The organism is Arthrobacter sp. E3, from assembly GCF_017353415.1.
Classification (GTDB): domain Bacteria; phylum Actinomycetota; class Actinomycetes; order Actinomycetales; family Micrococcaceae; genus Specibacter.
This window is the reverse complement of the sequence record NZ_JAFMPX010000009.1, coordinates 1-99,892: the sequence shown is the minus strand read 5'-3', so window position 1 is coordinate 99,892 and position 99,892 is coordinate 1. Positions and strand designations below refer to the sequence as shown.

The window sequence follows — 99,892 nt, the reverse complement described above, 5'->3', positions numbered from 1 at the left end:
GTGCCATGCTGGCGGCGGGCCGTGAAATTTCACAAGCCGTCGCCAGCATGGCACGCCGTCGACTCAAGTCCGGTCAGTTTGGCACGCCGCTAAACCTCACGGACTCGCGCACCTCACACAGTTGACTGCAGGGCTGCTCGTTCTGCCTAGCGCCCGCCAATCACTCCCTTCTCGACTGCTTTGGTGACGGCATCGGCTTCAGCCTGGGTCAGCGTCCCGGCCTTGACGGCCGCATCCAGCTTTGCGGTCAGGGCCGCTGCCAGATTGCTTTGGTTCGCTGCGCGGAGTTCACTCAACGCCGCGGTGACCTTGGACTCGTCGATGCCCAGCGAGCCAGCCAAGGACTTGGCCAGAGCCGCATCCTGCTGTGCACGGTCCGGCTTTGTGCCGTCTGCGGGCCGCGCAGCCGACTTGTTGGCCTTCCTCAACGACTTCAAGGCATCGCTGATTTTGCTTTCATCGACTCCCAGCTTCTGGGCCAAACCCGAGGCCAGGTCTCCAGCCCCACCTCTGTGCCCACCCTGACCGCCGTGTTCAGCCGGAGCTGACTGGGCGGCACCCGTGGTTGCCGACGGGGTACTGGTCGTTGAATCCGCAGCAGAAGCTACTCCGGCCACGCCCAGTCCCGCAACCAGTGCCAAGGCCGCAGCGGAAGTGCCGAGTGCCGTCTTTTTTTGATAGCTATATGTATTCCCTTCGGTGGACGCCGGAGCGGCACCATTGGATTTCCGGCATGCACTACCGACTCACTTCAACCGTGCGCGCTGCTGATTTGCCGGAACTGTTCGCAAGCTATCAATCAGCTGTGAAACGCCGCCGGAAACATCCAGATTCGGGGCTAGACCTTGCGTTTCCCGGCCCTCCACACCCCGGCCGTCAACGGAATCCCAGGACGGTACGCCAAGTGTGTGGCCGAAGGCGCCTTGAGCATGTGCAGGTCGGCACGATGGCCAACGGCCAGCGAACCAACAGCACGCTGACCGTCAGCGTCAACTCCTGTTTCACGCCCCAGGGCCAGCGCGCCTCCAAAGGTGGCGGCCCGCACGGCCTCGTGCACGCTGAGCCCCATCTGCAGCACGGCGGTCGTCACGCAAAACGCCATGGAGGAGGTGTAAGACGTGCCTGGATTGCAATTCGATGCAATGGCCACCGGCACCCCGGCATCGAGCAGCGCCCGGGCAGGTGCCAGAGGCGCCCGAGTGGATAGGTCACACGCTGGCAGAACGGTGGCGACAGTCCCACGTGTCCCTCCACCACGCCCCGCGTTGGCATCCCCATCCCAGCCCGACCATGACTGCGCAAGGCGGGACACGTCGTCGTCCGTCAAAAAGTTCACGTGGTCAACGCTGGCCGCCCCAAACTCCACGGCCAGCGCCACCCCTTCGCCGTGCCCCAGCTGGTTGCCGTGCACGCGCAGCCCCAACCCAGCGGCACGGCAGGCCTCCAACACCTTGCGGGACTGCTCCGCGGTGAAGGCGCCACGCTCGCAAAACACGTCCGCCCACTGCACATAGGGCAGCACGGCGGCGAGCATGTCGGTGCAGACAAGATCCGTGTAGCTGTCCGCGTCGATGCCGGCCGGAACAAGGTGCGCGCCCAGGAACGTGACCGCATCGGCGACGGTCGAGGCGATCCGGGCGCTACGCCGTTCATGCTCCACGTCCAGTCCGTAGCCGGTTTTCGTCTCCAGGAACGTGGTGCCCTGCGAGAGAGCCTCTGCCACGCGGCCCAGCCCCATCCGCGTGAGGTCGTAGTCGCTGGCGGCGCGGGTGGCCTCCACGGACACGGCGATGCCGCCCGCGCTGTAGCTCTCCCCCGCCATGCGCGCCTCAAACTCCGCCGTCCTGTCTCCCGCGAAGATCAGGTGCGTGTGTGAATCCACCCAGCCGGGCAGCACGGCACGGCCCTGCGCGTCGGTGCGGGTGTCGGCGGCCGGGGCCTTGGCGCTGGAGCCGATCCACGCAATCCGCTCCCCCTCCACCACCAGCGCCGCATTGGCCAGCGTGCCAACCTCCGCGTCCTGACTCATCAGTTCACCAATGTTCTCGATCAGTTCGCTCATGCCCCAAGCGTACGACGGCGGCTGCCGCGGCGGGTGCCCGCGTGCGGGCCAGGTGTCCGGCTGGGCAGACACGGCCGGGCGGTCGGTATGCCCTTGTACCCGTGTACCCGTGTACCCGTGTGGTTGCTGGGGTGAACCTTGAGGGCGGAGAATGGTGACTATGACCTTTGTTTCCCTTCTGGGCTTTGCTGGGCTGTGCCTAATGCTGGCATTGATCCCCGGGCCCGACACTTTCTTGATCCTGCGGATTTCCTTGAACCGGGCCAGCGCTGGCATTGCCGCTGCTGCTGGGTGCGGGCTCGGTGCAGTGATGTGGGGAGCCTTGGTTGGCTTTGGTTTGGCCGCCCTGTTGGAGCAGTCAGCTGAAGTGTTCAGGCTCGTGAAGATTGCTGGCGGGTTGTACCTGATGTACTTGGGTGTTTCTGCGCTGATCAAGGCACGCAAAGCCCGCAAGGCCGGCGTCGTCGATGGCTCCTCCGGCCACGCGCCACTCACGTTCAGCCACCGCGGAGCCTTCGGCGCCGGTGCACTGTCCACACTGTTGAACCCCAAGGTCGGCTTGTTCTACCTGGCCGTGGTGCCCCAGTTCATCCCGCCAGGCGGCAACACCCTGGGCATGGCCATGATCTTGGGCCTGACGCTGGCCATCATCGGCTTCCTCTATCTGGTGGTCATCGCCATGGTGGCGTACAAGACCATGAAGTGGTTGAAGAAGCCCAAGGTCAACAGGATCATTGAACGCATCAGCAGCTCCATTCTTGCTGTTTTGGGCGCCGGCGTCGTGGCCTCCGGAGCCGCGAGTTAGAAACGCGCCGACCGCTTGATGATGGCAAACTGACAACCTCACGGAAACGGTGTTGGACATGACTGGATCGACAGATGTGGCCGCAATGCTGCGCACGCTGGAAGTGGTGTCACTTCCGGAAGAGTATGTGTACGCAAGCCTCCCGGCCGATCATCCTGCCATCCGCCTGGCCAAGGCCACCATCACTGAAATGGAAGGGCTGACGGCCGTTCTACTCCGGTCCGACGCTGATTCCCTCAACGTGGACTACGACTACGTTGCAGCGTGGCTGACTTTGTCCGTCCATTCCTCCCTGGAAGCAGTCGGCCTCACCGCTGCGTTCTCACAAGCCCTTGGCCAGGCAGGCATCAGCGCCAACGTCTTAGCCGGTTTTTACCACGACCATGTTCTGGTCGCCGCGCCGGACCGCGAGCGCGCCATTAGCGTGCTGCACGGGTTACGGGGCTAGGCGATCGGGCGGTCCGTGCGCCAGCCGCCGGTCTTCGCCGCGAAGGTTTCCGCATTTTCCGTCTCAATGGCCTCTAGCACAAGCCCTGCAGCGTACTCGGCGGTGTCCGGAACCATCCCAGAACGGCTCGTATGACCGACCCGGCCCCCGCCAAAGTTTGTATCGGTGATAAAGGGATAGACAAGACAGACCCGGATGTTGTCCGGCGCCAGTTCAGCACGGGCTACCTGACTGAGGTTGTTCAGCGCATGCTTACTGGAGGAATACGGGCCGACTCCCGGCAACGTCCGCAGCGTGGTGCCGGAGCTGACGTTCACGATGACCCCACCGCCGTGCTCACGCATCAGCGGGGCAGCAAGCTGCATGGCCTGCAGCGCCCCCACAACGTTGAGGTTGAGCAGGTCCCGGTACTCATCAAGGTCGGCATCCATGAGGGGTCCGTGCATGGCGCGACCGGCATTGTTGACGAGGACATCGATGTGCCCAAAATGTCGGTGGGTTTCCATCACCATACGGCGCACGGCATCTGCGTCGCGCATGTCCGTTTCCAGGGCCAGAGCACCGCCCAGCTCACCGGCCAGGGTCTCGAGTACGGTTCCCGTTCTGGCGGCCAGCGCCACTCGCGCACCCTTCTGCGCCAGCATCCGGACCAGCGCCATTCCAATGCCACTTGAAGCACCCGACACGAGCGCGACCTTTCCTGCAACGATCATGGCAATCACTCCTTGTTCCGCACCTTCCACGATAGTCCCGCCTGCTGACAATGGGATCGACTTTGTCGGCTGAAATCTGGAGGTCGGCGCCGCCCCCAGCTGGTCAGTCACAAGTCTCGCGAGATCCGGTCAGCCCCCGGTGTCAGCCCAGCCCCGCACGTTGGGGGCTGAGCGCGGCAGCCAGCGCCCCGTCGTCGTCCGTGAGCGTGCCCGTGATGAGTGCGGCAGCCAAGCCCGCGAGCGCGGCGGACGTTTGAATGCCGTAGCCGCCCTGCCCGGCCAGCCAGAAGAAATTGGGCACGTCGGCGTCAAACCCCACCACGGGCAGGCCGTCGACCGGGTGTGTGCGCAGCCCCGTCCAAGCGCGTACGACGCCGGTGATCCCCAACGTGGTGACGGCGCCAATGCGGGAGATGAGTTCGCTGATGTCCGCATCCACCACCTGCGCGTCCCCCGGCTCGGCAGGGATCGACTCGCACGGGGAAATCAGCAGGTGCGGGCCGTCGGGGCGGAAGTAATACGATTCATCGGTTGGCTGCACCATGGGCCCGGCAGGGTTGACAGCATGTTCGGTGGACACGATCGCGGCGCTGCGCCTGTGCGGCACCAACCCGCGGGAACGCACCCCGCCCAGCTGCGCCACGGTGTCGGCCCAGGCGCCCGCCGCGTTGACCACCACACCGGCCGTGAGGCAGCGCTCCCCCGCCGTCACGGAAAACCCGGCACTGCCGTGCGGAACGACTGAGCCCACCCGGGAATTCGTCAGCACCAGTGCCCCTGCTGCCACGGCCTGGCTGCGATAAAACTCGATCAGAGATGGAACGTCCACTTCCATGGCCGTGCTGTCCAAGGCCGCCGCCTCGAATGCTCCGGGGTGCAGATCGGGGCTGCGTTCCATGGTTTCGGCGTGGCTGAGTGGCACAAGGTGTGCGTTCCGGGCCACCAGCGCCGCCACGTCATTCTGCGTGCCGAGGGTGAGCAGCGGCCGCGGAACCAGGATCGGGGCGGGAAGCCCAGCCGACATCTGTTCCACGAACTCCAAGGTGCGCATGGTCAGTTCCTGGATGGGTGCTGGGCCGTAGCTGGGCTGCATCTGCCGTGCCGAGCGGCTGGAGCTGTGGAACGCCAGCGTTGATTCTGCTTCCACAACCACCACCGAGAGTTGTGGTGCGAGCCGCCATGCCAGTGACAGTCCGGCGATACCGCCGCCAATGATCAACACGTCGTAGTCCATGGGGCCATGCTGGCACAACAACGGTCCCGCCGCATTAGCTGGAGCCGCATTGCATAGACTGGTGGAGAACACCTCCGTCCTCCGTTGTGAACAAAGTGAGCACATGTCCAGTTGTTGCAGCCCCTCGGGCCGGTCCGGCCACGAAGACCACTCCCCCGCAGACCAGCAGTCGTTCTCGCTCACTGTTCCGCCGACCACGTCGGGGGCAGGATCGCAGAACGCAGCCTTGCACAGCGCAGTGTTGCACACCGACGTGCTGATTCCCGGAGGCAGTTTCCTCATGGGTGACCCCTTTGATGAGGGTTACCCGTCCGACGGCGAAACGCCCGTCCACGAAGTGACAGTGTCTGAGTTCAGCATCGATGCCACGGCCGTCAGTAACGCAGCCTTCGCCGCGTTCGTGCAGGCCACCGGCTACCGCACCGAATCGGAGCTGTATGGAACGTCCGCCGTCTTCCACTTGGCTGTGCTGGCGGACAAGGACGACATCCTCGGCACGGCAGCCGGAACGCCGTGGTGGCTGAACGTTCGCGGCGCTGACTGGGCCCACCCGGCCGGACCGCTCTCCTCATGGCAGGAAATCCCCGACCATCCCGTGACGCAGGTTTCACACACCGATGCCCTGGCCTACTGTGCGTGGGCCGGCCGGGCATTGCCCACGGAGGCGCAGTGGGAGTTCGCAGCCCGGGGCGGGCTGGTGCAGTCGCGCTACCCGTGGGGCGGAGAACTCCACGGCACCGATGACACTGGCGGCACGGTGCACCACTGCAACATTTGGCAGGGCACCTTCCCCACCCTCAACACGTGCGAGGACGGGTTCCTGACGACGGCTCCCGTAAAGAGTTTTGAACCCAATGGCTACGGGCTGTACCAAACCAGCGGAAACGTCTGGGAATGGTGCTCGGACTGGTTCCTGCCCAAGTACTACAAGAGCTGCCTGGCCAAGGGGACCGTGGAGGATCCGCCCGGGCCAACCGTTGGCCGCGGCAGGGTGATGCGCGGGGGCTCCTACCTGTGCCACGACTCCTACTGCAACCGTTACCGGCTTGCCGCACGCAGTTCCAACACCCCTGATTCGGCCAGCGGCAATCTGGGCTTCAGGACAGTCGCTTCCGCAGCCAGCCGGTAATCACTTCCGCCTGCCGGGCTTGGAAGGCCCGCAGCGTGGGGATGCCCGGCGGTGCCGGCCGGCGCGACATGTCCAGGTAGTAGCCCGCCCAACCAGCCAGGACACCAGTGACTCCAGCGTCCGACGCAGCGGCAAAAACGCGGTGCTCCTTCAGAACGTGGTCCCAACCAGACAAGGGGTCCAGCGTCGTGGCATTGATCAGCACGCTGAGCGCGTCGGCCCACGGCGCACCCACCGCAGCCCACGGCCAGTCGAGCAGCACCGGCCCGCTGTCGGTCAGCATAATGTTGTCGGTGCGCAGGTCCCCGTGGACCAGCGATCCTCCGGCCAGGGCTTCCACGCCTTCTTTGGCCAGCCCGGCCAACAAGCCCAGATGCTCCGCTTCCCAGGCCGGCATCCCGGCCATAGGGCGGGATGCCAGCTTTTCCCAGCCCCGGAAGGCACCCCGCAGCGAGTCCTCATACTGCGGCAGCGGCACATCGGCAGGCAACTCCACGCAACCAATATCCGCCAACCTGTCAAGCACCTGCAGGAGTTCAGATTCCTGCCATGGTTCCCGCGGATGCGTGCCGGACACATCGTCCAGGACCAGCGCAACCCAGGTGCCGTCGTCGTACATGCCGAGGAATTTCGGGGCCGGGATGCCCGGCGGCAGTGCCTTGGCGGCGGCGGCCTCGCGGCGGTGCAGCACGGGTGAGGTCGCATTGCTCTCGGCGCTGACCGCCTTCACAAAAGCCCGGCGGCCCGAGGCAAGCACCACCCTGTCCGCCGAGCCCGGGGAAAAGCCGCCGGTCTGCGATTGTGCCGTGACGACGGTTTCACCCAGGATGCGTTCCACTCCCGCGCGCACCGACGGCGGGAGCTGCGCCCAGCTGATGCGGGTTTTCATGGCTGTGGTGACGGCGTGGGGCGCGGGGCCAGTGTGAGGATGGTGGCGTCGTCGGCCACTTCGCCGATCCTGTCCTGGTGGGCGCGCAGTTCATGCAGCAGTGCCAGCGCGCCGAGCGTTGTGGAGGTGCGTTCCAGGAACTCCTCCGGTCCCGCGACAATGCCAAGGTCGACGGCGCGCCAGGCCCCGTCGCTGGCCATCACCATCAGCTCAGGCGGCCCAAGCTGCACCACATGGGCATGATCGGCAGCTTCCGGTTCACGCCGGGCCACCCAGACGTTTCCGGGGGTGTTGCGGCTTTCTCGGTCCAGGCACAGCAGGCGCGCCCGTTCCTGGGGGTCCACCGTCCGGCGGGCTGCTTCCAACTCCACCCGCGTGTCAGGGAGCTCTGCACGCACGAGGTGGGTGGCGCCGTCGTGCGTGCGGACTACCACTGAGCAGTCGGCCAGGCTGGCGATCTGCACGCCCTGCTCATTGAGTTGGGCCACCGAGAGCGCGGCGCTGGGGAAACGAACCCGTTCCGAACCCACCAGCGCAGTGGCCCTGGCGTCGATGGTGCTCACCGCCGCGGCCAGCAGGGCACGGACACCGCCGGTGCTGGCCGTGCTTTCTGCCAAGACCGTGTTCAACTGCTGCGCCAGCCACTGCGGGTTCGACGCCGACGGCAGATCAAGTGGCTCAAGCAAAGTGGTGGCGCCGTCCACGATCCAAGCGTTGGCGCCGTTGAAGCCGCAGCTGTCTTCCTGGACGTGGGCATCGCCCTCAAATTGCACGCGTACGCGCTTCTCCCATGCCAAAGTCATGCTTTCATCCTGCCATGCATGCACCGTCAGTGCTTCGCGCATCGGGTCCGCACGCCGTTGAACAGGAGCCGCGCACGGTTTGCTGCCAATGGTGCGCCACAACAGGAACCGCGCATCACTAGCCCCTAACCGTACGCGACTTCATACCGCGGAACAGTGCGGCCACAGCCAGTTGCGCGTCAACTCAGCCGCGGGCCGCAACGAATGCCTGGACAGCCGCTTCCACGTCTTCCGGGCTGTGGCTGGCCGAGAGCTGAACACGGATTCTTGCTGCACCGCGGGGAACCACGGGGAAGCTGAACGCCGTGACGAACACGCCGTGGGCCAGCATCTCATCGGCCACGCGGACAGCCTCGGTGGCATCGCCAAACATGACGGGGACAATGGCGTGCTCCCCGGGGAGCAGTTCAAAGCCTTCCTCCGCCATGCGGCTGCGGAAAAGATCGGCGTTTTCGAACAGGCGGGTGCGCAGTGCGGCGGAACCTGCCACCAGTTCCAAGGCCTTGAGCGTCGCGGCCACGATCGCCGGGGCCAGGGAGTTGGAGAACAGGTAGGGGCGGGCCTTTTGGCGTAACATGGCCACGATCTCGCTCCGGCCAGAGACGTAGCCGCCGGAGGCACCGCCGAGTGCCTTGCCGAAGGTGCCGGTGTAGATGTCGATGCGATCCCCCACTCCTGCGTGCTCGGGGGTGCCTGCGCCGGTGGCTCCCATGAAGCCGACGGCGTGGGAATCGTCCACCATGACAAGGGCATCATATTTTTCGGCGAGGTCGCAGATGGCTTCCAAGGGGGCCAGGAAACCGTCCATGGAGAACACGCCGTCGGTGACGATGATGGTGCGGCGGGCCCCGGCGCCTTCGTTCATGGCAGCTGCGGCCTGCAGCTGCGTTTCCAGGTCCGCCATATCCTGGTTGGCGTAGCGGAAGCGGGAAGCCTTGGACAGGCGGATGCCGTCGATGATGGAGGCGTGGTTCAGTGCGTCGGAAATGATCGCGTCCCCGACGCCGAACAATGATTCAAACACGCCGCCGTTGGCGTCAAAGCAGGAGGAAAACAGAATAGTCTCCTCGGTGCCCAGAAAGTCCGAGACGGCGGTTTCCAGCTGGAGGTGCAGGTCCTGGGTACCGCAGATGAAGCGGACGCTGGCCATGCCAAAGCCGTGGCTGTCCATGGCGGCCTTGGCTGCGGCGATGATCTCTGGGTGGTCGGCTAGGCCCAGGTAGTTGTTGGCGCAAAAGTTCAGCACTGTTGAAGTGGCGCCGTCCAGCGGCCCGGCCGAGACATGGCTGGACTGCGGCGAGGTGATACGCCGTTCGGTTTTGAACAACCCTGCGGCACGGATTTCATCCAGCTCCGCGGCGAGCTGGTCTTTCATTGCGGTGTACATGGTGCTCCTTGGGTGAGGGGTCTAGTGGCGGGGACAGTTGGCGTTGGCGGGTGGGTGAGCTTAGGAAAAGACGGACCAGTCAAGGAGCACTTTGCCGCCTTGGCCGGATTTCGCAATGTCAAAGGCCTGTTCCCATTCGTTGGCGGGCAGGCGGTCCGTGACCACGGAGGACACCGCTGCACGCAGGACCGGGTTGGAGCAGACCATGGCACTCATGGTGTACCACGTCTCATACATTTCACGGCCGTAGATTCCCTTGAGCGTGAGCATGTGCGTGACCATTTTGGACCAGTTGATGTCGATGCACTCACTCGGCAGGCCCAGCATGGCAATCCGTCCGCCGTGGTTCATGTTCTCTATCATCTCCGGCAGCGCGGTGCGGTGGCCGGACATTTCCATGCCGACGTCGAATCCCTCGCGCAGTCCGAGTTCCCGCTGGGCGTCCCTCAACCGTGTGGTGGCGACGTTGACGGCCAGGTCTGCGCCCATCGAAGCGGCCATGGCCAATCTCGGTTCCGAGACATCGGTGATGGCGATCTTGCGTGCGCCGGCATGGCGGGCCACGGCGACGGCCATGAGCCCGATCGGCCCGGCACCGGTGATCAGTACGTCCTCACCCACCAGGTCGAAACTCAGTGCGGTGTGAACTGCATTGCCCAGCGGGTCAAAGAGCGCGCCCAGCTCATCGGTGATGGAAGGGTCGTGGTGCACCCAGACGTTTGATTCAGGGATCACCACGTATTCGGCAAACGCACCGTCGCGCTGTACACCCACCGAAACCGTGTTGATGCACATGTGGCGGCGCCCGGCGCGGCAGTTGCGGCACATGCCGCAAACCACGTGGCCTTCGCCGGAGACCTTGTCCCCAATATTGACAGTGCGGACGTCGGCACCCACTTCCACCACCTCGCCGTAAAATTCGTGGCCCGGGATCAGCGGCGTTTTGATGGTTGCCGCAGCCCATGCATCCCACGCCTGAATGTGCAGGTCGGTGCCGCACAGGCCCGTTGTGCTGACCTTGATTTTTACGTCACTGGACCCGGTTTCAGGTTCCGGCCGGTCGACGAGTTCGAACCCGGCATGCGCACCGGATTTGTATAAGGCCTTCATGGGTACGACTTCCTTCTTTTGGTGGTGTGCTTTCCATTACAGCCCCTAAAACCGTTTAGCACAATCGATACTTTCTCCATCAACGATTAAGTAATTACTAAATGGTATTCTGGCGGAATGGACCTTCACCAACTGCAAATGCTGCGCGAGCTTGGAGAGCTGGGAAGTGTTAAGGCGGTCGCCGAAACCTTGTCCATCACGCCGTCGGCCGTATCCCAGCAAATTTCGCTGCTCCAGCGCCAGGTGGACATCCCGCTGACACGCAAGGACGGCCGAAATCTTGTCCTGACGGATGCCGGCCGGGTGCTTGCCGACGCTGGCGCGGAAGTCGCCAACGCCATGGCCACGGCCAAGGCCGCCATTGGTGCCTACCAGCACGACGCCGGCGGAACCGTCACGATCAGCGGTTTCCACAGTGCAGGGCAGGCCCTCTTCGCGCCGCTGGTGCGTCGCTTGGCAGCCATGAGGGATGCTACGCCAACACACAACGTCGGAGTGCCGCGAGTAAAGTTTTCGGACGAGGACGTGGCCCAGCACGACTTCCCGGCACTGACCGCCAAGTACGATTTAGTGCTGGCGCACCGCATGGACCACAGCCCTGAATGGCCGCAATCCCGGGTTCGTGTCATCCCCTTGGCCCATGAACCGCTGGACATCGCCGTGGCAGCGGATCATCTGCTGGCGGCAAAGGCATCCTTGTCACCGCAAGACGTGGTGGCTTACCCGTGGGTGGCCAGTCGCAGTGGCTACTCCCCCGCGGACATGCTCAGTGCCATCGGCGCCGTGGCCAGCCAACCCATCAACGTGGTGCACCGCATCAACGACTACCTGGCGGCAGCCGCGCTCGTGTCCACAGGCGAGGTCATTGGCCTTCTGCCCCGGTACACCTCCAGCCCGGCCTTGAACCCGGGCGTGGTGCTGCGTCCGCTGACCGGCATCAGCACACGGCGCCGCATCGATCTGCTGTCCCGCCCGGAGAACTTCAAGCGCACGTCCGTAATACTCGTGGCCAAGGCACTGCATGACGTCATGGCTGAACTGACCGCCGACTGATCCCACCCCACTTCGTCGGCGGCGTGCCGTGCTGGCGGCGGGCCGTGCTGGCGGCGGGCCGTGAAATTTCACCAGCCGCCGCCAGCATGGCACGCCGTCACCACAGGGTTCCTCCTACCGGGCCGGCTGGCCTGCGTCGAAGTACGCGATGAGTTCGGCCGGAAGCTGGGGCACCTCCAGTGCGCCACCGCCGCTGCGCAGTGATTGCGCGGCCAGAACGCCGGCGGCCACGGAGGCGCGTGCGGCCACAGGCGAAGTGGCGGTGGCGCCGCCGTCGCGCACGAAACGTAGGAACTCGGCGATCAGCAGCGGGTCCGCGCCGCCATGGCCGCCGTCCCCGTCCTTGATCTCCACTTTTTGATCCGGCTCTACAAATCCGCCCTGGCTGCGGGTGGTCCAGACGTGGATGAAGTCCCCGGGTCCGTCGCCGAAGTTCTCAATCCGGCCCTCCGCGCCGATGACCGTGTAGTTGCGCCAGTAGTCCGGCGTGAAGTGGCACTGCTGGTAGGAGGCCAGCGCTCCATTGTCCAAGACCATCTGCATCATGGAAATGTCCTCCACGTCGATGACGGGGTTCAGTTCCGTCTGCTCCGTGGGCGGCCAATTCTCCAGTGAGAACCAGTCGCCCATGCGGCGGTCGCTGTTGTCTCGGCGGTTGGTGATGGACCCGTAGACGGCCAGGTCACCGATCGCCGAAACCCGCTTCGAGTAGCCGCCGGCGAGCCAGTGGATCACGTCAATGTCGTGTGCACCCTTTTGCAGCAGCAGGCTGGTGGTGTTGGCGCGTTCGGCGTGCCAGTCCTTGAAGTAGTAGTCCCCGCCGTTGCCAACAAAGTGCCGGCACCATACGGCCTTGACCTCGCCAATGGTGCCAGCTTGGATCAGCTCGCGCATCTGCACCACCACCGGCATGTGGCGCATGTTATGTCCCACATACAGCCGCGTTCCGCTGGTGTACGCCGCGGTGAGAATGGCATCTGCCGCCTCCAACGTGACATCCAGCGGCTTTTCGCAGAACGTGGCGATGCCCGCCTTCAACGTCTGTACCGCGATTTCTGCGTGGCGGTTGTCCGGGGTGAGAACCAGCACCGCATCCAGCCCGGCACCCAACAGTTCTTCCAGGTTGGAGGTGATGGCCGCCGTTGGAATTTTCTCCGCAGCATCCTTGCGTCCGCGCTCCGAGATGTCACAGACCATGACCACCTCGGACCCGGCGCCAGGCTTGTGCACGTGCCGCCACAGCGAGGCCCGCAGTCCGAACCCAACGATTCCGACCCGCAGGTCCGTGGTTTTCCGTGTGTGCTCAGGTGCCTCTGCCAGTAAATCAGTCACAAGTTCTCTTCTCTCTTTCACGTCATTCAAAAATTTCACAAGTGTTGCGGACGGTCGATGAATCGCGGACCAGTAGTTGCCATGGGAATGCCAACACAGTGGCGGGGGCATCCGGATGCTGTGCCCGATGCACCAGGAACTCAGCCAGACCTGAGAAAAAACCCACCGGGCCAACGGTGCTCAATGACGGAACCATGGCCTCGCCCTGGGTGGTGTTGCCAACGCCGAAAACTACAAGATCCTGCGGCACGGCGAGCCGTAGCCCTAGTGCCGCTTGGATGGCTGCGATGGCAGCAAAGTCAGAGGTGGCAAAGATGGCCGTTGGGGGGTCCGGTTGCTGCAACAACGCCAAGGTGGCCTGATAGGCACCCATTTCCTCACCTTCAAAAGGCGCAACATAATCGTTGCGGAATGCGAGACCGGCGCGTTTGAGACCTGCCAGGTACGCGCCATACCTGGGCGGGGCGGTGGTGCGCAGGCTGCGAGCCGGTGTCAGGCACGCAACTTTGTTACTACCGGCGGTCAAATGGTCCATGGCTTGATCCATGCTGTCTCCGGCAAGGGAACGGATCACATCAAAACCATCCGGCGCCAGCGTTTCACTGAACACCACCAGTTTGTTGCTCTTGGCCAATTTGGCCAGAAGTTGGGCGTCACCGGCCTCATCGGCGGCATCGATGAAGATGACGTCGGCCCCTTGGCGTTTGATCGCCGTGCGCCAGTCCGTGTCGGCAAGGATCATCGGCGTAATCCCGGCTGCAGCGACGGCGGCGCCCACGGCTTTGCTCACGGACAACGACCACGGGTCCGACAGCATGGTCAACGAGAGCATCATCAAATTCGACTTGCCGGTCCGGATGGTTCGTGCCGCTTGGTTGGGCCGGTAGCCTAGCCGAGTGGCGGCAGCGCGCACCCGCTCTGTGGTGGCCTCGGAAATGCCTGAACCCTTGCTTTTGGTCCGGCCAGCCAACACGTAGGAGACCGTTGCGGTGGAGACTCCCGCCTCTGCCGCCACAGTTTTGATGGTGGGCATGCTCATGCCAACCGCCTCCTTCTTCGTGTTGATGGGGTTGCCTGGCCGAGGGTTGCCGGCCCACCATAGCAGTGCGCCGGCAACCCTCGGGAGAAATGAACCGTTACTTTTTGACGGGCTGCAAAGTGAAGACGGGGGCTTCAGGGTTCAGGTCTGCAGCATATTCCTCACGGATTTTGTCGCCGCCTTCGGACTTCCAGCGCTTGAGGACGTCTGCGTGCTCGGAGACCTGGGCGCGGCCGGTGATGATGTCAATCGTCTTGTCCCGCACAATCTTGGTGATTTTCGGGCCGACCTTGGCATTGGTGTCGGAGTAGGAACCGTTCGTGGGGTTGCGCCACGCAAATTCGAGCAGTTGCTTCTCGGTCTCGTAAACGTACTTGGTCACGTCGGGGAAGCCGGGGTTGAAGTTCACCCGTTCCGGTGCGGTCATGATGTTCAACGCACTGACCACCCCGGGCAGATCCTTCAACCCTTCCTTGGTAAGGATCGGGTTGCCTTCAGCGTCAAAGTCGAAGTCCTTGCCAGCCTGACCGTAGTTCTTCATCAGGTACTCCTCAGTGCCAAAGGGCGCAGAGAGCCAGTTGACCAGCTCCAGCTGTTCCTTGATGCGCGCTTCGTCGGCCTTCTTGAACGCTGTGAATCCTACAGTTCCGTAGCCCATGTCATAGGTGGGCTTGATGGTGCCGTCGAAGCTGAAAGGCACCAGGATTTCGATGTCCGTTTTTGCATCCAACGCCTTGTAGCTGCCGAGGTCGCGCGGGCCGGATGTCACAACGGCGCCGAGGGAGCCGTTGATGATCTTGGCCTTGGTGTTCGTGACGTTGACGTCGGGGTAGAAGGCGCCAGCGGCAAAGAGCTTGGCGGCGTATTCCAGGCCGGCCACGTAGGCGTCCGTCTCATACAGGTGAGTCAGCGAGCGGTCAGCGTTGACGGCCCAGCCGTTGGGGGCGCCCAGCCATTCGGTGATCATGTGGAGCATGTTGATGTAGGCCGGTTCCAGGGCGTACTGCTTCTTGGCGGGATCGCTGAGTTCCTTGACCTTGTCGAAGAACTCGTCGGCGTTCTTGGGGTTCAGACCGCCCACCTTTTCCCACGTGGCCTTGTTGCCTACCATGACCTGGCCAAACGGCGTGCTGGGGATGGGGGCGCCCCAGATTTTTCCGTTGACGACGGCGGTGCGCCAGGAATCGGGCTTGAGTGCGGCCAGGTTGGGGTACTTCAGCACGGCGTCGCCGGAAAGGTGGGGGGTCAGGTCCTCGAACTTGGCTTCCAGCATCGGTCCGACGTTGGGGATGCCCTGGTTCGGTGGGATCCACATGAGGTCCGGCAGGGTGTCGCTGGCTAGGATCGTGGCAAATTTGGCGGGGTATCCGTCTCCGATGTCTTCAACAATCTGCATGTTGAACTCCCCTCCCAGCGAGGTGTTCAGGCGCTGCCAGAAGTCGTTGTCCGGCATGGCCGGTGCCATGACCTCGAACGTCTCGGACAGGACGCTGACAGGACCTGTCAAGGGTTTGGCCGTGGTCGAGGCAACGGGCTTGGGCATGGCGAGGAAGCCAGCTTCCAAACCATCTGAATTGCCTGCCAGTTCCGCAGTGACGGCAGTGAACTCCTTGTAGGTGGGCAGCGTTACCGTTTTGGAGGCGACAGCCCCACCGCTCTTTTCAGACTGGTTTCCGCACGCTGACAATGTTCCGCTGAGCGCCACGGCCGCGACGGAGATTCCGGCGAGGCCAAGGAAATTGCGGCGTGAAAATGCAACGCCGTTGCTGGAGCGTTTCATGATGAACCCATTTCTGTAGATGATGAAAAGTTGATGAAGCTTGTTTTTGCGTTGCTGTTGCTGCTCGACTTGGTGCCGGTCAGCCCTTGATGGCGCCGGTGATGACGCCCTTGTTGAAGTGCTTTTGAAGGAAGGGATAGACAAGCAGGATCGGCAGGAGCGCGATTACCACAATGGCCATCTGCATTGACTGCGGCGGCGGTGCGGACGTGACGCCAATGGCTTCAGCCATGGAGCCGCCCTGGACCACATAGTTGCGCAGCACCAGCTGTACCGGGTACAGGGTCTGGTCGTTGATGTACAGCATGGCGTTGAAGAATGCGTTCCAAAAACTCACCGCATAGAACAGCCCCACGACGGCGATGACAGCCTTGGAGAGCGGAAGGACAATCTTGCGCAGGATCATGAAGTCGCTGGCACCGTCGATCCGCGCCGCTTCAATGAGCTCAACGGGAATGTTCATGAAGAAGGAGCGCATCACCACGAAGTTGAAGGCGGCAAAGGTGCCTGGCAGAATCAGCGACCATACAGAGTTCAGCAGGCCCAGCTGCTTGACCATCAGGAACATCGGAATCAGCCCAGGGGCAAAGAGCAGGGTGAACAGGACCAACAGCAGCACAGGACGGCCGAACATGACCGGACGGCTCGTGGCATAGGCCATCGTGATCGTGACGAAGAGCGCCAGGAAGGTGCCCACCGCCGTGATGAAGGCGCTGACACCCAGTGCACGGAACATGAACTCACCGCTGAAGATCGCCTGGTAGGCGGCAAAGGTCGGGTGCGTGGGCCACAGCACGAATCCGCCGGCGGCGATGAGCTGGTCATCGTCGGCAATGGACGTGGAGACCACTAGGAGGATCGGGAGCACGATGGAAAGGGTGATTCCACCGATGATCACTGCCTTGATGGCGTTATAGAGCGGCGAAGCCGGTTCCTTCCACACGGGGCGGGAGGGGTTGAAGGTCAGGCCCTTGGCCTGGCGTTTGGCTGTTCGCCGTTCATGAATTGTCGTCGTCATGATTGTCTCCTGTTGCGGCATAGTCCTGGCGGGGGCCGGGAACTAGCCGACCTTCTTTTGAAAGATTCCGGGCTCGCCCATTTTGTGCGCGAACTTGTTGGCGGCAAAGATCAACAGTGCCCCAACGACGCCCTTGGCCAGTCCTGCGGCAGCGCCCATGCTCCAGCCGCCACCGACCACTCCGGCAAAGTACGTGAAGGTATCCAGCACTTCTGCGGCACCTGGCCCGACGGCGTCGTGCTGGAGGAGGAACTGTTCAAAGCCGACGCTGAGGATGTCGCCAATGCGCAGGATCAGCAGCAACACGATGATGGAGCGCAGGCCCGGAAGCGTGATGTGCCACATACGACGCCACCGTCCGGCACCGTCCGCAGCGGCTGCTTCGTAAAGCGAGCCGTCAATGGCGGCCAGGGAAGCCAGGAAGATGATCATGGCCCACCCTGCGTCCTTCCAGACCAGCTGGATGGTGGCCAGCAGGGGGAAGGTGTCCGGGTTCGTCATGAACGGGATGGTGTCCAGACCCAGATCGCGCAGTGAGTTGTTGACCAGTCCCGCCCCGCCCAGCACCTGCTGGAACAAGGCGATGACCAAAACCCATGACAGGAAGTGCGGCAGGTAGACCAGTGATTGGAACCAGCGGCGGATCCTGGTACTGATCAGTGAGTCGACAATCAGGGCCAGGCCCAACGGTACGGGGAAGAACAGCAGCAGCTGCCACACAGCCAGCACGATGGTGTTGCGCAATGCCACCCAGAAATCCGGGTTGAAGTAGAGATCGAAGAAGTTCTGCACGCCCACCCAGTCGCTGCCGGTGATGCCCAGGAACGGCTGGTAGTCCTGAAAGGCGATGACGTTGCCCAGGATGGGGATGTAAAAGAACAGGGCCAGGAAAATGACGCCGGGAATCATCATCAGCAGCATCTGCTTGTCACGGCGCAGCCTGAGCTTCCACGAGACTGCGCGGACTGCAATACCGTCGTGATGGGCAGGCTTTTTTGAGCGCTGTTTACGGCTCGGCGCCTTGGTGGGGCCAGTCGGTTGGCTGGTCGGCTCAACGGCTGCTTGAAGCTGCTTCACCGGCTCCTGTTGGGTCTGGCTCATCGACTCTCCTGATTCGTTTCCACGGTGTTCCCCCGACATCCTCGCCTTGGCCCGTGTTCTGGGCCAGCTGGTCGGTTAACGGTTTAACAAACATAAGTGTCACAGATCACTTCTGCAATCTACTGATGGGTATTGTTTTGAATTGAGCCAAATGGACAGGGCTCGGGAGGTAATTCGAACATCTTGGGCTGTTCAGGCAGCAAAAAGCCCCCGTTTGCGCTTTAGACGCCCGATGGACGGGACACTGAAAGCACAAACGGGGGCTGGGTCGCTACAAGCTGGGTCGCTACAAGCCTGAGCGCAGCGGGCTGGTGTCAGCCCTCCACGCCGAGCGTCTTCAGGATCAACTCGCGCACACGGCCAGCGTCGGCCTGTCCGCGGGTCACCTTCATGACGCCGCCCACAATGGCTCCCACGGCCTGAACCTTGCCGCCACGGATCTTATCCGCCACGTCGGGCTGGGCCGCCAAGGCTTCATCGATGGCCTTCTGCAGGGCACCGTCGTCGGACACCACGGCCAGCCCGCGCTTCTGCACGACTTCTGCCGGTGTGCCTTCGCCTTCAAGGACGCCGTCCAGCACCTTGCGAGCCAGCTTGTCATTGATGGAGCCTGCGGCGATCAGCTTTTCAATCTCCACCACGACGGCGGGCGTGACGCCCAGCGCGGCGGGATCGACGTCGGCCAGCTTGGCGCGGCGGGCAATCTCGCCCATCCACCACTTGCGCGCCGCTGCCGCAGAAGCACCGGCGGCAATGGTTTCCTCGATTTCGCCCATGAGGCCGGCATTGACCACATCGCGGAATTCCAGATCCGAATAGCCCCAGTCGGCCTGCAGTCGCTTGCGGCGCTCGGCTGGCGGCTCGGGTAGGGTGGCGCGCAGCTCCTCGACCCATTCGGCCGTGGTCACGATGGGCACCAGGTCGGGCTCCGGGAAGTAGCGGTAGTCGTCGGCGTCGGACTTGGGGCGCCCCGACGTCGTCGACTTCGTGTCTTCATGCCAGTGCCGGGTTTCCTGGATGATCTTCACTCCGGAGTCGAGAACGGCAGCGTGGCGCTGGATCTCAAACTTCACCGCATTCTCGACGGCGCGCAGGGAGTTCACGTTCTTCGTCTCGGTGCGGGTGCCAAACTTTTCCTGACCGTAGGGGCGCAGGGAGACGTTCGCATCGCAACGGACGTTGCCGCGCTCCATCTTGGCGTCGGAAACGCCGAGGTTCTTCACAATTTCACGCACGGCCGCAACGTAAGCCTTGGCCAGCTCGGGGGCGCGTGAACCGGCGCCTTCGATGGGCTTGGTGACGATCTCCACCAGCGGCACACCGGAGCGGTTGTAGTCCACGAGGGAGAAGTCGGCGCCCTGGATGCGGCCGGTGGCGCCACCCATGTGGGTGAGCTTTCCGGCGTCCTCCTCCATATGGGCGCGCTCGATCTCAACATGGAAAACCGTGCCGTCCTCAAGCTCAATGTCCAGCCAGCCGTCGTAACAGATCGGGTCCTCGTACTGGGAAGTCTGGAAGTTCTTCGGAGTGTCCGGGTAGAAGTACTGCTTGCGGGCAAAGGTGCAGTGTTCGGCAATCTTGCAGTTCAGCGCCAGCCCGATCAGGATCGAGGATTCCACCGCCTTTTTGTTCACCACCGGCAGCACTCCGGGCAGGCCCAGGCACACTTCGTTGACGTTGGAGTTGGGCGTATCGCCGAAGACGTTGGGGGCCGAGGAGAACATCTTCGTCTTCGTGTTCAACTCAACGTGAACCTCAAAGCCCAGGACGGGGTCGTACTTTTCCATGGCTTCTTCGAAGCTCAAAATGGTCTCGGTGCTCATTAGTTAGCCTCCTTGGCTGCAGCAGCGGTCTTGACAAGCTCGGCCAGCGCCGGCGCCTTGTCCAGGATAGGACCGCCCCACTGGGCTTCCAACAGGGATTCCAGCACGGCTCCCACACGGTACAGGCGGGCGTCCTCGCGGGCGGGTGCCAGCAGCTGGATACCGACAGGCAGACCGTCTTCATCGGCCAAGCCTCCCGGCAGGGTCAGCCCGGGCACGCCGGCCAGGTTCGCCGGGATGGTGGCAATGTCGTTCAGGTACATCGACAGCGGGTCGTGGATCTTCTCGCCCAACTTGAACGCCGTCACCGGCGATGTCGGGGAAATCAGCACGTCCACCTGTGCGAAGGCCGCGGCGAAGTCGTTCTGGATCAGCGTGCGCACCTTCTGGGCCGAGCCGTAGTAGGCGTCGTAGTAGCCGGCACTCAGCGCGTAGGTGCCCAGGATGATGCGGCGCTTGACCTCGTCACCGAAGCCGGCGGCGCGGGTGGCGCTCATGACGCGCTCAATGGTGAGCGGGCCCTCGGCGGGCAGGGTGCGCATGCCGAAGCGGACGCCGTCGTATTTGGCCAGGTTGGAGGAAGCCTCCGACGGCATGATCAGGTAGTAGGCACCGAGTGCGTAGCGGAAGTTCGGGCAGGAGACCTCGACGATTTCGGCGCCGGCGCTGCGCAGCAGTTCCACGGACTCGTTGAAGCGTTTTTCAACGCCGGTCTGGAAGCCTTCGCCGTGCAGTTCCTTGATGACGCCGACCTTCATGCCCTTCACGTTGCCCACACGGGCAGCGGCGACGAGGCCGGTGGAGGGGTCGGTCAGTGACGTGGAGTCGAGGGGGTCGTAGCCGCCGATGACTTCCTGCAGCAATGCGGAGTCCAAAACGGTGCGCGAAACTGGGCCGATCTGATCCAGTGAGGATGCCATGGCGATGGCGCCGTAGCGCGAAACGGCACCGTACGTTGGCTTCACGCCAACGGTTCCCGTGACGGCTCCGGGCTGGCGGATGGAACCACCGGTATCCGTGCCCAAGGCCAGCGGGGCTTCGAACGCTGCCACAGCGGCAGCGGAACCGCCGCCCGAACCGCCGGGGATCCGGTCAAGGTCCCAGGGGTTGCGGGTGGGGCCGTAGGCGGAGTGCTCGGTGGAGGAACCCATGGCGAACTCGTCCAGGTTCGTCTTGCCCAGCAACGGCATCCGAGCGGCGCGCAGCTTTTTCACCACGGTGGCGTCGTAGGGGCTCATCCAGCCCTCGAGGATCTTGGAGGCAGCCGTGGTGGGCTGGCCCTTTGTGACGATCAGGTCCTTGACGGCGATCGGCACACCGGCCAGCTCATGCAACTCTTCCCCGGCAGCGCGGCGAGCATCGACGTCGGCCGCGACGGCGAGCGCTTCGTCGGTGTTCACGTGCAGGAATGCGTGGACGCCGCGCGCTCCGCCGTCGACCTCGGCAATACGGTCAAGGTGCGCCTGCGTCAGTTCGACGGCGGACACCTCCTTGGCGGCCAGCTTGGCGGCCATGGCGGACGCGCTTGAACGAATCAGTTCGTTGGCAGTCATGGTTTAGCTTTCCTCCAAAATTGCGGGCACCTTGAAACGGCCGGAGGCGGCATCCGGGGCGCCGGAGAGCGCTTCTTCCACTGTGAGCACGTGGCCCACCACATCTTCGCGCATGACGTTCGTCAGCGGAATCGGGTGTGAGGTGGCGGGAACGTCATCCCCTGCAGCCTCGCTGACGCTCTTGATCGAATCCACAATCACTGCCAGTTCAGTGGCCATGCGGTCCAGTTCGTCGTCGCTCATCTCGATGTGAGCCAGTTGCGCCAGATGCGCCACCTCGTCACGGTTGATCGCAGCCATGGATCTCCCCTATATGAAAAAGAATATTTGTGTCGTTACTAGCTTAGTCGCCTCAGCCAGGGTCAAATCCCGCCTGCGTTTAGAGCGGGTTCTTCGCCCCTGCGCGCCCACACCCGGGACTTGTGGGCGGACAAGGCAAGCAGCACCAGAATGTCTAGCGGGAGGCCGAACACGTTGGTGGTCAGTGTGGTGGACTCGCCGCTGAAGAAGGCAAATGCTGCAATGGCCACGAGCAGGCCACTGTAGGCCATCGACGCTATCCTGGCCCAGTTGCTTCCGCGGAACACACCAATGGCAAGCAGCAGGTAGGCGGCCACACCCACGGCCCCCACCACGATGACGATGATGCGCACCACCGTCAATATTTGCTCATCCGCAGTGGTCAGGGACACGCCAGCGTCTTCGAGAAGTCCTGGCCACTGCGTGACAATCATGGCCACCGTCACCAGTCCCACCACCACGCGGATGGCCATCTGGACCACCCCCAAGGCTGTGGATGCGGGGCGCCGGCGTGCCAGTGCGGCCCTTCGCGCAGCCAGATTCGGGCCCAGTGGGTTTCCGTCGGCCGCAATGGTGACATGTCCGACGTCGACCACGGGCAGGTTGCCGTCGGTTTCGATCGAGTCCCCGCCGCCGTTGCGTGAGTGGTAGCCGGTGGCGAAATCCTCGATCACCCGCACCTCGATCCCGGGGCCACCCGACTTGAGTGTTTCCACGATGTGGTCCCGCTCCCTGTCAGTGTCGGCGTCGATCTTGTGCGTGATCTGCAAGGTGAAAAGTGAAAAGCCCACGGCCCGGTCAAAGGTCCCCGCAGCCAGCCAGTCGGCCCCATGCCCGCCCGGAAGCAGCCAACCATCCGGGCAACGCCAGAACCGCACATGGTGTCGCTTGGCCGGATTGCCCGCCACTTCCTGCTGGTAGGCGAGGTCCTGTTGATGGCCAAACAACAGCAGCGGGCTGACCGGTGCCTCGTCGTAGCTTCGCCTGAAGAGGGTGGAGGTGATGATGCGGCGGCTTGAGGCAAAAGTCACCGGATCCGCCCGAATCCAGCCGGACCGGGTCATGGCCTCATGCAGCTGGGTTTCACTGCCGACAATGGCAAGGTTGATGGGATCACCGAGCAGACCATCGCTGGTCCGGGCCCGGCCAATGAAGTAGTCCGGAACGTAGATGGACGTCAGAATGCGGTGGAGGCGAGGCAGCACCAAATAGGCCAGAACCACCCAGAACAGGACGAAGAACAAAATCACGGTCCAGCCCCAGACGAATCCTTCGGACAGGACCAGCCACGCCAGCCACACTGCTGCGAGGCCGCTGAAAGCGAAGGCAATGTTGTCCACCACCGCATTGATGGAACGCCGCCGCCCAGTCTCGGGATTCCGCGGCTTCTTGATCATCGCCGGCGATCCTTGGAATCGAAAGGTGAGGGGGTGCGCATGTGGCCATCATAGTGCCGGGCTGCACTCCCCTACCTGCCAGGTTCCGCTTCGACAGCTTTTACAACGCCATTCGGTAGACGCGGAGCATCTTGCCATTTTCCGGGATCGGCCAATCGCGCGAAGGAACCCGCGAGAAGCCAAGCTTGCGGTATAGTGCGTGCGCCGCCTGCCAGTCATCCCCGGTGGTGAGGCTGACTGCTTGAATGCCAGCATCTGCACGGGCCCTCTCTAAAATCCAGGACACCATGGCACGCCCGGCACCGCTTCGCTGCACCTTCGGATCCACCACCAGAAGACGGAATTCCAGTTCATCGGCCAAGGCGATGTCAGCCCACTCGTCACCGAAGACTGCCAGTGTGGCCGAGCCGATGACCATTCCCTCACGCTCGGCCACGATGATGTGTGCCGCTGCCGCACGCTCCCCCACCCGCATGATCTTTTGCATATAGGGGTATTCGACACTGTCAAAATACCCGGCGCCAAGGTAGGCGTCTGCTGTGATTCGCGCAACGGCGTCGTAGTCTGCTGTGGTGATGGCTCGAACTGCAATGCTCATGCGCGTAGGGGGTCCTCAGGCTGTGAATCAGATGTTTATTCAGTGCCTATTATGCCTGCCCACCGTCTTGGTTGCCTGTGAACAACTTCCCCAGCTCTACTCCCTTGGGCACGCCGAGCCCCGTGCAGGCGTCCCAACCGGGTGTGGCGTTGTAGCTGCCGTTGTTTCCATTGGTGATGTCGCGGAACCCCGGCGCAGCCTGACCCGGTGCCGCGTTGGCGTAAAGGACCGGGTGCAGCAGGCCCAGCCCGTGCCCGGCTGATTGGGCCAGGCGAGCAATGAGCGCCGCCCACAGCGGAGCGACGGCGCTGGTGCCGCCAATGACCATGTCCTGGCCGTCGACCCGTACTTGGTATCCGGTTTGCGGGTCGGCTACTGCTGCCACGTCGGGCACTCCACGGCCGGTAGGAATTTGGAGCGGCTTTGTTCCAGCCGAAACTCTCACATGTTGCTGCCAGGTGGGGAGTGGAAAAGCGTCGCTGACACCTCCGCCGGTGGCTGAATTGGTGGCGTCATTCCACACCACCTCCGAGGACACATGCCCGGTGGCCGGGTTGGCCAAAAGCCGTGTCCCCCCGCACGACAGCGCATGTGGACTGGAGGCCGGAAAATCAGCGTGGTTTCGCCCGTCAGCGGTCGCATCGGCGCTGCCATTGTCACCGGCGGCAACAGTGACGGACACACCCAGCAGGGCGGCGTCCACAAAGGCGCTGTCCATCGTTTGGCGTGCCTGCTCCGTCCACTCATCCTCACTTTGGCCCCAGCTGACGCTGATGACCGCCGGTGTGGGCGTGTCGTGGGTGGCCTGGACTATTGCGTCTGCAAAACCGGCATCCGTGTTAGGGGCAAAGTACACCTTGATGGCGGCACCGGGCGCCAACGCACCGACCACCTGGATGTCCAAGAGCACCTCCCCGTCGGCACCTTGCGGATCCTGGCCGGGTACATTCACAGCCCCGTCCACACTGACGGCGGTGACGGTGGGACTGGTGATGCCAAGACCGGCAAAGTAGGCGTCCAAGTCGCCTTGGTCAAACCCGCCGCCAAGTTCAATGATCGCCACGGTTTGACCCGACCCGTCCGCACCCTCGGGAAACTCATAGATCACCCCGAGCTGCGGCGGCGTGTAACTTATCGAAGCGGAGGCTGCTGGCGAGATGTGAAACTGAGTCCGTGCCTGCGCCCTGTTATCCAGGCCCAGCACTGCAGTAACCACCCCCTCCAGTGCGGCGGGCACACTCAAACCGCCAGTCCTGTGCCGGTAGGTTCCGGAACTGTTGGTGCCCGGATCCGCCGCGAGTTCCAGCGTGGTCCCGAAGATGCCGGCCAGGAGCCCGGCCGGACCACGGACCCGCAACCTGCGCTTGGCCGCATTGGCCTCTGTTATGGTGACGCCAAGGCCTTCCAATGTCTCCTTGACCAGATCCATGTCCTCGTTGCTGGCCCCATACTCGGCCAGCAGGCCGGGGGCTGTTCCGCCTGCGAGCGCACTGTCCGGGACGGCACTCCTGCGGCGTACGAACACACTTACTTCAAGCGGCTCTTCCCGGAGTGCCTCGGGACGCTCCTGCCTTGCTGCGGGCGGGGCGAGCACAAAATTTCTTGCGGGTTCGCGCTCACTTCCTGGCAGCGGGACCAGATCCGGCAGTTTGACCTGTTTGTTCGCACTGGCGCCATTGTCCATGCCTGTATTCATGTCCCTCACCGTTCCATGCTTATGCAGCCAATGCGCCTGTGGGGCGCCTTAGGGCTGATGATACGAGCCTTCTGTGGAGGGCACAATGAGTTGACTGCGCCCCTCACGGCTGGGTTTCTCAGCTGGTGCCGTCGGCAAGAGTGGGGCCGCTGTCCGCAGTGCGTGCAGCACTGGCTACGATGTCCTTGATTTCATCCGTTTCAAACCCGGAGTGGACGGCCCAGATGTAGGTCACGATGCCCACGAGTAGTTCCACGCCCATGCCCCAGGGGAACTTGAATATGGGATCGTCAAGCGGGCCGTAGACACCCAGGTAGCCGACTAGCATTGACGCCAACAGGAGCCAGATCAGCCACCACGTGGCGTTGACATGCCGGCGTCCCACGGCATTGCTGAACAGCCACACGGCACCACAGAATGCCAACACAAGCACGCAGAACACCACGTAATAGACAACAAACGGCCAAGCGCCAGGGCGCGCTCCGTTGCCGCCGGTCAGCACCCATCCGCTGACCGTGGACATCCAAATCCACAGGACAAAGAACACGACGCTGAGGATGCCGCTGATGACCGGACGGATCCAACCGCTCTTCCACGCGTAGTAGGCCGTGAAGAACGGCAACCCGATGAAAGTTGCGGTAATGACATTGGTCAGCGTTGAAAAGCCGCTCCAGTACAGAATCAACACGGCTGCCAGGAAGGAAATCGGTGACCAGAAATGGAAGGCACGAAGCCGGAATGGCCGCTCGAGGGCCGCGGCGGTCTTCCGGAGCACCGGCAGTCCAACACCGCCCATGATGTAGGTCAGCACGGCTGCGGAGCTGATGAAACCGACAAGCTGGTACCAGCTGGGCGCGGGGACGAAGAACACACAGCCAACAACAGCCGAGACCAGCAGTGCCAGCCACGGAATTCCGAAGCGGTTACTGACAGTGAATTTACGTGGCACGTTCCGGTGCACGCCCAGGCCGTAGCCGGTGCGGGCGCCGGTGCCCAGGTAGACCCACCCGGTAGCCATCGGGGAGATGGCGGCGTCGATGAGCAGGAACGTGCCCAGGGCTGCCAACGCGGCAAGGTTGGCGGAGTCAAGGGCGTGGAACAGCGGCCCGTCCGCCCATCCACCGGTTGTCAGCTTGTCCCATTGGCCGCCTTGCAGCCCCATGTCCTTCCAGTTGATGGCACCGATGAACGCAACCTGCAACAAGGTGTAGATGACGGCCGGAATGGCAATGGACCCGATGGTCGCCAAGGGCACATTGCGCTGGGGGTTGCGCACTTCCCCGCCATAGTCCAAAGCTTGGCGGAAACCCAACAGGGAAAAGATGATGCCGGTGGTGGCAATGGCGTGGAAGATCGGTGGCACGCCCAGTGGGGCAAAGCCGCCGTAGGAAGTGAAGTTGCTGCCGTTGAGGATGAAGAACAGGAAAATAAACGTCAGGGTCGGCAGGGCGATCTTCCACAGGGTGACCCACCGGTTGGATTCAGCAAGGAACCTGGCACCAAAGAAGTTCAAGATGAAGAAGACGGCCATCAGGATGAAACCGCTTACGATCCCTTGTGGCCAGCTCAGCAGTTGCACGCCGTCCACGGTGGTCAGGAACCCCGTTTCAGGGAACCTGCCGCCAAGGTACGTGAGCGTGGCTTCAGCTTCGATGGGTGGGATAGACACTACCGACAGCCAGTACGCCCAGCCGATGATCCAGCCGGAGAACGCGCCATGGCTCAGGAACGTGTACCGCACAATGGCCCCGGAACGGGGCAGCATTGCGCCTAGTTCCAGATAGGTCAGGGCGATGAGAAAAACCAGAACAGAGGCGATGATCCAAGAAAGAATGGCCGCCGGTCCGGCGACTCCGGCGGCTGCCAACACTCCAAAAAGCCAGCCGGATCCAATTTGGGCGCTTACTCCCAGTAACAATAATTGCGTCAGGGACAAATTTCGTTTGAGGCCGCTGTCCGCAGATTCGAAGGTCCCGCGCTCTTCACTATGAGCGATGGTCATGGTCAACACTTCCTTGTGTATGACTTCAATCGGTTGTTTTCAGCGTACGCCCGCTTTCCCCGGACAAGGAGGGTAGGAAGCATAAAAACTGCTAATCATGCGGTGTGGCGCGCAAAAATACCCCAAGTATCCGCTATTGTGCACACCTCAACAGCAGAAATTACTGCCACCGAGGTGGTGCCGAGCCAAATCCGCTGGCCGGAATGCTCGTTCCCACAGTGACGGCGCCTATCACCGCCGCGGACGGCAGCCTCCGCCCTGCGCACCGTGCCACCCAGCCGATCCTGCCACGCCTTGACGGCCGCCGCGGTACACAGATAGCCGGTGGCGTGGTCAAGTGCCTGAACCGGAAGCGGGAACGGTTTTCGCCCCCAAAGTGTTCCCTTCCCGCGTCCGCTATTCCACAACTCATTTGCACCAGCGAATCAAACCCGCGGCGATTCGCCCATGGGCCGCCCCAGCCGTAAGCATCAAGCCCAATGTCAATGAGCCACGGATAGTCCCTCCGCAGCACCGCCTCCGACAACCCGAACTTGTCCAGGGCATCGGGCCGGTAGCCGTGAATGAAGATATCGGCCCCGGCCAGCAACTCTCGAAGCGTGCCCAGCGCTGCCGCATCCCCCAAATCGAGGTGCGCACAGTGTTTGCCCACCGTCATCTCCGCCTCAAGCCCCTGCTCCTGCCAGCCGGGCGGGTCAATCCGCAGCACTTCCGCTCCGTACATGGCCAGGAACCGGGTCGCGACAGGTCCGGCAATGACCCCCGTCAGATCCAACACCCGCACACCCTCCAACGGTCGTGCCGCAGTGGCGAGGCTTGCGCGGGCCCGGGTTCCGGCGTCGTCCATTCCTGCCGAACGCGACGCACCCCAGTGGACAAGGGGTTCAGCTGCCACCGCCTGCCCTTGCGGATGTTTGTACCACTGTTGCAAGGACCGCATGAGGGCCGCGCAACCATTCGCGGCAACCACCTCCACTTCCAGCGCTTCCCCACTCCAACGTACGACGGCGCCAGCCACCTCCAGGCGGTCGGCGCCCGCTTCCAGCCCTAAGACTTCCAGGGCGGCGGCGCGATGGTGAGCCGCATTCGTATGCAGCCGAATCCAACCATCCGTGCAACGGTAGTCCCCCGCAATGGCGTCCCACACCGTCGGCAATTCCCAACCAACAGGGGTGAAAGAGAGCCCAAACCACAGGGACGCCAAGTTCCGGTCGACCGTTATCTCTGCGATCGGGGCTCCGTGGTGGGTGGCCAGTTGGGCAATGGCAGTGGCGGCGTCGGCCATGGAAGCAACCGCCATCCCCGTCACATCAAAGGCGGAGGGAAGAGCTGCATCCCCTGTCACCTGCACATTGGCGGGTACGTCGAAGGCACCCTTGCTGACGTCCATGGCAATACGGTACACCCGCAGCCGGACTGGGAACGCGGCTGTCCGGAGCCTTTCAGTTCACTGCGCGATCCATACTGCAGCTGATGTGGCTGTTGACGCTCAGCACCCGCATCAGCGGCAGTATGAAATTGTTCGTTGGCGACGAACCCACCTCTGCTGCAGTATCAGCGAGTCCGAATCTGTGGACAACTTCATGCTGTGGATATCTCCGGACAGGATTTCGATTTTCGGCCCAGACTGATTTCATGACTGCTCGATCAAGGCTTCCCGGGAAACTGGCCCGCCAGTCCTTCACTTACCGCGAAGGGCTCCTGGCGGGCGTCTCGGTGAGCCGAATGCGGGCAAGTGACCTGAGCGTTCCAAGCAGGGGGATACGGGTACCCCAAGAAGCCGGCCAACCACTGCTTGACCGGGTGCGGCCGTACACCAGCCTGGGCTTGGACAATTGGGTCTCCCATGTCACTGCAGCACAAATCCACGAAATGCCGCTGCCGTGGTTTGCCGAGGAAAGCAGAACACTTCACTTGTCCCGCGTACCCGGCAGCGCCCATTCCCGTCGGCGCGGGGTGGCCGGACATTGCATCAATCTGACCAGCAGCGACATCGTGTGGATCGAGGGAGTACCCCTGACAAGCCCGGCAAGGACGTTCCTGGATTTGGCCACCATACTGAGCCTCGACGACTTGGTGGCCGTAGCCGACCACTTGATCTGTGAGCATGACCGGCACTTTGGACCTTCCAAATGTGCCATCATCCCCGAGGAACAGCTGCGGGCCTACATTGGCGGCTTTCGCCATATGCCGGGACTGGTGAAGGCCAAAAGGGCGCTCGAACTCATGCGGGTTGGCGTGGACTCCCCTCCCGAAACACGGCTCCGATTGATCTTGCACCGTTCAGGACTCCCTGAATTTTTGCCGAACTGCAAGATTGCCGGGGGTGCTGGTGAATTCGATGTTGGGCCCGACCTGGCCTGCAAGGAATACAAGGTGTGCGGCGAATACGAAGGTGAAATCCACCAGACCACCGAGAAACAACTCCACGACCGCAACCGGGACGAGCGCACCCGCATCCGAGGATGGGTGCAGGTCAAGGTCTACAACGCCGACATGAAACGCGGCGATGCCCACGTCGTGGCAATGTTTGAGGCGTCACTTCGGCAACAAGGATGGCGCTCAAAGCCCTAGCCTGTCCATTGGCCGACAAATATACTGCAGCTCCTGCGGGTCAGCGTGTGGAAGCCAGATTTGCACTGCAGCTCCTGCGGGTCCCAGCGCCGAACACCCACCGGAGCTGCAGTACGAAACCCGGGGCCGGCGGGTAAACGCCGCACCTACTCCGCCGGGGCGAAGTTTCCTTCCATGCCGGGCACGCAGGCGCCCGTCCACACCGAAAGGACCTCTTCGCGGCTGGGCAGGCCATTGATGGCAGGACTCAGCTCCGGCCGGTGCACCCAGGCGCCCGCTTCCTCCGCAATCAGCGCTGCGGCGGCAAAGTCGTGCTCAAACAGACCGTATTCCAGGTAGCCGTCCACCCCGCCTTCGGCCACAGCACACAATTCAAGGGCTGCCGAGCCCAGGCGGCGGAAGTCCCCGAAGTGATCCATGCGCCCATTCAGCTCGGACACCAAGCGGCGCCGGAGCGCCGCGTCATTCGCCACTGCCGTGGCCAGCAGCGTCCCGCCCCGGGATTCGGTGGGGCCATGCAGCGCGCGCAGCGACTGAACACCGTCCGCACGGGTTTCATCCAACCACGCACCACCACCACGGGTGGCGAAGTACACCCTGCGCAGCGCCGGTGCGTTGACCACCCCGGCCAGCCATTGTCCGTCCGGCCCGGCCACGGCCACCGACGTGCAGTGGTAGGCGATGTTGCGGATGAAGTTCATGGTTCCGTCCAGCGGGTCAATGCTCCACCTGTATCCCGATGGCTCGGCCGGTAATTCCGGGGCCAGTTCCTCGCCCGTGATCACATCATGCGGGCGGGCGTCCCCGATCACGGCACGTACGGCATTCTCGGCAGCCACGTCAAAGGCCGTGACCCAGTCCGCGTCCGAGGATTTCTCCGTCGCGGCAAAACTGCCAGGGTCGCGTGCAGCGAGCACAGCGGCTCCTTCGGCAGCAGCTCGCAGGGCAACTTCGAGCAGTTCATCAACAGTGACGGCAGCGGGGGGCATGATGTTCCTTTGATTGGGGCTTACGAGTCGGTTTCTTGCACAGCAGTTTCCACTGCGACGGTTTCTTGCACGACGGTTTCTTGCACGGCGGGTTCCGCCGCGGCGAACGCCGCGGGCCCGGCGGTGAGCAACAGTTGGAACGCTTCTTCATCCAGTACGGGGATACCCAACGCTTCAGCCTTGTCGAGTTTAGTGCCGGCAGCTTCGCCAGCCACCACGTAGGACGTGTTTTTGGAGACGGAGCCTGCCGCCTTGCCGCCGCGGGTGATGATCGCTTCCTTCGCCTCGTCACGGCTGAGCGTGGGCAGCGTTCCCGTCACCACAATTGTCAGCCCTTCAAGGGTGCGCGGCGCGGATTCGTCCACGGCATCCGCCATGAGCACACCTGATTTCGCCCACGCGTCAACGATTTCCTGGTGCCAGTCAATGCCAAACCATTCAATGAGTTCCTCGGCAATGATGGCCCCCACACCGTCCACCTCGGCCAGCTGCTCGCGCGCATCTGGCGCTTTCAACGCTTGCTGGATGGCGGCCATGCTGGAGTACCGCGTGGCTAGGGCGCGCGAGGCCGTGGGCCCAACATGCCTGATGGACAGCGCCACAAGCACCCGCCACAGCGGCGCCGACTTCGCCTTTTCCAGCTCGTCGTACAGATCTGTGGTCGTCTTCTTGGGCGCCGAGGGCTTCTTGGCAGTGGGTTTGCTGTAGAAGTAGGGCACCAGCTCAAACTCGCCTGTCCCCTCAAACTTGCCGGTTTCCTTGTTCTTGGCCCGCTTCTCCCGCCATACTACGACGCCGGACAGGTCCAGTTGGGCGATGTTGAAGACTTGCGCTTCACTCGTCAAAGGCCCGGGACCGGCAGGAGCACTGATGCCGCCGTTCCCTGCGGGGTCGGGGCCCGGACCGGTGGTCAACGCCATGGCGGCCTCGTAGCCCAGCGATTCAATGTCAAAGCCGCCGCGGCCGGCCAAATGCGCCACCCGCTCGGTGAGCTGGGCAGGACAGGACTGGGTGTTGGGGCAGCGGATGTCGATGTCACCGTCCTTGGCCGGGGCCAGTTCGGTCCCGCACGACGGGCAATACGTGGGCATGATGAACTCCCGTACGGGCGGATCCTGCTTCTCCCGCAAGGCCATGACCGGCCCCACAATCTCAGGGATCACATCCCCGGCTTTGCGCAGCACCACGATGTCGCCAATCAGCACACCCTTGGCCTTGACAACGTCTTGGTTGTGCAAGGTGGCCATTGTCACCACGGAGCCGGCCACCTTGACAGGTTCCATGACCCCATAGGGGGTGACACGACCGGTCCGGCCCACGTTGACACGAATGTCGATGAGCTTCGTGTTCACTTCCTCGGGCGGGTACTTGTACGCCACGGACCAGCGCGGTACCCGTGAGGTGTGGCCGAGTTCGCGTTGGGTGGCAAGGTCGTCCACCTTGACCACAATGCCATCAATTTCGTGCACCACATCATGGCGGTGCTCACCGAAGTACTCAATGAACTCCATGACCTCCGGCAGCGTGTCCAGCACCTTGTAGTAAGGGCTGATGGGCATGCCCCACGACTTCAACAGTTCATAGGTTGCGGACTGCGTCGCCGTGGACAACCCCTCCCGCGCACCAATGCCGTGCACAAACATGCTCAGCGGCCGCTGGGCTGTTACTGCAGGATCCTTTTGCCGCAGTGAGCCCGCCGCCGAATTCCGTGGGTTCGCAAAGGGTGCCTTGCCCGCAGCGACCATGTGTTCATTCAGGATGGCAAAGTCCTTCGAGGCGATGAACACCTCGCCGCGGATCTCCACTTCGGTGGGAAAATTGCTGCCGTGTAGGCGCTGTGGAATGTCCTTGATGGTGGCCACATTGTGCGTGATGTCCTCGCCGGTGGTGCCGTCCCCGCGCGTGGCGGCCCGCACCAGTACGCCGTCGCGGTACAGCAAGTTCACGGCCAGGCCGTCGATCTTCAGCTCCGTCAACCACTGCGGAGCCTTCCCGCCCCGGTTTTCCACCGAGGCCGCAGCCTTGCGCAGCCACGCTTCCAGCTCCTCCAGCGAGAAGACGTCCTCCAGCGAGTACATTCGCGCAAGATGTTCGACGGCGGCAAACGCCACCGAGACATCCCCGCCTACCTGCTGGGTGGGGGAATCGCCGCTGACCAGTTCAGGATGCAGCGCCTCCAGCGTCTCCAGCTCGCTATACAGCAGGTCGAACTCTGCGTCGGAGACCAGGGGCGCGTCATCGTTGTAGTAGGCCGCCCGGTATTTTTGGATCAAGTCCACGAGGACGCCGTAGCGTTCACGGTCCGCGTCGTTGGGAATGGGCTGGTTTTCTGCTGGCTCGTAGCTCACGCTACTATCTTGCCCCATGAACGCCTGCACCACTGCACGGCTTCCTGCACAAACAAAAAACGCAGGTTTCCGCCCCCAAGGTGGAAACCTGCATCTTCTTTGCTGATCCAGCGCGTTGATCCAGCAAGTGGATCTAGCGTGAAGCGGTGATCTGCTCGTTCATCTGCTTGTTCACAACGGTCTTCACGTTGCCCAGGTCGGCGATGACGCGAGCCAGTGCCTTCTTGGACATCGGCCATTCGGTGCCCTTGAAGCGCTTGGCGTCAGGACCTTCCCAGAGAACCGAGCTGGCCTTGCTGTCAAGAGTTGACATGACCTGGGTGATCTGGTCAATGGCATTGCCAAGTTTGGAAGCCAAATCGGCCATGTCCTGGGGATCGCTACCGAGCATACCGGCCATGATCCACATCCTTAATTCGTAGAAATTTGCGGGCTTTGCCGCTCTTGTTTCGCCATGTCCGGGAAGTCCCGGCCAAGCGACTGATAAGAATCTATCGTGCCTTCGCCAACACCGTCGATGGGGACAACTCCCCCATCGGATTGTGACGGGCAAATTTGTTGGTTGGGAGCCCTAGCGTTCGTGGTCCATGGTGCTTGCCACTTGCAGTTTGAACGCCTTGCCCCGGCCCACCACATAGCCGCGGCCCGGGATGAATTTGTTGTTGCTGACCCTCCCCAGCGACGTGTTCATCAAGTTGTCCCCTTCAATGTCACCCGGGTTCATGAGCAGCCCCCGGCGGCCTGCCTTGAACAGTCCGGCGATGTTCCAGGCCCCTGACCACGTGGAGGTTTCCCCTTCACCCACCACGAACAAGTTGGCTTTGACGGCTGCCTTGATCAGCGTGACCAAGTCCATTTCCGCCTCCGAGTCGGCGAACTCCGTCACTCCTTCAATGAAGAAGGCAACAGCCTGGCTTTCGCTTTCCACCAATTCGATGAAGCGCTGCAGCTCAGGCTCCAACTCCCCCGCGGTTACAATCGACTCGTCCCACACGTTCAAGTTGGCGATGGCCGAGCGGCGCGAGCCGAAGTACACACGCCGGGTACCCGGCGTCGAACGTTTCAGCGCTTCAGCCAGCGTGACAAGTGCGGTGGTGCGGCCCGAGGACGGCGGCCCGGTGAGCATGAGCGCACCGGTGGCGTTCAGGCCGGCCGGTTCCAGGTTGTAGTCGTCAACCCCGATGATCACGTTGCCGGCGGAGGCAGCGGGGAGCACATTCAGGTCCAGGTTCTCGGGCAGGGATTCGATCCTCGGGGCGGCCTTGACCCCCTGACGGCGCAGCGATTCGGCCAGGCTTTCCACCTGCCTGGCCTGCAATGCCAGGTTGGAGGTACCACCAAAAACGGCGATCTGCACTTCGCCGCCGTCGATCATGCCGCGTCCGGGCGGGGAGGCCGGGGTCAGCACGTCGCGCGGCAGGCCCAGGTTGGAGTAGTCGTCCGTGGTGGCCAGCCGGAACACGAGCAGTCGCTGCACCGAGGACGCCAACGACGCCGGAAGCGACTTCGGGCTGTCACCGGCAATGACAATGTGCACACCCATGGGACGGCCGTCGGTGGCGATTTGCTGCAGCGTTTCGAACTGGTTCATGCCCGTGCGGAATTCGTAGAGTTCACGGAACGTGGCCAGCCCGTCCACCATGACGATGATGCGCGGCTCGTCCGGTTTGTTGGCGAGGCGGCGGTATTCGGCGATGGTGCTGGCCTTGACCTGGGCGAAGCTTTCGGCGCGTTCTTCAATGATGCCGCGGACGTAGCGCAGCAGCCGGCCCACGCGTTCGCCGTCCTCGGCGTTGATGATGCCGCCCACGTGTGGGAGTGCTTCGAGCATCTGCAGACCGTTGGAGGCGGCGTCGATCCCGTACACCTGCACCGGCCCGCCGCGCGGGGTGATCGCGGCGGCGATGGCAATGGTGCGCAGCGCCGCCGACTTGCCCGAACCGCTGGCGCCCAGGATGGCCATGTTGCCGTCCTTATCCGGTTCAAAGAACACGGTGGGTTGTGCCTGGTGTTCGGGGTCGTCCATGACGCCTAGCAACAGCTGCTCGTCCGTGCGTTGTCCGGGCAGCTTGGAGAAGTCGTAAATGCCGGACAGCTCGCTCAACCACGGCTTGCGCGGCGGCTTGACGCCCAGTTCCACGGCGGCCAGCGAAATGTTGTCCACAACCTTGGAGACGTCATTCGGCCCCGCCGATTCCTCCACAGGGGCAGCCGCCAGCTCCTGCTCCCACGCCGCACCGGAGCCAAAGTCCATTTCCACAATGTCGATGCGGGGGCGTTGCGGTGTGCGGGTAGTCCAGCCACCGGCGTAGCCCGTCTGGAAGCCCTGGATGCGCCCAGGGCCGGTTTTCGCCGCGCCGCGCCCCGGAATGGACGGGCTGAAGTATGCCGCTGTGTCTTCGCCGAGAATGTCCTTGGAGTCGTCCACGTCGGCCATGCGCAAGGCAATGCGCATGTTGGTGTTGGCGCGCAGGCTGTCCTTGATGACGCCGGAGGGCCGCTGCGTGGCAAGAATCAGGTGCAGGCCCAGGGAACGGCCGCGGGCGGCGACATCCACCACCCCGTCCACGAATTCCGGGACTTCCTTTGCGAGGGCGGCAAACTCATCCACCACAATGATCAACGACGGCGGAGCCTCGGGATCCGCTTCCCGCTCCATGGCAAGCAGGTCCTTGGCTTTTTTACGGTTGAGCAGGTGCTCGCGGTGGTGCAGTTCCGCTCGCAGGGACGTCAGTGCGCGGCGCACCAAGTGCGGGGAAAGATCCGTCACCAGGCCCACGGTGTGCGGGAGCTTGACGCAGTCGGCAAAGGCGGCGCCACCCTTATAGTCCACAAACAGGAAGGAGAGCCTGTCCGGGCTGTAGGCGGCAGCCATGCCCAGCACCCAAGCCTGCAGGAACTCGGATTTGCCAGCACCGGTGGTGCCACCCACCAAGGCATGCGGCCCTTCAGTTTTCAAGTCGAGATACATGGGTTCAACACCCTTGGAACCGACCAGGGCGCGCAGTGAGCCCTGGTGTTTGCGGTTCTTCACGGCGCGGGAGGAGACGGAGTTGTTTTCCAGCCAGCGGTCGGCGATGCCCGTGGTGCCTTCCACCAGGTCATGCCCGGCCAGTGCCACGTAGGAGACGCTGCGGGGAAGGTCGGAGTCGTCATCAACCGGTTTCCCGGCGTCCACCACAGGTGCCAGCATACGGGCCAGTTGGGCGGCCAGTTCGGCGCTGACACTCTCGCAGCTGACGGGGTAGGTCAGCTGGCCCAGGCGGACCTGGCCGGTGGTGGCTGTTTCGGCAACGTGGACAAAGTCGCGGCAGGGTGCCGGCAAGGCTTCGACGGATCCGGCCACCCACAAAACATGCACGCCCACATCGGCGCCATGCTCCACCAACCGGGTCAGCCGCGCACGGTCAACCTTGACGTCGTCTTCAATGATGACCAGCAGGGACGGCGTGGACGGCGCGGGAATTTCGAGTTTGGCCGCGTCAAGTGCACCGCGATGGGCTGCCCCATGGGCGCTCATGTTGGCGCCGCGGGACAACAGCAGTTCCTCCAGGGCTGCCAAGAGCACACCCCCGGCGCCGTGGCCGGACGCCAGATGATCCCCCGCCAGCGGTGAGTGCACCGACCCCACGTGCGGGAGCCACTGCAACCATTCCCAGCGTTCCTTGGACTCGGCGGAGGTGATGGCCGCAACAGCCAGCTCAGCCGGGGAATGCAATCCCACAGCCTGCAGCACCAGGGCTCGGGCGACGTCGTCCACCACACCGCGCGGACCCGCCACACCCAGGGCACCACTGGTACGCAATTGCGCCACGACAGGCACGGCGTCAATGTCGGTGAATTCAGTCTTGATGTCCTGAATCTCGGCCATGTACTCGGGCAGGGTGTTGTTCTCGTTGGATACCTTGACAGGCGTGCGTGAGGGCTGACGGCCCACCCCGAGCCGCAGTGACAGGAACGATTTGTGTTCCGGCCGGTGCGTCCACATCATTGGACCGAGCTTATAAATGGCGTCCACGGTCTCAGCCGTGGACGGGCTCTCTGCCAGTCGCACGGCCCGCTCCACCTGTTGGCGGGCCGTCATTTGCCGGCGGAATTCCGTGACCGCTCCACGGAACTGGATCACGGCGTCCTTCGTCTCGCGCTTGATATTCGCTTTTTGGTCCATCCAGCTGCCGATCATCATCATCGGCATCATGGCTATGAACACGATGCTGAACACGCTTTTCGTGACAGCGAACATCACAGCACCCATGAGGATCGGGGCGATCATCATCACGAGCGGGAAGCGTTCACGCCGCGGCCGCTGCGGTCCTGAGGGAAGGGTTTGTTCCTCCACCTTGAAGTGGGGCACCACTCGCGGGGAGCGGTTGAACTCCACCAACGGGCTGCTGGGCCCCGATTGCGCGCCGCGGCCCAGGCTCACAATGGAAAGCGTGGTTTCGCCCAAGGTCACCTCGTCGTAGGAGCCCAGGACGGCACGCGAGATCTGGGTGCCTTCCATCATGAGTCCGTTGGCGGAGCCGGTATCCGAGATTTCAATCGTGTCCCCGACCGTGATGCGTGCGTGGCGTTTGGACGTCATGGGGTCGCTGAGGCGCACGTCAACGTCAAAGTCGCGGCCCACATAGCTGGTGCCCTGGGGCAGCGCGAATTCCTTGCCTGTGTCAGGTCCGGCAATGATGCGCACAGTGGCGGCGGCCGGGCCGCGGTCCTGATGCGGCACCGCGAAGGATTCGCTGACCTGTGTCAAGGACACCGTGGCGCCAGGGCGCAGCCCCGATTCCAGCAGGTTGCCATCCGGCGGAAGCGTGCCGCCACGCACGCCACCCACCACGGACTCCTCCACCAACAGCGAAAGGTTTTTCGGCGCTTGGGCTCCCTTGCGGGAAGGATCCGACAAATACAGCTCGGTGGCGATGTCCCCCACCGAGGCCAGGCCGTCTACTGTGACGGCCAGGTTCTTGTCCTCCTGCGGTTCACGCCTAAGCGTCAGCCTGATCCTCATTCATCGTCCGTTCCGCGTTGTGAATCCAGCAGGGGGAGGTCATCCGGAGTGACGAGGTGGGAGGTGACGGCATGCTCCACCAAGCGTGCACGCCTGTTCGTGGCGAGCTTTCCGCCACCGCCGCGCAGGCCAACAACACCGACCCGGTCGAGTTTGTCGCACACATTGTCCAGCTTCCGGTTGAAGCGTGTGAGTGCCCAGCCGAGGCGCTTGGCAGCCTGCGCCGAGGACGGAATGGAGCTGAAGCCGGTTCCGCCGCGGCGCAGCATGGGCTCCGACAGTGCCACAATGAGCGCCTTCTGCGACGGAGTGAACACAACGGGCCCAATGGTGGTTGAACCGGCCGAGTCGTCCTCCCTGCTTTGGGACATGAATGAGGGAGCCGCAAGGTGTACGGAAAATTCGTACGTGGTGGGCCCGGCCGTGAAGATCACGTTCGTCTGACTGAACACCAAGGGAATGCGGGCACCGGGCGCCATCCACGCCTGCATGCCCCCGGCAGCGTCGGCAATGGTGGCCGAGAGCATGGTGCCAGCATTTGTCAGCCACCAAATGCCGTCGTACTTGCTCACCTCAAGGAATTTCCTGTGCAGGTAGGGGTTGTCGTCAACCTCTATGTCACCTTCACGGCCAATGCTGAAAATGGTCTCCGGCGACGGCTCGTACCATTCGCCACAAAAATCAATAGTCAATTCAGCCATGACGGCAACCCCCTAGTTTGCATGCTGTTTCTTGTTATCCCGGTGATCGTTAGGAGCACTTCTTCAGCTCCGGCGACTTGTGGCCGTTCTTACGCACCAAGTTCACGGAGATGCAGGACTGGTCGTTGGGCCCATTAACAACAAAGACCTTCGTGTCGGTGGTCGGCTTGGGCACGCCCGAATCGACGGCGCTGACCGAGGCCCACAGGTATATGTCGCCCTCCTGCGGGTCAGGGTTCGTCCAAGACCATTCAGAACCGCCGTTCTTGGGCGTCGCGGTGAGCTCGGTGACCGGCGGAACGTCCGCACCGATGACCAGCGCGGGCGGCGGCGTGACGCTCTGCTGCGCGGCGGGGTCGTCCTTGTTCGGGGCACCCACGGTGATAAAAACCACAATGCCAACAACGATGGCGGCTGCGAGCACCAGCCCCGAACCCAGTCCCAGCCACAAGCGTTTCCTTCCTGCCGGTGCACGAGTCGCCGCATCCGGCTCTGCTGCCGTGTCGCCGGCCGGGGCGGACCCGATCAGGTCGCTGCGCTGGACAGTGGAATCCAGCACAAAGTCCTGGCCCCGTGCAGTTTGCCGGCCTGGGGCGGAGTCGTTCCATTGAGTGGGCGAGGCGATCTGTGAATAGTTTTTACGAACGGTGGGGCCACCGGCAGTGTCCGAGAAGGCTGCCTCCGGGCTGCCAGCGGATTCTGACGGCAGGGTTTGACCGTTGCGGGTAAGTCCAGATGTGGATCCGGTAACCCCTGGAACGGTGTTGACCTGCGGCGGCGAGGTGAAGGAAGCATGCCCTGCACCCGGCTTTCTGGAGCCAACCTTCCCCGACCCCATCCCGGCCGAACCGGGGCGGGTCGGGAAGCTCGCACTTGAAGAGCCCTCCGGATCAATGGAGACAATGCTGCGCACCCGGGTGGATTCGCTGCCGTCATCCTCGCGTGCCTCGTGGGCAACAACCTCTTCCTGCACTTCAAAGGGGGTCACGGACAAGTTGAGGTCGGCCTGTACTCGCATCAGTGCACGGGCGAAGTCCTTGGCCGTTCCATAGCGGGAACTGGGCGACTTGGCCATGGCCGTGGCCAGCACAAGTTCCAACGCTTCCGGAACATCTGCACGGCCCAGGCGCGGCAGCGCAGCGGAGCTGATCCTGTCCGTGAGCTGTCGCTGCGAGTTGTCCGCACCGGGGATGACAAAAGGTGAGTGCCCTGCCAGCAGGGTGTAGATTGTGGCGCCCAAAGCCCAAATATCGACCTTGACGCCGTCGGTGGCACCAGCACCAAAGGATTCCGGCGGCGACCACGGAATGGACATGCCGCCGCCGTCTTTTTGTGCAGAGTCCATGGTGCCGGAGATGCCGAAGTCGGTCAACGCAGGGCGGTTATAGTCGGTGACAAGAATGTTGGCGGGTTTGATATCCCGGTGCGCAATGCCTGCGCGGTGTGCTGTTTCCACAGCGGATGCCACCTGGATGCCAATTTCCAGTGCCTTGTCGGCGCTGAAACGGCCCTGCCGGTACTGCATGTCAAGGCTCGGCCGGGAACAGTATTCCATGGCCAGGTATGAGTGCCCGGAGTCGGTGATCTCGGCTTCGAAAATCGTGACGATGTAGGGGTGGGCCGACAACTGGGCCATGAGGTTTGCTTCGGACTCGAAGCTGGCCCGGGCGCCTTCGGTTTTCAGATCCGCAGTGAGCACCTTGACGGCAACGCGGCGCCGCGGCCTGTCCTGCTCATACAGGTACACGTCGGAAAAGCCGCCCGAGCCCAGCACAGAGACAAACCTGTAACCCGGTAGTTGGGGCGGTGCCGCTGGTGCGCGCTTGACGCTCACAGCAGGCCGTCGAAGAGCAGCGAAACACCGTCGCCCAGTTCGGCAATGTCTCCATTGAGCAAAATAGCTTCCTCACCCTGGCTGAGCCGGCGCGGGGACTGGCCCTCGCGGACCAGGACTGTGCCGTTGGTGGCTTTGAGATCCACCAGCAGCACATCCCAACCGTCCAGGCGAACTTCCACGTGCGAGCGCGAAATATCATCGTTTCCGCTCGTGACCCGTACCAGGCGGGGCATGGCTCCGCCCATGACGCGGGACACGGACGGCTGGCGGCCAATGATCAGTGAGTGGTCCAACTCGATCACTTCACCACTTGAAATATGCATGGTACCCAGCCGTGGCCGGCCTACCTCACGCGGTTCGGAATTGATGCCGATTCCGCAATCCGAGCAAAGTGACCTGCTCGGTGGGTTGGCATGGCCGTTGGGGCACAGACGCGCCAAAACCATGGGTCCGCTCGGCGGACGTGATTCCAGGGTCTCGGTGACAGGCAGCGGCCGTGCCCCCGTGACATCAGAACGCATGACGGTGTGACCATCATGGTCCGGGTCGTAGGGTTGGTCGCTGGGTGAGTGCGGTTCCGCGGTCGCTGCGGGAGGCGCAGTCGGTGCGGCGGCGAGGTTAGGTTCGGCGGAGGCAGCAGGTGCAGTTGGTGCGGCAGGCGTGGCGGCTGAAGCCCCATTGCGCCACGGAACTGAGTCGATCAACAGTCCTGCATTCTCCGCGCCTTGGGCACGGTCAGCGGATGCCTGGTTTTGCCAGCTGGAAGGCCCGAGGTTCCGCACCCCGGGCACGGAGCCGATGGCCGAAGAGCCACCAGCCGCAGAGCCAGCAGATGAACCCACAGCCTGTGACCCGTCCACCTTCGCAGCGGCATCCTGAGCACCGGGCTGCGCAGCATTCCCGGGTGCGCCGGAATCTTCTGAACCGTTCCCGGCAACGGGGGGCTGGGGAGGCAGCGGAGGCATGGCGGGCCCGGCATTCTCCTCCATCGGCTGGCCGTCTTCATCGAGGCGCACCGCAGCGTCTTCAACACTTTTAGCGACGGTGGCGCCAAAAAGGTAGTCGTAGTTGGTGGTGAATCCGTCGTCGGGAGCTTCCTCCGCCGCTACCGCGGACGTGTCAGGTGTTGAATCCCCTGGAGTCTGAACCCCGGGCGCTTCGTCCTTAGGTGCTGCTTCCTCGGATGCCAGCTCGACCGGAACCTCCGAAGCTGACAGTTCCCCATCCTCTCCCCGCTCCCGGTCTTCCCCCTGCTCCGTGTCTTTCTCCTGCTCTGTGTCTTTCTCGTGCTCTGGGCGGATGGTGCGGTTCAGGTCCGCTTCGGCACTGTCCGGTACATGCACAGGAGCCAGTTGCGCCGTCCATTCCGCGTTCGCAGCCTCGGCGGTCATGGCAAAACCAGCAGATTCGTGCCCAGATTCGTGCTCCGAGGCTTGTTCTGCCGCAGCTGCCTGTGTTTCGCTGCCCTGTTCCTCGCTAACCGGATCTGCACCAACGTGTTCGTGCTCCAGCGGCTCCTGTTCCGCCTCCAGTTCCCGTCCCGGCACCGGTTCCAGTTCCCGTTCCAGTTCCTTTTGCAGGGAAAGAGCCTCGTCCGTAGCATCGCCGTTGTCTACAGCTTGTTCAGCGGCAGCCTCGACTGGCGCGGACGTGACCAATCCGCCGTCGTGCATGGAAAATGCGGAGGGGCCGGTGAGGTGCATGTTCAGCGACTGCAGGGGCACCACGGCCTCGCCGATCGGGAGCACCAGGGGTCCGCCGATGTTGCCGGGCTCGGCCATGGTCAGCACGAAGGAGTTGGGCAGCACCAGTGAGCGTTCGCTCCAAGTGGTGACGTCGCGGCCGGAGACCACGTCCTCGGCGTCCCCGGTGTACGCCAACAAGGTGATGTCTCCACGCAGAATGGCATGCAGGCGGTCGCTTTGGACCACGATGGCGAAGTCGGGCAACCCGGTGAGCCCGGTGCCGAATTTCTCCGTGACCTCGTTCAGCACGCCATGGATGGTGGGCTGGTGCGCAAGGAACTCCCAGAGGTGGGAAACAATGGCCGGGTCGGTCTGCCCGTGAAGGACAATGACCGATCCGTTGCGGACAATTCCCAGCCAGGAACCTGTTCTGTAGGTGGTACTAACCATGATTCTCCTGGTGCAGAGGGGCTGCGGGCGCATCGGGCTCGGCAGCTTGTGGAACGGACGTGGGATTGGAGCCTTCAAGAGCGCTGCCGGAGGGGTTGCGGACGGAGTCGGGGATGCTCTCAAGAACCTCGCTGGCAACAGGCCCGGCTGGCTCCGCAGTAATAGTTTCCTCCACTGTCAGCACACGCGGCAGGGTGTCTACGTCAACCGATTCAGCCGATGAGCCGTTGTTCAGGGTTTCCTCCCCCGCGCTGCCGTTGACGTTACTGGCGTCGATCACCACGGCTGTGATGTTGTCCCGCCCGCCTGAGCGCAGGGCTGCTTGGATGAGTGCGTCAACCGCATCCTGGGGGTGGCGCAGGGTGCTCAGCGCCCGGTGAATTTCACGCTCACCCAGTTCCCCGGTGAGCCCGTCGGAGCACACCAGCATCCGGTCCCCCTCTTCCACCGGCACCAACCAAAAGTCGGCCTCCGTGACCGAGCCTGCACCCAATGCACGCGTCACCACATGACGGCGCGGATGAACCAGCGCCTCGTCGGGAGTGATCAGGCCCGCGTCCACCAGCTCCTGGACTTCAGAATGATCCACACTGACCTGGGTAAGGACACCTTGGCTCAGCCGGTAGGTGCGCGAGTCGCCCACGTTGAAAACCAGCCAATACGGCACGCCGCGTTCCTCCACCAGCACCACGCCGGAGACGGTGGTGCCGGCGCGGGCGTTGGTGATCTCACGGATCCGGGCATCGGCCTGGCGCAGTGCAAGCTGCAAGTCCGACGCCGTTGCCTCCCGGGAGCCTGAGCTCAGGACGCGCTGGCTGCTCAAGACGGCGATGCACTCGCGGCTGGCAACCTCGCCTGCCTCGTGCCCGCCCATACCGTCGGCGACGCTAAAGAGCGGGTCGGCTGCGATGAAGGAGTCCTCGTTGAGTTCGCGGCGCAGGCCTCGATCAGTGCCGAAGCCAAAGCTGAGCCGGACGCCGGTTGAGGTTTTGCCCGGCTGGTCTTCGCCCGTGGGTTCCACTTCCGCGCTCACGCGTGATCCACCACAAACGAGCGGTCGCCAAAGTGCACACGGGAACCAATTTCGGCCAACATGGGAGTTCCACCCACCAACGGGGTGTTTCCTCCCCTGGCGCTGCTCAATGAGCTGCCGTTGGTGGAATTGCGGTCCGTCACCCACAGGCCTTCCGTGCTGATGCGCACATGAAGGTGTGTTTTGGACACGGATCGACTGGAGTCGTGGACACGGATCAGGCGGGAAATCATTTCACCATCGTATCCGGCAGGGTTGCGCCCTATCAGGGCCACGGTGCTGATGTCCTCAGAACGCCCATCATCAAAAGTCAGGCGCAGGGCCAGCGGAACGTTGACGGGACGGATCCGAGTCTCCCCCGCGGCGTCGTCGTCATCGGCCGCGTTGGATGTTGGCTGAACGTGCTGGACCTGCTGAACCGGTGCCGCCTGGGCAGGCTGCGCAGGACGTGAACTACCCGGCACGGCCGTGATGGGTCCCTGGTCCACGGGGATCTCAGATTGCGGGGTCGACGGCGGCGCGAAGGGATTATCCTCCTGCAGCGGCTGCGTGGGGAACGTCTGTCCAGGCCGCAACGTCTGCCTTGGCTGGCCTTCGAAGGACTGGCCGGGCCGGAGTGTTTGCTCTGGTCGGGGCTGCTGGATTGGCTGGTTCTGCTGCTGTGGCTGATTCTGTTGGAACTGCTGGTTTTGCTGCCCGTGGAACTGCACGGCAGGCGGAGCAAAGGATCCACGGCATTTTGCTTTTTGCGTCCCCTGCGACGTGCTGGCCGTGGAGCCGGAGCGGCGAAGCCCGCCGACTCCTGCGCCGGACCGTTCTGAACTGGACTGCCCTGAACGTGGCTGCTCGGTGTTGGACTGCTCGGCGTTGGACGGGCGAGCGGCGACCTCACCTCGGAAATGGTCGGAACCTCTGCTGGCACAAAGTTGGCCCGTTCAGCTATACCACCAGTTTCGAGGGGATCGCGGCCGGTTTTCACATTGAAGACGAGTGTGTGGGCCACCTTGTCGTGCCAGCCCTGCTTCTTGCCGTTCGAATCCCACGTGTTGGAGATGATCACCAGCAAGGGGCCGATGGTGGGAACAATGGAACTGACACCAATAATCAACAGGCGCAGGAAGATGGCCAGCACTCCGGCCGGGTGGCCTTCCATGTTGGTGGTGCGCAGTCCCAGCATGAGATTGCCAAGGGTCTTGCCCGACTTTGCCTCCCACAGCCACAACCAAATACCGTAGCCCAGTGACAGCACACTGGCAATGCTTAGCAGGATCATCAACCACGTGAGATCCACTTGGGCGTAGCTCCCCGCTTGGGTGACCTTGATGAGGCTTGCGCCAATGCCAGCAGCCACCCCCACCAAAATGGCGGGCAGGATCCCGTCGATGAGCTTGGCTGCAAGGCGGCGTCCCGCACCTCCCGGAACCAGTGCCGTAGCGGCAGCGATCCTCGGGTCCACACCCATCTGGCGCGGCGCCACCAAAGGGTGGTTGGACGAGGTCCCCACAGGAACAATGCCCGGCATCGACGTGGCAAAGGGCTGGTGGGCATGGCCGTCGGCGCCACCGCCGGCAAACCCGGCCGAGGTGCCCACAGCGCTGCCATCCGGGCCACCCAACGGCGCTGGGCTGCCCAACGGAACCGACGCTCCGGCAGGCGTGGCGGCGCGGTTTGTCACCGTGGTCCCGCACAGGGTGCAGAAGGCAGCACCGTGTGCAAGCACTGCCCCGCAATTCCGGCAGGGATCCGCCACTTTTTGCGCCATTTGTTTCGTACCCTTCTTAGGACTTCTTCATCAACCGGGCCAGTGGGCTGCGTTTCGCCGTCCAGCCCTGACCGTTGCCTGCATTGCTGTTCGCCTGGTCGCCAGCTTGCAAACTGCGCTCACGCGCCTTGCTCCGGGCACTCGACTTCACATCTGCCAGCAGAGACCTCGGGGAGAACTTTGCCCGCTGCCGCTTCCAGAATCCTACCGACTCGGTCATGCCCTTGACGGATTCATCCACATTTTGCCAATAACTGACCACTTCTTCTTCACTGGGCTGGCCCGGCCCGAAGATGGCGGCGTCGGCGCGCTCGGCCAGCAACGCCGTCGTTCCCTGACTTTCCGGGAACGCGCTGTAAAGCGAAACGGCAGTCTCGCGCCGGGTCCCATTTCCGTCGATCCCGGCACCAAGGTCCGTGGCCAGGCTGAGCACCTCGGACCAGCCACCGCCCACCCTGTCGCTGGGCAAGCCGGTGGTGTGGCGTTTCTTCCGGCGGCGTGTCTTGAGCACCACAACCAGGATCAGCGGCAGCGCGATGATGAGAATGGGAATGGCTGCCACTGCCGCAATCATCAAGATCATGCCGAAGATGCCGGCCTGCTGGTCCTTTTTGCCATCCGTGTCGAGCGCGTCAGGGGCGCTGTCCGGTGGCAGTTCAGCCGCTTCCTGCGGCGGGGGTGGCGGCTGCAGAACCTGCGGCTTGGGCTTGGATGCGTTTTGCGGCTCTGGCGGGTTCGGCACATGGTCTTTGTCAGGGGTCGGGGAAAAAGGCACCCAACCGAGTCCGGAAAAGTTCACTTCAACCCAGGCATGAACGTCCGAACCCTTGATCTTGGCGCTCTGGGCACCGTTGAGCGGGTCCTTCTCATCAAGGTAGAAACCCATGACCACACGTGCGGGAATCCCCAGGTGGCGGGCCATCAGCACCATCGCGGCGGCGTACTGCTCGTCGTCACCCACCATTTCCTTACCGCTGAGGAGCTTCGTGATGCGTGCGGCACTGTGTCCGGAGTTGGACGGGGTCTGCCCCTCAAGGCCGTTGCTGAACTTGCCTTCGCGTTGCAGTGCACCCTCCAGCGCCTGCACCTTCTTCAGCGGAGTGTCAGCTTCACCCACGATTTCGTTGGCTTTGGTGGCAACAACCTGCGGCACGTTCTCCAGCTTGGGCAGGCGCACTGAGCCAAAGTCGGATCCGGCCAGTTTGTTGCCGTCGACTTGGGGGAACTCCACGTCCATGGTGTACGAATCGCCCTTGGCCACGCCTTCAAGATTCAGCGCGGTGCCGGATTCCTTGTTCAGGTACAGCGTCGGGGTCTTGCCTTGTGCGCTTTCATAACGCAGGCTGTGGGCCACCAGGAGGCTGGGAATCCAGACTCCCGTGTAGCCGTCAATGACAAGGTCGACGTCGGACCCGGTCCCCTGTCCGCTCTGGTTCAGCGACGTGGGGTCACCAATGGGGGCAAAGGAGGCGGAGCTGTTGGGGTCCACGTTGAACACGACGCCGTCGTAGTTGTCCATTGCGGCCACGCGGACACGGCCATTCTTGGGCAGGCCGGCAACATCAAACAGGACAGTGTCCTTTTCATTCTTCACGTAGTCGCGGAACTTCGTCAGCGGAGAGGGCAGCTGATGCAGGTCCGGCGGCGGGATCACGGCGTCGCGCAGCACCTCGCGGCTGGTGCTTGTAGTCAGGACGGGGGCCGCCACCATGGTGACTGCCCCTGCCACCAGGATGACACCGGCAGCCATGCCGACGCTTCGCAAGAAAGAGGTCCTGGCACTGTCCTTGTCCTGGACCTGCTGGTTGGCTGAAATGGCGCCTGCCATTTCACGGCGCAGCAGTTCATGCCGGTAGGCCAGCCACACGATGGCCACGATGGCCAGCAGCGAACCGCGCAGCACCGGCAGGAACACTTGGGCCGTGCCAAAGAGGATGGCGGTGATGAACAAAACCAGCACCGGGATGATGGCCCAGTAGGCGTTGCGAAGCCGCCACGCCAAAGTGCCGGCAACTACAGCAGCCACAAAGGCTGAAAGGTACGGGACCACCATGACATCAACGCTTGTGCCCACCGGGGCCGCGAGTGTCAGCAGTTGCTTCCACGACAGCATGATGCCCAGCAGCAAGCCGCGCAAAGAGGACAGGCTGGGGATAAAGCCGAGGATGGCTTCGTGGGAAGCGGCCAAGGCACTGCCAAAGACCATGTAAACGACGAAGGCCAACCCCACCATGGTGATAAGGCCCAGCCGCCAGTGCGCGCCCAGAGCCGCTACACCAAGGCCCAGCATAATGGCGCCAAAACCGGCCAGCAGGTAGAGGGGATCGTGGCCAAACGTCGGCCCAAAACCGAGCACGCCAATGCCCAGCAACACTGCCAGCACGGCTGCGTCGAGGAGGAAATGCCACCACAGGCGGCTGCCACGGAACGCTGAAGGACGGAGCAAGGCAGCGCCACGTTTTTCGTGAGGCTGCTTGCCTTGGGGCTGCGCTGCCGCGCTCTGGGGCGCGCTCATGCGACAGCCTTTCTCAAAAGGATGGACAGATCATCAAGGTCGCCCAGGGTCAGGACGGTGAGATCAGCAATGTTGGCGCGCGCTGCTCGCGCACCCGTGTAGCAACGCACCGCAAACGCACGAACACCCGGCGGCACCGAGGCTGCTGCACTGCGCAGCTGCGCGGGAGTCACCTTCGAACCGACCACAAGGAACACCACGGAGGCGTTGGGCACGGCATCAGAGAGGGTGCGGGCCAAGTCCACGGAGGTGCCACGACGGTTGAATCCCTGCAATCGTGTCATGTCGTCGAGGAGGTTTTTTCCCGTTTCGCAATGCATGGGCCCACGCTGGGTCAGCACGCTGAGCTCGCGGTTCTCCTTGATGGCCTGGCGGCCCAGCGACGCGGCAGCCGAAATTGCCAACTCGAAATCGTCGTCGTGCTCGTATTCATCCGTGTTGACGGACAGGGCGACGGCCATGTGTGAGCGGCGCGTCTCCTCAAACTGGCGCACCATGAGCTTGCCGGTACGGGCCGTGGTTTTCCAGTGAATATGGCGGCGGTCGTCCCCGGGAACGTAGTCGCGCAGCGCGTGGAAGGCAATGTCCGAGCTTGACAGGTCCCTCGTGGTGAGGCCTTCAAGGTCTTTCAAGAACCCGGCAGCAGGACCGGCGAGGGAGGTGGTGCGCGGGTGCACATACAGGTCCGTGGGGTCTGTCCACACCAGTTGGCGGCGCAGCAATTGCAAAGGGTCCGCCCGCACTGACCGAACGGGGCCCACAGTGATGACGGCGCGGCGGGTGGTAGGAATCGTGAACAAGTCCTCGTGAACTTCGCCCGCCTTCATTCGCGGCAGGTGGAACAGTGCAGTAGCCTGGCCCACGGGAAGTTCCAGGGCGGCTGGCAGCACCGTGCGGGCAGAGGTATTGGCCACGGCGATGCTGCCCACGGCGTTGTCCCCCACGGCAACACGGGTGCGGGCCAGATCAAGTTTCACCGCGTACATGGACTTGCCCAGGATGAACGCGATGGCAATGAGCAGCAGCACCACGGCCAACAGGCCCGCCACCTTCGCTTCCTGCCAACCAAAAACGCCGCCAAGGATCCACAACACCACAGCCGCACCAAGGACCACGTAGCCCAGAGTGCTGATGGTAGCCAAGGCTGGGGCAATGTAGCGCCCGTACCAGGTAGTGGCTTTGGCCCACACGGGCGCCACATAAATTTTGGCGACCGCGACCGCTTCACGCCACAGCGATGCTGGGTGCAGGCGGGTGGGCTTTCCTTCGCTGTGGAACGGCCCGGAGAGGATATTCCCGACCTTTCCTGCGCTGGATTTGATGCTCATCTTAAACCTTTGACTGAATGTGCTGAACCGTGTTGCTAAGTGGCTGCGTGCTGGAATATTAGACAGAGGCACGCTGTTGCGGTGCGGCCACTTCGGCCATGACGCGTGCCAGCACCACCTCGGGGGTGGCCCCGGCGAATTCAGCTTCCGGGTCCATGACGAAGCGGTGCGTCCACACGTAGGGTGCGAGTTCCTTCACGTCGTCAGGCAGGACGTAGTTGCGGCCCTTGGCTGCAGCCCACACCTTGGCGATGCGCACCATGGCGATGGCACCACGGACGGAAACACCCAAACGGGTTTCCGGTGCGGTGCGCGTTTCTTCACACAGGCGCGAAATATATTCCAGCACCGCGGCATCGGTATGGGTGGTGGCGGCCAAATCAGCCATTTCCGACACGGCCTGGGGTGTGATGATTGCCTGCAGCGTTGAAGTCCGGTCGCGTTGGCTGGCGCCGGAAAGCAACTGCACAGTGGAGGCGTGGTCCGGGTAGCCAATGGATGTTTTGACCAGGAAGCGGTCGAGCTGTGCTTCCGGCAGACGGTAGGTGCCAGCCTGCTCAATGGGGTTCTGGGTGGCGAGCACCATGAACGGACGGCCCGTCTCATAGGTGGTGCCATCCATGGTCACGCGGGACTCTTCCATGACTTCCAGCAGTGCTGATTGGGTCTTGGGTGAGGCACGGTTGATTTCATCAGCCAAAACGATGGTGGCGAAGATGGGTCCCTTGTGGAATTCGAATTCCTGGGATTTCTGGTCGTAGATCATGACGCCGGTGACGCCGGAGGGCAGCAGGTCGGGGGTGAACTGGATGCGCGAGTTGGTGCCCTTGACCGTCGCCGAAAGGGCCCTGGCCAGCATGGTCTTACCCGTGCCCGGTGCGTCCTCAAACAAAACGTGGCCTTCGGCGAGCATGGCTGCAAGGGTCAGGCTGATGACGTGGGACTTGCCCAGAATCGCCTGGCCCACGTTGGCCACCAACTTCTCAAACGTTCCTGCAAACCACGTAGCCTGTTCCGGCGTCATGGACATAGTTCATCCTCTTTCAATTTTGTGAATTCGTGCATTACTCGCGCAAAAACCTGAATTAGTTTATCCATTAATTGGTGTTACTCGCTATTAGGGGTCCGGCGTTAGGGGTCCGCTCCCGGGGAGAACGGCTCAAAGATACGCCGCTCTCGGCGATGCAGGGGCCACCTTGCGTGCTGGCCGAGAAGATACGCCTCCCTGGCCAGTTGGCCCCGTCATCACCGAATCGACCCCGAGTAATCCCGACACGCCCTGCCACCGCGGCGCTAGCACTCCGGCATACCTGGCGCGGCTGTCAAGTTGGTGGACAAGGCCTTCACGAACTGCCAGGTGCTGTAGCCGGGCGTGGTGATGTGGTACCACTTGTGACTGTTATCCCTACCGCCCCAGTACTGATAGCAGTTGACCTGCACCGGGGTGTTGGCCTGTAGCCACTGCGACGTGCAGGTGGCAGGGCTGCCGGGCGTGAAGTGGTCACCGGCGCCCGCAGCCTTCTCCAAACAGCTCTGTGGTGACACTTCAATGGTCCAGGAAGTTGGCTTCGGCGGAGTTTTGGCCCCGCTCTTCGGCTTGACCGTTTGCACCGGACCAAAGCTGCCGATGGAGTTCACCGACCTCGCCTCAATCGTGGCCGCGGTACTGAAGCCTCCAGTGTTGAAGGAAGCGCTGCCGTTACTGGTCTTGGCGGACCACGCCCCACCGTTGATGCGAACCTCCACCCGCACCGCGTCCACGGCCCCGCCGGGGATGCTCCAGGCATAGCGGACGGACTGGCTGTCTGCCTCTCCGTTGGTCCCGCTGAGCCCTGCCGTGCCCGGAGCACCATGGGGCATCACGCCGCCGGATGGGGTGGAAGCATTCCCTGCCGCTGCAAAAGCGGTTGACTTTGCATAGATCGTCACCGTGGTGTTGCTGCCGTTGGTGGCCGGCACGGTTCCGCCGGGCACAATGGCAATATTGGATCCCCCGGGCGTCACGTTGGCAAAGTAGCTGATCTCCCCCGCAGTGGAACCGCCCATCGCGGCACCGCTGAGCGGGGTGAATTTTACGGTGACGCCACCCCCGGCTGCCCCCGTGTTGGCAGCGGCAATGCTGGGTGTCCCCACTGTTCCCGGTTTACTCACCGAACGCCTTCCGGCTGACGGGGCGCTGGCGTCCGACGCCGACACTTCAGTTGCGGCCACGACGCGGAAACTATAGCTTCCGGTTCCGTTGGGCAAGCTGACGGTGGCACTGAGGTTCGTGGTTTTCGTGGACTTTTGAGCCGCACCATCCAGGTACGTGGTCAGCGTGTAGTCCTTCAACTCACCGCCGTTGAGGTTGGGTGCATTCCAATCGACCCGCACTTGGTTCTGGCTGCCAACAGTGTCCAGCAACGCGGTTGCGGGTGCGGCCGGGGCAAACGGCTTGCCGGCAGGTTTGACAGGCTTGGAGGCATATTCGCTCCACGCCGACGGTTTCGGTGCACTGTTGACGGCCTGCACACGGAAGGTGTACTCGGTCCCGTTCGTCAATCCCTTCCACGTGAGCTGGTTGCCTTTGACACCGGTCCGCTGCGGATTCTGGCCAGCAGGCACCGGCGAGATCTCAACGTTGAATGACTTGACGGCCGAGTACTCGCCCACGGGCGTAGTCCAACTGACATCGAGTTGCGTGTCGCCGCGAACAACGATCGGCGCCGCTGGCTTGTCCGGCTGCTGATCAGGAGTAGCCGGGGCGGATGGTTTGGAGAACGCGGACTCCCCCACGGCATTCTTCGCACTCACGCTGAACGTGTAGGGTTTCGCGTTCTCCAGACCCGTGATCAGGCAGGTGTTCGTGGCACATTCCTGACTCACCCCGTCGCTACGCTTGACCGTGTAGCCCGTCAGCGGCGAACCGTTGTCAACGGGCGTGCTCCACTTTAACAGCACAGACTTGCTCTTGACTTCCTGGACCAGTGCAACCGCAGGAACCGCCGGCTTGCCCTTCACGTTCAAGGTGATGAGACCGGTGACCTCACGTGCCTTGTCGCCGGTTTTATCAGCCACCGTATAGCTGACCACCACGTTTCCGGTGAAGTCTTCCGGCGCCTGAACCGTGACCTTGTCCCCCGCCACGGCCACTTGGGTGCTGGGCGCACCTGTTGTCAGCTTGGCGTCGAGCACCTTCAAGGGAGTTTCAGGGAAGGGGTTGACGTCATTGGCCAGCACAGGCACCGTTTCAAGACGGCCGGCGTGGGCGTCCGGGACGGAGTCGTCATTCGCCACTGCCTTGGGCTTCGTCGAGGACGTCACGCTCACGCTCACCGCCGCCGCCACTGGCGGGTTGTGCCCGTCGTCCACCGAAATACCCAAGGTGGCGACCGAACCGAGCGCAGCATTCTTTCCCGCTTCCACGGTGAGCGTGCTGCCATCGAGCTTGATGGAGAGTCCTGCAGGCACGTCGCCGGAAAGGGCAAACTTCAGTGCATCCTTTTCGGGGTCGCTGGCCAACAGTGCCAGGTTCACGGTGCCGGATTCCAGTTGTGCCACGGTCAGCGACGTGCCTTGGAGCTTGGGGGCCAGGTTCTTCGCAGGGGCCGGGGCCACCTCGGTCATGATGGTCAGCGTAGATTTCAGGCCCGCGGGATCATCGGGACCGGTGCCGTCGGTGACCTCGAAGGTCATGGATCCGGGTCCGTAAAAGTCGAGCTTGGCAGCGTATTTCAGTCCGGTGCCGTCGGCCGTGACAGCATTGCCGGTGTCAGCGCCGATCATCTTCACCTTCTCTGCCACGGTGATCCGCGGGGTCCGGCCGGGGCGCACCTTCACGTACTCGGACAGTTTGGCGATTGCGGATTCCCCCGCCTGAACCTTGATGACGTCGTTGCTGGCCAACACCGGGTACTGGGCATCCAAACCGGGCACCCACACAATGGCGGTGGAGGAAAGCTTGTCCTGGTCGGTGACCGTGTATGGCACCATCTGGGGCTGTGCAGTCAGCGTGACGCGAAGTGTGCCGTCGGAATTCACGGAGGCATTGGGGTTTGGCAGGGTCAACGTCACCTTGAGTTGCTCGGCAACACCGTCGGGGTCCTCGTCGTTCTTCAGCACCGGCACATCGACGGTGTTCTTGCCCTGCGCTTCCGCCACGGTGACTTCGTCATCGCGGGCGATGGGTGCGCGCAGCGGGGCGTCGGGGGTGACCGTCATACGGATGTTCGCCGTTGACGTGGCTCCTGTTGGATCGCCAACCGTGTACCCCATGGTGGCGATGCCGGGGGCTGCGGGGCTTGTCAGCAGCACGCGTCCCAGCTCCGTCACGGACGGGGCCATCTCTTCAGGGCCGTTGAAGCCATCCTTGAGCACAAACAGCGCATCGGCATCGGGGTCGGTGTCATTGAGCACCACGTCCAGGGCCACCTGACGGCCCGGGCGCATGGAGATGAAGTCGTCGGCGGCCACCGGTGGGCGATTGCTGGAGTCTTGCGGGGCAATACCCACTTCCACGGTGCCGACGGCTTCGGCGCCCAGACGGTCTCTGACCTTGTAGGTGAATTTGTCGGTCCCAGCGGAGCTACCAGCAGCCGTGTACACAATGAAGCCCTTGCCTGCCACCGCCGTGCCCAGGGTGGGGGCAATGTCAATGCCAGCCAGCTGAACGGAATCGCCGTCCGGGTCAATCCCGTCCAACGGGATCTGGATCTTCGCCTGACCGCCGGCAATGACCCTGCCTTGGACATTCTTAGGAGCCGGGGGCAGGTTGCGCTCCAGGTCGGCGGCAATGATGTTGATGCTCACCGACGCCGAGTCCGACTGCCCGGAGTTGTTCGTGACCTTGTAGATGGCTGTCACCGCTCCGGGGGTTTCACCGGCAAGGAAGCGCAGCGAGTTTTGATCCACCCACAGCTTGCCGCTCTCGGCGGCAGGGGCGTCCGTGATCTCCGGGTGCTTGAGCGTTTCACCGTTGGGATCGAAGTCATTGGCGAGTACCGGGATGCGCACCACGTCCCCGGCACGGACATCGGCCACATCGGGGCGTGCCACGGGTGGCTGCAGCGTGGACGCGGAGGGGATACGCACGACGGCGATGGCACCCTTGGATGTGCCCTGGCCGTTGGAGACCGTGTAGCCGATGGTGACAGGGAGGCCGGGGTTGCGGATATCGGTAATCTTCACCACGTTGTGTTCCAGCACGGTCACTGAGACTCCTGCATCGTCGGGCACGTCGACGCCGCGCACCACGAGCACGCCGCCGGCCGGGTCGGTGTCATTGCCCAGCACATCCACCAGGACCGTTCCGACCACGGGCAGCAACGCCATGTCCTTCACGGCGATGGGGGCAAGGTCCGCCTGCGACGGGACTACATCAATGCGGATCAGGCCAGTGGCGCTCTGCGGCCCGTTGGTGACCTGGTAGCTCAGATAGCTCGCACCGAGGCTGTCCGAGGTGAACGTGAACGTCCCGTTGTCGGAAATGGGTGAGGTGGTGCCGTTGGTGGGCTTGTCGATGCTGGCCAGGCGCAGTTCCCCGCCCAGCGGGTCCTGGTCGTTCTTCAGCGGCTCCACGAGGGTGCTTTGGCCCACCACCACGCGCACATAGTCGGCATTGGCCACAGGGGGCACGCCGGCGGCGGGCAGCACGTTGACCTTGATCTTCTTTTCCACGATCTCGCGGGTGTCCGAGACCTTGATGGTCACTGTGCGCAGGCCGCTGGAGGAGCCGTCGTCGGTGTAGCTCAGCTCCCCGTCCGGGGTGAACTTCACCTGTCCCGTCTCTTCCGCCGAGGTGGCGCCAACCAGGAAGATATTGTCACCGTCGGGGTCGATCATGTCTGCCAGCACGTTTTGGCTGATGGTTTGGCCCTGGGCCACCACCATGGTGGTGGCGCGCAGGGAGACGGCCCCCGAATTCTCAGTTTCAGGGACCACGCGCACGCTCACGGTGCCCGTCGCTGTGCCGCCGCGGCCGTCGTCGTTAGTGTAGCTGAACGATTCCGTACCGGCAGGGGCGCCAGCAGGCACCACCAGCTGCAGCCCCGTTCCGCCGTAGACGGTTTGCAGGGTGCCTGCTTTGATCTCAGTGGCGCCGTCCCGCACGGTCAGCACATCGCCGTCGGGGTCGGAGTCGTTGTAAAGCACGGGCAGCAGCGTGGTGCTGCCGGCGCGTACGCCAAACTGGTCCGGTTCGGCGAGCGGTGGGCGGTTGGGTTTGGTGCGGTCCGGCAGCGTGTTCACCACGTTGGGGTCGGAAGAATCCTTGTCGGCGTTATCGGCATTCTTTTGGTCAACTGTGAGGTCGTCCCAATTGTTCACCAACATCAGGTTTTGGTTGACGAGCCACACGTCGCCGCCTGCGGTGTCATTGAGCACCACCACGTCGCGGTTCTTTCGGAACACGAGGTCCGACGCCGCCGTGGCCTCGGGGATGCTGACCGGCTTGGAATCCCCTCCCGGGCAGTGGAAGAGGTACTGGTTGGAGCCGTTCCAAGCGCCGTGCACACAACCGCCCTGTTGCACGGGTGCAAGGGGCCGGCCCAGCGAACCGACATCCACGTTCGTTGACTGCCCGCCGTCCAGCGGCTGAAGCACCAGCGCCTTGCCGGTTTCCAGCGCCACGAAGTCGCTCTTGTCACTGCGCTGCTGCAGACTGGCACCCTTGGCGTCGGGGATCACCACGCGCTTGTTGCCCGGCAGGAACACGGTGCCGGTCTCAGGGTCCAGCACCACGGCCTTATCCCCCACCACGGTCATCGCCAGCTTGCCGGAATCTGGCAGCCCCTCCACTGCTTCTTCCTTCGCTTCACCGACCTTGCCGTCCCCGCCCACCAAAGCCCGTGTGAGCAAGGCCGTGCGGGGGTTGAGCACAAATACTTCACTGGCGCCGTCGTGCGTTGAAAGGGCGACGGCAGCCCGTGCGTTGGAGATCTTCGCCAGGATGGGCTTACTGGTTTTTTCATCGAACGAGCTGGTCTCGCCGTTGGGCACGGCCCAGACCTTCCCGGCGGCCGGGTCGGTAACCACGGTGATGGCGCTGCCGAGGGAGAGCTCCTTGGTCCCGCCCAAAGCGGTGTCCTGGGTCAGGGTCATGGCCGGCACGTCCACGTTGTTCAGCAGCGTGCCGGAGTCGTTGTCCATGAACACGGTGCCGGCGTCCTGCAGCACGTCAAAGCCCTGAGTGGTGGCGGTGAACCCGCCGTCGAGGACCTTGGAGGGGACATTGAGGTGACCCACCATGTTGATGTTGCGGTTCGTCACCCACACGCTGCCATCGTTCAGGTCCACATCCGCAGTGCTGAAGCCGGGATAGACCAGCGCACCGGCGACAACGGCTGCACCCATCACTGCCGCGGCGGAAACGGAAAGGAATCGTTTGCGCGTGTTCTTGTGGGCGAAAACGTTTAAAGCCATGAAAAGACCCTTAGCTCAGCCGGTGGGTTGGAAGCGGCTGGAAATAACTTGTAAAAAGTGTGGTGCTGCGTGACGTGTGGCGCTGACGGTGCACCATCCGGCCTTTGGGCCACTGCCAGTTTTCCCGATGCTGCCGAACCCTGCAATGGGGAGTTGTGCCCGCAGGCTCAACTCCCCATTGCAAGGACATTTTTCAGCAGCGGATCTCCGCCCTGGTCAACAACGGATGTTGCCGCCGTTCCTATCCCGCACATCCACCGTGTTGGCTCGCACCCAGCGGCCGGCCTGCGGACCGCTCGACATGACGTACCAACTGCTGTAGGAGCCGGACCCACAGCCTGAGACTTGGACCCAGCCGTCGGCCCGGTCAAGCCATTTGCCCCCCAGGTTCACATCACCCCCAGGCGAAACAACACCACCGCATGTGGCGGGTGGCCTGGTGAAGTTGTTTTTTTCCCCTGGTCCCTGAGTACACGAATGCCAGTCGCCAACCATCACGATGACCTCGGTGACCTTTGGCAGCGGCGGATCGGGTGGACCTCCGGACTTGGCCGCCACGGCAGGTGAGGCGGCGCCACAGCCACCGGCGTTGCAAGCCCGTACGCTCAGCGTGGCAGTTTCGTTGTATCCGCCAGTGGCTGTCGAGTAGCTCGTGGCCGTGCCCCTACTGGTCCAGGCGGCACCATTGAGGCTGCTTTCGTAGCGCGAAATGGCGCTTCCATTATTGCCCGGAGCGGACCAGGTCCAACTCACCGTTTTCACAGTCTTGGGTGCGGTGCTTCCATTGACGCCGACCTGACTGGGAACGCCATAAGGCGACACAGTGGCTGAGGGGCCCGAGTAGTCACTTGCCTGGTTGCCGGGACCGCTGAGGGGCACTGCCCTGACATTGGCGTATACGGCGCCGCCGTTGGGCGAGGACAGTTGCACGCCGGAGGGCACACCGCACTTTTCACCTGCCGTGGACAGCTTGACGCAGTACTGCACTTCACCGGCAGAGTAGCCGTTGAGCTGAGCGGTGCCCAGCGGCGTGTACGTCACGGTGACGGCCCCACCGGCACCGGAAGTGCCCACCAGGGCGATCCCTGGTGGAATCACAATTCCGTTGATCTTGCCCAACGCGCGCTGCGGAGCCGACTGGGCCCCATACACACCTGCCCCGGCCTTGTTCGTTGCGCGAACACGGTACTGGTAGCCCACCGTTGACGTCCCCACGGTGAAATTGGCGCTGGTACCGGTCTCCACGACTTGAGTGACAGCTGCCTTGCCACCGCCGCTGCGCTCCACCTCATACTTCTCGATGGGTGCACCGTTGATGAACGGCTCTGCCCAACTGACATTGACCTGGCTCTGGCTGCTGGGGCCAACGGCCAGCGCCGTGCTCACGGTGGGCGCAGCCGGAGCCGACGGCAAACCCGCCGGGGTCACCGTTGCGGAATAGGCTCCCCAATCAGAAGGGTTGGGGGCATTGTTGATTGCCTGGACCCTGAATTGGTAGTCAGTGCCGTTGGCCAGCCCTGTCCAGGTGAGGGTGTTGCCGGTGACGCCCGCCTTCTGTCCGTTTTGGCCGGCCGGGGCCGGGGAAATCTCCACGTTGAACTTTGTGACGGCGGAGAATTCCCCTACCGGGGTGACCCAGCTCAGCTCCACCTTTTTGTCGCCAAAGGCACCCTTGGGCGCAGCAGGTGCGTCCGGGATGCGGTCCGGTGTGGCAGTGACGGAGGACGGCGACGGCGCGGAGGTCCCGACGTCGTTCGTGGCGGTTACGGTGAACTTATAGGCCTGCGCATTCTTCAGGCCCGTGATGGTGCACGTGTTGGTACCGCAGTCCTGCGTGCCGCCTGTCCACGCTACGGTGTACTTTGTGATGGGGGCGCCGTTATCTGCCGGCGGATCCCACGTAAGCAGAACGGCCTTGTCCTTTTCCTCCACGATCTGCGGCTTCGTGGGGGCGTCCGGTTTGCCCTTGACGGTGATGCGGATGCGCCCGTTGGCGTACCTGTCCTTGTCATTGGTTTTGTCCGCCACGGTGTAGCGGACCACCACGGTGCCCTTGTAGTCGGGATCGGTGTTCACGGTGACGGCGTCGGCAACGTGCGTGACCGTGATGCCCTTGCTGCCGGTTTCAATGTTGGTGTCCACCACCTTTAACGCGGTGTCCGGGAACGGATTAACGTCGTTGCCCAGCACCTTGATGACCTCTGCACGGCCGGCATGGGCGTCTTTGACAATGTCCTCATTGGCCACGGCAAGCGGCTTCGAGGAGGAGGTGGCGTTCATGACGATGGCAGCCACCACAGGATCATTGCTGCCGTCGCTGACCTGCAGCTGGAGGGTGCCGGAGGTGCCCACCTTGGTGCCGTCCTTGAGCGAAACGGTCAGGACGGTGCCCTTGAGGTCGGCGTTGAAGCCGCCCGGTGCGCCACCTGCCATGGAGAACTTGAACTTGTCCTTGTCTCCCGGGTCAATATCGAAGGCCAGCGGCCCAACATCCAGAGTGGCGGTTTCCTGCTGTGCCACATCAAGGGTGGAGCCGGTGAACGTGGGAGGGGTGTTTTTCTTCTTTTCCTCTTCCTTCTTTTCCGGATCCTTCTTCTTCTCTGGGTCCTTCGCCTTTTCCTCAACAGGGGCGGGGTCCACAAGCGTCATGACAGTCAGGGTCGACTTCAAGCCTGCAGGATCATCAGGGCCGGTGCCGTCGGTGACTTCAAAAGTGATGGAGCCAGGCCCGTAGAACCTGATGTCCGCGTTGTACTTAATCCCTGCACCGTCGCCGACAATGACGTTGTCATTGGGGGCACCCAACAAGGAAATCTTCGCGGCTTCGGTCAGGCGCGGCTTGCGTCCTTCCCGAACCTGCACATAGTCGGCCAGGTTCATGGTGGCCGACTCCCCTGCCGTCAACCGGATCACTTTGTTGCTCTTGAGCACGGGGTACTGCTTGTCCAGGCCGGGCACCCAAATCACGGCAGTGGCACTCAATCCGTCCTGGTCAGTGACAGTGTAGGGAACCATCTGTTCCCCGGCTTCCAGCACGACGCGCACTGCACCGGTGGAAAGTACGGACGCACTCGTTGCCGGCTTGCCCGGCGCGGACTCCACGGCGACAGCCAAAGCCTCCGTCACGCCGTCGGGATCGGCATCGTTTTCCAGCACCGGAACGTCAACGGTGTTCTTACCCAGCATTTGCTTGACAGTGACACGGTCGTCACGAGCGATCGGTGCCTTTAGCGGCGCGTCCTCCGTAACGGTCATGCGGATGTTGCCGGTGGCCTTCGCCCCGAACTTGTCCGCCACCGTGTACATCATGGTGGCGATGCCAGGCTCCAGCGGCGAGGTGACCAAGACCTTGCCCTTGTCCGTGACCGAGGGCGCCATGGACTCGGGACCCTCAAAGCCATTCTTGACAAGGCCCAGCTGGCCGCCGTCAGGATCGGAGTCGTTGAGCAGAACATCCAGCGCCACCTTGCGGCCCGGCCGGATGGTGATGAAGTCATCCTCCGTGACGGGCGGGTGGTTCATGGCCAGCTGCGGGGCCACGCCAACGTCTACCCGGGCAATGGCCTCGGCGCCGAGTCGGTCACGCACACGGTAGCTGAAGGTGTCGGTGCCTGCGGAGCTGCCGCCGGCGGTGTAGAAGATGTAGCCGTTGCCGGTTTCGGCCGTGCCGAGCGTGGGTGCCTTGTCGATGCCCACCAGCTCCACCGAGTCGCCCTCGGGGTCAATGCCGTTCAGCGGCACGGCGATCTTTACCTGGTCCCCCGCGATGACACGGCCGGTCAGGTTTTTCGGTGCCGGTGGCAGGTTGTGTTCGGGGTCGGCAGCAATGATGGTGATGTCCACCTTGGCTGAGGCGAACTGTCCTGAACTGTTGGCGACCTTGTAGACGCCGGTGACTTTCTTCGGGCTCTGGCCGGCGATGAAGCGTAACTGGTTTTGGTCGGCAAAGAGCTTGCCCGCCTCCGGGTCCCCCGTCTCCACCACAACAGGTGCCTTAAGCACCTCACCGTTGGGGTCGACGTCGTTCGCCAGGACGGGGATCGAGACAACGTCGCCCACCCGCACCACGGCCGTGTCTGGTTCCACGCGCGGTGGCAGCAGCTTGTCCGGGGCGGGAATCCGGATGATGGAAACCTCGCCGACGGCGCTGCCTTCCCCGTTGGAGATGGTGTATTTGATGCTCATGTTGCCGGTGAGCCCGCGCACGTCGGTGAGTTTCAGGACATTGCGCTCGACGATGACGGCGGAGACCGGCGAGCCCGGGGGAACGTCAACCGACTGGATGACGAGCACGCCGCCGGCCGGGTCCATGTCGTTGCCCAGCACATCCACTAGGACGGTTCCGCCGGAGGGCAGCATGGCGAGGTCCTTTACGGCCACGGGCAGTCCCTTCGTGTCCGCGGCCACCACGTCAACGCGGATCAGGCCCGTGGCGCTCATGGGCCCGTTGGTCACCTGGTATTCCAGGTAGACGGCGCCGGGGCTGCTGGCTGTGAACGTGACGGTGCCGTTGTCGGCGATCTTTGACACGGTGGCGTTCGGCGGCTTGGAGACGCTGGCCAGGCGCAGTTTACCGCCGGAGGGGTCCTGGTCATTCTTCAGCGGTGACAGCGCTATGGGCTGCCCCACCACGGCCCGGAAGAAGTCCGCATTGGCCACGGGAGGCACGGTGCCCCTGGCCTTGACGTTGACCTTTATTTTGCGTTCTGTGCTGTCCACGCCGTCGGAGACCGTGATGGTCATGGACTTCATGCCGTCCTTTTCACCGTCGTCGGTGTACTTCAGCTCACCGTCGGGGCTGGTTTTGATGACGGCGCTGTCATCATCGGAGACGGCGCTGATCAAGAAGATGTCATCGCCTTCCGGGTCCATCCAGTCCGCCAGCATGTTCTGCACCATGGTTTGGCCCTGCTCCACCACCATGGTGGCATCGCGCAGGGACTTGGGTGGCGTGTTTTCACTCTCCGGCACCACGCGCACATTCACGTTGGCCCCGGCCGTGCCGCTCCGCCCGTCATTGGCGACGTAGCCAAACTGGCCGGAGCCCTTGGCCCCAACAGGGACGTTGATCTGCAATCCGGTGCCACCGTAGATGGATTGCACTGCACCCATGGACGGTTCGGCTGCGGGCGGCTCCACCGTGAGCACGTCGCCGTCGGGGTCCGAATCGTTGAACAGCACGGGCAGGATGGTGGTCTTTCCCGCCCTGACGCCGTACTCGTCGGCGAGCGCTTCCGGCGGGCGGTTGGGCTTGGTCCTATCCGGCAAGGTGCTGACCACGTTGGGGTCTGCGGAGTCCTTGTCGGCGTTGTCGGCCTTTTTCAAATCAGTTTTCAGGTCATCCCAGTTGTTCACGAGCAGCATGTTTTGGTTGACGAGCCACACGTTGCCGGAGTTGATGTCGTTGAGCACCACCACGTCGCGGTTCTTGCGGAACACGAACTCCGAGTTTCCACCGGCCTTGGGAATGTCCACCAGCTCGCCGTTACCCTGGCAGGAAAGGGCGTATTTGTTGGCGCCGGACCAGGCTGCATGGACACAGCCGTTTTGCACCACGGGTGCCACGGCCTTGCCACTGGTGCCCAGCTCCAGCACCTTGGCCGCTGAACCGTCAAGCGGCTGGGTGAACAACGCCGTTCCGGTTTCGACGGCGACGAAGTTGCCTTCGTCCGTTGGCTGGGCCAATTTCGCGCCCTGGGCGTCAGGGATGGTGACTGTCTTGCCACCGGGCAGGAACAATTTGCCCGCCTCGGCGGAAAACGCGACGGGCTTGCCACCGGCAACAGTGAGCTGAACGTCACTCAACCCGGCCAGCCCCTCAACCTTCGAGCGGTCCTGGGAGGCGACCTTGCCGGCGTCGTCCATGACTGTGGAAATCAGTTCGGAGGTCTTGGGTGCAACCGTGAAAATTGTGTCGTCGGGGGCTGTGACCGAGACGGGGTTGTCCAGCCCGCTGAGGATCGGGACGGTGGTTTTGTCATTGAAGCCGGGCACTTCGGCACTGGGGACGGCCCAGACCTTGCCCAGGCCGGCGTCCGTCAGCGAGAGGAACTTATTGCCTTGGGATGTGGATTTGCCGCCGCCAAGACTCGTTTCCGCAGCCATGGCCATCATCGGGACGTTCACGGGGTTCAGCAGGTTGCCGCCGTCGCCGCTCATGAACACGTTTCCGGCATTTTGCACTACGTCAAAACCGGTGGTGGTGGCACTGAATCCGCCGTCGAGCACCTTGGACTGGTCATTGAGGTGGCCCACGAGCCCGTCGGCGCGGTTCGTCACCCAGACACTGCCGTCATTGAGGTCCACGTCGGCAGTGGCGAAGCCGGGGTACACCACGGCACCTGTGACAAGGGATGCTGCCACCAGGAATGTTCCGGAGATCCCGAAAATGTCCTTTTTGCGCAAGGATCTGCCCGTGAGTGCCTGCAGTGCCATGTAACTAACTCCCAAAACCTGTCTTCGCAGGGGAAGTGGTCCTGTGGCTCCCCCTGTTGCGGCGCGGCCAAAGTCAAAGGCGCCCCCGGCTATTATACGTCGAATGGACTAATTAGCACGGTAAGCTGCCGAAGGCCTGCCTGCGGGGTGCCTAGTCGACGACGATGCCTTTGCCCGTGCCACGGCCCAGCAGCACGGGGGCGATCTCGCCGAAGCCGCGCACATTTTCCACCGGCAGCTGGGTCAGTACGAACCTGTCGTCGTTGGTCAGGGCCGAGGCGGTGACGGAGTCCACCAGCACCGTGCCGGGTTGGGCCAGCGATGTGAGCCTTGCGGCGAGGTTGACGGTGGGGCCGTAAATGTCCCCCAAGCGTGAAAGGACTCTGCCCCAGACCATGGCCACGCGTGCTTCGGGCAGGAAGTCGTCCGCTGCCATGGCTTCGGCCAGCGCCAGCGAAATCTGGGCCCCGGCGACGGGTGTTTCACAGTTGAACAGGACTTCGTCTCCGATGGTCTTCACCAGCCGGCCGCCGCCAACACTGATGATGTCCGAGCAGACGTTTTCGAATCGCTGCACCAGGCGGGCCAGCGTTTTTTCGTTCATGCGCCGGGATAGGGAGGTGTAGCTGACAAGGTCCGCGAAGCCCACGGCGCGGGCCAAAGGCAGTGGCGCATCGTCCTCGTCGCCGCCGCGCCCCAGTTCACTGGCGGCCAGACCTTCCTCGGCCCGCACCGCCAGGCGCTGGATTCCTGCGTTGAGCTGGCGTCGGTAGGAATACACCAACAGTTCTTCAAGCGGGGCAATCAGGTTGGGCAGCTCCGACACCACGGCCCGGCGCGCTTCAGCATCGCTGATCCCGTGTTCGGCCACGAGGTCCTCCACGAGGGCCTCAATCTGCCAGACGGCCATCCTGTCCGTCATTTGACCGATGGAACGGGTCACGGAAATGGCGGTTTCTTCCGTCAGAAGCCCTTCCCTGACCATGGTGACCACGGTTTTCAGGGCGTCCTGGTCACGCGGTGTGAAGGCCACGTCGTCGTCGCCTAAGTTGGGGAAGCCCATGGCGCGCCAAATTTTCCGGGCAGAGAGCAGCGAAACACCGGCCCCGGCAGCCACGTCACGGCGTTTGAGCGTCCGTTCACCGCCTAAAAGCTGTGCCTCCAGGTCGCGCGTTTGATTACGTGTTGCTGGAGGCAGCGTTGGCTCGGGTGGATCAATAGTCTCTTCCAAGCTCGCGCAGCTCCTTCTCGTTCATTCCAACCTCACCAGAGTAGTCCCCTTGACGGAGTGTTTGCTGAATGGCAGCTCGAAACGCTCTTGTCCATGCTTTTTGAGTTTCTTCATTGAAGCGCTTCAACTCGGGCACCTCAGTGACAGTGCGCACGCGTCCTGCCAACATCTGCAGTTGAATGTCTCCGGAACCCACCATCTTTTGACGCCATTTCTGTACGGGCACCACTTGCTGGACTTGCTCAAACGCATGGGCTTCCTTGATCCTGCCAAAAATTCCGCGCCGAACCAATAGCCGCTTGTTCGTCAGCACGTATCGGGTGGTGGCCCAGCGCAGTACACGCCGCACGGGATACACCAGCAGCACGAAGATGCCGATGGCGAGCAGCACCATCACAGCCGACTCCCGCCACGCATCGGCGCCAGGCGCCCATCGTGAGAAAGGCCCCGCCTGCAGCTGCGCCAGCCCGGCGAAAAAAGCATAAACCAGCACCAGTGCCACCGTGATCGGCCAGATCAGGATCCGCGCATGCTGCCGGCAGCGGATTTCAACCTGTTCACCCTCCAGCAGCCAGTTATGCATAATTAACCGTGCCGCCGGTTCCCGTCCGACGCAGGTGGATCACATCCCCGGCGTTGACTGTGTGGTGTGTCCCGGTCGCGTCGCGCAGCACCAGCGCCCCGTCGTCGGCCAAGGCGGTGGCCGTTCCATACAGCATGGCCCCGCCGGGAAGCTCCGCCCGCACCTCCTGACCCAACGTACCCATGCGCAGCTGCGCCATTTCCAACACACTTGATCCACCGGCCAGAGGGCGCGTGGCATCCCCGCCCACTGCCACAAACTCCTGGTAAAGGTCCGCAAACTTCAAAAGGTACGCAGGCAGCAGCACGTTCCTGTCCAACTCCCCCGCACCTTCCAGCAACAAGGACGTGGCCCTATCCCCGGGCAGCTCATCGGCGCGTGCACTGACATTGACCCCCACCCCCACTACGACGCCGGGACCCATCGCAACGCTGGGCGCCGCCACCACCTGCGCGAGAATTCCGGCAAGCTTGCGGCCGCGCACCACCACGTCATTGGGCCACTTGAGCTCGGCGGGAACACCTGTGCAGGAGCGCACGGCATGGCACAGTGCCATGCCAGCCAGCACGGAAAGCCACCCATAGCCGGTTGCGGCAAATGAGGTTGCGGCAAAAGTCGGGTTCGCGCCTGCCTGATGGGCTTGCTCGCTGGGACGCAGGAACACACTGGAAATCATGGCTGCTCCGGCCGGGACCTCCCAGGACCTGCCCATCCGGCCCTGCCCGGCGTTCTGGGCATCGGCAATCAACACACTTAGATCGGGCCAGTATTGACCGGGTGCGGCGGCGCTGGCCGCCAAATCAGTATTCGTTGAGCCGGTTGAACCCACTACTTCCACCTTGGCGAAGCTGCCTGCCGGGTGCATCAACGAAGCCCGCAACACGGAGGGCTTGAGCGCAGGCTGGGGAGGGGAAGGTGGGGCAACGGTCATGGCATCAATCTTATCGGCCGTGGAGCGCCACTCCCCGCCCTCCCTGCCAGCCCCGTGCCGGGAAGGAACGCCGCGCTGGAGGAATGTCAGAGAGAAATCGGGCGACTTTGTAGGGTTCCTACACACGCAAGGGCAGTTTCCGTTACTAGAATGAATCTTGAGATTGCCCTTTTGTGCGGTTCCCACTTAAGGGTCGCCCGCTTCCACACTAACGAGCCGGAGTATCAATGAGCCACGATCTTTCAACGACAGCAGGCAAAATTGCCGATTTCCGCGACCGGATGGCTCAATCGGAAAAGCCCTCGGGTGAAGCGGCCATTGAAAAGCAGCACGCCAAGGGCCGCAATACGGCCCGCGAGCGCATCGACCTGCTGCTTGACCCCGATTCGTTTGTGGAGTTTGACGCACTCGCCGTGCACCGTTCCACCGCGTTTGGCATGGACAAGAAGAAGCCGCTAGGCGACGGCGTCGTGTCCGGCTACGGCACTGTCGAAGGCAGGCTTGTGGCCGTCTTCAGCCAGGACTTCAGCGTCTATGGCGGCTCATTGAGCCAAGTCAATGGCGAAAAGATTGTCAAGGTCCAGGAATTTGCCATGCGCAACGGCTGCCCCGTAGTGGGCATTAACGATGGCGGCGGCGCCCGCATCCAGGAAGGCGTGGCCTCACTGGCCATGTTCGCCGACATCTTCCGCAACAACGTCCACGCCTCCGGGGTGGTCCCGCAGATCTCCCTCATCATGGGCCCGTGTGCGGGTGGCGCGGCCTACTCCCCCGCTTTGACCGACTACGTGGTCATGGTGGACAAGACCAGCCACATGTTCATCACCGGCCCGGACGTCATCAAGACCGTCACCGGCGAGGATGTGGACATGGAAACCCTGGGTGGGGCGCGCCAGCACAACGCCAACACCGGAACGTCCACGTATTTGGCCACCGATGAAGCCGACGCCATTGAGTTTGTGCGCGAACTCCTTGACTTCCTGCCCTCCAACAACCTGGCCGAGCCGCCCGCCGTCGAGCATGAGCAGGAGCTGGAGCTCGACGACGCCGACCTCGCCTTGGACACGCTGATACCCGATTCGGCCAACCACCCCTACAACATGTCCACGCTGGTCGAGCAGATCCTCGACGACGGGCACTTCCTGGAGATGCAGGCACTGTACGCACCCAACGTCATGATTGGCTACGGGCGCATCGAAGGCCACACGGTGGGCATTGTGGCCAACCAGCCCATGCAATTTGCCGGCACCCTTGACATTGCGGCCTCCGAAAAGGCTGCCCGTTTTGTGCGCAATTGCGATGCGTTCAACATTCCCATCATCACCCTCGTTGACGTCCCCGGCTTCCTGCCCGGCAAGGATCAGGAATTCCAGGGCATCATCCGCCGCGGCGCAAAGCTGCTGTACGCGTACGCCGAAGCCACTGTGCCCAAGCTGACCGTCATCACCCGCAAGGCTTACGGCGGAGCCTACATCGTCATGGGTTCGAAGAAGCTCGGCGCCGATCTGAACCTGGCCTGGCCCACGGCACAGATCGGTGTCATGGGCGCACAAGGTGCCGTGAACATCCTGTACCGGCGCGACCTTGCCGCTGTGCAGGCCGACGGCGGCGACGTTGAAGCCCGCCGTGCAGAGATCGTGCGCAACTACGAGGACGAGCTGCTGAACCCTTACCAGGCCGCCGAACTCGGCTACGTCGACGCCGTGATCGCCCCTTCTGAGACGCGCATCCAACTCATCAAGGGCCTGCGGGCGCTGCGTGACAAGCGGGCCAGCCTGCCCGCCAAGAAGCATGGGAACATCCCGCTGTGACGAACGACCAGACACCGGTGGCCGAGCCGGCTGAAACTTCCGCAGCGCAGCCGTTTCTCTCGGTGAGCCACGGCAATCCGAGCGCTGAGGAACTTGCCGCCGTGACCGCCGTCGTGCTTGCCCTGCAATCTGCTGCCGATAACGACGATTCACCCGCCCCGAGCCGGCATTGGGCGCGTCGGGAGCAGCTGCACCTGCCGCCCAAGCCCGGTGCGGGTGCGTGGCGGCGGTCTTCGGGCCGCTGACCGAGAGGTTCTATGAGGCAGTTGCGGAGCGCTCGCGCAGCAGGTGCACCATGGTGTCCACCGAGTTGGCGATCCTATCCGCCGCATCGAGAATGGCTGGCTGCACGGTGGCTGACTGCGGTGAAATCTCGGGCAGGCTTTCGGCCAGGCGGGTGTAGGAGTCGCGTAAGTTGACGGCGCCACGGGCAGGAACCCCGGCGAGCACGGCCGCCTCACTCGCCTTGAGCGTTGTGGTGGCGTCGGCAATAAAGGGCTCCAGCGGTGCCAGCACCCGCTCGACAGGTCCCTTCGCCGCCGAGACGGACAGCCTGGCCGCGTCAATGACCATGGCAGCCTGGATGAACAGGTGGCTTTGAACCAGCAGGCCCTCGCCCACGTATTGCGTTGCCAGGCCGGCCACGGGTTCAGCCCGGGTCCGGTCCAGAGACGTTTGGGCATTGGAACGGGCCAGCCGGGCAGCAATTCTGGCCGCGTCGATGCTGGCCTTGCTCGCCGCGGGGTCAGACACCGCCGCCAAGTAGAGCCGGTATGAAGCCAACAGCTCGGCTAGGCGCGTCGGCAGGTAGCTGCGCTCCCAGGCGGGCCAAACAACCGTTGCTGCCACGGCCAGCACACCAGCTAGGACGGTGTCCACGAGACGCGGCAACGCCACGTCCGATGCGGGAATGCCTGATAGATCCAGCAGGGCCACCAAGTAGGCGGCCGTCCAAATGCTCATGAAAAACGCGTTGGGTGTGCCGGAGATCCTGACCCCAAAGACAAAGATGACGACCAAGGCAATTAGCGCATACGGGTTCCCGCTGCCCACCAGGAACGTGGCGGCGGTGCCAATGCCCAGCCCCAAGAGGGTGCCGGCCAGCCGGGCGGTGGTGCGCAGCAACGTCGCGGCAAAGTCGGGACGCAACAGCAGCAGGACCATCAGCGAGATCCAGTACCCGCGGGTGCTGCCCGGCAGCAGCCGGGCCAACCCGTCCGTGGCAGTGACGAGCACAGCCAGCCGCATGGCGTGCCGGAATATGGCCGAATCCAGCCGCAGGTTGGCACGCAGCGTGTCAAAGGGGGCTTGAACGGCAACCCTGATCCCGCCCACCGTCACGGGTTTTTCAGCGATACGGCCCTCCACTGCGCCGGGGGTCACCATGCGTGCACAGGCACGCAGCTGTCCGGCCAGGGCCCGGGCGTGAAGGGAGGCGAACCTTCCGGTTGGTGAATCGGGATGGTCCCCGATGATGTCCCGCAGCCGTTCCACTGCTTCGACTACGGGTTCCATCATGGAGTCATCGAATACCTTGCCTTTGCGCAGGGATTCGGCCGTGGAATCAAGGACCCGGCCAGCCGCCAGCAGCAGCGCGTGGACGGCGTCGGCCTGCGTGGAACGTTCAACCCGCTCAAAGCGCTCAAGGCAGTAGGCCAGTGCGATGACCTCCAGCCGGATCCGCTCTGCCTCATCGAGCAGCCCTCGGTAGGACTGCATGCTGGGCCCGTGTCCATGCCCGAATCCGGTGATGGTGGCCCGCGCGGCGTCCAGCTTTACTCCGGCCCCCGGCGTCATCATTTTCGGATGCGGGGAGCGGGTGCGCGTCGCCAGCGCCTCATAGACGGAAGCCAGGACGGCCCTTTCAGGGGCATGCCGGTGCACAGGCCAGCCGGCAATAGCCAGAAGAGCTTGAAACAGTCCGGCGGCAACCACCACAGCACCGATGCCCAGCGCACTGGCGGGCGGAAGCTCAAACCTGTTCAGCACTATGGCCACCGCCGTGCCAGCGATGCCGATTTGGGCCACCACGGGACCCAGTGCCATGAGCATGCCGCTGGTGAAGGAAAACACCGCAATCAATAGCAGCGAGAGCAAAACGGAGTGCGAGGTCAGCACGGACAGTCCGCCGCCAATACCCGCAGCCAGGGACGTCATGCCCATGCGCGAGAACCGCAGCCGGTAGCTGCCGGGCCTGTCGGCAAAGGCGGCAAACATGGCCCCGACCCCGCCAAAGACGGCGACGGGAATGCTCCCGGCTGCCACACCGATCACCAACGGCACGGCGATCCCAACGGCGTTGCGAGCTGCAACGACCGGGTCCGACTGGGAGAAGTCCAGCCGCAAGGACTTCTTTACCGTTGCGGCGACTGACGAAGTAGCTGACACGTTTCTAAGTATTGCAGTCATTGGCCCACGCAGGCGTGCCTTGGCCTCGCCTGTCCTGAAGCAACTAGGCTCAACCCATGAGCCCCGACACAACTCCTCTGCCCCGCCCCGCCACCGCCGTCGACGCCGCTGCCAACTCCTACACTGACCGGCTGCTTGAGCTTGATCCCGGCTTTGCCACTGAGTTGGGCCGGCTCGGGCATGAGAGCGAGTACCGCGACTTCTCCCCCGCCGGGCTTGAGGCTGCAGCCGATGCCGCCCGCCACGCCCTGGCCGAGCTGAACGGTTTGGCGCCGGAGGATGCGGTGGACAGGACCACGCTGCACGCAATGCGCGAGCGGCTGGGCCTGGCCGTTGAGCTCCACGAGACCGGCTGGCCGCTGGCAGATCTAAACAACATCGCCTCCCCTGCGCAGGAAATTCGGGCTATTTTCGATTTGATGCCCACGGCAACGCTCACCCACTGGGAACACCTCGCCGCCCGGCTGGCGAACGTTCCAGCAGCCATCGACGGCTACATCGCCTCCTTGCGCGCAGGTGCCGGCCGCGGTCTTATCGCGGCCCGGCGGCAGGTGACCACGGTGATCGAGCAGTCCGAACGCCATGCTGCCTCCGACGGCTTCTTCCTCACTCTGGCCCGGGATGCAGCGTTGGACTTCCCTTCCGCTGATTCCACGTCCGTCTCCAGTTCCGAGCACGACGCCGGGACCTCCCTCCCTGCCGAGCTCACCAGTGCGCTGCTCGCCAATGCGGAGCTGGCCCGCACCGGTTACGGGGCCCTTGTTGCGTTCCTGCGCGAGGAACTGCTGCCGGTGGCACCCGAGGCGGATGCCGTGGGCCGGGAACGCTACGCACTGGCGTCACGCACGTTTCTGGGCTCCGCCGTCGACCTTGAGGAAACGTACGCCTGGGGTGTGGCGGAACTGGACCGGGTCATTGCCGAACAGCAGGCCGTGGCACAGCAGCTCAAACCCGGCGCGTCCATCACGGAAGCCAAGGAACTGCTCAATGATGATCCTGCCCGGATGCTGCACGGTACGGCGGCGCTGACGCAGTGGATGCAAAAGCTCTCAGACACGGCCATGGCGGAGCTGGCAGGGGCGCAGTTCGACATCCCGGAGATCATGCGGAAGCTCGAATGTCGGATCGCTCCCACCCACGACGGTGGTATTTACTACACCGGCCCCTCCGAAGATTTCTCCCGCCCAGGGCGCATGTGGTGGTCGGTGCCCGAGGGCGAGGACACCTTCAGCACGTGGGCCGAAACCACCACCGTCTACCACGAGGGCGTCCCCGGCCACCACCTGCAGGTCAGCACGGCCACGTACCAGGCAGGGCTGCTCAACGACTGGCGCCGCAATGTTTGCTGGGTGTCCGGCCATGGCGAAGGCTGGGCGCTGTATGCCGAACGGCTCATGGACACCCTCGGCTACCTGTCCGATCCCGGTGATCGGATGGGCATGCTCGATGGCCAGCGCATGCGTGCGGCCCGCGTGGTTTTCGACATCGGTGTGCACCTTGGGCTGCAGATCCCGGCGCAGTGGGGAACCGGAACATGGACGGCGGAGTCGGGCTTTGAGTTCCTTAAAGCCAACCTTGACATCTCCCCCGGCCAGCTGGAGTTTGAATTCAACCGGTACCTGGGCTGGCCGGGCCAAGCTCCGTCCTACAAGATCGGCCAACGGCTCTGGGAGGAGATCCGCGACGCCCGCGCCGCCCGCGACGGCGACGCTTTTTCGCTGCGCGACTTCCACACTAAGGCGCTGAATCTGGGCTCAGTGGGACTGGACACCCTGAAAATGGCGCTGCTGGAGGACTGAGCCCAGCCAGCCCCTCGAGTTGCCACTTGTGGTGCCCAAATCGTTGGTTTGGACGCCTTAAGTGGCATCTCGTGGACGGGATGCGCGCTTGGGGGCAGTTTCGGCGACTATCCGAAGTCCCTGCGCGTGGTTAGGCGCCCCTCTAGCGAACTTCCCGCCAGATTTTGCGGATCCGGCCAGCCCCCGAGCTTGAGCATTCGGGCAATTTTCGTGACCACCACCAATTCTCCCGAACGGAAGTCATCATTGTTGATGAGCACTTGGTGCCAGCCCAGCGATTTGGTCACGAAATCCCTGTCGTGGTCTTTCATTTGTTGCTCGCTGGTGAAATGATGCTTGCCATCGTATTCAATGCATGTCTTGTACTCCTCGCATCCCAAGTCCGGGCCCACCATGCCCCGGCCAGCAGCATCCCTGATCTCGACGTTGTGCTCGAAATTGGGAAGTGCAGATCGTGCGATGATCAACCGCAGCATGGTCTCCCGAGGTGAGTCCGCACCGACACGAACCAATTCCATGGCTGCCTTCAGCCTGCTCATCCCCCGGGCCCCGGAATGCCGGGTTATATAGAGTTTCAGCACGTCCAGCTGGACCTTTGGCCATGTCTGCCGCCCAAATGACCGGTGGTGTGCACAAACGATTTGATCACCGACAGCCACCAATTCATCAATGCTCAGCTTCGCAGCAATGTCCAACAATGTTCTCTGCAGGGACGTGACCGGGACACCGGCAATATGCACAACATCGTCCGGTCCCAATGACAGCAGATGCCCGTAGATGCCCCTCCTTCTGGGCTGGCGCACGCCCATGGGTGTGGCCACATCGATGGCAGGAAGCTCTTCAAGCCGTCGCGGAAGATAAAGTCCATGCAATCTTGCAGCGCTTAGATGACTGATAACACCTGAAGACGTCACCGCGGCATAAGCCCTACAGCTTTCCAGGAAACTGAACGGCGCCTGCCGTGGGACTCGAATTCCTCGTGTGGGCGTCCAGAGGTCCTTGCGACGGGACCGTCCCCGAGAGATTCCGGCAGCACGTGCCTCATCCATGGTGAAAGGCCGCATCGCAAGGTTCAGGGGAAGCGGATCGAACTTGTCCATGAACCCATTAATACGGAGAACTGCACGCCGTGGACGCTCAGCTGGCTGAAACAGTGCAAGCTGTGGATAACGGGCAGCTTCTTCCCGATGAGGATCCGAAACTCTTCGCCGAGTTGCCACTTGTGGTGCCCAAACCAGCGACTTGGGCACCATAAGTGGCAGCTCGGCGAAACAATGAAGATTGCGATCCGTAACAGGGGGAAACACAAATTTCAGGCTGGTATTGTGCGCCGCCTACCGTTGAGCCATGACTTCCACAGTGACAACTCCCAAAGTGTCGAGGCTGCCCAGATGGGCCAGCTCCTTCGGCGTCCAAATCATTGCCGGCCTGGTGCTCGGCCTCGTCTTGGGGCTGCTTGCCCGCCAACTTGGCGGCGATCCCAAGACCACCCCGAACGGTCTCGTCACCGCGCTGGCCACGATCGGCTCTAGCTACGTCTCCATTTTGAAGGCGGCCGTCGTGCCGTTGATCTTCACGGCAGTGGTCTCCTCGATTGCCAATCTGCGAGAGGTCACCAACGCCGCCCGATTGGCGTGGAACACGCTCCTATGGTTCGCCATCACGTCCCTGATCGCCGTCACGGTTGGCATCGGCCTGGGCCTGGTTTTCCAGCCCGGCGCCGGCACAGGTCAAGCCACTCCGAGCGACTACACCGGCAAATCCGGTGACTGGTGGGCATTCCTGGTCGGCTTGTTCCCCTCGAACTTCCTGGGTCTGGGCGCCACCACCAAGGCCGCCGAGTCCGGCGCACTGACCACCTCCGTCAGCTTCAACGTTCTGCAGATCCTGGTCATTGCCATCGTGATTGGGATCGCAGCACTCAAGGTTGGCAAAGCAGCCGATCCGTTCCTGAAGCTCAACGGTTCGGCACTCGCCGTGATCCAGAAGGTGCTGTGGTGGATCATCCGCCTAGCCCCCATTGGCACCGTCGGACTGATTGGCAACGCCGTGGCCAGCTACGGCTGGACCACCATCGGTTCCCTCGGCAAGTTCAGCATTGCCATCTACGTTGGCCTGGCCATCGTCTTGTTCATCGTCTATCCCGTCCTGATCAAGAGCCACGGGCTGTCCATCAAGCAGTACTTCTCCGGTGTGTGGCCGGCAGTGCAGCTGGGCTTCGTTTCCCGCTCCTCCATTGGCACGCTGCCGCTGACCCAGCGAGTGACCGAACGCAACCTGGGTGTGCCCCGCGCCTACGCATCCTTCGCCGTGCCGCTGGGCGCCACCACCAAGATGGACGGCTGCGCCGCCATCTACCCCGCCGTTGCAGCCATCTTCGTGGCACAGTTCTTCGGCATCCAGCTTGACGTGGGCCAGTACCTGCTCATCGTCCTGGTATCCGTCCTGGGCTCGGCAGCCACCGCTGGCACCACTGGCGCGGTCGTCATGCTCACCCTGACGCTGTCAACGCTGGGACTGCCGCTGGCCGGCGTCGGACTTCTGCTCGCCGTTGACCCGATCCTCGACATGGGCCGTACGGCAGTCAACGTCGCTGGCCAGGCACTGGTGCCCACCATCGTTTCCAAGCGCCAGGGCATCCTCGACGAGGCACTGTACAACGCACCGCGCAACGGCGATCCCTTTGCCGATGACTCCGATGACCTGCTGGCCGAGCTCGCCAACAGCCGCGAAGACGTTGACCGAAAGCGCGAAACAGTCAGCGCCTAAGCACCCGCGTAGGCCGGCTGGAAGTTCATGAGAATCCCGCCAGTGCTGCGATCCGTTGGATCGCAGCACTGGCGGGATTCTGCGTTAAGGCGGCACTGCAGGCTGCCTCGCAGACGCTGCGCGTGCAACACGCCGTGCAACACGTCGACGGCGTCAACGTCCTGCCTGCATCAGCGGTTCGGGGCGTTTCCCTGCCTTTTGTCGAGCACGCCAGGCCCAGGCTACCCCGGCAATGGTTGCTAGAAGGGCGAGTTCAACGGCGCTCCCCAGAATGTAGTAGACCCACGTCTCGCCAATGAGCGCAACCACTATCGAAGCCGCATAGAGCACGCTGACGCTCAGGTTGAGGACTTGGTTGATCCGGGCAGGGGCGAGCAATGATGCTGCGACCATGAGGCTCGGGACCAGGACGTAGGCCGTGGTGAGGACCAGGAACACCTGATCGATGTCCCATCCCATCCCCGGGACCGAACCGGAGAGTGCGCCCTCAATGGCGTCTGCACGCCAGAACGTGAAAATGTCTACAAAGGCGAAGACGAAGAGCATGCTGACCCACAGGCCGCTGAGCACGATCCTCCGGTCCACTTTCGCGTCGTTGGGCCCGGTTCTGACAATGGTGTTCACGATGTGTCCTCCCTGCGTTTGAATGTCTGTTATGTACCTCAGTTTCACTCGACGGAGTTCCTTTTTTACACCGCCTGGCAGCCCGAATCCACCTGGCCGATTGGCCGGGTCAGTGGCGGCCCTTTGGCCCTTCAGCTTGTCGATCCGGGCATCTATGCTGAGGGCATGCTGAGAGCTGCCAAGTTGATGTGGACCGAGCCGGCCTTGGAGCACCCGCACCGCGCGGGCCGCCTCGACCTTGTGCTTGCGGCCATCGTGCTTGCAGCAGCGGCTCTGGAGGCGCTCCTCCGCCCTGACGTGTCGTGGCCCGTGGCCGCCATGGCCCTGGGCTTCGCCTTTGCGGCCGCCATGTGGATCCGGCGCAGGCAGCCTTTGGGCGCTGTGGTGGTGGCGTTCGGAGCGCTTCTGTTGGTCGATCTCGCTACAACTGTCCTCGCGGCCGCACCTGTCGTGCTCTGGACCGCGGCCGCCGTGCTGGTCTTGCTGTACACGCTGGTGCGGTGGGGCTCGGGAAGGGACATCATTCTTGGGGCGGGACTCGTGGCACTCGAGTACGCCGTCGCGGTTGCAACCGCTACCAGCGGACTCCAGGAAGCAGGAGGCGGGGCGGCCGTGCTGCTGTTGGCCGCTACGGTGGGGTTGGCGGTCCGCTACCGGGCTGTGGCGCGTGCGCAGCTGATAGAGAGGGCGAAGCTGCAGGAGCGTGAACTGTTTGCCAGGGAATTGCACGATACGATCGCCCACCACGTCTCCGCCATCGCAATCCAAGCCCAGGCCGGCCTGGTGTTGGCCCGCTCCGCCCCACCCGGAGCACCACCCGGAGCACCACCCGGAACGTCCGAGGCACTGAAAAGCATCGAGCGTGAGGCTGCTTTGGCTCTCTCCGAGATGCGCACAATGGTGGGTGGCCTGCGTCGTCGCAGCAGCCAGGCCACTCCCCCTGCCGGGCATACCTTGACCGACATCGAGAACCTGGCAGACGCAGAGGATGGCTGGCTGCGTGTCGACGTGACGTTGCGTGGCGATCTCACCGGGCTCGGTCCGTCGCTGGAGTCAACCTTGTACCGGGCAGCCCAGGAGTCGGTTACCAATGCCCGCCGACATGCTCGAGGCGCAACGAAGGTGGCCGTCGCTGTGACCGGCAGAACTGCCGAGGTGGAACTGAGCGTCGAGGACGACGGCGTAGGCACACCACCGTCTGCCCCGCCCGGATTCGGACTGGTCGGAATGGCCGAGCGGGTCCACCTGCTCGGTGGCGAACTCACCGCCGGCCCGAGCAGCGGACACGGCTGGCTCGTGCGCGTCGTCCTTCCGCGGGAACTAAGGCGTGGGCAATGATCCGAGTCCTCATCGCTGATGACCAAAGCATTGTCCGCACCGGCTTGGCCACGATTCTGGGCAGCGAAGCCGATATCGAAGTTGTTGGCCAGGCTGCTGATGGCCGTGAGGCGCTCGCGCTGGCCCGCCGTCTGCGCCCGGACGTGTGTCTGTTCGACATACGGATGCCGTATGTCGACGGCATTGAGGCCACCCGTCTGCTCTCAGGTCCGGACGTGGACGAGCCGACCGCCGTCGTGGTCATCACCACCTTCGACACCGACGAGTACATTTACGGGGCGCTCAAAGCCGGCGCACGGGGATTCCTGCTCAAGGGCGCCTCCCCCGAGCAACTGGTCCAGGCGATCCATTGCGCAGTCAACGGAGATGCATTCATCGACCCGGGAGTGACAGCACGTCTCCTCGCCCGCTTCGCCCACACCAACAGGAGAAATGCTGCCGAGCCTATTGAACCCCTCACGAACCGGGAGGAGGCAGTGCTCCTGACACTCGCCCGGGGGCTGTCAAACGCCGAGATCGGTGCCGCCCTCCACATCAGCATGAGCACCGTCAAGTTTCATCTGTCGAGCTTGATGACCAAACTCAGGGTTCGGAACCGCGTTGAACTCGCCATCTGGGCCCACGAGACAGGGCGCATGGACTAACCCGCTGATCAACGTTGACGGCCGCACCCGTCCATCAACTTGCACTAAGTGCAAACTTGCACTTAGTGTAGTGGTGTGGACACTTCACCGACACCCGTTTCCCGCCGCGAACTGAACAAGGCGGCCACCAGGGAGAGCATCGCTACTGCCGCCTTGGATTTTCTGCGCAATCGTGACTTCAACGCCTTCACGGTCGACGACGTTGCTGCCGCGGCAGGAGTTTCCCGGCGCACCTTCTTCAACTACTTCTCCTCCGTGGAGGCAGCAGTGGCTAGTTTCACGCAGAATTACCTCGATCAGGTCATTGTTGAGCTGGTCGCGCGGCCGTCCGACGAGCCGCTGCTTGAATCCGCCCAGTCCGCCTTGTCAGCCGGCGGCAGCGCCCGCGACTTGGCCATCCTGGCCGAAACATTCACCCTGACCCAAGACCCTCAGCTGGCACGCTTTCAGCTCCAGGCGTGGGAGGAGTGCAGCTTGAAAATCACCGAGGTGGCCAAGCAGCGTCTCCCTGAGGGAACAGATGAACTTTACATATTTGCCCTGGTGGGTGCCGTCGTTGGCAGTTGCAAGGGCGCATTCCAAGTCTGGTTCCAGAAACATGGAACCAACATCACCGAAGAATCATTGGCCGATCTGCGCAGCCTGCTGGCAAGCACGGTCGGTCTGATCCGCAACGGATTCCACAGCTAAACATCCCCCGGCGCCTGCCTGGGCAGGACACCACACAGAATGGAATGATCATGGCGCTTTGGCTTTATCGACTGGGACGGCTCTCGGCACGCCGCGCGTGGCTGGTGATTGCCGCCTGGGCGGTCATCATGGGCATGGTTGGCGGCGCTGCAGCGTTGTTCATGGGGCCCATGTCCAACAACTTCCAGATTCCCGGCACTGAAACCCAGCAAATGGCGGACAAGCTCCAAGCCCAGCTGCCGGAAGCTTCCGGTGGCACGGGCGCCGTCGTGTTTACCAGCACCAACGGTGAGCCGTTGACGCCCGCCCAGCAGAAGGACATCACGGCGGCGCTGGAAACGGTGACCGGCGTGCCCACTGTCAAGGGTGTCATTGACCCGTTCCTCGTGACTGCGCAACAGCAGGCCGGAGCAGCCCAACTGGCCGATGGTGCCAAGCAGTTGGCGGCCGGTGAGGCTCAAGCCGCCGCAGAACTGCCCAAACTCGAGGCCGCCGCCAAGCAGTTGGCCGACACCAAGGCCCAGTTGGACGCCGGACAGGCCAAGCTCGACGCCCAGAAGAAGCAGCTCGCAGCCCAGCAGGCCCAGCTTGCGGCACTGCCGGCTGATTCCCCGCAGGCTCAAGCCGCAGCACCCCAGATGGCTGCCGCGCAAGCCCAGATCGACGGGGCCCAGACGCAGCTGGACGCCGGGAAGGCCCAATGGCAGGCCGGTCAGGACCAATATGCAGCCGGTAAGGCCAAGTTCGACGCCGGAGCAGCCACGCTGACTGCCAAGAAGGCCGAACTGGGCCTTGGCCAGCGCACCGCGGAAGCTGCCTCAGGGATCCGCTTTGTCTCTGAAAACGGCAAGGCCGCCATCGGCCAGATCCAGTTCAGCGAGTCGATGAACGCCGTGACCCCTGCCAACCGCCAGCTGGTCCAGGACAAACTGAACACCCTGGAGTCAGACGGTGTGAGCGTCTCCTACAGCAAGGAAATTGTCGAGGACGTCTCCGAACTGTTCGGTGTGTCCGAGGTCGTGGGTATTGCGGTAGCAGCCGCCGTGCTGTTGATCATGCTGGGCACTTTCGTGGCAGCCGGACTGCCGCTGCTGATGGCCGTTGTAGGCGTCGGCATTGGCGTGGGCGGCACCATGGCCCTGACAACTGTCATTGAGATGTCCTCCATCTCGCCCATGCTGGCGCTGATGCTGGGCCTGGCCGTGGGCATCGACTACTCCTTGTTCATCGTCAACCGGCACCGCCAGCAGCTGCTCGCCGGCATGGAGTTGCGCGAGTCCATCGCCAAGGCGACGGGTACTTCAGGCAACGCAGTGACGTTCGCTGGCCTGACGGTTGTCATTGCACTGGCGGCCCTCTCAGTGACGGGCCTGCCGTTCTTGGCGATCCTTGGTTTGGCCGCTGCGGCTACGGTTGCCGTCTCGGTACTGATAGCGCTGACCCTGACCCCGGCACTGCTGTCCCTGATTGGCAAGCGGCTGATCTCCAAGAAGGCCTGGGCCAGGAACACCGCAGCCACGGCCAAACATGAAGCCACACTTGTTGGCCTGAGCGGTTCGGAGAGGGCTGCAGCGGATGAAGCGGCGGACGTTGCCCGCAGCGCCCGCGGTTGGGGTGGGCTTGTCACCCGCCACCCCATCATTTCCCTTGTCACAGCCGTCATTGCGCTTGCTGTCATCGCCATCCCGGCCGCCGGTCTGCGTCTTGCCCTGCCCGACGGCGGTTCCGAGCCGGTCAATTCCAGCGCCTACCAGGCGTACTCCATCACCGGTAAGAACTTTGGTGAAGGCATGAACGGGCCCATCATTGTGGTGGGTTCCCTGCCAGCCGGACTGAATGAAGCCAGTGCCACGGTGCTGAACCTGAACGTGGCTGATCAACTGCGTGCAGTCGAGAACGTCAAGGCAGCCATTCCCGTCATGGTCAGCAAGGATCTGCGCACCGCCGTCTACCAGGTCATCCCCACCGAGGGCCCTGCCAGTGAAAGCACGGTCCAGGTGATCCATGACCTGCGGGCCGAAGGTCCCGGCATTGAATCCCGCTACGATGTTCCCATCGGCTTGACGGGCCAAACAGCCGCCAACGTCGATGTCTCGGAGAAGCTGGGAGCGGCGCTGCCTCCCTACCTGGCCATCGTCGTCGGACTTTCACTGATCCTGCTGGTTCTCGTGTTCCGCTCCATCCTGGTTCCGCTGCTGGCCACTGCCGGCTTCCTGCTCTCCCTGGTTGCGGCATTTGGCGGCGTGGTGGCCGTGTACCAATGGGGCTGGCTGGGCGGCATATTCGACGTCGCCAACCCCGCGGCCGTGCTGAGCTTCCTGCCGATCATCCTGATTGGCGTGTTGTTTGGCCTGGCCATGGACTACCAGGTGTTCATAGCCTCCGGCATGCGCGAGGCCTACGCCCACGGGCAGGATGCCAAACAGGCAGTGCGCACCGGGTTCAAGCATGCGGCGCCGGTGGTCACGGCGGCCGCGATCATCATGATCAGCGTGTTCTCCGGGTTCATCTTCTCGCACCTGACCATGGTGCGCCCGCTGGGCTTCGCGCTGGCGTTCGGTGTGCTCATCGACGCGTTTGTAGTCCGCATGACGATCGTTCCGGCCGCCATGCACCTGCTCGGCAAGTCTGCCTGGTGGCTGCCGAAGTGGCTGGATAGGGTCCTGCCAGACGTTGACGTGGAGGGCGCCAAACTTGCCACACTCATGGTGGAAGACGACGCCTCTTCACTGAGCGAGGATCCCGAACCGGCACGCTAGCTTCACCGCAGCGAAAAGGGCGGGCAGCGTTTCGGCACTGTCCGCCCTCCTGGCGTCAGCATTGCCATCTGGTGCACATTCGACGACGGCGGGGACTCGGCTAGACTGGTGAGCCACGGCACATGCACTTGGCATTGTGCCAACGACTTCTCTGCAGTGGTTTTGGAGTGTTCATGCCCCTGACGCACCCCTTCTTCTCCGCGCTGCCGGAGATGCGCCCGCTGGTGCGCGATTCATGGCGCAGATCCTTGGACACCATCACCTCACCCGAGCATGCCGCCCCTCCGCTGGTGTGGGAAGATGCGCAGCTCCAGGAATTCCGCCGTAACCATCCCCTGGCGGCCGTCATGCCCGTCATCCAGGCGTTGCTTGTTGTTCCAAGCCACGACACCGGGCTGCTCATTGCCGTGGGTGATGAACACGGACGCCTCCTGTGGGTTGAGGGCGACTCCGCGGCCCGCACGCACGGCGAGAAGATTAACTTTGCCAGCGGCATGGACTGGTCGGAGGCTGCTGCCGGGACCAGTGCCCCCGGAACTGCCCTGGCTTTGGGCCGGCCCGTGCAGATCGTGGGTGAGGAGCACTTCAACCCCGCCGTGCATTCCTGGAGCTGCACAGCCGTTCCCGTGCACGACCCTGATTCCGGCGGCCTGCTGGGCGTTGTGGACATCACCGGCGGCCCGGAAGCGGTGGGGGCCAATACGCTCTCACTGGTTCAAGCCACAGTGGCGGCCGCCGAAGCCCAGTTGCGCATCCAACGGTTGGAGCGCCTGGCTGCGGCATCCCGCAACGGCCGCCCCGGACCCACTCGAAGCATCTATACACGGAGCACCCAGTCTGGCGCGAATGCAGGAAACGGGCCGGCCAAGTCCCTGTATCGCGACAGCCTGCAGATCCTGGGCCGTGATCAAGGACTGCTGCACGTGGCCGGAGAGGCGGTCACCCTCAGCGAACGGCACACCGAAATCCTCACCATGCTGGCCATGCACCCGGCAGGTTTGAGTGCCGATCAACTCACCGACATGGTGTATCCGGAGGGCACGTCGCTGACGAGCATACGCGCCGAAATGGTGCGCCTGCGCAAGCTCCTACTCAAACACACGCCGTCATTGGTGCCCGAATCCCGGCCCTATCGGCTGCCACGAACACTCGTTGTTGACGCCGGCCAGGTACTGAGCTACCTGGACCGCGGCGCGCACCGGCTGGCGCTGAACATTTACAAGGGTGCCGTGCTTCCCCGCTCGGAGGCGCCGGCCGTGTCCGAGCTGCGCACCCGGACGGGCCTGCTGTTGCGTGAGGCGATCCTCAACGACGCCAGCCCCGAGGTGGTGCTGGCCTACCTGAAGCTTCCCGAGGCCGCGGACGACGCCGAAGCCTGGCACAGTGCCCTGCGTCTCCTGCCGCAGCGCTCACCCAGGCGCGCCGCCGTCGTGGCCCACCTGGAGTCACTGGAACACTAGGGCACGTCGCCCGCGCCCATCGCCTGCCCATGGCGGTGCTTTCCATGAAGCGGACGCGTTGACCATATAAAACCGGTCATCGGTTCCCTGGCCCACAGTCTGCCACGCCACTTTCCTTCTCTAAAACGCAGAAGACTGTCCGGTTGAAGGTTTGATAAGGGAGATGTAAGCCCAAGATCGAATATGCTGGCGGCGCGCCATGGGCGATCCCACGGAGGCGCCTCGATAAGCTCATACCGTCGCTCGCTATTTGGCAACCCGGCCTTGAGAGTATCCAAACGAACAGTGTGTGCTGAGGAGTATGAAATGAGTGTTGTGATCGCCGGCTGTGGTGACCTTGGAACCGAAACCGGGCTGCGGTTCGCTGCTCTGGGCCATCGGGTGATGGGACTTCGGCGCTCAGCGGAGAAACTGCCATCCGAAATCGAAGGACAGGCGGTTGATCTGTCCACCGAAGTGCCGACACTGCCGGCGGACACCACCATCGTGGTGATTGCCATGAGCCCTGATGAGCGGAGCGCAGATGGTTATCGAGCGGCATATGTCGAGAGCGTTCTGCGTGTTGCCGCTGCCATCCGGAATGACTGCGCTGTGCCACCGCGAGTGCTGTATGTGTCATCGACGGCGGTCTACGGTGTTGACGACGGATCCTGGGTCGACGAGAGCACTCCGACCGAACCCACCTCAGCGACGGCAGTCGTGCTGCTCGAAGCCGAGGAGACGTTGCTCCGGCTGATTCCCGAGGCGACCATCCTGCGCCTTGGGGGCATCTACGGGCCAGGGCGTACTCGGGAAATTGATCGTGTACGTCAGGGGGTCGCGACGATATCAGCTGAGCCTGAATTCACTAGTCGGATCCATCGTGACGATGCTGCAGCAGCCATCGTGCACCTCATGACCACGCAGAATTGGCCTGACACTGTATATATCGGCGTCGATGACCTCCCGACCGATCGTCGCGACGTCGTTGAATTCTTGGCACGCAGCCTTGACCTGCCTGTGCCGGAAGTTACCCACGATTCCTCGCGTGCGCAGGGGAGCCGCGGCAAACGCTGCAACAACAACCGGCTCCGGGAGTCCGGATTCGTGTTTTCCTACCCCACCTACCGCGAAGGCTATGCCGCCGTTCTTGATGGAAGGGGAGTCCGCCACGCCTAGTAAAACTTTGTTGGGTTGGGGGTGTCCGCTGGCAGGCTGGGTAGCGGTGGAGCATGCCGATGATGATTTCCTGCAGGGTTTTTAGGACGCTGCAAAGACTCAGGGCACTATTTGGACTTTTGGGGTGGCGAACTTTTTTCGGGTGATAAACGTCCGGGCTGCGGTGACAAGGGTGAGGTGGCGTTGGACGCCGCTGAAGGATCGTCCTTCGAAGTGGTCCCGGCCGAAACCGGTCTTCAATTCCCGGTAGTCGTGCTCGATCCGCCAGCGCATCTTGGCGAGTTTCACGAGTGTTTTCAGGGGCGTGTCGGCGGGCAGGTCACTGATCCAGTAATCGGTTGGTGCCGGCTCGTGTACAGACCATTGGGCCAGCATCCACGCCTCGGGCAGGGAGTGTTCCTCATTGTGTGGAATGCCGCGGGCCCCCGCCCGGAGTACTCCGGGGGTTCCGGGACGGCAGTGGCCAGGTGAGCGGTAGGTACCGCTTTTACGGCCAGAACATAGACGATTCCACGTTCAGAAATGACCTTGGTGGAACGCGGTGCTGTCCCCGTAGCCGGCGTCGGCGGCGTTGGCGGCCTGGTTCGTGTCCGGGCAGACATCATCCCAGGCCGCGGGAATGTACAGCCGCCAGTTCAACGGACAGGACGCCGCATCGGTGGCAGCGTGCAGGGAAACGACGATCTGGCAGTTGCCGATCTACCCCCAACGTCCTACGAATATTGCCGTGCAACCCCGGGCGAAAAAGTGCCTGCCTTTGCGAATCCAGTGTCGACAATGACCGGTACCTCCGGGGAGAGCAACGGGATCGCCAACCCCGCGATCTTGGCTCGGACCGGCTCGACCGTCCAGGTCGAGGACGCCGTGAACTGCTGGAGTTGCTAATGATCAATGTCCAGACATTCGGCCATGGGCTGCAGGGATTTGCGCTGTCCATCCAGCATCACCCGCGCAGATAAAGACCGGACTTCTCCCGCTGATCCTTCCGCGGCACGGAAGTAAACAACAGGGCAACGTAGCCCTCAAGCTCGCCCCGCAAAGCAGTGACCTAATCATCCCTCATAGAACAAAACAGCACAAAATTAAAGGATTTCCGCACAAGACCTAACAAAGTCCTTTAGGCGGGTTGCTCCCAACATGACGCTGCCTGGCGTTTCGCAGGCTCAGGGCCGCGTCCAGGGCTGCATACAAGACCTGCAGCGTTCCAAGGCAAAGCAGGGCAGCTGTGTGTGGAACCATGTCCAGGATCGAGCTCGTCAATAGGAGTGAATGGCAGTAGCGGGTTGATGTACGGCGGATTTTCGTGGCGGAGGTTGCCTGTTTTGGGGCACGGCAGGTGCTCGTGGGTACTGGGTCGATGGTGGTGCGGGGTGGGGCTCGTTGTTCTGGGCGTTGTTTCTTTTGGCTGGTCTGGGCGGTGCGGAGCCTGTGGTGGCCTCGGACAGGGTCGCTCTTTTTTCCTCAGCCGTGGACTTCTGCGGATGTGCCGTTCGGTACCGGCACATCCAGTTCATTAACATCTGCCCGCATCCTGTTATCAGTACACACGGTGTACTCGGGCGGACCGGGATCGGGACCAGCTCCGCAGCATCCACTTTGTACTGTTGCGAATACTTCATACGCTCAGTCATGTATAACGCAGTTCCTAACAACCTGCCCGGGGAAACCATGGGGCTGCAGTTCCTGCGCGACGGGGAGCGTGTCTTGGGTGGAGTGCCCGAACTGATCCAGTGTGGTCCTCATCAGAGGGACGCTCTTGATCATAGTGTTGAGGACTGGTCCGCGGGAGCCATCCGGGGTTCTGAAGATTCGTCCGGGGTGGCGCGGGTGCGGATGACATACACGCTGCCGAGGATCACGATGCTGATCCAGATTAGTGCCCACCAGGGAAAACCTACCGCATTGACTTCGATTGGGATTTTAGCATCCACCGCGAGGGAGCGTTCAGCGGTAACGAGAATCCTGTGAGTGTTAATACCAACAGGAGTGCACGTGACCAGGGTCAGGAGATCTCGTCTGTTTTCAGGGCGGAGGGACTCGGTTTCGTTTGGCAGCACCACTGAAACGTCGGTCACCACATATGCGGATTTTTGGCCATAGGAATCAACGTTAATGGTGTCCCCTACCTTCATTTTGTCCAGGTGGGTGAACAATGTGGCGTGTGGCAACCCACGGTGGCCGGTCACCACGGCGTGGGTGCCTATCCCGCCGACGGGGAGTGCGGTGCCTTGGAGGTGACCAACACCTTTAAGCAGCACATCGCGGCCTGTGCCGTGGTAGATGGGGAGATTCAGGTTTAGGGATGGGATGGTGATCCGTGCCATGAGGCCGTCACCGACAGGATCCAAAAGGTCCCAGTATGGATCGGCAGTTTTTATGGTTGTCTCTTGGATGGCCGCGAAGGGGTCGACAATCCGGCTGCCATCGGCCAGGGATTGGTTGTATTCCTTGGCTGCTTGGAGCTCTCGGGCCCGATGGTCGTTGGACATTGAGGCAATGCCTTCGTCGTATCGCCCGGTGTTTTGCCCTTGCAGCACGGCGGCAAACCAACTGGCGGCGGATGGATACAGCATGATGCTGGCTCCTAGCAAGAGCAGGCCGGCAATGGTTACTGCCAACGCATCGACGCGTCGGCGTGGAGCCTGGTCGGCTCCACGCCGACGCGTCGATGGTGATGCGGAAAATGTCATGACGCTGAACGCGCATGTCCTTTCTCGCTCGATAGTGCAGCTGTGCTTGGCGCAGCGTGATCATTCATGGTAGTCCAGCAAGGTTGTTTAGGCCTTGTCTTTACCTGTCTTATGCTCGCTGTGCGCGGCGCTTGCGGATGACAGCCAACAGCACGCCACCAACGATGAGAACCAGACCGCCACCAATGAACAAGCTGATGCCGGTGCTACCTGTGAGCGGCAGCTGGAAGGCGGGAACCTGCTCGTTTTCAACCGATGTCACTGTGGCATCAGCCAAATTTCCGGCCTCGATGGTGACCTTCCGGGGTGTGCTGTCCAGCTTGAAACCCAAAGGCGCCTTGGTCTCCACGAGTTCGTAATTACCGGCCTTCAAGCCATCAACTTGGAAGGTTCCGTCCTGAAGTGTGGTGAACGTGGTGCCTGTACCAGACACATTCTTCAGTGCTCCCGGGATTCGTACATCAGAACTATCAAGTGCATAAATCTCGAACACGGCACCTGAGAGGACCTTGGACTGCTCACCCTCTGCATGCTTGAGCACCTTCATTGCACCCCATGAGGTCGTCACCGTATTGGAATCGAAAACGTTTTCAGGAGTGTTGATGAAAACCTGTGCCTGGTTCGTGATGGCGCCACTGCCCAGAGCGTTGATGGTGGTGTTTACCGTGACAGTAACAGCCTTGCCCTGCGCCAATTTGAGCTTGGCGAGACCGGGGGCAGTGAATTTAACAGAGAATGTAGGAGTGGAAGCGATCACATAGTCCGCAGGAACCAGCGCGACGTCGGCTACAGCCACTGTCGCATTTTGGTAGCTCAGGCGCGGATCCAAAGTGTCAATGATTCCGTACGCTTTGAGTTCATCTTCGGCTGGCAGTGAGGGAACCTGGCCCATGAGAGCGAAGACGATCGGATCACCAATAACATGTGCAGCTGAGTCATCGACGGTCTTGGCCAAGGTCGAGACGGTGTCTTTCGGGTAGACGTGAACGTTGTAGTTCCAGTCATTGCCCAGGGCTAGGGGGATGGTCACCAGGAAAGGGACACCCTCGAACGAGATACCGTTCGAGCCCGTGTTGGTTTCGGTGAGCAAGTAGAGACCAACCGGAAGGGCTTCAAATTTAGCCTCGCCCATCACACCATCTGCGCCTGTTACCGCCGTCTCGGACACACCACCCAGGTTACTTTGGGCTTGGGAAACCGTGTAGCTCTCCAACCCCTGCCACTGGGTGGAATCCTTGAGGTCAATGTTGACCTGTTCAGCGGTGAAGGTAATGCCGTTGATAGGCGTCAAGCCGGAGGTGTCCACCTCCGACCCATCGTGGGCATCACCGGTGGGTGCAACAGGTTCTTGGAGCTTGTGAACGGTGATTGATCCCACGGCGGCAGGGTCAATGTTCGGTGCGGCTGAAGCCGGGACGGCGCTGCCGAGGGCCAAAGCGGCGCCTACTGCAAGAATACCGAAGGACGCGGCAAGGCGGCGTAGGCGGGCCGGCTGAGTAGGGCGATGGTTGGAGGACATAGTGTCACTTTCTTTTTCTGTGTTGATATGCAATTGCTCGGCACCCGTGGCAGAGACCCCGCCAGCGGATGTTTACGGAAGTTTTTTAGAGGCGCGTCGACGAAGAGAAATGAAGAGGACCGCGCCGAGTGAAAGGCTTGCGGCGAATCCACCAACCAGGAGGAAACCCGTGGTTCCGCTGCCGCCGGTGAGTGGAAGATCGAACCGTTTGGCGTCGCGATTGACGAACCGGTAGACCGCGTTCTTTCCTGCGTCAACAGTGATGGCTGTTGCGGCGGGTACGGATGTCCAGTTGGCGTCTGACTCAATTTCGCTGGCAAGAGTGGGGTCGCTGCCGGTGAAGCGTTCCAGCCCCACCTGCACGTACCCGCCCAATGTCCTGTCTTCAGAGAGCAGGTACCCTTGACCGGGCCGAACATTGAAAGTATTCACCGGACTCTTCAGCTTTGACCCTTGCTTGGTAGTGGGCAGCAACCCGGGTATGCCGCTTGCCGGTGTGGCCGTCAAGTTCCAATCCTTAGGCTCGCCGGTCCCTGTGCCGTTGACATTCTCAACCTTTTTCAAGATCGTGAGCTCCGCAGTCCGGTTGGTGGCTGTGCACGTGGTGTTGGATCCCAAAGCCGGTGTGATGGTTCCGTTTGTTCCCATGCGCCCAGTCACGACACCCGCGACGGGGTTTTTGAGCCCATCAACGGCAGAACAAGCCCACGAACCGGTCGAACGTGGGGCTTGTGTTCGTTCTTCCGGGGTACGTGAATCATCCTGCACGTAGAGAGCCGACCCGCCCGATTCGCCCAACTGCAGCGAAACTCCGGCGGTGACTTTGGCGGTGACGCCGGTGGTGCCTTGAACCACGGCAGAGCCAGAGCTGGGGTAACCAGCAAGTGTCCACGCGTTTGGTTGCACGGTACCTCCCACGACTTCTTTCACCAGTGTGAGATTCGTGGTGCACGTGACGGTGTTCGTCACCGTGGCCGTATTCGCACCCGCCTTCAACGTCTGCACGTAAGAAGACAGTGCCACATCAGTGCCTGCACCGTTGAGCGAGGTGACACGAGCCTTCTCGAGAGTGCACCCGGGCATGGCAGCAGCAATGCTCATGGACTCGCTAATCGCGACCTTCTGACCTGCGGCATACCCAGATTTTGGCGTATTCCAGGCCTGGTTTGCACCAGCCAGCGTCAGTTGTGCTTGAATTCCTGCCGGCTGTGCACCATTTGCGTAGGTCGTGCCGTTGACCACCCAGGACGCCGTCACGCTCAGGGTGGCCGGTTTGGGGGTGTTGATGAAGGTGCAGACGATGGATTGTGCCCCGAGGGTGGGGGAAGGATCAGGCATCGTGATGGTGGCTTCTCCCTGGACTCCGAGGACTGCTGCGGTCACAGGGGCAAGGCTGCCGTCAGCGTACGTGCCGGTGCATTGAATGCTCGTGTCGTATTCGCTCAAGGGTGTGAGCGGGCTGCCGGTCGCAACTTCCTTGAGAGTATAAATTTTGTTTTTGGTCGTAGTGAAGGGACCAATCATTTTCTCTTGGATCTCGGTCGTTGAACCCGTTGTTGACACGGATTGGCGGATGAAATCTGCAGCAGTCACGGACAGGGTGAATTGATCCGTTGGAGCAACGCGGGCCTTGATGTTCTTTTGGAGACTTAAATTGCTGGTGCTGATGCGTACAGGGTGGTCTTCGACTTCACCTGAGGTGGACATGCCAATGGGCGAGGCGACTCCGGCCGCATCTGTGGCAATGCGCAGGCGCAGAAATGACGTGGTCTGACCCGGGGTGTTCTTGACATCCGCGGGTACGGTCCAAACGAGATTAACTTTGGTGCCTGTGCATTGCACAACTGCCGATTTCTCGCCTGTGTCAAAAGCCCCATTGAGGTTCCAATCGATCCAGCCAGCCACAAAGCCAGGACCCGTGCAAGCCACGTTGTTTAGTGTGTAGGGGTCCCCAGGGGCAACCCTCAGAGGGGTTGCTGGCGGTTGAATGGCATCTTCGTCGTCCGCGCCGGTGAGATCATCAAGGTCGGCGTTATCACTGAACTGGTGGGTGCCATCGGAATCCGTCAAGGCACCTAGTCGAGGAATTGGTTGTCCCGGGGTGCTGAGGGTGAACGTGGGATCGAAAACTTTGGTGGTGGTGCCGGGCTTCAGTGTTTCCTGATTGTTCAGAGTATTGGCTGACCATGTTGGAGTGAACAGAGCCCCGGCAGAGAGGTAATTGGTGGGCGCATCTCCGAAATCAGCCTGCAGGACCACACCAATTGCTACAGCACTCTTTCCAGCACCTTTGAGGGATATGGAGGCCGCCTTTGCGCCCTGCATGTAGGCAACAGCCATGGGTCCGCTCGGGCACTCGGCGGCCGTGGGCTGAAGAGTAAGCTGTTTGTCAGTAGTCAGCTTAGCGTCAAGGTTCGTCGTACAACCCGGCGACCTATAGCGTTCAATGATTCGCCACTGCGCATTTTGATCATTCGGTTTGGCGGAAATGTATTCCGTGCTTCCGCTGGATTCAGCATCAGCGATGACAAGACCACCCAGCGGAACCGCCACACCATCCAGAGTGGCGTTGCACGCCACATTGAATCCAACCAATCTGCCATCGAGATGGTTGGATAACCCATAAACCATCTGGTTATCAAGCCCGGTCCCGCCCTTGTTGTAGAGATCGTCCAAGTCGTCACCATGCCAGGTACCCGACCGGTATGCTTCCACTTCCCCTGAGAGGCCGGTGAGGGTGCAAGTGCTGGTCAATGCCTGACCACCGATGGTTCGTGTACTGGTGGTCGTCTTGCCCGCGGCAGGAATCGACTCGCCGGGCGTACCCCACTCCATCCAGTCGATCGTGCCCTTGTACAAGCCGGCGCCGTCGGGGGCGAACGCCGCCCGCGCACCGCCGGCTGTGCTCAGGCTAAGCCCGGAAAAGACGAGTACAGTGCAGAGGGCGAGGACTACTGCATGCAGGGAATTTCGAAGCAGCGATCGCTGACGAACCTCACCCCAGCTCGGTTCATGTTTAAGCAATTAGAAAGCCGTCCTTTTCGGGCGGTTAAACAAGCATTTTGTCGCCACGAATCAGGGTCTTTGCCCAAGAATCGGACGTGCATTGTGGTTTTCAGAGAGACCATTACTGAGAGTGGAGGAGACCGGTGCTATTCAGCAATGCAATCTACTATACCTGTCTGAAGTCGCTTCCAAACACGCCCCACGCAGTGTGAATAATGAGCATTGCATCACAACCCGGGAGACATCAGCAGACATCTTTCCGTCGCTGCGCAAGGATTGCGAAGTGAGAGAGAGTCTGGGTGAATCTGATCCGTCTTTGCCGATCGCCCAGTTCAACCAACTCAACAGCATCACCAAAGAAGTCGTCGAAGCCCCCAGTAGTACTTTGTTGGGTTGGGGGTGTCCGCTGGCAGGCTGGGTAGCGGTGGAGCATGCCGATGATGATTTCCTGCAGGGTTTTTAGGACACTGCAAAGACTCAGGGCACTATTTGGACTTTTGGGGTGGCGAACTTTTTTCGGGTGATAAACGGCCGGGCTGCGGTGACAAGGGTGAGGTGGCGTTGGACGCTGCTGAAGGATCGTCCTTCGAAGTGGTCCCGGCCGAAACCGGTCTTCAATTCCCGGTAGTCGTGCTCGATCCGCCAGCGCATCTTGGCGAGTTTCACGAGTGTTTTCAGGGGCGTGTCGGCGGGCAGGTCACTGATCCAGTAATCGGTTGGTGCCGGCTCGTGTACAGACCATTGGGCCAGCATCCACGCCTCGGGCAGGGAGTGTTCCTCATTGTGTGGAATGCCGCGGGCCCCCGCCCGGAGTACTCCGGGGGTTCCGGGACGGCAGTGGCCAGGTGAGCGGTAGGTACCGCTTTTACGGCCAGAACATAGACGATTCCACGTTCAGAAATGACCTTGGTGGAACGCGGTGCTGTCCCCGTAGCCGGCGTCGGCGGCGTCGGCGGCGTGGTTCGTGTCCGGGCAGACATCATCCCAGGCCGCGGGAATGTACAGCCGCCAGTTCAACGGACAGGACGCCGCATCGGTGGCAGCGTGCAGGGACACGACGATCTGGCAGTTGCCGATCTACCCCCAACGTCCTACGAATATTGCCGTGCAACCCCGGGCGAAAAAGTGCCTGCCTTTGCGAATCCAGTGTCGACAATGACCGGTACCTCCGGGGAGAGCAACGGGATCGCCAACCCCGCGATCTTGGCTCGGACCGGCTCGACCGTCCAGGTCGAGGACGCCGTGAACTGCTGGAGTTGCTAATGATCAATGCCCAGACATTCGGCCATGGGCTGCAGGGATTTGCGCTCTCCATCCAGCATCACCCGCGCAGATAAAGACCGGACTTCTCCCGCTGATCCTTCCGCGGCACGGAAGTAAACAACAGGGCAACGTAGCCCTCAAGCTCGCCCCGCAAAGCAGTGACCTAATTATTCCTCATGGAACAAAATTAAGAGACCCACTACCAGAACCTAACAAAGTACTACTAGACGTCCGAGTCCACATTCCCTGGTCGACACGAAAATGTTGTGGGCGCCCATGAGCCGCTGGTTCAGTCCCTGCGCCCCCGCTGATCCGTCCGGTGCGCGGGCCGCCTAGTGGACAGGATGACGAGCCGAAGTGGGGCAACTCTTATGTCCCAGCCCTGTTTCACTGGGTAGCAGGACGTGGGCCTGCTCGGTTTGGTCCACGTTGTTCAAGGAGCGAATCAGGTCGGTGACAGAGGCGACCAAGGTATAATCTACACCCTTCCGTACTGTTATTCATCCAGGTTTGCGGCAGCACGCGGGCCCGCAATTGCGTTGTGTCCCACCCATCGTGGTTGGTGGCGCCACTCCCCGTGGAAGGCGCCGGGGTGGAAGGCACCGCCGCCGAACATGCCGGAACGGTGTGATCCAGCTCATGCAACGTGGTTGCAACGTTGCTCCGCGTACGCTTCAGGGCAAGGACATCGAGGTCCCCCACCGCAAAAGGAGTTCGCACAATGACTGTTTATGCACAGCCTGGCACCGAAGGTTCGCTGGTCACTTTCAAGGACCGTTATGAGAACTGGATTGGTGGGGAATGGGTGGCCCCCGTCAAGGGCGAATACTTTGAAAACATCACACCCGTCACCGGCCGCGTCTTTTGCGAGGTGGCCCGCGGCACTGCCGAGGACATCGAGCTGGCATTGGACGCCGCTCACAAGGTGGCACCCAGCTGGGGTGCGTCCTCCGCTGCGGAGCGCGCCGCCGTTCTGAACAAGATCGCGGACAGGATTGATGAGAACGTCGAACTCCTGGCCGTCGCGGAAACGTGGGACAACGGCAAGGCCGTCCGCGAAACCCTCAACGCCGACATCCCGCTGGCTGCCGACCACTTCCGCTATTTTGCCTCCGTGGCCCGCGCCCAGGAAGGCCGCCTGACCCAGATCGATGAGAACACCACCGCCTACCACTTCCATGAGCCCCTCGGCGTGGTGGGCCAGATCATCCCCTGGAACTTCCCCATCCTGATGGCCGTGTGGAAGCTGGCCCCGGCACTTGCGGCAGGCAACGCCGTCGTGCTTAAACCTGCAGAACAGACTCCGGCCTCCATCCTCGTTCTCATGGAATTGCTTTCAGACATCCTTCCGCCCGGCGTGCTCAACGTGGTGAACGGCTTCGGTGTGGAGGCCGGCAAGCCGCTCGCTTCCAGCAAGCGCATCCGCAAGATCGCGTTCACCGGCGAGACCACCACCGGCCGGCTCATCAGCCAGTACGCCTCGCAAAACCTGATCCCCGTCACGCTGGAACTCGGCGGGAAGAGCCCGAACATCTTCTTCGACGACGTCATGGACAAGGACGACGCCTTCTACGACAAGACACTTGAAGGTTTCACGATGTACGCCTTCAACCAGGGCGAAGTTTGCACCTGCCCCTCACGCGCCCTGGTCCAGGGTTCCATGTATGAAGCGTTCATGGCCGACGCCGTGGCCCGCACCGAAGCGATCATCCAGGGCAACCCGCTGGACACCGACACACAGATCGGCGCCCAGGCCTCTAACGATCAGCTGGAGAAGATCCTCTCCTACATGGACATCGGCAAGCAGGAAGGCGCCAAGGTGCTCACCGGCGGCGAGCGCAACATCCTCGAAGGCGATCTGGCCGGCGGCTACTACGTCAAGCCCACCATTTTCGAGGGCACCAATGACATGCGCATCTTCCAGGAGGAGATCTTCGGCCCCGTACTGGCAGTGACGAAGTTCGACGACTACGCCGACGCCCTGCACATCGCCAACGACACCCTGTACGGGCTCGGCGCCGGCGTGTGGTCACGCAACGGCAACGTGGCGTACCGGGCTGGACGCGAAATCCAGGCCGGCCGCGTGTGGGTCAACAACTATCACGCCTACCCCGCGGGAGCGGCGTTTGGCGGCTACAAGTCCTCCGGCATCGGCCGTGAGAACCACGCCATGATGCTGGACCACTACCAGCAGACGAAGAACCTGCTCGTCAGCTACAGCGAAGACAAGCTCGGCTTCTTCTAACCCGCCCAACCCAACGCTCCTGCAGCAATGGGGCGCTTTTTGAGAACCGTCCCGCAATTTTGTCCGGCACGTTTCCTCCCCTGCACGACGCCGGGCATCTGCCCAGGTGCCCGGCGCACCCCTGTTACCCAGCACCACATTCACGAAAGAGAATTTCATGTCTACGATGCAAGCAGCAGTTGTCAAAGAGTTCGGCGCGCCCCTCACGGTTGAGGAATACCCACTGCCCACACCCGGACCCGGCCAAGCCGTGGTCAGGCTGATTACCAGTGGCGTCTGCCATACGGACCTCCACGCGGCAGAGGGAGACTGGCCGGTCAAGCCCAGCCCGCCGTTTGTTCCGGGACACGAAGGCGTTGGCGAGGTCGTGGCGCTTGGCGAGGGTGTCACGTCACTGGCTGTGGGTGATCGAGTGGGCAACGCATGGCTGTGGACGGCCTGCGGGGAATGTGAGTACTGCAGGACGGGCTGGGAAACTCTGTGCGAGTCACAACAAAACGGTGGCTACAGCGTGGACGGTTCATTTGGCGAGTACATGCTGGTAGACGCCGACTTTGCCCCGCGCATCCCTGAAGACGCGGATCCTGTGGAGATTGCCCCCGTTCTTTGCGCAGGAGTCACGGTCTACAAGGGGTTGAAGATGACCGAGGCCCGCCCCGGCCAATGGGTTGTCATCTCCGGCATCGGCGGATTGGGTCACATTGCCGTCCAGTACGCAGTGGCCATGGGGCTGCGTGTTGCTGCCGTGGACATTGCCGATGACAAACTGGCCCTGGCCCGCAAGCACGGCGCTGAAGTCACCGTCAATGCCTTGAACGAGGATCCTGTGGAGGCCATTCAGCGCGAGACCGGTGGCGCCCATGGCGTGCTCGTGACTGCTGTGCACCCGGCAGCGTTTGGCCAGGCCATCGGCATGACCCGCCGCGGCGGCACCATCGTCTTCAATGGCCTGCCAGCGGGTGACTTCCCGGCACCGATCTTTGAAGTGGTGTTGAAGGGCTTGACCATCCGCGGCTCCATCGTGGGAACACGCCAGGACATGACCGAAGCGATTGACTTCTATACGCGCGGACTGATCCACCCCACGGTTTCCACGTGCAGCTTGAACGACATCAACGAAGTGTTTGACGAGATGCGCGCCGGCAAGATCGACGGCCGCGTCGTCATCAAGTACTAGTAATCATCAAGTACTAACAGTCTTGGCAGGCTCGGCCACCGGTGGCCGAGCCTGCCAAGACCCGCACCAGCCACAATTCAAAGGAGCAGCTCGATGACACATTCGACGGACGTTTTGGATTCTGCAGCAACCCTCCCGGGTGAAACGCAGTCCCGCGTTGCCTTGTCCGGCGCCGCCGTCGAACTGCTACAAAAGCTGTGGGGCATCCATGGGCCGCTCATGTTCCACCAATCCGGCGGCTGCTGCGACGGCTCCTCCCCCATGTGCTATCCGGCCGGGGAATTCATCACGGCGGAGGCAGATGTGCAGCTGGGGTTATTCGATCTGCCCGACTGTGGGCCGCTGGAATTCTGGATGTCAAAGGAACAGTTCAACTACTGGTCACACACCCATCTCACAGTGGACGTCGTGCCGGGGCGTGGCAGCGGATTCTCCGTAGAGGCTCCCGAGGGCAAGCGGTTCCTGATCCGCTCCCGGCTGGTAGACGGCTTCACTCCTTCCGGAACGTAGGCAGTCCTGCCAGGCTCGGGACTTGGTGGTTACTTCCGTTTCCGCTTGGACTGCTGCCGTTTTTGCACCAGCACTGCCACAACAGCCACCACAATGGCTCCGGCCATGGCGATTTCCATTTTCTGCCCATCCTTCGAATCTGTCGGCACACGAACCTCCAGCATAGCCAGACCGCTGCGGTACCGCAGCCCGGGCATACGGGGTGGATGTCCGGCGTCGTCCACGGCACTGGCGCGGCACCGCCAACATCAGCGAAGGGGTCAGTCGCTGAGCGGGCCGTCGATGATGCTTTGGACAATGGCGCCATACTGCTGAATCAGGGCTTCCTCAGCCATCTCTTCCGGTTCCAGCAGTCCCAGCACGCGCGTGCCGGCCCCGAGGCCCATCACAGCACAAACCAGCAGCTGGGATTTCTGCAGGGACGGGGAATCATCGCCGATCTGCCCCGCCATCCACTGCACGTAGCGCTCGCGCAGCTCTGCCTGGGCCGTCGCTTGGTTGGGTGCGTCCTGGACCAGCATCGCCACCATGGACCAGGGCTCGGCCTCCCCATTGCGACGCCGCCGCAAGATCCGCCGGACCAGGGCGAACCCGAGGGGCTCCCCCATGCCGTCCAGCATGTCCGAGCGCGGCACATCAGGAGCGGCGGCCTCAAACAGCTTCGCCTTGCTGCCCATCACCTTCATCACCATAGCTGGGGAATAGCCCGCCAGTGCGGCCACGTCCTTGACCGTGACTGCCGTATAGCCGCGTTCACCAAAGAGCCTGCGCGCCGCTTCAATGACGGCTTTTCGCGTGTCGGGGCGGCCCATCAGTGGCGCCCCATTCCGGAACCGGCTCCCGCCATGGCGGCCCGCATATTTTCAGCCTCGGCAGCTCCGGTCCCGGCAGCGCCATCCAGCACCACGTCAACCACCGCCGACCGCGCCGTCAAAACCACGTGCACGGATTCGCTGCACCGTCCCCCACTGTCCATGGCAGTCAGGATATAACGGCCCACCGGCGGAAGCGGAACAGCATAGCTCCCGTCCGGGCCGCAGAACGTGGAGACCACGAACTCCCCCGTTGCCTTGGTCAGCGTCACCAGCGCACCGTCCAGGCCGCGGACGCCGTCGCCCACGCTGCCGCTGACGGTCAGCCTGAGCGCAAGGAGGATGTGCTGGGTGCTGGAAGAGTCCACAAAGTCCAGGACCTGCGAACTCGGTGCCCAGCCGTCCGCACTGGAGATGACCAGGTAGCGTCCGGATGCGGGCAGGACCAGTGAGTAGCGCCCGTCGTTATCAGCCCGGCTCCAGTCGGCCGGTTCCCCGTTGGTGTGCAGCGCATTGACCACGGCCTGGCGGATCGGTTGGCCGCCCGCACCCACCACGGTGCCGCTGACCACGATCTCATCCCCATCGGGGGCGTGTACTGCATTTTCGGCAGCCGGGGCGCCGTCCGCCGAGAGGTTCCCGTAACTCTGCACACCGGCAATGCCCGACGGCGTCCTGCCGGGGCTTCCGGGAACGGCTGTCCCGGCTGCCTGGCCCTGGAACGCTTTTCCGTGCGAGGTCTGGAAGCGTGGGATGAAGACGGCGACGCCGATCGAGAGCAGCGCTGCGATCGCTGCGTACCAGAAGATCTCCTTGAAGGCGTCCACCGTGGGAAGTGCCAAAGGCCCCACGTGCACCACGGCCGAGGTCAGCACGGCACCGACCACGGCGGACATGGTGGATGTGCCCACGGCGCGCAGCAGCGAGTTCAGCCCGTTGGCTGAGGCGGTTTCCGTGATCGGCACCGAACGCATGATCAGTGTCGGCATGGCGGCGTAGGCGATCGCGGTGCCCATGCTCACGGCGGTCGCACCGAGGATCACCATCCACACCTCGCCGGTCAGGAACACCCGTGCCACGTAGGCAACGGCCAGTACCAGGGAGCCAACGATCAAGGTCGCCTTCGCGCCATGCCGCTTGGTGATCATGGCGGAGACCGGGGCAAGGGCCACCATGGCCAGCCCGGAGGGGATCATGCACAGTCCGGCAATGACCACACTGAGTCCAAAACCGTAGCCGCCCACATTGGGGAGCTGAAGCTGCTGGGTGGTGCTGAGCATGTTCGCGTACATGGAGAAGCCCACCAAAATGGAGGCGATGTTCGTCAGCAGCACTGGCCTGCGCGCCGAGGTCCGCAGATCCACCATGGGCTGGCTGACACGCAGTTCATAGGGGAACCAGACAGCCAGGAACACGACGGTGCCAATGAACAAAAGGATCACCGGTTCGCTGCTCCAACCCCATTCCCCACCCTTGGAGATGGCGAGGAGCAGCGCAGTCAGCGCCGCTGTCAGCAAGACCGCACCGACGGCGTCGAACTTGCCCTTGGTGCGCACGGCCGACTCCGGCACCACGGCCAGAACGGCAATGATCAGCAGCACGCCGATGACAGCTGAAATCCAGAAAATGGCTTGCCAGCCCAGGGATTCGTAAATGATTCCAGACAGCGGCAGCCCCAGTGCGCTGCCGATGCCCAGCGTGGCGCTCATGAGGGCGACGGCGGAGACCACCTTTTCGCGCGGCAGTTCATCGCGCATGATGCTGATGCCGACCGGGATCAGGGATGCGGCGAGGCCTTGGAAGGCGCGGCCAATCAGCAGTGTCGGCAATGTCCCGCCCACTGCGGCGATGATGGATCCGATCACCATGGTGACCATGGCAACCACCATCATGCGCCGTTTGCCGAACATGTCCGCCAGTCGGGACACGATGGGCGTGGCGATGGCGCTTGTCAGCAGCGTGATGGTGACGAGCCAGGACGTGTTGTCCGGGGAGGCGTTCAGAATTTTCGGGAAGTCCGGCAGCAGCGGCACCACCATGGTTTGCTGCAGTGCCACCACGGTTCCGGCCAGACACAGGATTGCGATGACCAGCGAAGTGCGCTTAGGTGCTGCGGCGCTTCGACTCTGACGGGCGGTTGCTGGTGGGCTGGCCAAGTGGGACGGCAAGGGCTTCCTTCGCGATATGTGGTGGGCCCTGCCATATCGCCAGGGCTGGTGAACGCGCGTTCACCTATTAAGTGAACCACCGTTCACCCCCAGCAGTCAAAACCGAATTGCGGCCTGCCCGGGCTGTGAGGATTAAGCTGGAACGCATGACTCCCGCCGCATCCCTGATCCTGGCTTCAGCCTCCCCCGCCCGCACTAAACTGCTGTCCGACGCCGGCATTGCCCACAGCATCCGCGTATCCGACGTGGACGAAGACGCCATCACAGCTGCCGCCGGTCCCCTGAAGCCGGCGGAAACTGCCCTGCTGCTGGCACGTGCCAAGGCCGAGTCGGTGGCAGCAAGTGCACCGAATGCGCTTGTGGTTGGCTGCGATTCGGTCTTTGAATTTGAGGGAGCCCCCTACGGCAAGCCATGGGAGCCGAACGTCGCACGGGAACGCTGGCAGCTCATGCGCGGCAAATCCGGAGTGCTGCACACCGGACACTGGCTCATCAATGCCTCCCCGGGCGAGACCATGGCGCTCGGTGAAGTCAACAGCGCCGTCGTCAGTTTTGAGGACGTGTCCGACGCCGAGATTGACGCCTATGTTGCCACCGGGGAGCCATTGCAGGTGGCTGGCGGCTTCACCATCGACGGGCTGGCCGGGGCCTTCATCAGCGGGGTCGAGGGCGATCCGCACACCGTGGTTGGACTGTCCATTTCCACACTGCGCCGTCTTCTGGCCAAGTCCGGGGTGTCCATCACCGACCTGTGGGCCTGATTCTGACTTCTGCGCCCAATTACTGCACTCAGGCGCGCAATCCATCCGGAATCGTGCGCATAATTTTTCCGAGCCCTCTACGTCAGGCTGGTTGTGAGTCATTCGTGTCTTTTGATTAAAGGAGCCAGCCATGTCATCAATTACGAAGGGTTATACAAGGGATGAGATTCGTGGGTTGGTCCATGAATATTATTTGCAGC

Annotated in this window: 68 protein-coding genes and 2 pseudogenes; 21 read left to right on the top strand and 49 right to left on the bottom strand. The window is 62.7% G+C overall.

What is annotated here, in order from left to right; all coding sequences use genetic code 11:
• Positions 1-146: 146 nt before the first annotated feature.
• The gene (locus JMA46_RS06290; RefSeq protein ID WP_207344476.1) at positions 147-641 is read right to left on the bottom strand and encodes a hypothetical protein; all 495 of its coding nucleotides are present in this window, start codon (positions 639-641) and stop codon (positions 147-149) included.
• 197 nt (positions 642-838) lie between these two features.
• The gene (hutI, locus tag JMA46_RS06285; RefSeq protein ID WP_207344475.1) at positions 839-2,062 is read right to left on the bottom strand and encodes an imidazolonepropionase; all 1,224 of its coding nucleotides are present in this window, start codon (positions 2,060-2,062) and stop codon (positions 839-841) included.
• Positions 2,063-2,222: 160 nt separating this feature from the next.
• Between hutI and JMA46_RS06280 the strand changes: the two genes are divergently transcribed.
• Together JMA46_RS06280 and JMA46_RS06275 are read left to right on the top strand one after the other, a co-directional pair.
• A complete protein-coding gene (locus JMA46_RS06280; protein ID WP_207344474.1) occupies positions 2,223-2,867 on the top strand; it encodes a LysE family translocator in 645 nt (214 codons plus the stop codon).
• A gap of 58 nt (positions 2,868-2,925) precedes the next feature.
• Positions 2,926-3,315: an ACT domain-containing protein gene (locus JMA46_RS06275; protein WP_207344473.1), complete on the top strand. Its 390-nt coding sequence runs from the start codon at positions 2,926-2,928 to the stop codon at positions 3,313-3,315.
• Here JMA46_RS06275 and JMA46_RS06270 read toward each other — a convergent pair.
• Positions 3,312-4,028: an SDR family NAD(P)-dependent oxidoreductase gene (locus tag JMA46_RS06270; RefSeq protein ID WP_207344472.1), complete on the bottom strand. Its 717-nt coding sequence runs from the start codon at positions 4,026-4,028 to the stop codon at positions 3,312-3,314. The genes JMA46_RS06275 and JMA46_RS06270 overlap by 4 nt on opposite strands.
• 142 nt (positions 4,029-4,170) lie before the next feature.
• Positions 4,171-5,262 (bottom strand): FAD-dependent oxidoreductase, encoded by a 1,092-nt coding sequence (locus JMA46_RS06265; RefSeq protein ID WP_207344471.1) that lies wholly within the window; start codon positions 5,260-5,262, stop codon positions 4,171-4,173.
• A 103-nt stretch (positions 5,263-5,365) separates the two neighbouring features.
• Between JMA46_RS06265 and JMA46_RS06260 the strand changes: the two genes are divergently transcribed.
• Positions 5,366-6,391 (top strand): formylglycine-generating enzyme family protein, encoded by a 1,026-nt coding sequence (locus JMA46_RS06260; RefSeq protein ID WP_207344470.1) that lies wholly within the window; start codon positions 5,366-5,368, stop codon positions 6,389-6,391.
• Here JMA46_RS06260 and JMA46_RS06255 read toward each other — a convergent pair.
• From JMA46_RS06255 to tdh, 4 genes are all read right to left on the bottom strand, one after another.
• A complete protein-coding gene (locus tag JMA46_RS06255; RefSeq protein ID WP_207344469.1) occupies positions 6,360-7,280 on the bottom strand; it encodes a phosphotransferase in 921 nt (306 codons plus the stop codon). The two genes, JMA46_RS06260 and JMA46_RS06255, sit on opposite strands and share 32 nt — an antisense overlap.
• Complete coding sequence (locus tag JMA46_RS06250) at positions 7,277-8,083, bottom strand: hypothetical protein (protein WP_207344468.1); 807 nt, start codon at positions 8,081-8,083, stop codon at positions 7,277-7,279. Before JMA46_RS06250 ends, JMA46_RS06255 begins: the two co-directional genes overlap by 4 nt.
• A 184-nt stretch (positions 8,084-8,267) precedes the next feature.
• On the bottom strand, positions 8,268-9,470 hold the full coding sequence (locus JMA46_RS06245) for a glycine C-acetyltransferase (RefSeq protein ID WP_207344467.1): 1,203 nt from the start codon (positions 9,468-9,470) through the stop codon (positions 8,268-8,270).
• A 60-nt stretch (positions 9,471-9,530) separates the two neighbouring features.
• Entirely contained in the window at positions 9,531-10,580 is a 1,050-nt protein-coding gene (tdh, locus tag JMA46_RS06240) for an L-threonine 3-dehydrogenase (protein WP_207344466.1), read from the bottom strand.
• Positions 10,581-10,697: 117 nt separating this feature from the next.
• Here tdh and JMA46_RS06235 point away from each other — a divergent pair, with 117 nt between their 5' ends.
• On the top strand, positions 10,698-11,633 hold the full coding sequence (locus tag JMA46_RS06235) for a LysR family transcriptional regulator (RefSeq protein WP_207344465.1): 936 nt from the start codon (positions 10,698-10,700) through the stop codon (positions 11,631-11,633).
• A gap of 114 nt (positions 11,634-11,747) precedes the next feature.
• Here JMA46_RS06235 and JMA46_RS06230 read toward each other — a convergent pair whose 3' ends face one another.
• The 13 genes from JMA46_RS06230 to JMA46_RS06170 form a co-directional block, all read right to left on the bottom strand.
• Positions 11,748-12,965 carry a Gfo/Idh/MocA family oxidoreductase gene (locus JMA46_RS06230; RefSeq protein WP_348770075.1) on the bottom strand — a complete coding sequence of 406 codons (1,218 nt, stop codon included), beginning with the start codon at positions 12,963-12,965 and terminating at the stop codon, positions 11,748-11,750.
• 22 nt (positions 12,966-12,987) lie between these two features.
• Positions 12,988-14,004 carry a LacI family DNA-binding transcriptional regulator gene (locus JMA46_RS06225; protein WP_207344463.1) on the bottom strand — a complete coding sequence of 339 codons (1,017 nt, stop codon included), beginning with the start codon at positions 14,002-14,004 and terminating at the stop codon, positions 12,988-12,990.
• A gap of 97 nt (positions 14,005-14,101) precedes the next feature.
• A complete protein-coding gene (locus tag JMA46_RS06220; protein WP_207344462.1) occupies positions 14,102-15,784 on the bottom strand; it encodes a twin-arginine translocation signal domain-containing protein in 1,683 nt (560 codons plus the stop codon).
• A 79-nt stretch (positions 15,785-15,863) separates the two neighbouring features.
• Entirely contained in the window at positions 15,864-16,802 is a 939-nt protein-coding gene (locus tag JMA46_RS06215) for a carbohydrate ABC transporter permease (protein WP_207344461.1), read from the bottom strand.
• A 42-nt stretch (positions 16,803-16,844) separates the two neighbouring features.
• Complete coding sequence (locus JMA46_RS06210) at positions 16,845-17,723, bottom strand: ABC transporter permease subunit (RefSeq protein WP_247647101.1); 879 nt, start codon at positions 17,721-17,723, stop codon at positions 16,845-16,847.
• Between the two features lie 494 nt (positions 17,724-18,217).
• Positions 18,218-19,726 (bottom strand): Asp-tRNA(Asn)/Glu-tRNA(Gln) amidotransferase subunit GatB, encoded by a 1,509-nt coding sequence (gene gatB, locus JMA46_RS06205; RefSeq protein WP_207344459.1) that lies wholly within the window; start codon positions 19,724-19,726, stop codon positions 18,218-18,220.
• Positions 19,726-21,279 carry an Asp-tRNA(Asn)/Glu-tRNA(Gln) amidotransferase subunit GatA gene (gene gatA, locus JMA46_RS06200; protein WP_207344458.1) on the bottom strand — a complete coding sequence of 518 codons (1,554 nt, stop codon included), beginning with the start codon at positions 21,277-21,279 and terminating at the stop codon, positions 19,726-19,728. The genes gatB and gatA overlap by 1 nt, the downstream gene beginning before the upstream one ends.
• 3 nt (positions 21,280-21,282) lie before the next feature.
• Entirely contained in the window at positions 21,283-21,579 is a 297-nt protein-coding gene (gene gatC / locus JMA46_RS06195; RefSeq protein WP_207344457.1) for an Asp-tRNA(Asn)/Glu-tRNA(Gln) amidotransferase subunit GatC, read from the bottom strand.
• A gap of 62 nt (positions 21,580-21,641) precedes the next feature.
• Positions 21,642-22,976, bottom strand: coding sequence for an LssY C-terminal domain-containing protein (locus JMA46_RS06190; protein WP_207344456.1), 1,335 nt, complete (start codon positions 22,974-22,976; stop codon positions 21,642-21,644).
• A gap of 100 nt (positions 22,977-23,076) precedes the next feature.
• Positions 23,077-23,574, bottom strand: a complete 498-nt coding sequence (locus tag JMA46_RS06185) for a GNAT family N-acetyltransferase (RefSeq protein WP_207344455.1) — start codon at positions 23,572-23,574, stop codon at positions 23,077-23,079.
• 49 nt (positions 23,575-23,623) lie between these two features.
• Positions 23,624-25,270 (bottom strand): S53 family peptidase, encoded by a 1,647-nt coding sequence (locus tag JMA46_RS06180; RefSeq protein WP_247647096.1) that lies wholly within the window; start codon positions 25,268-25,270, stop codon positions 23,624-23,626.
• Between the two features lie 118 nt (positions 25,271-25,388).
• Positions 25,389-27,272 (bottom strand): APC family permease, encoded by a 1,884-nt coding sequence (locus JMA46_RS06175; protein WP_207344454.1) that lies wholly within the window; start codon positions 27,270-27,272, stop codon positions 25,389-25,391.
• A 160-nt stretch (positions 27,273-27,432) separates the two neighbouring features.
• Positions 27,433-28,662 carry a CoA transferase gene (locus JMA46_RS06170; RefSeq protein WP_207344453.1) on the bottom strand — a complete coding sequence of 410 codons (1,230 nt, stop codon included), beginning with the start codon at positions 28,660-28,662 and terminating at the stop codon, positions 27,433-27,435.
• A 245-nt stretch (positions 28,663-28,907) separates the two neighbouring features.
• On the opposite strand from JMA46_RS06170, the gene JMA46_RS17115 reads away from it, so the two are divergent.
• Entirely contained in the window at positions 28,908-29,846 is a 939-nt protein-coding gene (locus JMA46_RS17115; protein WP_247647095.1) for a hypothetical protein, read from the top strand.
• Between the two features lie 146 nt (positions 29,847-29,992).
• Here JMA46_RS17115 and JMA46_RS06160 read toward each other — a convergent pair whose 3' ends face one another.
• The 18 genes from JMA46_RS06160 to JMA46_RS06075 all read right to left on the bottom strand — a co-directional run bounded on the left by JMA46_RS06160 (position 29,993) and on the right by JMA46_RS06075 (position 66,080).
• On the bottom strand, positions 29,993-30,835 hold the full coding sequence (locus JMA46_RS06160) for an inositol monophosphatase family protein (RefSeq protein ID WP_207344452.1): 843 nt from the start codon (positions 30,833-30,835) through the stop codon (positions 29,993-29,995).
• 20 nt (positions 30,836-30,855) lie between these two features.
• The gene (gene ligA, locus JMA46_RS06155) at positions 30,856-33,201 is read right to left on the bottom strand and encodes an NAD-dependent DNA ligase LigA (RefSeq protein ID WP_207344451.1); all 2,346 of its coding nucleotides are present in this window, start codon (positions 33,199-33,201) and stop codon (positions 30,856-30,858) included.
• 115 nt (positions 33,202-33,316) lie between these two features.
• A complete protein-coding gene (locus tag JMA46_RS06150) occupies positions 33,317-33,583 on the bottom strand; it encodes a hypothetical protein (RefSeq protein WP_207343673.1) in 267 nt (88 codons plus the stop codon).
• Positions 33,584-33,754: 171 nt separating this feature from the next.
• On the bottom strand, positions 33,755-38,191 hold the full coding sequence (locus tag JMA46_RS06145) for an FtsK/SpoIIIE domain-containing protein (protein WP_207344450.1): 4,437 nt from the start codon (positions 38,189-38,191) through the stop codon (positions 33,755-33,757).
• A complete protein-coding gene (locus JMA46_RS06140) occupies positions 38,188-38,892 on the bottom strand; it encodes a hypothetical protein (RefSeq protein WP_207344449.1) in 705 nt (234 codons plus the stop codon). Before JMA46_RS06140 ends, JMA46_RS06145 begins: the two co-directional genes overlap by 4 nt.
• Positions 38,893-38,941: 49 nt before the next feature.
• On the bottom strand, positions 38,942-40,726 hold the full coding sequence (locus tag JMA46_RS06135; protein WP_207344448.1) for a protein kinase: 1,785 nt from the start codon (positions 40,724-40,726) through the stop codon (positions 38,942-38,944).
• The gene (locus tag JMA46_RS17605; protein WP_207344447.1) at positions 40,723-42,864 is read right to left on the bottom strand and encodes an FHA domain-containing protein; all 2,142 of its coding nucleotides are present in this window, start codon (positions 42,862-42,864) and stop codon (positions 40,723-40,725) included. Before JMA46_RS17605 ends, JMA46_RS06135 begins: the two co-directional genes overlap by 4 nt.
• Positions 42,857-43,897: a protein phosphatase 2C domain-containing protein gene (locus tag JMA46_RS06125; RefSeq protein ID WP_348770073.1), complete on the bottom strand. Its 1,041-nt coding sequence runs from the start codon at positions 43,895-43,897 to the stop codon at positions 42,857-42,859. Before JMA46_RS06125 ends, JMA46_RS17605 begins: the two co-directional genes overlap by 8 nt.
• Complete coding sequence (locus tag JMA46_RS06120) at positions 43,894-44,130, bottom strand: FHA domain-containing protein (RefSeq protein ID WP_207344446.1); 237 nt, start codon at positions 44,128-44,130, stop codon at positions 43,894-43,896. Before JMA46_RS06120 ends, JMA46_RS06125 begins: the two co-directional genes overlap by 4 nt.
• Positions 44,131-44,207: 77 nt before the next feature.
• A complete protein-coding gene (locus JMA46_RS06115) occupies positions 44,208-45,659 on the bottom strand; it encodes an RDD family protein (protein WP_207344445.1) in 1,452 nt (483 codons plus the stop codon).
• A 16-nt stretch (positions 45,660-45,675) separates the two neighbouring features.
• A complete protein-coding gene (locus JMA46_RS06110) occupies positions 45,676-48,174 on the bottom strand; it encodes a transglutaminaseTgpA domain-containing protein (protein ID WP_210768598.1) in 2,499 nt (832 codons plus the stop codon).
• On the bottom strand, positions 48,171-49,502 hold the full coding sequence (locus JMA46_RS06105) for a DUF58 domain-containing protein (protein ID WP_207344444.1): 1,332 nt from the start codon (positions 49,500-49,502) through the stop codon (positions 48,171-48,173). Before JMA46_RS06105 ends, JMA46_RS06110 begins: the two co-directional genes overlap by 4 nt.
• A 58-nt stretch (positions 49,503-49,560) precedes the next feature.
• Positions 49,561-50,532, bottom strand: a complete 972-nt coding sequence (locus JMA46_RS06100; RefSeq protein WP_207344443.1) for a MoxR family ATPase — start codon at positions 50,530-50,532, stop codon at positions 49,561-49,563.
• A 263-nt stretch (positions 50,533-50,795) separates the two neighbouring features.
• Positions 50,796-56,900 (bottom strand): Ig-like domain-containing protein, encoded by a 6,105-nt coding sequence (locus tag JMA46_RS06095; protein WP_207344442.1) that lies wholly within the window; start codon positions 56,898-56,900, stop codon positions 50,796-50,798.
• Positions 56,901-57,116: 216 nt separating this feature from the next.
• Positions 57,117-63,335, bottom strand: a complete 6,219-nt coding sequence (locus tag JMA46_RS06090) for an Ig-like domain-containing protein (RefSeq protein ID WP_207344441.1) — start codon at positions 63,333-63,335, stop codon at positions 57,117-57,119.
• Between the two features lie 151 nt (positions 63,336-63,486).
• Positions 63,487-64,554 carry an adenylate/guanylate cyclase domain-containing protein gene (locus JMA46_RS06085; RefSeq protein WP_348770076.1) on the bottom strand — a complete coding sequence of 356 codons (1,068 nt, stop codon included), beginning with the start codon at positions 64,552-64,554 and terminating at the stop codon, positions 63,487-63,489.
• On the bottom strand, positions 64,550-65,149 hold the full coding sequence (locus JMA46_RS06080; protein WP_207344439.1) for a PH domain-containing protein: 600 nt from the start codon (positions 65,147-65,149) through the stop codon (positions 64,550-64,552). Before JMA46_RS06080 ends, JMA46_RS06085 begins: the two co-directional genes overlap by 5 nt.
• Complete coding sequence (locus tag JMA46_RS06075) at positions 65,142-66,080, bottom strand: biotin--[acetyl-CoA-carboxylase] ligase (RefSeq protein WP_207344438.1); 939 nt, start codon at positions 66,078-66,080, stop codon at positions 65,142-65,144. Before JMA46_RS06075 ends, JMA46_RS06080 begins: the two co-directional genes overlap by 8 nt.
• 227 nt (positions 66,081-66,307) lie before the next feature.
• Between JMA46_RS06075 and JMA46_RS06070 the strand changes: the two genes are divergently transcribed.
• Positions 66,308-67,891 carry an acyl-CoA carboxylase subunit beta gene (locus tag JMA46_RS06070; RefSeq protein WP_207344437.1) on the top strand — a complete coding sequence of 528 codons (1,584 nt, stop codon included), beginning with the start codon at positions 66,308-66,310 and terminating at the stop codon, positions 67,889-67,891.
• Positions 67,888-68,136 carry an acyl-CoA carboxylase subunit epsilon gene (locus tag JMA46_RS06065; protein WP_207344436.1) on the top strand — a complete coding sequence of 83 codons (249 nt, stop codon included), beginning with the start codon at positions 67,888-67,890 and terminating at the stop codon, positions 68,134-68,136. Before JMA46_RS06070 ends, JMA46_RS06065 begins: the two co-directional genes overlap by 4 nt.
• A 10-nt stretch (positions 68,137-68,146) precedes the next feature.
• Here JMA46_RS06065 and JMA46_RS17600 read toward each other — a convergent pair whose 3' ends face one another.
• Complete coding sequence (locus JMA46_RS17600; RefSeq protein WP_207344435.1) at positions 68,147-70,279, bottom strand: FUSC family protein; 2,133 nt, start codon at positions 70,277-70,279, stop codon at positions 68,147-68,149.
• A gap of 77 nt (positions 70,280-70,356) precedes the next feature.
• Here JMA46_RS17600 and JMA46_RS06055 point away from each other — a divergent pair, with 77 nt between their 5' ends.
• Positions 70,357-72,099 carry a DUF885 domain-containing protein gene (locus JMA46_RS06055; RefSeq protein ID WP_207344434.1) on the top strand — a complete coding sequence of 581 codons (1,743 nt, stop codon included), beginning with the start codon at positions 70,357-70,359 and terminating at the stop codon, positions 72,097-72,099.
• Between the two features lie 107 nt (positions 72,100-72,206).
• Here JMA46_RS06055 and JMA46_RS06050 read toward each other — a convergent pair whose 3' ends face one another.
• Positions 72,207-72,971, bottom strand: a complete 765-nt coding sequence (locus JMA46_RS06050; RefSeq protein WP_247647094.1) for a DUF559 domain-containing protein — start codon at positions 72,969-72,971, stop codon at positions 72,207-72,209.
• 475 nt (positions 72,972-73,446) lie between these two features.
• Here JMA46_RS06050 and JMA46_RS06045 point away from each other — a divergent pair, with 475 nt between their 5' ends.
• Complete coding sequence (locus JMA46_RS06045) at positions 73,447-74,868, top strand: dicarboxylate/amino acid:cation symporter (RefSeq protein ID WP_207344433.1); 1,422 nt, start codon at positions 73,447-73,449, stop codon at positions 74,866-74,868.
• 153 nt (positions 74,869-75,021) lie between these two features.
• Here JMA46_RS06045 and JMA46_RS06040 read toward each other — a convergent pair whose 3' ends face one another.
• A complete protein-coding gene (locus JMA46_RS06040) occupies positions 75,022-75,492 on the bottom strand; it encodes a DUF6326 family protein (RefSeq protein WP_210768597.1) in 471 nt (156 codons plus the stop codon).
• A gap of 165 nt (positions 75,493-75,657) precedes the next feature.
• Here JMA46_RS06040 and JMA46_RS06035 point away from each other — a divergent pair, with 165 nt between their 5' ends.
• The 6 genes from JMA46_RS06035 (at position 75,658) to JMA46_RS06010 (ending at position 83,541) form a co-directional block, all read left to right on the top strand.
• Positions 75,658-76,830, top strand: coding sequence for a sensor histidine kinase (locus tag JMA46_RS06035; RefSeq protein ID WP_207344432.1), 1,173 nt, complete (start codon positions 75,658-75,660; stop codon positions 76,828-76,830).
• Positions 76,827-77,474 carry a response regulator transcription factor gene (locus JMA46_RS06030; protein ID WP_207344431.1) on the top strand — a complete coding sequence of 216 codons (648 nt, stop codon included), beginning with the start codon at positions 76,827-76,829 and terminating at the stop codon, positions 77,472-77,474. Before JMA46_RS06035 ends, JMA46_RS06030 begins: the two co-directional genes overlap by 4 nt.
• Before the next feature lie 75 nt (positions 77,475-77,549).
• Positions 77,550-78,164, top strand: a complete 615-nt coding sequence (locus JMA46_RS06025) for a TetR/AcrR family transcriptional regulator (RefSeq protein ID WP_207344430.1) — start codon at positions 77,550-77,552, stop codon at positions 78,162-78,164.
• 50 nt (positions 78,165-78,214) lie between these two features.
• Positions 78,215-80,923, top strand: coding sequence for an MMPL family transporter (locus tag JMA46_RS06020; RefSeq protein ID WP_207344429.1), 2,709 nt, complete (start codon positions 78,215-78,217; stop codon positions 80,921-80,923).
• 173 nt (positions 80,924-81,096) lie between these two features.
• The gene (locus JMA46_RS06015) at positions 81,097-82,383 is read left to right on the top strand and encodes a GAF domain-containing protein (protein WP_247647093.1); all 1,287 of its coding nucleotides are present in this window, start codon (positions 81,097-81,099) and stop codon (positions 82,381-82,383) included.
• Between the two features lie 306 nt (positions 82,384-82,689).
• Positions 82,690-83,541 carry an SDR family oxidoreductase gene (locus JMA46_RS06010; protein ID WP_207344427.1) on the top strand — a complete coding sequence of 284 codons (852 nt, stop codon included), beginning with the start codon at positions 82,690-82,692 and terminating at the stop codon, positions 83,539-83,541.
• Positions 83,542-83,640: 99 nt separating this feature from the next.
• Here JMA46_RS06010 and JMA46_RS06005 read toward each other — a convergent pair.
• The 4 genes and pseudogenes from JMA46_RS06005 to JMA46_RS05990 all read right to left on the bottom strand — a co-directional run bounded on the left by JMA46_RS06005 (position 83,641) and on the right by JMA46_RS05990 (position 90,774).
• Positions 83,641-84,580 (bottom strand): annotated as a pseudogene (locus JMA46_RS06005) (transposase).
• A 721-nt stretch (positions 84,581-85,301) separates the two neighbouring features.
• Positions 85,302-86,231, bottom strand: a complete 930-nt coding sequence (locus tag JMA46_RS06000; RefSeq protein ID WP_282099544.1) for a class C sortase — start codon at positions 86,229-86,231, stop codon at positions 85,302-85,304.
• 109 nt (positions 86,232-86,340) lie between these two features.
• Positions 86,341-87,750 carry a SpaH/EbpB family LPXTG-anchored major pilin gene (locus JMA46_RS05995; RefSeq protein WP_207344425.1) on the bottom strand — a complete coding sequence of 470 codons (1,410 nt, stop codon included), beginning with the start codon at positions 87,748-87,750 and terminating at the stop codon, positions 86,341-86,343.
• 72 nt (positions 87,751-87,822) lie between these two features.
• Entirely contained in the window at positions 87,823-90,774 is a 2,952-nt protein-coding gene (locus JMA46_RS05990) for a CshA/CshB family fibrillar adhesin-related protein (RefSeq protein ID WP_207344424.1), read from the bottom strand.
• A 112-nt stretch (positions 90,775-90,886) separates the two neighbouring features.
• Between JMA46_RS05990 and JMA46_RS05985 the strand changes: the two genes are divergently transcribed.
• A complete protein-coding gene (locus tag JMA46_RS05985) occupies positions 90,887-91,219 on the top strand; it encodes a hypothetical protein (protein WP_207344423.1) in 333 nt (110 codons plus the stop codon).
• A gap of 14 nt (positions 91,220-91,233) precedes the next feature.
• Here the strand turns inward: JMA46_RS05985 and JMA46_RS05980 are convergent.
• Positions 91,234-91,479 (bottom strand): annotated as a pseudogene (locus JMA46_RS05980) (transposase); the annotation flags it as partial.
• Positions 91,480-91,656: 177 nt separating this feature from the next.
• Here JMA46_RS05980 and JMA46_RS17100 point away from each other — a divergent pair.
• From JMA46_RS17100 to JMA46_RS05955, 4 genes are all read left to right on the top strand, one after another.
• Positions 91,657-92,019 carry a hypothetical protein gene (locus JMA46_RS17100; RefSeq protein WP_247647092.1) on the top strand — a complete coding sequence of 121 codons (363 nt, stop codon included), beginning with the start codon at positions 91,657-91,659 and terminating at the stop codon, positions 92,017-92,019.
• Between the two features lie 721 nt (positions 92,020-92,740).
• Positions 92,741-94,264, top strand: a complete 1,524-nt coding sequence (locus tag JMA46_RS05965; protein WP_207344420.1) for an aldehyde dehydrogenase family protein — start codon at positions 92,741-92,743, stop codon at positions 94,262-94,264.
• Between the two features lie 166 nt (positions 94,265-94,430).
• Positions 94,431-95,441 carry an alcohol dehydrogenase AdhP gene (gene adhP / locus JMA46_RS05960; protein WP_207344478.1) on the top strand — a complete coding sequence of 337 codons (1,011 nt, stop codon included), beginning with the start codon at positions 94,431-94,433 and terminating at the stop codon, positions 95,439-95,441.
• Positions 95,442-95,534: 93 nt separating this feature from the next.
• Positions 95,535-95,951 carry a DUF779 domain-containing protein gene (locus JMA46_RS05955; RefSeq protein ID WP_207344419.1) on the top strand — a complete coding sequence of 139 codons (417 nt, stop codon included), beginning with the start codon at positions 95,535-95,537 and terminating at the stop codon, positions 95,949-95,951.
• 260 nt (positions 95,952-96,211) lie between these two features.
• Here JMA46_RS05955 and JMA46_RS05950 read toward each other — a convergent pair whose 3' ends face one another.
• Entirely contained in the window at positions 96,212-96,763 is a 552-nt protein-coding gene (locus JMA46_RS05950; RefSeq protein WP_207344418.1) for a TetR/AcrR family transcriptional regulator, read from the bottom strand.
• Positions 96,763-98,931: an MFS transporter gene (locus tag JMA46_RS05945; protein WP_247647091.1), complete on the bottom strand. Its 2,169-nt coding sequence runs from the start codon at positions 98,929-98,931 to the stop codon at positions 96,763-96,765. The genes JMA46_RS05950 and JMA46_RS05945 overlap by 1 nt, the downstream gene beginning before the upstream one ends.
• A gap of 146 nt (positions 98,932-99,077) precedes the next feature.
• On the opposite strand from JMA46_RS05945, the gene JMA46_RS05940 reads away from it, so the two are divergent.
• Complete coding sequence (locus JMA46_RS05940) at positions 99,078-99,692, top strand: nucleoside triphosphate pyrophosphatase (protein ID WP_207344417.1); 615 nt, start codon at positions 99,078-99,080, stop codon at positions 99,690-99,692.
• Positions 99,693-99,892 lie beyond the last annotated feature (200 nt).

What these genes read in the sequence shown, in the direction of transcription:
- hutI (WP_207344475.1), bottom strand. Translation starts at nt 2,062, where the DNA reads ATGAGCGAACTGATCGAGAACATTGGTGAACTGATGAGTCAGGACGCG.
- JMA46_RS06280 (WP_207344474.1), top strand. Translation starts at nt 2,223, where the DNA reads ATGACCTTTGTTTCCCTTCTGGGCTTTGCTGGGCTGTGCCTAATGCTG.
- JMA46_RS06275 (WP_207344473.1), top strand. Translation starts at nt 2,926, where the DNA reads ATGACTGGATCGACAGATGTGGCCGCAATGCTGCGCACGCTGGAAGTG.
- JMA46_RS06270 (WP_207344472.1), bottom strand. Translation starts at nt 4,028, where the DNA reads ATGATCGTTGCAGGAAAGGTCGCGCTCGTGTCGGGTGCTTCAAGTGGC.
- JMA46_RS06265 (WP_207344471.1), bottom strand. Translation starts at nt 5,262, where the DNA reads ATGGACTACGACGTGTTGATCATTGGCGGCGGTATCGCCGGACTGTCA.
- JMA46_RS06260 (WP_207344470.1), top strand. Translation starts at nt 5,366, where the DNA reads ATGTCCAGTTGTTGCAGCCCCTCGGGCCGGTCCGGCCACGAAGACCAC.
- JMA46_RS06255 (WP_207344469.1), bottom strand. Translation starts at nt 7,280, where the DNA reads ATGAAAACCCGCATCAGCTGGGCGCAGCTCCCGCCGTCGGTGCGCGCG.
- JMA46_RS06250 (WP_207344468.1), bottom strand. Translation starts at nt 8,083, where the DNA reads ATGACTTTGGCATGGGAGAAGCGCGTACGCGTGCAATTTGAGGGCGAT.
- JMA46_RS06245 (WP_207344467.1), bottom strand. Translation starts at nt 9,470, where the DNA reads ATGTACACCGCAATGAAAGACCAGCTCGCCGCGGAGCTGGATGAAATC.
- tdh (WP_207344466.1), bottom strand. Translation starts at nt 10,580, where the DNA reads ATGAAGGCCTTATACAAATCCGGTGCGCATGCCGGGTTCGAACTCGTC.
- JMA46_RS06235 (WP_207344465.1), top strand. Translation starts at nt 10,698, where the DNA reads ATGGACCTTCACCAACTGCAAATGCTGCGCGAGCTTGGAGAGCTGGGA.
- JMA46_RS06225 (WP_207344463.1), bottom strand. Translation starts at nt 14,004, where the DNA reads ATGAGCATGCCCACCATCAAAACTGTGGCGGCAGAGGCGGGAGTCTCC.
- JMA46_RS06220 (WP_207344462.1), bottom strand. Translation starts at nt 15,784, where the DNA reads ATGAAACGCTCCAGCAACGGCGTTGCATTTTCACGCCGCAATTTCCTT.
- JMA46_RS06215 (WP_207344461.1), bottom strand. Translation starts at nt 16,802, where the DNA reads ATGACGACGACAATTCATGAACGGCGAACAGCCAAACGCCAGGCCAAG.
- JMA46_RS06210 (WP_247647101.1), bottom strand. Translation starts at nt 17,723, where the DNA reads ATGCTGCTGATGATGATTCCCGGCGTCATTTTCCTGGCCCTGTTCTTT.
- gatB (WP_207344459.1), bottom strand. Translation starts at nt 19,726, where the DNA reads ATGAGCACCGAGACCATTTTGAGCTTCGAAGAAGCCATGGAAAAGTAC.
- gatA (WP_207344458.1), bottom strand. Translation starts at nt 21,279, where the DNA reads ATGACTGCCAACGAACTGATTCGTTCAAGCGCGTCCGCCATGGCCGCC.
- gatC (WP_207344457.1), bottom strand. Translation starts at nt 21,579, where the DNA reads ATGGCTGCGATCAACCGTGACGAGGTGGCGCATCTGGCGCAACTGGCT.
- JMA46_RS06190 (WP_207344456.1), bottom strand. Translation starts at nt 22,976, where the DNA reads ATGATCAAGAAGCCGCGGAATCCCGAGACTGGGCGGCGGCGTTCCATC.
- JMA46_RS06185 (WP_207344455.1), bottom strand. Translation starts at nt 23,574, where the DNA reads ATGAGCATTGCAGTTCGAGCCATCACCACAGCAGACTACGACGCCGTT.
- JMA46_RS06180 (WP_247647096.1), bottom strand. Translation starts at nt 25,270, where the DNA reads ATGAATACAGGCATGGACAATGGCGCCAGTGCGAACAAACAGGTCAAA.
- JMA46_RS06175 (WP_207344454.1), bottom strand. Translation starts at nt 27,272, where the DNA reads ATGACCATCGCTCATAGTGAAGAGCGCGGGACCTTCGAATCTGCGGAC.
- JMA46_RS06170 (WP_207344453.1), bottom strand. Translation starts at nt 28,662, where the DNA reads ATGGACGTCAGCAAGGGTGCCTTCGACGTACCCGCCAATGTGCAGGTG.
- JMA46_RS17115 (WP_247647095.1), top strand. Translation starts at nt 28,908, where the DNA reads ATGACTGCTCGATCAAGGCTTCCCGGGAAACTGGCCCGCCAGTCCTTC.
- JMA46_RS06160 (WP_207344452.1), bottom strand. Translation starts at nt 30,835, where the DNA reads ATGCCCCCCGCTGCCGTCACTGTTGATGAACTGCTCGAAGTTGCCCTG.
- ligA (WP_207344451.1), bottom strand. Translation starts at nt 33,201, where the DNA reads ATGGGGCAAGATAGTAGCGTGAGCTACGAGCCAGCAGAAAACCAGCCC.
- JMA46_RS06150 (WP_207343673.1), bottom strand. Translation starts at nt 33,583, where the DNA reads ATGGCCGGTATGCTCGGTAGCGATCCCCAGGACATGGCCGATTTGGCT.
- JMA46_RS06145 (WP_207344450.1), bottom strand. Translation starts at nt 38,191, where the DNA reads ATGAGGATCAGGCTGACGCTTAGGCGTGAACCGCAGGAGGACAAGAAC.
- JMA46_RS06140 (WP_207344449.1), bottom strand. Translation starts at nt 38,892, where the DNA reads ATGGCTGAATTGACTATTGATTTTTGTGGCGAATGGTACGAGCCGTCG.
- JMA46_RS17605 (WP_207344447.1), bottom strand. Translation starts at nt 42,864, where the DNA reads ATGGTTAGTACCACCTACAGAACAGGTTCCTGGCTGGGAATTGTCCGC.
- JMA46_RS06120 (WP_207344446.1), bottom strand. Translation starts at nt 44,130, where the DNA reads ATGATTTCCCGCCTGATCCGTGTCCACGACTCCAGTCGATCCGTGTCC.
- JMA46_RS06115 (WP_207344445.1), bottom strand. Translation starts at nt 45,659, where the DNA reads ATGGCGCAAAAAGTGGCGGATCCCTGCCGGAATTGCGGGGCAGTGCTT.
- JMA46_RS06110 (WP_210768598.1), bottom strand. Translation starts at nt 48,174, where the DNA reads ATGAGCGCGCCCCAGAGCGCGGCAGCGCAGCCCCAAGGCAAGCAGCCT.
- JMA46_RS06105 (WP_207344444.1), bottom strand. Translation starts at nt 49,502, where the DNA reads ATGAGCATCAAATCCAGCGCAGGAAAGGTCGGGAATATCCTCTCCGGG.
- JMA46_RS06100 (WP_207344443.1), bottom strand. Translation starts at nt 50,532, where the DNA reads ATGTCCATGACGCCGGAACAGGCTACGTGGTTTGCAGGAACGTTTGAG.
- JMA46_RS06095 (WP_207344442.1), bottom strand. Translation starts at nt 56,900, where the DNA reads ATGGCTTTAAACGTTTTCGCCCACAAGAACACGCGCAAACGATTCCTT.
- JMA46_RS06090 (WP_207344441.1), bottom strand. Translation starts at nt 63,335, where the DNA reads ATGGCACTGCAGGCACTCACGGGCAGATCCTTGCGCAAAAAGGACATT.
- JMA46_RS06080 (WP_207344439.1), bottom strand. Translation starts at nt 65,149, where the DNA reads ATGCATAACTGGCTGCTGGAGGGTGAACAGGTTGAAATCCGCTGCCGG.
- JMA46_RS06075 (WP_207344438.1), bottom strand. Translation starts at nt 66,080, where the DNA reads ATGACCGTTGCCCCACCTTCCCCTCCCCAGCCTGCGCTCAAGCCCTCC.
- JMA46_RS06070 (WP_207344437.1), top strand. Translation starts at nt 66,308, where the DNA reads ATGAGCCACGATCTTTCAACGACAGCAGGCAAAATTGCCGATTTCCGC.
- JMA46_RS06055 (WP_207344434.1), top strand. Translation starts at nt 70,357, where the DNA reads ATGAGCCCCGACACAACTCCTCTGCCCCGCCCCGCCACCGCCGTCGAC.
- JMA46_RS06045 (WP_207344433.1), top strand. Translation starts at nt 73,447, where the DNA reads ATGACTTCCACAGTGACAACTCCCAAAGTGTCGAGGCTGCCCAGATGG.
- JMA46_RS06035 (WP_207344432.1), top strand. Translation starts at nt 75,658, where the DNA reads ATGCTGAGAGCTGCCAAGTTGATGTGGACCGAGCCGGCCTTGGAGCAC.
- JMA46_RS06030 (WP_207344431.1), top strand. Translation starts at nt 76,827, where the DNA reads ATGATCCGAGTCCTCATCGCTGATGACCAAAGCATTGTCCGCACCGGC.
- JMA46_RS06020 (WP_207344429.1), top strand. Translation starts at nt 78,215, where the DNA reads ATGGCGCTTTGGCTTTATCGACTGGGACGGCTCTCGGCACGCCGCGCG.
- JMA46_RS06015 (WP_247647093.1), top strand. Translation starts at nt 81,097, where the DNA reads ATGCCCCTGACGCACCCCTTCTTCTCCGCGCTGCCGGAGATGCGCCCG.
- JMA46_RS06010 (WP_207344427.1), top strand. Translation starts at nt 82,690, where the DNA reads ATGAGTGTTGTGATCGCCGGCTGTGGTGACCTTGGAACCGAAACCGGG.
- JMA46_RS06000 (WP_282099544.1), bottom strand. Translation starts at nt 86,231, where the DNA reads ATGACATTTTCCGCATCACCATCGACGCGTCGGCGTGGAGCCGACCAG.
- JMA46_RS05995 (WP_207344425.1), bottom strand. Translation starts at nt 87,750, where the DNA reads ATGTCCTCCAACCATCGCCCTACTCAGCCGGCCCGCCTACGCCGCCTT.
- JMA46_RS17100 (WP_247647092.1), top strand. Translation starts at nt 91,657, where the DNA reads ATGACCTTGGTGGAACGCGGTGCTGTCCCCGTAGCCGGCGTCGGCGGC.
- JMA46_RS05965 (WP_207344420.1), top strand. Translation starts at nt 92,741, where the DNA reads ATGACTGTTTATGCACAGCCTGGCACCGAAGGTTCGCTGGTCACTTTC.
- adhP (WP_207344478.1), top strand. Translation starts at nt 94,431, where the DNA reads ATGCAAGCAGCAGTTGTCAAAGAGTTCGGCGCGCCCCTCACGGTTGAG.
- JMA46_RS05955 (WP_207344419.1), top strand. Translation starts at nt 95,535, where the DNA reads ATGACACATTCGACGGACGTTTTGGATTCTGCAGCAACCCTCCCGGGT.
- JMA46_RS05950 (WP_207344418.1), bottom strand. Translation starts at nt 96,763, where the DNA reads ATGGGCCGCCCCGACACGCGAAAAGCCGTCATTGAAGCGGCGCGCAGG.
- JMA46_RS05940 (WP_207344417.1), top strand. Translation starts at nt 99,078, where the DNA reads ATGACTCCCGCCGCATCCCTGATCCTGGCTTCAGCCTCCCCCGCCCGC.